This is a genomic window from Saccharopolyspora endophytica (assembly GCF_018070075.1).
GTDB lineage: Bacteria > Actinomycetota > Actinomycetes > Mycobacteriales > Pseudonocardiaceae > Saccharopolyspora > Saccharopolyspora endophytica.
In genome coordinates this window covers 1-114,080 of the sequence record NZ_JAGPXE010000013.1, presented here as the reverse complement: position 1 = coordinate 114,080, position 114,080 = coordinate 1, and the positions used below count along the sequence as shown (strand labels likewise).

Annotated in this window: 113 protein-coding genes (1 of these 113 running past the window's edge); 41 read left to right on the top strand and 72 right to left on the bottom strand. The window is 70.4% G+C overall.

What is annotated here, in order from left to right:
- On the bottom strand, positions 1–358 hold the 5' portion of the coding sequence (locus KBO27_RS26345; RefSeq protein WP_307870627.1) for a YlbL family protein. 677 nt of this gene lie to the left of the window's left edge; the window shows 358 of its 1,035 coding nt (coding positions 1–358); it begins with the start codon at positions 356–358; its stop codon lies beyond the left edge, outside the window.
- 106 nt (positions 359–464) lie between these two features.
- Here KBO27_RS26345 and KBO27_RS26340 point away from each other — a divergent pair, with 106 nt between their 5' ends.
- Positions 465–1,886, top strand: coding sequence for a zinc-dependent metalloprotease (locus tag KBO27_RS26340; protein ID WP_210972544.1), 1,422 nt, complete (start codon positions 465–467; stop codon positions 1,884–1,886).
- Between the two features lie 58 nt (positions 1,887–1,944).
- On the opposite strand, the gene KBO27_RS26335 is transcribed toward KBO27_RS26340, so the two are convergent.
- Positions 1,945–2,502 carry a M48 family metallopeptidase gene (locus KBO27_RS26335; protein WP_210972543.1) on the bottom strand — a complete coding sequence of 186 codons (558 nt, stop codon included), beginning with the start codon at positions 2,500–2,502 and terminating at the stop codon, positions 1,945–1,947.
- Positions 2,503–2,728: 226 nt separating this feature from the next.
- Between KBO27_RS26335 and KBO27_RS26330 the strand changes: the two genes are divergently transcribed.
- On the top strand, positions 2,729–2,878 hold the full coding sequence (locus tag KBO27_RS26330; protein ID WP_010693945.1) for a DUF5679 domain-containing protein: 150 nt from the start codon (positions 2,729–2,731) through the stop codon (positions 2,876–2,878).
- Between the two features lie 267 nt (positions 2,879–3,145).
- Complete coding sequence (locus KBO27_RS26325) at positions 3,146–4,465, top strand: ABC1 kinase family protein (RefSeq protein ID WP_307870626.1); 1,320 nt, start codon at positions 3,146–3,148, stop codon at positions 4,463–4,465.
- A 107-nt stretch (positions 4,466–4,572) separates the two neighbouring features.
- Here the strand turns inward: KBO27_RS26325 and KBO27_RS26320 are convergent, their stop codons facing one another.
- The 14 genes from KBO27_RS26320 to KBO27_RS26255 form a co-directional block, all read right to left on the bottom strand.
- Complete coding sequence (locus tag KBO27_RS26320; protein ID WP_210972541.1) at positions 4,573–5,472, bottom strand: class I SAM-dependent methyltransferase; 900 nt, start codon at positions 5,470–5,472, stop codon at positions 4,573–4,575.
- A gap of 124 nt (positions 5,473–5,596) precedes the next feature.
- Positions 5,597–5,800 carry a hypothetical protein gene (locus KBO27_RS26315; RefSeq protein WP_210972540.1) on the bottom strand — a complete coding sequence of 68 codons (204 nt, stop codon included), beginning with the start codon at positions 5,798–5,800 and terminating at the stop codon, positions 5,597–5,599.
- Positions 5,797–6,147: a WhiB family transcriptional regulator gene (locus KBO27_RS26310; protein WP_210972539.1), complete on the bottom strand. Its 351-nt coding sequence runs from the start codon at positions 6,145–6,147 to the stop codon at positions 5,797–5,799. Before KBO27_RS26310 ends, KBO27_RS26315 begins: the two co-directional genes overlap by 4 nt.
- A 140-nt stretch (positions 6,148–6,287) precedes the next feature.
- Positions 6,288–6,488, bottom strand: a complete 201-nt coding sequence (locus tag KBO27_RS26305; protein ID WP_210972538.1) for a hypothetical protein — start codon at positions 6,486–6,488, stop codon at positions 6,288–6,290.
- A 118-nt stretch (positions 6,489–6,606) separates the two neighbouring features.
- A complete protein-coding gene (locus KBO27_RS26300; protein ID WP_210972537.1) occupies positions 6,607–8,682 on the bottom strand; it encodes an ATP-dependent DNA helicase UvrD2 in 2,076 nt (691 codons plus the stop codon).
- Positions 8,683–8,882: 200 nt separating this feature from the next.
- Positions 8,883–9,809: an NAD(+) diphosphatase gene (nudC, locus tag KBO27_RS26295; protein WP_210972536.1), complete on the bottom strand. Its 927-nt coding sequence runs from the start codon at positions 9,807–9,809 to the stop codon at positions 8,883–8,885.
- 25 nt (positions 9,810–9,834) lie between these two features.
- Positions 9,835–11,202: a M16 family metallopeptidase gene (locus KBO27_RS26290; RefSeq protein WP_210972535.1), complete on the bottom strand. Its 1,368-nt coding sequence runs from the start codon at positions 11,200–11,202 to the stop codon at positions 9,835–9,837.
- A complete protein-coding gene (locus KBO27_RS26285) occupies positions 11,199–12,518 on the bottom strand; it encodes a M16 family metallopeptidase (protein WP_210972534.1) in 1,320 nt (439 codons plus the stop codon). Before KBO27_RS26285 ends, KBO27_RS26290 begins: the two co-directional genes overlap by 4 nt.
- A gap of 160 nt (positions 12,519–12,678) precedes the next feature.
- The gene (locus KBO27_RS26280) at positions 12,679–13,503 is read right to left on the bottom strand and encodes an ESX secretion-associated protein EspG (RefSeq protein WP_210972533.1); all 825 of its coding nucleotides are present in this window, start codon (positions 13,501–13,503) and stop codon (positions 12,679–12,681) included.
- Between the two features lie 103 nt (positions 13,504–13,606).
- The gene (locus tag KBO27_RS26275; protein ID WP_307870625.1) at positions 13,607–14,740 is read right to left on the bottom strand and encodes a PPE domain-containing protein; all 1,134 of its coding nucleotides are present in this window, start codon (positions 14,738–14,740) and stop codon (positions 13,607–13,609) included.
- A gap of 270 nt (positions 14,741–15,010) precedes the next feature.
- Entirely contained in the window at positions 15,011–15,538 is a 528-nt protein-coding gene (locus KBO27_RS26270; RefSeq protein WP_210972531.1) for a DUF3558 family protein, read from the bottom strand.
- Positions 15,535–15,945: a hypothetical protein gene (locus KBO27_RS26265; protein ID WP_210972530.1), complete on the bottom strand. Its 411-nt coding sequence runs from the start codon at positions 15,943–15,945 to the stop codon at positions 15,535–15,537. The genes KBO27_RS26270 and KBO27_RS26265 overlap by 4 nt, the downstream gene beginning before the upstream one ends.
- A 140-nt stretch (positions 15,946–16,085) precedes the next feature.
- Positions 16,086–16,280, bottom strand: coding sequence for a DUF397 domain-containing protein (locus KBO27_RS26260; RefSeq protein ID WP_210972529.1), 195 nt, complete (start codon positions 16,278–16,280; stop codon positions 16,086–16,088).
- The gene (locus tag KBO27_RS26255) at positions 16,273–17,241 is read right to left on the bottom strand and encodes a helix-turn-helix domain-containing protein (protein WP_210972528.1); all 969 of its coding nucleotides are present in this window, start codon (positions 17,239–17,241) and stop codon (positions 16,273–16,275) included. Before KBO27_RS26255 ends, KBO27_RS26260 begins: the two co-directional genes overlap by 8 nt.
- Positions 17,242–17,279: 38 nt before the next feature.
- Between KBO27_RS26255 and KBO27_RS26250 the strand changes: the two genes are divergently transcribed.
- The 3 genes from KBO27_RS26250 (at position 17,280) to KBO27_RS26240 (ending at position 19,547) form a co-directional block, all read left to right on the top strand.
- Positions 17,280–17,546: a hypothetical protein gene (locus KBO27_RS26250; protein WP_246538061.1), complete on the top strand. Its 267-nt coding sequence runs from the start codon at positions 17,280–17,282 to the stop codon at positions 17,544–17,546.
- 14 nt (positions 17,547–17,560) lie between these two features.
- Positions 17,561–18,157 carry a hypothetical protein gene (locus KBO27_RS26245; protein ID WP_210972527.1) on the top strand — a complete coding sequence of 199 codons (597 nt, stop codon included), beginning with the start codon at positions 17,561–17,563 and terminating at the stop codon, positions 18,155–18,157.
- 394 nt (positions 18,158–18,551) lie between these two features.
- The gene (locus KBO27_RS26240; protein WP_307870624.1) at positions 18,552–19,547 is read left to right on the top strand and encodes a neutral zinc metallopeptidase; all 996 of its coding nucleotides are present in this window, start codon (positions 18,552–18,554) and stop codon (positions 19,545–19,547) included.
- On the opposite strand, the gene KBO27_RS26235 is transcribed toward KBO27_RS26240, so the two are convergent.
- Together KBO27_RS26235 and KBO27_RS26230 are read right to left on the bottom strand one after the other, a co-directional pair.
- Positions 19,544–19,972: a hypothetical protein gene (locus KBO27_RS26235; RefSeq protein WP_210972525.1), complete on the bottom strand. Its 429-nt coding sequence runs from the start codon at positions 19,970–19,972 to the stop codon at positions 19,544–19,546. The genes KBO27_RS26240 and KBO27_RS26235 overlap by 4 nt on opposite strands.
- Before the next feature lie 58 nt (positions 19,973–20,030).
- Entirely contained in the window at positions 20,031–21,116 is a 1,086-nt protein-coding gene (locus KBO27_RS26230; RefSeq protein ID WP_132672928.1) for a potassium channel family protein, read from the bottom strand.
- Between the two features lie 144 nt (positions 21,117–21,260).
- On the opposite strand from KBO27_RS26230, the gene KBO27_RS26225 reads away from it, so the two are divergent.
- Complete coding sequence (locus KBO27_RS26225; RefSeq protein WP_210972524.1) at positions 21,261–21,788, top strand: hypothetical protein; 528 nt, start codon at positions 21,261–21,263, stop codon at positions 21,786–21,788.
- A 193-nt stretch (positions 21,789–21,981) separates the two neighbouring features.
- Here KBO27_RS26225 and KBO27_RS26220 read toward each other — a convergent pair whose 3' ends face one another.
- The 3 genes from KBO27_RS26220 to KBO27_RS26210 are packed head-to-tail and all read right to left on the bottom strand — an operon-like array spanning position 21,982 to position 29,084.
- Positions 21,982–22,590, bottom strand: a complete 609-nt coding sequence (locus KBO27_RS26220) for a hypothetical protein (RefSeq protein WP_246538060.1) — start codon at positions 22,588–22,590, stop codon at positions 21,982–21,984.
- Positions 22,591–22,623: 33 nt separating this feature from the next.
- Positions 22,624–25,899 (bottom strand): ATP-dependent helicase, encoded by a 3,276-nt coding sequence (locus tag KBO27_RS26215; protein ID WP_210972522.1) that lies wholly within the window; start codon positions 25,897–25,899, stop codon positions 22,624–22,626.
- Positions 25,896–29,084, bottom strand: coding sequence for an ATP-dependent helicase (locus tag KBO27_RS26210; protein WP_307870623.1), 3,189 nt, complete (start codon positions 29,082–29,084; stop codon positions 25,896–25,898). Before KBO27_RS26210 ends, KBO27_RS26215 begins: the two co-directional genes overlap by 4 nt.
- 231 nt (positions 29,085–29,315) lie before the next feature.
- Here KBO27_RS26210 and KBO27_RS26205 point away from each other — a divergent pair, with 231 nt between their 5' ends.
- Together KBO27_RS26205 and KBO27_RS26200 are read left to right on the top strand one after the other, a co-directional pair.
- The gene (locus KBO27_RS26205) at positions 29,316–30,293 is read left to right on the top strand and encodes a chitinase (protein ID WP_210972521.1); all 978 of its coding nucleotides are present in this window, start codon (positions 29,316–29,318) and stop codon (positions 30,291–30,293) included.
- Between the two features lie 166 nt (positions 30,294–30,459).
- Positions 30,460–30,747, top strand: a complete 288-nt coding sequence (locus KBO27_RS26200) for an MGMT family protein (protein WP_210972520.1) — start codon at positions 30,460–30,462, stop codon at positions 30,745–30,747.
- A 131-nt stretch (positions 30,748–30,878) separates the two neighbouring features.
- On the opposite strand, the gene KBO27_RS26195 is transcribed toward KBO27_RS26200, so the two are convergent.
- The 5 genes from KBO27_RS26195 to KBO27_RS26175 all read right to left on the bottom strand — a co-directional run bounded on the left by KBO27_RS26195 (position 30,879) and on the right by KBO27_RS26175 (position 36,161).
- Positions 30,879–31,682: a uroporphyrinogen-III synthase gene (locus KBO27_RS26195; protein ID WP_210972519.1), complete on the bottom strand. Its 804-nt coding sequence runs from the start codon at positions 31,680–31,682 to the stop codon at positions 30,879–30,881.
- Between the two features lie 46 nt (positions 31,683–31,728).
- Positions 31,729–32,526 carry a TIGR02569 family protein gene (locus tag KBO27_RS26190; RefSeq protein ID WP_132672921.1) on the bottom strand — a complete coding sequence of 266 codons (798 nt, stop codon included), beginning with the start codon at positions 32,524–32,526 and terminating at the stop codon, positions 31,729–31,731.
- Between the two features lie 111 nt (positions 32,527–32,637).
- Complete coding sequence (gene moeZ / locus KBO27_RS26185; protein WP_210972518.1) at positions 32,638–33,810, bottom strand: adenylyltransferase/sulfurtransferase MoeZ; 1,173 nt, start codon at positions 33,808–33,810, stop codon at positions 32,638–32,640.
- A gap of 179 nt (positions 33,811–33,989) precedes the next feature.
- Positions 33,990–35,033: a DUF3152 domain-containing protein gene (locus tag KBO27_RS26180; protein ID WP_307870622.1), complete on the bottom strand. Its 1,044-nt coding sequence runs from the start codon at positions 35,031–35,033 to the stop codon at positions 33,990–33,992.
- Positions 35,034–35,132: 99 nt separating this feature from the next.
- Positions 35,133–36,161: an alpha/beta fold hydrolase gene (locus tag KBO27_RS26175; RefSeq protein ID WP_210972517.1), complete on the bottom strand. Its 1,029-nt coding sequence runs from the start codon at positions 36,159–36,161 to the stop codon at positions 35,133–35,135.
- A 117-nt stretch (positions 36,162–36,278) separates the two neighbouring features.
- Between KBO27_RS26175 and KBO27_RS26170 the strand changes: the two genes are divergently transcribed.
- Positions 36,279–36,899, top strand: a complete 621-nt coding sequence (locus KBO27_RS26170; RefSeq protein WP_132685617.1) for a TetR/AcrR family transcriptional regulator — start codon at positions 36,279–36,281, stop codon at positions 36,897–36,899.
- A 153-nt stretch (positions 36,900–37,052) separates the two neighbouring features.
- On the opposite strand, the gene KBO27_RS26165 is transcribed toward KBO27_RS26170, so the two are convergent.
- Entirely contained in the window at positions 37,053–37,934 is an 882-nt protein-coding gene (locus KBO27_RS26165; RefSeq protein ID WP_210972516.1) for an alpha/beta fold hydrolase, read from the bottom strand.
- A gap of 53 nt (positions 37,935–37,987) precedes the next feature.
- On the opposite strand from KBO27_RS26165, the gene KBO27_RS26160 reads away from it, so the two are divergent.
- Positions 37,988–38,731, top strand: coding sequence for a TetR/AcrR family transcriptional regulator (locus KBO27_RS26160; RefSeq protein ID WP_210972515.1), 744 nt, complete (start codon positions 37,988–37,990; stop codon positions 38,729–38,731).
- Between the two features lie 59 nt (positions 38,732–38,790).
- On the opposite strand, the gene KBO27_RS26155 is transcribed toward KBO27_RS26160, so the two are convergent.
- Both KBO27_RS26155 and KBO27_RS26150 read right to left on the bottom strand, forming a co-directional pair.
- Positions 38,791–39,018: a DUF3107 domain-containing protein gene (locus KBO27_RS26155; RefSeq protein ID WP_132672916.1), complete on the bottom strand. Its 228-nt coding sequence runs from the start codon at positions 39,016–39,018 to the stop codon at positions 38,791–38,793.
- A gap of 96 nt (positions 39,019–39,114) precedes the next feature.
- Positions 39,115–39,801, bottom strand: coding sequence for a ferritin-like fold-containing protein (locus tag KBO27_RS26150; protein WP_210972514.1), 687 nt, complete (start codon positions 39,799–39,801; stop codon positions 39,115–39,117).
- 494 nt (positions 39,802–40,295) lie between these two features.
- Between KBO27_RS26150 and KBO27_RS26145 the strand changes: the two genes are divergently transcribed.
- Positions 40,296–41,867: a DEAD/DEAH box helicase gene (locus KBO27_RS26145; protein WP_210972619.1), complete on the top strand. Its 1,572-nt coding sequence runs from the start codon at positions 40,296–40,298 to the stop codon at positions 41,865–41,867.
- 122 nt (positions 41,868–41,989) lie between these two features.
- Entirely contained in the window at positions 41,990–43,192 is a 1,203-nt protein-coding gene (locus KBO27_RS26140) for an Rv3212 family protein (RefSeq protein WP_210972513.1), read from the top strand.
- Between the two features lie 59 nt (positions 43,193–43,251).
- Here the strand turns inward: KBO27_RS26140 and KBO27_RS26135 are convergent, their stop codons facing one another.
- The 5 genes from KBO27_RS26135 to KBO27_RS26115 all read right to left on the bottom strand — a co-directional run bounded on the left by KBO27_RS26135 (position 43,252) and on the right by KBO27_RS26115 (position 46,316).
- Complete coding sequence (locus tag KBO27_RS26135) at positions 43,252–43,686, bottom strand: hypothetical protein (RefSeq protein WP_246538058.1); 435 nt, start codon at positions 43,684–43,686, stop codon at positions 43,252–43,254.
- Between the two features lie 23 nt (positions 43,687–43,709).
- Positions 43,710–44,561, bottom strand: a complete 852-nt coding sequence (locus KBO27_RS26130) for a RecB family exonuclease (protein ID WP_210972512.1) — start codon at positions 44,559–44,561, stop codon at positions 43,710–43,712.
- Between the two features lie 35 nt (positions 44,562–44,596).
- Positions 44,597–45,469 carry a PHP domain-containing protein gene (locus KBO27_RS26125; protein ID WP_210972511.1) on the bottom strand — a complete coding sequence of 291 codons (873 nt, stop codon included), beginning with the start codon at positions 45,467–45,469 and terminating at the stop codon, positions 44,597–44,599.
- Between the two features lie 82 nt (positions 45,470–45,551).
- A complete protein-coding gene (locus KBO27_RS26120; protein ID WP_132685609.1) occupies positions 45,552–46,124 on the bottom strand; it encodes a PH domain-containing protein in 573 nt (190 codons plus the stop codon).
- Positions 46,125–46,151: 27 nt separating this feature from the next.
- A complete protein-coding gene (locus tag KBO27_RS26115) occupies positions 46,152–46,316 on the bottom strand; it encodes a cytochrome c family protein (protein ID WP_165939939.1) in 165 nt (54 codons plus the stop codon).
- Positions 46,317–46,462: 146 nt separating this feature from the next.
- On the opposite strand from KBO27_RS26115, the gene KBO27_RS26110 reads away from it, so the two are divergent.
- From KBO27_RS26110 to KBO27_RS26100, 3 genes are all read left to right on the top strand, one after another.
- Positions 46,463–46,891: an NUDIX domain-containing protein gene (locus tag KBO27_RS26110; RefSeq protein WP_210972510.1), complete on the top strand. Its 429-nt coding sequence runs from the start codon at positions 46,463–46,465 to the stop codon at positions 46,889–46,891.
- Positions 46,892–47,402: 511 nt separating this feature from the next.
- On the top strand, positions 47,403–48,482 hold the full coding sequence (gene corA, locus KBO27_RS26105; RefSeq protein WP_210972509.1) for a magnesium/cobalt transporter CorA: 1,080 nt from the start codon (positions 47,403–47,405) through the stop codon (positions 48,480–48,482).
- A 50-nt stretch (positions 48,483–48,532) separates the two neighbouring features.
- Complete coding sequence (locus KBO27_RS26100; RefSeq protein WP_165943976.1) at positions 48,533–48,703, top strand: hypothetical protein; 171 nt, start codon at positions 48,533–48,535, stop codon at positions 48,701–48,703.
- A gap of 248 nt (positions 48,704–48,951) precedes the next feature.
- Here KBO27_RS26100 and KBO27_RS26095 read toward each other — a convergent pair whose 3' ends face one another.
- The 7 genes from KBO27_RS26095 to KBO27_RS26065 form a co-directional block, all read right to left on the bottom strand.
- A complete protein-coding gene (locus KBO27_RS26095) occupies positions 48,952–50,124 on the bottom strand; it encodes an ABC transporter ATP-binding protein (protein ID WP_210972508.1) in 1,173 nt (390 codons plus the stop codon).
- Between the two features lie 4 nt (positions 50,125–50,128).
- Entirely contained in the window at positions 50,129–50,974 is an 846-nt protein-coding gene (locus KBO27_RS26090; RefSeq protein WP_132627329.1) for a carbohydrate ABC transporter permease, read from the bottom strand.
- Positions 50,974–51,876 (bottom strand): carbohydrate ABC transporter permease, encoded by a 903-nt coding sequence (locus KBO27_RS26085; RefSeq protein WP_210972507.1) that lies wholly within the window; start codon positions 51,874–51,876, stop codon positions 50,974–50,976. The genes KBO27_RS26090 and KBO27_RS26085 overlap by 1 nt, the downstream gene beginning before the upstream one ends.
- Positions 51,876–53,135 (bottom strand): ABC transporter substrate-binding protein, encoded by a 1,260-nt coding sequence (locus KBO27_RS26080; RefSeq protein WP_210972506.1) that lies wholly within the window; start codon positions 53,133–53,135, stop codon positions 51,876–51,878. Before KBO27_RS26080 ends, KBO27_RS26085 begins: the two co-directional genes overlap by 1 nt.
- Positions 53,136–53,727: 592 nt before the next feature.
- Positions 53,728–54,246, bottom strand: a complete 519-nt coding sequence (locus tag KBO27_RS26075; RefSeq protein ID WP_132685604.1) for a YflT domain-containing protein — start codon at positions 54,244–54,246, stop codon at positions 53,728–53,730.
- Between the two features lie 186 nt (positions 54,247–54,432).
- Positions 54,433–57,762, bottom strand: coding sequence for a patatin-like protein (locus tag KBO27_RS26070; protein WP_307870621.1), 3,330 nt, complete (start codon positions 57,760–57,762; stop codon positions 54,433–54,435).
- A gap of 130 nt (positions 57,763–57,892) precedes the next feature.
- Positions 57,893–58,852 carry an HpcH/HpaI aldolase/citrate lyase family protein gene (locus KBO27_RS26065; protein ID WP_210972505.1) on the bottom strand — a complete coding sequence of 320 codons (960 nt, stop codon included), beginning with the start codon at positions 58,850–58,852 and terminating at the stop codon, positions 57,893–57,895.
- Between the two features lie 58 nt (positions 58,853–58,910).
- On the opposite strand from KBO27_RS26065, the gene KBO27_RS26060 reads away from it, so the two are divergent.
- Positions 58,911–60,194 carry a magnesium transporter MgtE N-terminal domain-containing protein gene (locus KBO27_RS26060; protein WP_210972504.1) on the top strand — a complete coding sequence of 428 codons (1,284 nt, stop codon included), beginning with the start codon at positions 58,911–58,913 and terminating at the stop codon, positions 60,192–60,194.
- Positions 60,194–60,715 (top strand): DUF1003 domain-containing protein, encoded by a 522-nt coding sequence (locus KBO27_RS26055; RefSeq protein ID WP_210972503.1) that lies wholly within the window; start codon positions 60,194–60,196, stop codon positions 60,713–60,715. Before KBO27_RS26060 ends, KBO27_RS26055 begins: the two co-directional genes overlap by 1 nt.
- Here the strand turns inward: KBO27_RS26055 and KBO27_RS26050 are convergent.
- Entirely contained in the window at positions 60,710–61,105 is a 396-nt protein-coding gene (locus tag KBO27_RS26050; RefSeq protein WP_307870620.1) for an NUDIX hydrolase, read from the bottom strand. The two genes, KBO27_RS26055 and KBO27_RS26050, sit on opposite strands and share 6 nt — an antisense overlap.
- A gap of 4 nt (positions 61,106–61,109) precedes the next feature.
- Positions 61,110–61,598, bottom strand: coding sequence for a MarR family winged helix-turn-helix transcriptional regulator (locus KBO27_RS26045; RefSeq protein ID WP_165943974.1), 489 nt, complete (start codon positions 61,596–61,598; stop codon positions 61,110–61,112).
- Positions 61,599–61,810: 212 nt separating this feature from the next.
- On the opposite strand from KBO27_RS26045, the gene KBO27_RS26040 reads away from it, so the two are divergent.
- Positions 61,811–62,950, top strand: a complete 1,140-nt coding sequence (locus KBO27_RS26040) for an Mrp/NBP35 family ATP-binding protein (RefSeq protein WP_210972501.1) — start codon at positions 61,811–61,813, stop codon at positions 62,948–62,950.
- A gap of 163 nt (positions 62,951–63,113) precedes the next feature.
- Here the strand turns inward: KBO27_RS26040 and KBO27_RS26035 are convergent, their stop codons facing one another.
- Positions 63,114–63,728, bottom strand: a complete 615-nt coding sequence (locus KBO27_RS26035) for an O-methyltransferase (protein WP_307870619.1) — start codon at positions 63,726–63,728, stop codon at positions 63,114–63,116.
- A gap of 312 nt (positions 63,729–64,040) precedes the next feature.
- On the opposite strand from KBO27_RS26035, the gene sigE reads away from it, so the two are divergent.
- From sigE to tatB, 4 genes are all read left to right on the top strand, one after another.
- The gene (sigE, locus tag KBO27_RS26030) at positions 64,041–64,664 is read left to right on the top strand and encodes an RNA polymerase sigma factor SigE (RefSeq protein ID WP_246538057.1); all 624 of its coding nucleotides are present in this window, start codon (positions 64,041–64,043) and stop codon (positions 64,662–64,664) included.
- Complete coding sequence (locus KBO27_RS26025) at positions 64,661–65,407, top strand: zf-HC2 domain-containing protein (RefSeq protein WP_210972500.1); 747 nt, start codon at positions 64,661–64,663, stop codon at positions 65,405–65,407. Before sigE ends, KBO27_RS26025 begins: the two co-directional genes overlap by 4 nt.
- 145 nt (positions 65,408–65,552) lie before the next feature.
- Positions 65,553–67,208, top strand: a complete 1,656-nt coding sequence (locus tag KBO27_RS26020) for a trypsin-like peptidase domain-containing protein (RefSeq protein WP_246538056.1) — start codon at positions 65,553–65,555, stop codon at positions 67,206–67,208.
- A 156-nt stretch (positions 67,209–67,364) separates the two neighbouring features.
- Positions 67,365–67,784: a Sec-independent protein translocase protein TatB gene (gene tatB, locus KBO27_RS26015; protein ID WP_210972499.1), complete on the top strand. Its 420-nt coding sequence runs from the start codon at positions 67,365–67,367 to the stop codon at positions 67,782–67,784.
- Between the two features lie 187 nt (positions 67,785–67,971).
- Here tatB and KBO27_RS26010 read toward each other — a convergent pair whose 3' ends face one another.
- The 3 genes from KBO27_RS26010 to KBO27_RS26000 form a co-directional block, all read right to left on the bottom strand.
- Positions 67,972–69,153 (bottom strand): MFS transporter, encoded by a 1,182-nt coding sequence (locus KBO27_RS26010; RefSeq protein WP_246538055.1) that lies wholly within the window; start codon positions 69,151–69,153, stop codon positions 67,972–67,974.
- 71 nt (positions 69,154–69,224) lie between these two features.
- Positions 69,225–70,757, bottom strand: a complete 1,533-nt coding sequence (locus tag KBO27_RS26005; protein WP_372448883.1) for a leucyl aminopeptidase family protein — start codon at positions 70,755–70,757, stop codon at positions 69,225–69,227.
- Between the two features lie 244 nt (positions 70,758–71,001).
- The gene (locus KBO27_RS26000; protein WP_009949794.1) at positions 71,002–71,169 is read right to left on the bottom strand and encodes a DUF3117 domain-containing protein; all 168 of its coding nucleotides are present in this window, start codon (positions 71,167–71,169) and stop codon (positions 71,002–71,004) included.
- 375 nt (positions 71,170–71,544) lie between these two features.
- On the opposite strand from KBO27_RS26000, the gene KBO27_RS25995 reads away from it, so the two are divergent.
- Positions 71,545–72,327, top strand: coding sequence for an enoyl-CoA hydratase-related protein (locus tag KBO27_RS25995; RefSeq protein WP_210972498.1), 783 nt, complete (start codon positions 71,545–71,547; stop codon positions 72,325–72,327).
- A gap of 80 nt (positions 72,328–72,407) precedes the next feature.
- Here the strand turns inward: KBO27_RS25995 and KBO27_RS25990 are convergent, their stop codons facing one another.
- The 3 genes from KBO27_RS25990 to KBO27_RS25980 all read right to left on the bottom strand — a co-directional run bounded on the left by KBO27_RS25990 (position 72,408) and on the right by KBO27_RS25980 (position 73,742).
- The gene (locus KBO27_RS25990; protein ID WP_210972497.1) at positions 72,408–72,986 is read right to left on the bottom strand and encodes a DNA-3-methyladenine glycosylase I; all 579 of its coding nucleotides are present in this window, start codon (positions 72,984–72,986) and stop codon (positions 72,408–72,410) included.
- Complete coding sequence (locus KBO27_RS25985) at positions 72,979–73,335, bottom strand: DivIVA domain-containing protein (protein WP_210972496.1); 357 nt, start codon at positions 73,333–73,335, stop codon at positions 72,979–72,981. Before KBO27_RS25985 ends, KBO27_RS25990 begins: the two co-directional genes overlap by 8 nt.
- Positions 73,336–73,412: 77 nt before the next feature.
- Positions 73,413–73,742 carry a PadR family transcriptional regulator gene (locus KBO27_RS25980; RefSeq protein ID WP_132619663.1) on the bottom strand — a complete coding sequence of 110 codons (330 nt, stop codon included), beginning with the start codon at positions 73,740–73,742 and terminating at the stop codon, positions 73,413–73,415.
- A gap of 227 nt (positions 73,743–73,969) precedes the next feature.
- Here KBO27_RS25980 and KBO27_RS25975 point away from each other — a divergent pair, with 227 nt between their 5' ends.
- A complete protein-coding gene (locus KBO27_RS25975) occupies positions 73,970–74,323 on the top strand; it encodes a hypothetical protein (RefSeq protein ID WP_210972495.1) in 354 nt (117 codons plus the stop codon).
- Between the two features lie 6 nt (positions 74,324–74,329).
- On the opposite strand, the gene KBO27_RS25970 is transcribed toward KBO27_RS25975, so the two are convergent.
- Positions 74,330–74,872: an LOG family protein gene (locus KBO27_RS25970; RefSeq protein WP_246538054.1), complete on the bottom strand. Its 543-nt coding sequence runs from the start codon at positions 74,870–74,872 to the stop codon at positions 74,330–74,332.
- Positions 74,869–75,654: an LOG family protein gene (locus tag KBO27_RS25965; RefSeq protein WP_210972493.1), complete on the bottom strand. Its 786-nt coding sequence runs from the start codon at positions 75,652–75,654 to the stop codon at positions 74,869–74,871. The genes KBO27_RS25970 and KBO27_RS25965 overlap by 4 nt, the downstream gene beginning before the upstream one ends.
- A 233-nt stretch (positions 75,655–75,887) precedes the next feature.
- Here KBO27_RS25965 and KBO27_RS25960 point away from each other — a divergent pair, with 233 nt between their 5' ends.
- Complete coding sequence (locus KBO27_RS25960) at positions 75,888–76,835, top strand: slipin family protein (protein WP_210972492.1); 948 nt, start codon at positions 75,888–75,890, stop codon at positions 76,833–76,835.
- A gap of 222 nt (positions 76,836–77,057) precedes the next feature.
- Here KBO27_RS25960 and dapE read toward each other — a convergent pair whose 3' ends face one another.
- Complete coding sequence (gene dapE, locus KBO27_RS25955) at positions 77,058–78,134, bottom strand: succinyl-diaminopimelate desuccinylase (protein WP_210972491.1); 1,077 nt, start codon at positions 78,132–78,134, stop codon at positions 77,058–77,060.
- A 128-nt stretch (positions 78,135–78,262) separates the two neighbouring features.
- On the opposite strand from dapE, the gene KBO27_RS25950 reads away from it, so the two are divergent.
- The 7 genes from KBO27_RS25950 to KBO27_RS25920 all read left to right on the top strand — a co-directional run bounded on the left by KBO27_RS25950 (position 78,263) and on the right by KBO27_RS25920 (position 83,802).
- Complete coding sequence (locus KBO27_RS25950) at positions 78,263–78,556, top strand: hypothetical protein (RefSeq protein ID WP_210972490.1); 294 nt, start codon at positions 78,263–78,265, stop codon at positions 78,554–78,556.
- Complete coding sequence (locus KBO27_RS25945) at positions 78,553–80,298, top strand: alpha/beta hydrolase (RefSeq protein ID WP_307870617.1); 1,746 nt, start codon at positions 78,553–78,555, stop codon at positions 80,296–80,298. Before KBO27_RS25950 ends, KBO27_RS25945 begins: the two co-directional genes overlap by 4 nt.
- A 74-nt stretch (positions 80,299–80,372) precedes the next feature.
- Positions 80,373–80,810 carry an LppA family lipoprotein gene (locus KBO27_RS25940; RefSeq protein WP_210972489.1) on the top strand — a complete coding sequence of 146 codons (438 nt, stop codon included), beginning with the start codon at positions 80,373–80,375 and terminating at the stop codon, positions 80,808–80,810.
- A 4-nt stretch (positions 80,811–80,814) separates the two neighbouring features.
- Positions 80,815–81,150, top strand: coding sequence for a hypothetical protein (locus KBO27_RS25935; RefSeq protein ID WP_210972488.1), 336 nt, complete (start codon positions 80,815–80,817; stop codon positions 81,148–81,150).
- A 110-nt stretch (positions 81,151–81,260) separates the two neighbouring features.
- Entirely contained in the window at positions 81,261–81,695 is a 435-nt protein-coding gene (locus KBO27_RS25930; protein ID WP_210972487.1) for an LppA family lipoprotein, read from the top strand.
- 53 nt (positions 81,696–81,748) lie between these two features.
- Entirely contained in the window at positions 81,749–82,735 is a 987-nt protein-coding gene (gene dapD, locus KBO27_RS25925) for a 2,3,4,5-tetrahydropyridine-2,6-dicarboxylate N-succinyltransferase (RefSeq protein WP_210972486.1), read from the top strand.
- 152 nt (positions 82,736–82,887) lie between these two features.
- Entirely contained in the window at positions 82,888–83,802 is a 915-nt protein-coding gene (locus KBO27_RS25920) for a CHAD domain-containing protein (RefSeq protein ID WP_210972485.1), read from the top strand.
- A 70-nt stretch (positions 83,803–83,872) separates the two neighbouring features.
- Here KBO27_RS25920 and dapC read toward each other — a convergent pair whose 3' ends face one another.
- The 7 genes from dapC to typA all read right to left on the bottom strand — a co-directional run bounded on the left by dapC (position 83,873) and on the right by typA (position 91,863).
- Complete coding sequence (gene dapC, locus KBO27_RS25915; protein WP_210972484.1) at positions 83,873–84,988, bottom strand: succinyldiaminopimelate transaminase; 1,116 nt, start codon at positions 84,986–84,988, stop codon at positions 83,873–83,875.
- Positions 84,985–85,305: a ferredoxin gene (fdxA, locus tag KBO27_RS25910; RefSeq protein WP_132619637.1), complete on the bottom strand. Its 321-nt coding sequence runs from the start codon at positions 85,303–85,305 to the stop codon at positions 84,985–84,987. The genes dapC and fdxA overlap by 4 nt, the downstream gene beginning before the upstream one ends.
- 140 nt (positions 85,306–85,445) lie before the next feature.
- Positions 85,446–86,204: a hypothetical protein gene (locus tag KBO27_RS25905; protein WP_210972483.1), complete on the bottom strand. Its 759-nt coding sequence runs from the start codon at positions 86,202–86,204 to the stop codon at positions 85,446–85,448.
- Between the two features lie 98 nt (positions 86,205–86,302).
- A complete protein-coding gene (locus tag KBO27_RS25900) occupies positions 86,303–86,665 on the bottom strand; it encodes a hypothetical protein (RefSeq protein ID WP_210972482.1) in 363 nt (120 codons plus the stop codon).
- A complete protein-coding gene (gene mshB / locus KBO27_RS25895) occupies positions 86,662–87,573 on the bottom strand; it encodes an N-acetyl-1-D-myo-inositol-2-amino-2-deoxy-alpha-D-glucopyranoside deacetylase (protein WP_210972481.1) in 912 nt (303 codons plus the stop codon). Before mshB ends, KBO27_RS25900 begins: the two co-directional genes overlap by 4 nt.
- 244 nt (positions 87,574–87,817) lie before the next feature.
- On the bottom strand, positions 87,818–89,569 hold the full coding sequence (locus KBO27_RS25890; RefSeq protein ID WP_210972480.1) for an ABC transporter family substrate-binding protein: 1,752 nt from the start codon (positions 89,567–89,569) through the stop codon (positions 87,818–87,820).
- 380 nt (positions 89,570–89,949) lie between these two features.
- On the bottom strand, positions 89,950–91,863 hold the full coding sequence (gene typA, locus KBO27_RS25885; RefSeq protein WP_210972479.1) for a translational GTPase TypA: 1,914 nt from the start codon (positions 91,861–91,863) through the stop codon (positions 89,950–89,952).
- A 352-nt stretch (positions 91,864–92,215) separates the two neighbouring features.
- Here typA and KBO27_RS25880 point away from each other — a divergent pair, with 352 nt between their 5' ends.
- Positions 92,216–92,374: a hypothetical protein gene (locus tag KBO27_RS25880; protein WP_210972478.1), complete on the top strand. Its 159-nt coding sequence runs from the start codon at positions 92,216–92,218 to the stop codon at positions 92,372–92,374.
- 43 nt (positions 92,375–92,417) lie between these two features.
- Here KBO27_RS25880 and KBO27_RS25875 read toward each other — a convergent pair whose 3' ends face one another.
- Positions 92,418–92,729, bottom strand: coding sequence for a YciI family protein (locus KBO27_RS25875; RefSeq protein ID WP_132678267.1), 312 nt, complete (start codon positions 92,727–92,729; stop codon positions 92,418–92,420).
- A gap of 269 nt (positions 92,730–92,998) precedes the next feature.
- Between KBO27_RS25875 and KBO27_RS25870 the strand changes: the two genes are divergently transcribed.
- Positions 92,999–93,604, top strand: coding sequence for a Uma2 family endonuclease (locus KBO27_RS25870; RefSeq protein ID WP_210972477.1), 606 nt, complete (start codon positions 92,999–93,001; stop codon positions 93,602–93,604).
- Here the strand turns inward: KBO27_RS25870 and KBO27_RS25865 are convergent.
- From KBO27_RS25865 to KBO27_RS25855, 3 genes are read right to left on the bottom strand one after another with little or no spacing between them, the layout of a single operon-like run.
- A complete protein-coding gene (locus KBO27_RS25865; protein WP_307870616.1) occupies positions 93,601–94,434 on the bottom strand; it encodes an NUDIX domain-containing protein in 834 nt (277 codons plus the stop codon). The genes KBO27_RS25870 and KBO27_RS25865 overlap by 4 nt on opposite strands.
- Before the next feature lie 21 nt (positions 94,435–94,455).
- Positions 94,456–95,775 carry a sensor histidine kinase gene (locus KBO27_RS25860; protein WP_210972476.1) on the bottom strand — a complete coding sequence of 440 codons (1,320 nt, stop codon included), beginning with the start codon at positions 95,773–95,775 and terminating at the stop codon, positions 94,456–94,458.
- Positions 95,772–96,455 carry a response regulator transcription factor gene (locus tag KBO27_RS25855; RefSeq protein ID WP_132678263.1) on the bottom strand — a complete coding sequence of 228 codons (684 nt, stop codon included), beginning with the start codon at positions 96,453–96,455 and terminating at the stop codon, positions 95,772–95,774. The genes KBO27_RS25860 and KBO27_RS25855 overlap by 4 nt, the downstream gene beginning before the upstream one ends.
- A gap of 142 nt (positions 96,456–96,597) precedes the next feature.
- Here KBO27_RS25855 and KBO27_RS25850 point away from each other — a divergent pair, with 142 nt between their 5' ends.
- Positions 96,598–96,891, top strand: a complete 294-nt coding sequence (locus KBO27_RS25850) for a 4a-hydroxytetrahydrobiopterin dehydratase (protein WP_132684525.1) — start codon at positions 96,598–96,600, stop codon at positions 96,889–96,891.
- 85 nt (positions 96,892–96,976) lie between these two features.
- On the opposite strand, the gene KBO27_RS33960 is transcribed toward KBO27_RS25850, so the two are convergent.
- The 3 genes from KBO27_RS33960 to KBO27_RS25840 all read right to left on the bottom strand — a co-directional run bounded on the left by KBO27_RS33960 (position 96,977) and on the right by KBO27_RS25840 (position 99,821).
- Positions 96,977–97,924, bottom strand: coding sequence for an FAD-dependent oxidoreductase (locus KBO27_RS33960; RefSeq protein ID WP_307870614.1), 948 nt, complete (start codon positions 97,922–97,924; stop codon positions 96,977–96,979).
- Between the two features lie 68 nt (positions 97,925–97,992).
- Positions 97,993–98,190 carry a hypothetical protein gene (locus tag KBO27_RS33955; protein WP_246538052.1) on the bottom strand — a complete coding sequence of 66 codons (198 nt, stop codon included), beginning with the start codon at positions 98,188–98,190 and terminating at the stop codon, positions 97,993–97,995.
- A 155-nt stretch (positions 98,191–98,345) separates the two neighbouring features.
- Complete coding sequence (locus KBO27_RS25840; protein ID WP_246538051.1) at positions 98,346–99,821, bottom strand: ATP-binding protein; 1,476 nt, start codon at positions 99,819–99,821, stop codon at positions 98,346–98,348.
- Positions 99,822–99,992: 171 nt separating this feature from the next.
- Between KBO27_RS25840 and KBO27_RS25835 the strand changes: the two genes are divergently transcribed.
- The gene (locus KBO27_RS25835) at positions 99,993–102,497 is read left to right on the top strand and encodes an EAL domain-containing protein (protein ID WP_210972475.1); all 2,505 of its coding nucleotides are present in this window, start codon (positions 99,993–99,995) and stop codon (positions 102,495–102,497) included.
- 280 nt (positions 102,498–102,777) lie between these two features.
- Positions 102,778–103,038: a GntR family transcriptional regulator gene (locus KBO27_RS25830; protein ID WP_210972474.1), complete on the top strand. Its 261-nt coding sequence runs from the start codon at positions 102,778–102,780 to the stop codon at positions 103,036–103,038.
- 14 nt (positions 103,039–103,052) lie between these two features.
- Here the strand turns inward: KBO27_RS25830 and KBO27_RS25825 are convergent, their stop codons facing one another.
- Both KBO27_RS25825 and ychF read right to left on the bottom strand, forming a co-directional pair.
- A complete protein-coding gene (locus tag KBO27_RS25825; protein ID WP_210972473.1) occupies positions 103,053–103,877 on the bottom strand; it encodes a hypothetical protein in 825 nt (274 codons plus the stop codon).
- A 175-nt stretch (positions 103,878–104,052) separates the two neighbouring features.
- Positions 104,053–105,132, bottom strand: a complete 1,080-nt coding sequence (gene ychF, locus KBO27_RS25820) for a redox-regulated ATPase YchF (protein WP_210972472.1) — start codon at positions 105,130–105,132, stop codon at positions 104,053–104,055.
- A gap of 106 nt (positions 105,133–105,238) precedes the next feature.
- Between ychF and KBO27_RS25815 the strand changes: the two genes are divergently transcribed.
- Both KBO27_RS25815 and KBO27_RS25810 read left to right on the top strand, forming a co-directional pair.
- A complete protein-coding gene (locus tag KBO27_RS25815; RefSeq protein ID WP_210972471.1) occupies positions 105,239–106,720 on the top strand; it encodes a DNA-3-methyladenine glycosylase 2 in 1,482 nt (493 codons plus the stop codon).
- Positions 106,714–107,217: a methylated-DNA--[protein]-cysteine S-methyltransferase gene (locus KBO27_RS25810; protein ID WP_210972607.1), complete on the top strand. Its 504-nt coding sequence runs from the start codon at positions 106,714–106,716 to the stop codon at positions 107,215–107,217. Before KBO27_RS25815 ends, KBO27_RS25810 begins: the two co-directional genes overlap by 7 nt.
- Before the next feature lie 203 nt (positions 107,218–107,420).
- On the opposite strand, the gene KBO27_RS25805 is transcribed toward KBO27_RS25810, so the two are convergent.
- Both KBO27_RS25805 and KBO27_RS25800 read right to left on the bottom strand, forming a co-directional pair.
- Positions 107,421–110,375, bottom strand: coding sequence for an AAA family ATPase (locus KBO27_RS25805; protein ID WP_210972470.1), 2,955 nt, complete (start codon positions 110,373–110,375; stop codon positions 107,421–107,423).
- Positions 110,372–111,556, bottom strand: coding sequence for an exonuclease SbcCD subunit D (locus KBO27_RS25800; RefSeq protein ID WP_210972469.1), 1,185 nt, complete (start codon positions 111,554–111,556; stop codon positions 110,372–110,374). Before KBO27_RS25800 ends, KBO27_RS25805 begins: the two co-directional genes overlap by 4 nt.
- 263 nt (positions 111,557–111,819) lie before the next feature.
- On the opposite strand from KBO27_RS25800, the gene KBO27_RS25795 reads away from it, so the two are divergent.
- A complete protein-coding gene (locus tag KBO27_RS25795) occupies positions 111,820–112,755 on the top strand; it encodes a DNA recombination protein RmuC (protein WP_210972468.1) in 936 nt (311 codons plus the stop codon).
- 7 nt (positions 112,756–112,762) lie between these two features.
- Here KBO27_RS25795 and KBO27_RS25790 read toward each other — a convergent pair whose 3' ends face one another.
- The gene (locus tag KBO27_RS25790) at positions 112,763–113,686 is read right to left on the bottom strand and encodes an alpha/beta hydrolase (RefSeq protein ID WP_210972467.1); all 924 of its coding nucleotides are present in this window, start codon (positions 113,684–113,686) and stop codon (positions 112,763–112,765) included.
- Positions 113,687–114,080 lie beyond the last annotated feature (394 nt).

Sequence of the window (114,080 nt, the reverse complement as noted above, 5' to 3'; positions counted from 1 at the left end):
TCTGCGAGTCGTTGAACGCCTCGGTGTTCTCCTGCTCGATCTGCTGCTCGCTCTTGTTCGGCGGGAAGTAGACGTCGCGCGGAGCCAGCGCGTAGCGACCGGAGACCCACAGGCCCAGCGCACCGAACAGCGACAACTGGTCGGTGACCGATACGGTGGTCATGTTCAAGTGACCGGCGGTCGGGTAGGTTTCGTGCCCCTCGACGCCGATCACCGGGTGGTCGCCATCCAGGCCGAGCGTGTCGTACGTCGGCCCGGGGCCCAGCGCCACGAACGGCACCCGCGCGAACGCGCCGAGGAGACCGAAGGCGACAACCAGCACGACACTCGTCAGCAGCGTCCAGGTACGGCGGTTCACGAGGCGACAGCGTACGTGTTCGCTCTTGGCGATGTGCCCGGGTGTTCGCACAGACCAGAGCCACGACATCTTCTTAGGGGCGGCTGAGGCCGCGTACGGTGGAACTATGACCAATATGCCGTTCGGGTTCAGTTCGCAGGACCCCGACGACCCCGACAAGGGCGACTCGTCGCAAGGCCGCTCTGAGGGTGGAGCCGGCAACAACCCGGGGGACAACCCCTTCGGTTTCGTCGGCATGCCCGGACCGGGCGGCAACTTCGACATCGGGCAGCTCGGCCAGATGCTGACCCAGCTCGGCCAGGCGCTGAGCCACTCCGGTGGCGGTAGCGGCCAGTCCGGGCCGGTCAACTACGACCTCGCCAAGCAGCTCGCGGTGCAGCAGCTGCACAACAACCAGCGGACCGAACGACCCAGCCAGGAGCAGGTCAAGGCGATCGAGGACGCGGTCCGCCTCGCCGAGCTGTGGCTCGACGCCAGCACCTCGCTGCCCGCGGGGGTCCGCGCGGTGCAGACATGGTCCTCCGTGGACTGGGTCGAGAAGACCCTGCCGGTGTGGCAGCGGCTGTGCGACCCGATCGCGCAGCGCATGTCCTCGGCCTGGCTGGAGGCGCTGCCGGAGGAGGCCAAGCAGGCCGCCGGCCCGCTGCTGAACATGCTCGGCCAGATGGGCGGGATGACCTTCGGATCGCAGCTGGGCAGCGGACTCGCCCAGCTCGGCGGCGAAGTGCTGACCTCCACCGAGGTCGGGCTGCCGCTGGGACCGTCCGGGACCGCGGCGCTGCTTCCGGCCAACATCGAGAAGTTCGTCGAGGGGCTGGACCGGCCGATCAGCGAGGCCACCTTGTTCCTGGCCGCCCGCGAGGCGGCGCACCAGCGGCTGTTCGGGCACGTCCCGTGGTTGGCTCAGCGCTTGCTGGCCACCGTCGAGGAGTACGCGCGCGGCATCCACATCGACACCTCGGCGCTGGAGGACCTGGCGGGCAAGATCGACCCGTCCAACCCCGCGTCGATGCAGGAGATGATGGGTTCGGGAATGCTCGAACCGAAGACCACTCCGGAGCAGCAGGCCGCGCTGACCAGGCTCGAAACGCTGCTGGCCCTCGTCGAGGGCTGGGTGGACGTGGTCGTGGCCGACGCTCTGGGCGAGCGGCTGCCGGGCGCCGAGGCGCTGGGCGAGCTGGTCCGCAGGCGTCGCGCCAGCGGCGGTCCGGCCGAGCAGACCTTCGCGACGCTGATCGGGCTGGAGCTGCGCCCGCGCCGGATGCGCGACGCGGCGAACCTCTGGCGGCTGATGGCCGAGCGCCACGGCACCGAGGCCCGCGACCAGGTCTGGGACCACCCGGACCTGCTGCCCGACAGCTCCGACCTGGACGAGCCGCTGGACTTCGCCGACCGCTGGGGTTCGAACTCCGACCTCGACGACCCGATCGCGGCCATCCGCCGCGCCGAGGAAGCCGAGAAGTCCGAGGGCGACTCCTCCGACGACGACTCGGACTCCAACGGCTCCAACGGCGACGCCAAGTCCTGATCCACGCCCACCACCCGTCCACCGCACCTCGCGGTGGACGGGTGGTGTTGCGTCCGGGTCAGGAGGCTTCGGGGTCCTCGGTCTCGTCGTCGGTGAGGCCGACCTGGAGCTGGGACGCCGCGACCACGCCTTCGAGGTAGCCGATAGCGCGTTCGCTCTTCGGGTAGCGCTCGACCCACTTCCAGAAGTCGGCGCCGTGGCCGGGCACGAGCAGGTGCGCCAGCTCGTGGACGAGCACGTAATCGAGCACCCATCCGGGTACATCTCGCAGCCGCTCGCTCACTCGAATGGTGCCCTCGCTGGGCGTGCACGAGGCCCAGCGGGTGCGCATCGGCGGGACCCATCGAACGCTGCTCGGATCGGTCCTGCCGTCCAGGTACTTCACGGACAGCTCACGGCAGCGCTGCACCAGCGCCTCGTCCGAGTTGCGCGCGGGGGATCGGCGTCGCGTCTCACTGCGCTGCAGACGGCTCAGCATGTCCGCCACCCAGCGTTTTTCCTCCGCACGGCTCATCCGAGCCGGGAGCAGCACCACGATCTTGTCACCGTCGCGATAGGCGCTCACCGTCTGGCGGCGGCGCTTGCTGCGGCGGACCTCGACCTGCGGTTCAGCCACGAAGGTGGACCCTAGCGACTGGCTCCGACAAACGGTTCCCCCTGTGAGCTGCACCTCAAGGTCAAGTTCCCATCAATGGACGAATGATTACTCCATCGAGTCGAACATGCCATGCTCTCAATGCATGCATCTCAATTACTCCGCCTGTACGGTTCCCCCAGCCGCCCGCAGGGGGCGCCGGCGATCCAGCTGTGGCGCTGGGTCAATTACCAGAAGGAGGGGAGCCGTGGCCGAGACGTACAACGGCTACTGCGTGAAGTGCCGGGAGAAGCGCGACTTTTCCGGTGAGGTCTCGGAGACCAACGGACGCCGGATGGCCAAGGGCACGTGCCCCGTGTGCGGGACCAAGATGACCCGCATCCTCGGCAAGGCGTGACAGGCACGGGTGGGCCGCCAGCGGCCCACCCCGCCCCGGTTTCCTGGGGGTTCCCGAAGCGGTAAATCCGTTTTGAGTCGCTTAACCGTTCCCGTCGGCCCAACCCATTCGGCCGCGGGAACGAACCCCGCTCAACCAGAATGCCGATCACAACCCACGACGCGCTCTTGAACGACTAGCATGTTGATGGGTTTCTCGTTTTCCGAATGGCGACCGCATGGCTTTCGGTCTTCGAGAGGGTTTTCCTGCGCGCACCTAGGAGAATTCGTGGCCGACATTCCCCGCCAAGCTGCACACCGCACCGCCAAGCTCGCCAGCCTGCCACTGGGCGTCGCCGGACGGGTCGCTGCAGGCTGGGGACGCCGTCTGACCGGCCAGAACGCCGCCGAGATCAACGCTGACGTGGCCGCCAAGACCGCTGAGCAGCTGTTCGCGGTGCTGGGGCAGCTCAAGGGCGGGGCGATGAAGTTCGGTCAGGCGCTGAGCGTGTTCGAGGCCGCCGTGCCCGACGCGATGGCCGGCCCCTACCGCGAGGCGCTGACCAAGTTGCAGTCGGCGGCGCCGCCCATGCCGATCTCCAGCGTGCACCGGGTGCTGACCGAGCAGCTGGGCGCCTCGTGGCGCACGCGCTTCGCGTCCTTCGACGACGAGCCCGCGGCCTCGGCCAGCATCGGCCAGGTGCACCGCGCGGTGTGGCACGACGGCCGCGAGGTGGCGGTCAAGGTCCAGTACCCGGGCGCCGACGAGGCGTTGCGCTCCGACCTGCGGCAGCTGATGCGGTTCTCCCGCCTGTTCCAGTCGCTGGCACCGGGCGCCGAGGTCAAGCCGCTGCTGGAGGAGCTGCAGGAGCGGATGGTCGAGGAGCTCGACTACCGCATCGAGGCCGACAACCAGCGCACCTTCGCGAAGGTCTTCTCCGGTGACGAGCGGGTCGTGGTACCCGCGGTGATCGCGAGCGCGCCGAAGGTCGTGGTCACGGAGTGGGTGACCGGCACGCCGTTCTCGAAGATCATCGCCGAGGGCTCGCAGGCCGAGCGGAACCTGGCGGGCCGGCTGCTGGCCGAGTTCCACTTCTCCACCCCGGCGAAGGTCGGCCTGCTGCACGCCGATCCGCACCCGGGCAACTTCATGCTGATGCCGGACGAGCGGCTGTGCGTGATCGACTTCGGCGCGGTCTCGCGGCTTCCCGGCGGCCTGCCGCCGACGTTCGGCAAGATGATCAGGCTCGCTCTGCACGACCAGTCGATCGAGCTGCTGGAGCTGCTGCGCGAGGAGCGGTTCGTGCAGCCGGACCAGGAGCTGCGGGCCGAGGACGTGCTCGCCTACCTGGCGCCGTTCGTGGACCCGGCGCGCACCGAGAGCTTCCACTTCACCCGCCGCTGGCTGCAGCGGCAGGCCGAACGCGTCTCCGATCTGAGCAGCCCCGATTTCCGCACCGGGAGGCTGCTGAACCTGCCGCCGGACTACCTGCTGATCCACCGGGTCACGCTGGGCGCGACGGGCATCCTGTGCCAGCTCGACGCCGAGGTCGCCACCCGCGACATCATCGCCGAGTGGCAACCCGGCTTCGCCGAAGCCGAGGCCTGACCAACCCCACCACCCGCAGCCACCACCCCACCGAGTGCGATTCGAATTTCGCGCGAAATTCGAATGGAGGCATCTCCCGCCCTGCATCTGCGCAGGTCAGGAGAGCGTCAGGCGGGCTTGGTGCCGACGTGGACGGTGTTGGCGCTGAGGTAGTAGAGGTCGTCCCGGTTGCCCGCGTAGTGCTCGCCCTCGGGGTCCAGCAGCTGGTTCAGCGCTTCGACGTCCTCGGCCGCGAGGCGTTCGTCGGCGTCGCGGCGGAGCATCGACAGCTGGCGCAGCGCCGCGACCCGGCCGGATTCGTCCAACGGCGCGGGCCGGTCGATGAGGTAGCTGAACGAGGTGGCGTCCGCGAGCCCGGCCTCGGTCATGGCCTTCGGCCAGCCGATCGGCAGCCGGACCGAGCCGTCCATCTCGGTCCGCATCTGCTGGAACCACTGCTCGCTCGCGCTGACCAGCCTGGCTTCCAGGCCGGGTCCGCCGATCCCGATGTCGGCGGGCAGCACCCTGGTCTGCAGGCCGAATTCGACGACCGCCAGCCGCCCGCCGGGCTTCACGAGCCCCGCCAACCTGCGCAGACCGGCGAGCTGGTCGGGCAGGTGGTGCACGACGAACGCCGCGTAGACCAGGTCGGCCTGCGGCGGGGCACCGGCCCCGGTGATCTCGTCGGCCAGCGCGTCGGCAGCGGCATCGGCCCGCACGGTGCGCACGGTGACGCCCTCCGCGGCCTCCGACGCCCGCTCCCCCGCCGCGGTCAGCAGCTGTTCAGCGGTGTCGACGATGGTCAGCTGCGACTCGCCACCGTTGCGCGCCAGGCCCTTCGCGAGGATCGCCGCCGTGCCGCCGGCACCGGCTCCGATCTCGATCGCCGAGTGGTCCCCGGGCCGCAACAGCTTGGCGACCACCTCGGTGATGTCCGGTGCGATGAAGTCGTCGGCCGCGCGCAGGCGCTCCAGGTGCGCGTCCCAGTCGATGTTGTCATGCGAATGCGAATGCGAATGTGCTCCCACAAGCCGGAACACTAGACCTGGCACCGCGAAACACGCACGTCGGTTTGCCGGTTCGGCAAGAATGCGTCGGCCGCCGCGGAATGCGACGGCCGACGCGGCACCCGCGAGCGCGCGATCACGGAGTTCAGCGCTGCTCAGCGGATTCGGCTCTTCTCGCCGCGTAGCGGGCGATCGCCCGCCATCTGCGACCGGCCGCCATCGAGCGAACTTCGCGTTGTCGCTCAGCTTCGGCCATCATCTCCTTCCTATGTATCCGGATCAGCTCCTCGGTCGGGTACATGCGCATCTCCGCGTTGTTCGGGTGGATCAGTCCAGTGGTGTTGGTCATGCTGCTCGCTCCTGCTTGCGGGGTTCGACTTCTTCCGGACGTGGGTGCTTGCGCGGACGACCGCGCCTGCGCTTGCGCGCGACGACCTCGCCGCGTTCGAAGATCTCGCCGCCCCAGACCCCCCAGGGTTCGCAGCGATCCAGCGCGCCGGCCAGGCACTCGGTCTTGATCGGGCAGTCGCTGCACAGGACCTTGGCCTGCTCCAGGTCGGACGGGCTCTCGGCGAACCACAGGTCCGGGTCCCGGCGGCAGGGCAAGCGGCGTTGCAGCGATGAGCCCGGGGGTTGCTCGGGCTCGAACTGCGAGTCCACGGCCGACTCGGGTATCGGCACACTCGCGGTGAACATACGACTTCCTCCAGTAGTCGATGGCAGGCGACTTGTGGTTGTGGATGGATGTGGTTGCGGTTGTGGATCAACCAGGAACACAAAAAGGCCGCGGACCCGTTGTGCAGGTCCGCGGCCTTCTGAGAAGCCTGGGGGCTCTCCTAGATCAGCGGATCCAGGAAAGACCAACGGACCGACCTGCGCGGGTGCTGCAGGGTCGCCGGGACAAAGCCGTAGCCACGCGGCTTTTCGACGCGCAGATCATTGGCAATGGCGGCGGCGGGCACAAAGGTGCCCGTGAGCAGCGAAACGACCCCGGCCATGAAGGAGTGCGGGGCGTGCGTGGTCTCGAAGATCTTCACTGTCCCCACCTCCTTCTCGGTCTCCGTCGGCGAATGCGGACCAACTCGGCCCGCGCGTGTCTACGAGGTTATGTGCCGCGAGGTACAACCCGCAACATATTTTTGACCTGCGGTTTTGCTAGTTCACCCGATTGATCAAGGCGAGAACGTCGCCGCCGAATTTCTGGATCTTGGTCGCACCGATCCCGGAGATCCCCACCAACGCGGACTCATCGGCGGGCCGCTGCTCGGCGATCGCGGTCAGGGTCGCGTCGGTGAACACCACGTAGGCGGGCACCTTGAGCTGCCGCGCGCGCTCGCTGCGCCACGCCTTGAGCTGCTCGAGCAGGTTCTCGTCGACGTCGGACGGGCAGTCCGAGCAGCGCCCCAGCTTGATGTCCATGGTGCTGACCAGCGTCGACGAGCACACCCGGCACTGCGGTTTGATCGTCGCGGCCTGCCGGGCGGGCGGCTGCGGCTGCTTGGCCTTGCTCGGCAGCGCGGCCGGGTGGCCGTCGGGCACCAGGTTGTAGACGAACCGGCTGCGGCGCCGGAACCTGCGTCCCCCGGCGCGGGCCAGCGCCCAGGACAGGTGCAGGTGCTCGCGGGCGCGGGTGACGCCGACGTAGAGCAGCCGCCGCTCCTCCTCCACCGCCGCATCGGTGTCGGCGTGCTGGATCGGCAAGGTTCCCTCGACCAGACCCGCGAGGAACACCGCGTCCCACTCCAGTCCCTTGGCCGCGTGCAGCGAGGCGAGCGTGACGCCCTCGACGGTCGGCGGGTGCTGCGCCTCGGCGCGGGCGTCGAGCTCGGCGACGTAGCGACGCAGATCGGCGTCGGGAACCGTGGCGACGAGCCCTTCGGCGAGCTCGACCAGGGCGATCAGCGACTCCCACCGCTCGCGGGCGGACCCGCCGGCCGGTGGTTCGTCGGTCAGGCCCACCTCGACGAGCAGTTCGCGCACGGTCCCGGGCAGGTCCTCGGCGGCGGTGTCGCGGGCGATCGCGGTGCGCAGGGTGGCCATGGCCTGGCGGATCTCGGCGCGCGCGAAGAACCGCTCGCCGCCGCGCACCTGGTACGGGATCTCGGCGTCGGACAGCGCTTTCTCGTAGACCTCGGACTGGGCGTTGACGCGGAACAGGATCGCGATCTCCGACAGCGGCACGCCGCGCTTGGCCAGCTGGGCGATCTTGCGCGCGATGGCGTCGGCCTCGTCGGTCTCGTCGTCGTACTCGGCGAAGTCCGGGCGCGGACCGTCCGGGCGCTGGCCGACCAGCTTCAGCCGGGTCCCGGCCGGGCGTTCCCGCGCGGCGCCGATGACCTGGTTGGCCAGGCCCACGACCTGCGGGGTCGACCGGTAGTCGCGTTCGAGGCGCACCACGGTCGCCTCGGGGTACTTGCGCGGGAAGTTGACCAGCCACTTCGGGGAGGCGCCCGCGAAGGAGTAGATGGTCTGGTTGGCGTCGCCGACCACGGTCAGGTCGTCGCGGTTTCCGACCCAGGCGTCGAGGACGCGCGCCTGCAGCGGGTTGACGTCCTGGTACTCGTCGACGACGAAGGACCGGTACTGGCTGCGGAACTCCTCGGCGATGTCCTCGCGGTCCTCCAGGATCGCGGCGATGTGCAGCAGCAGGTCGTCGAAGTCGAGCAGCTGCGCGCCGCTCTTGAGCTTCTCGTACCCCGCGAACGCCTTGGCGATCAGCTCGGGCAGGATCGGCGTCTCGCGACCGGCCTGCTGCGCGGCCGCCGGGTACTGCTCGGGGCTGATCAGCGAGGACTTCGACCACTCGATCTCGCTGGCGAGGTCGCGCACGTCCTCCCGCTCGGTGGACAGCCCCAGCCGGTTCGCGGCCTGCATGACCAGGCGGAACTTGTTGTCGGTGAGCTGCCACATCTGGGCGTCGTGGACGCGCGGCCAGAAGTAGCGGAGCTGTCGGAAGGCCGCCGCGTGGAAGGTCTGGGCCTGCACCCCCGCGGCTCCGAGCTCCCGCAACCTGGTGCGCATCTCGCCCGCGGCGCGCGCTGTGAAGGTCACGGCCAGGATCTGCCGGGGCGTCACCAGCCCGCGCTGGACGAGGTAGGCGATGCGGTGGGTGATGGTCCGGGTCTTCCCCGTTCCCGCACCGGCCAGGACGCACACGGGTCCGCGCGGTGCGATGACGGCCTGCCGCTGCTCCGGGTCCAAACCTTCCAGGAGACGCGGTTGATCGGCCATGCAGGCATCCTCGCAGACCCCTCACGCCGCTCAGGCGATACCCACCACCGTGTGTCGCCCAGATCGCGTCCCCACGACCTTGACCAGCGCGGACACGCCCGACCCCGGGGGGCGGATTCGAATTTCGCGCGAAATTCGAGCCGGAAAGTTCGGACTCAAATTTCGCGCGAAATTCGAATTGCCCTGGGTGTGGCGAGGTGTCAGGGCTTGGAGGTGGCCCAGCCCTTGATCATTCGGTACGCGATGGAGACGCCCGGTGGCAGGCGGAGGCCGTCCACCGGGTCGCCTTCGGCGTCCAGCGCCGCGAGGATCGTGTCCCGGTGGACCCAGCGCGCTTCCTCGATCTCGCCGTCGGCGGGCACCAGCGGCGCGTTGCGGTCGGCGACGGCGGCGAAGCCCAGCATCAGCGAACGCGGGAACGGCCACGGCTGGCTGCCGAGGTACCGGATGCCGGAGACCTCGACGCCGACCTCCTCCTGGATCTCGCGCGCGACGCAGGCCTCCAGGGACTCGCCGACCTCGACGAACCCGGCGAGCACCGAGAAGCGGTACTGCGGCCAGATCGGCTGGCGGGCCAGCAGCACGTGGTCCTCGCCGTCGCTGACCAGGCAGATCACCGCCGGATCGGTGCGCGGGTACTCCTCGCGATCGCAGCCGGAGCAGCGCCGCGCCCAGCCGACGCGGACGCGGGTGGTCGCCGCGCCGCAGACCGCGCAGTAGCGGGCGTTGTCGTGCCAGCCGAGGAGGCCGACGGCCGTGGTGAGCAGTCCGGCATCGGTGTCGTTGAGCAGCGCGCCGCCGGAACGCAGGTCCCGCCAGCCCTCCTGCGCACCGTCGTGGTCGGTGCGCAGCGCCCAGTAGCTGACGTCGTCCTCGACGCCGAGCAGCACCGCGTTCGGCGACGGGCGGTCACCGAAGTCGACGGCGGGTTGCACGATCAGCCGGGAGTCCTCGCCGATCTGGGTGCGCCCCTTGGCGTCGACGAGCACGACCTTGCCCGTGTGCCACAACTTCGCGCCGCCGTCGAGGGATTCCCGCAGCTCCTCCCTTCGGTCCACAGTGGACCGCGAGAGGAGCGGCGGGGAGTCGAGCTGGAAGCCCGCACCGGCGAACACTTCGCAGGTCATTCTTGCGCTCCATCCGGTAACCGGGTCATGGCAGCTCCACGCCGCCCAGCAGCCGCAGCTCGTCCGCCAGCTTGTCGGCGTCGCCGACGACGATGCCGGTGAACTCCGACGGCGCGAACAGCTTCGCGGCCTCGGCGACCTGCTCGACGGTGACGTCGCGCAGCCGCTCGGCGTGCGCGGTCAGCCAGTTCTGGTCCAGGCCCGCCGCGGCCAGCGCGGACAGCGTCGAGGCCAGGCCGGACTGCGAGGCGGTCGAGGTCAGCAGCCCGCCGATCGCGTACTGCCGCGCGGACTCGACCTCGGACTCCGACGGCGGCACCAGCGCCATCCGGGCCAGCTCGTAGCGGGTCTCCAGCAGCGCGGCAGCGGTGACCTCGCTGGCGGTGTCGGCGTCGACGAGCAGCGTGCCGTTGCCCTTGGTGAACTCGAAGGACGAGTGCGCGCCGTAGGTGTAGCCCTTGTCCTCGCGGATGTTCTCCACCAGTCGCGAGGAGAAGTAGCCGCCGAAGACCAGGTTCGCGATCTGCAGCGCCGGGTAGCGCTCGTCGGTGCGGGCCAGCGCCTGCGCGGAGAACCGCAGCTGCGACTGGACGGCGCCCGGCCGGTGCACCAGCCGCACGTCGCCGCCGGTGACCAGCGGCAGGGCCGGCATCTCGCGGGCGGAGTCCTCGGACTTCCAGCCGGCCAGGGCGCGCTCGACCTCGCCGATCACGGCGTCGGGGTCGATGTCGCCGACCAGCACCAGCACCGATCCGCGCGGCAGCACGGCGGCGCTGTGCAGCGCGCGGACCTGCTCAGGGGTCACCTCGGCGACGTCCTCGGCCTGCGGGACCTCGCGGACGTAGGGGTGGTCGCCGTAGCGGTGGCGCTGGAGCTCTTCGCGGGCGATCACCCGCGGCTGCGAGCGGGCCACGCCGATCCGCTCGACCAGCCGCGCGCGTTCGGCGTTGACCTCGTCGTCGGCGTAGGTGGCGCCGGTCAGCGCGTCGGCGAGCACGTCGAGCAGCGCGTCCAGGCCGCTGGCCAGCGCGTCCCCGGCGATGCTCAGCCGCTCGGGGTCGACGACCGCGTGCAGGTCACCGCCGACGGCCGCCAGGTCGGTGTCCATCTTGACGCGGTCGCGGCGCGCGGTGCCGGTCAGCAGGGTTTCGGCCAGCACCTCGGCCTGAGCCGGGTGCTCCTTGGCCTCGCCGGCGAACGGGATGCGCAGGCGCATCTCCACCATCGGCACCTGGCCGTGGCGGACTGCGATGACGCGGAGCCCGTTGGGCAGCACGGTGTCGACACCGGCCGGCGGGGCGCCGACGCGGGGCTCACCCAGCGGCGGCAGCGGGCGCGGGCCCGCCTCGGTGCGGCCGATCTCCTCGGCGCTGCGGTGCGTTGCGCGGGTCATGCCGCACCTCCGTTCTCGTCACCAGCGGGTTCGATCTCCAGCACGGCGCGCGCGTCGGAGCGCAGCGCCTTGGCGGCCGCCGCGACGTCCTGCGCGCGAACCTGGCCGATCTTGTCGGGCAGTTCCGAGATCAGTTCGGCGCGGCCGTGCAGCAGCTCGGTGCTGCCGAGGTCGAGCGTCCGCGAGATGACCCGGTCGTGCTCCCGGTAGAGGCTGGCCGCCCAGCGGGCCGTGACGCGGTGCAGTTCCTCTTCGGTGGGACCGTCGGAGGCGATCTTGTCGAGCTCCTCGTCGATCGCCCCGATCACGCGCTCCACCCCGACGTCGGGGGTGTGGATGGCGGTGAAGGTGAAGGTGTCCGGATCGCGCGCGTCCAGCGGGGCGCCCATCAGGCCGGTGCCGGCACTGACGTCGACGACGAGCGCTTCGGAGTGCACCAGGCGCTGCTGGAGCCGGGAGGCGTCGCCGTCGGACAGGATCGCCGAGAGCACGACGTTGGCCAGGTAGGCGTCGAGCTCGCCGACCGGGTCGGGCAGCCGGTAGCCGAGCGCGACGGCGGGCAGCGGCGCGTGCGGGTCGGTGTGCTTGCCGCGGACCTCGCTGGTCGGGAACGGCTCGCCGAACGAGGGCCGCTGCGGGACCGGGCGGGCGGGAACGTCGCCGAAGTGCTTCTCGATCAGCTTGATCGTCCGGTCGACGTCGAGGTCACCGGCGACGGTGAGCACGGCGTTGCCGGGCGAGTAGAAGGTGTCGAAGAAGGCCGCGCAGTCCTCGACGGTGGCCCGTTCGAGGTCGGTGAAGTCACCGTAGCCGTTGTGCGCGTTGGCGAAGGTCGAGTAGAGCACCGGCGGCAGCAGGATCCAGGGGAAACCGCCGTAGGGGCGGTTGAGGACGTTGAGCCGGATCTCCTCCTTGACCACGTCCACCTGGTTGGCCAGGTTCTCCTCGGTGATCTTCGGGGCGCGCATCCGGTCGGCTTCCAGGAACAGCGCGCGCTCCAGGGCCGCCGAGGGCAGCACCTGGTAGTAGTCGGTGTAGTCCTGGTGCGTCGAACCGTTAAACGTGCCGCCGGAGCCCTGCACGTGGCGGAAGTGGGCGAGTTTCTCGAGGCTCTCACTGCCCTGGAACATCAGGTGCTCGAACAGGTGGGCGAAACCGGTGCGCCCTTCCGGTTCGGAGCGAAAGCCCACGTCGTAGTGCACGCTGACACCGACCACAGGGGCCTGACCTGATGCTTGGCCCGCCGCCGAGTCCGGTGCCAACACCACGCGCAGCCCGTTGGGCAAGGTGACGCGATGCAGCTGGGGTTCGACCATGCCATGCAGCCTACGTGCGGGCTGTCAACCTGTGTGTGCCCCCTTCGACAACTTTCGGCGTGTCGCAACACTCCGGCCACCCCGCGAGACGACAACCGGAGCAACCCCGAATAGGCCGTTGACCTGCTTCGATGCGACATACCGACCAGCCGGAACGGACTCAGCCCTGGCGGACCTGGTTGATCAACGAGTTGATCTCGTTCCCGATCAGACCGGCGTCCGCGGGCAGCAGCGCGTAGAGCGGTTCGCCGGTGCTCGCGCGTTCCACCCGGTTGAGGTATCGGCCGTCCGGTTCGGCGTTGTCGAACCACGACACCACCGGGGTCCGGCGGCGCCGACCGTGCTGGTCGCGCATGTTGGCGGCGATCTGACCGATGCGCACGTGCTGCGCCTTGCCGATCTTCTCGTAGAGCTCGACCTGCTGGTCACCGCTGCTGCCGCGCTTGCGGGTGGCGGTCTCCATCATGCTCGACGGGTCGTAGTCCTCGACCTGATCGCCCTGCATGGAGCTGTGCGGGACGCGGATCGGGCCGTAGCTGCCGGGCTTGGCGGGCGGCAGGGTGCCGAGCACGACTCCGGGAAGCGGCGCGTTCTGGTGCACCTCGACGGTCAGCAGTCCGCCGCGCTGGGGATCTTCGCTGGGCGCCTGGACGCCGAGCACGATCCGGTTGCCCTCGGTGAACACCGCGACCGTGCGCCAGCAGTGGTCGCTCCCCGGCTCGGGGAACCACATCGAATCGACCCAGAGGTAGGGCGTGGCGAGGGTTTTCAGCGCGTCGACCAGCGGCGGCACGACCTCGTCGTCAGCGACGACGCCGTTGGCCTCCATGATCGGCAGTTCCGCTTTTCCGATGACCGAGAACTGATCGGCGGTGCGGCCGAAGGACCGGGTGCTGATCGGCAGCGTGAGACCGTCGATCCGCAGGTATTTGAGCACGATGTCCAGGTGCACCGGCGGCAACTGCCACCGACCCAACACACTCACTTGAGCTTTCTCCCACTCGTGGAAGCAAAAAAGGAAGGCTCGAAGTGGTGACGCGATTTCGACGGAAATCGCGTCACCAACTCCGATCAGGTGAAAAGCCCGCTCACTCGCCGAGAACCGGCGGTGCCGTCTTGGGCATGTCGTTCATCCACACGTCGTCCTGCTCCTCGAGCCAGGAAGGACGCTCGTGCTCGTCGTCCTCGGAACCCTCACCGCGCCGCCCGGCACCGGCGCCCATGCCGCCCATGCCACCGCGACCGGCGGCACCACGACCACCGGCACCCGCGGCTCCAGCGCCCGCACCAGCACCGGCACCCGCACCGAGACCACCGGCCCCGGCCCGGCCACCCGCACCCATGCCGGCTCCGGCACCACGAGCCCCAGCACCCGCACCACCGACGCCACCGGCGCGACCGCCCGCACCCGCGCCTGCTCCGGCACCAGCACCGAGACCGGCCGCGAGCCCGAGACCTGCTCCGCCGCCGGGAGTTCCGCCACCAGGCGTGCCACCACCCGGCAGACCTCCGCCGGGGAGGCCGCCACCCGGCGGATTCGCCCAGGCAGCACCGGTTCCGGCAGGACTGCTCCCACCCGGGTAAGCACCGCCGGAGTAGCCGCCACCGGGGATCCCGCTGCCGGAACCACCGGGCAGACCGCTACCGGAGTAGCCACCACCCGAGCCGGAGCCGGAGCCGGAGCCGGAGCCACCGGGAACGTTGCTCCCGCTGCCCATGCCGCCGCCCCAGTCGGTGCCGCCACCAGGCGGAACCGGCGGAGGATTCGTGGTCGACCCGTCAGGCGCGGTGTACTGCGGCATCTTCGCGTCCACCTGCGTCAGCGTCGGGCTGTACACCCGCCCCATCGTTTCTTGAGCAGCCTTCTCGGCCTGCTCCTGCTCCTCCATCTGGGAGAGCGCGTTGATGCCACCACCTGCGACTCCGAAGGGGATAGAGGAAGCGGCAGCCTCTCCCCAGCTGAATCCCTCGGGCTCGGGCACCATCTTCTTCGAATGACCAGCAGCGTCTCCAGCGGCCTGGAGGTTGTTGCCGGTCATCTCGAAAGCGTCGGCGCTGGCCTTCATCCAGTCCGATGCGGGCTTCCCGACCTGCGACGCAGCGTCCGCAGCCTCACCTTGCCAACCGCCTTGGACGATGTTGGCCAGGTCCGTGTGGTAGCTCTCGCCACGCTCGCGGAGAGCCTTCGCGAGCTTGATCCACGCGTCCGCCGTCTCGCCCACGCTGGCAGGTTGAATCGATTCTTGATTCGTCTTGAAGATGTCTGCGTGGCTGTAGCCACCCCAGTTGATGCACTGGGTGATGGCAGGTGAGTCGTAAGAGTTGACATTCAGACCCGAGTTCCCACGCGCGAGCTCCGACTGCTGTTGCTGAGCGATCCGCTCAGCCTCGGCTGTGTGCGCCTTGCGGTCTTCCTCCGCTTGGCTCTCCCAACCGAAAGCAGGAGATACAGCGTTTTCAATCGTGTCGAAAATCCCCATGTCTCCCCCAGGTCATTCCGGAAGTCTCGACGCCGTCTGGTTGGCGACCTTCTCGGTCTCACCACACGCATCGACCGAATCCCGCATAGCGCCATCGATGCCGTAAACCGCGACACCGCCGCCAGCATCTACAAGAACCGTGCAACCACCTTGGCCAGTCGCGCCCGACTCGACGGCGACGGCACCACTACGTCCACCGATACTCTTCTTCGAGTAGCTGTCCCAGTTGCCGTTCTTCTCATAGGACTCGACGGTCTGGTCGGCGTTCTTCAGAAGCGTGAGGGTCATCTTCTCGCCCTCCCACTCGCAGCCGGGCTCGAACGAGACCACACCGCCGTCCTGAGACTGCGTGGAAACCCCAAGTGAAGTCAGTTCCTCAGGGGTGAAGAAGGTGCAGGGGTCGAAGCTGGCGATGGGCTTCCCCTGCGGCGCTGGGGCGGGTTCGGGAGCCCCACCGGAGCTGTTGCCCGAACACGCAGACAAACCGAGCAGCGCCACACCGGCGGCCCCTGCGATCAGCGTCCGAGAAACCTTCTTCACTGCATACCTCGCCTAAGATCGTCTGCGTTCTGCTCGTCGGTGGTGCGGTAGTCCTTGGCAGCCTCGCGGAACGCGTCCGCCTGCTTCTGCAGCTCGTCCTGAAGGTCACGGATCAGTTTGAGGGCACCGGCCTGCGAATCGGCGGCCTTGTCCTGGAACCGCTTCGCGAGCTGCTGCCCATCCGGATAGTCACCGAGCCCCTCAACGCGGCCGAGGCGTCGTGCATCGCGGAATGCGCTGGCAAGTTCGCGAATCTCTTCTTCGACGCGTTTCGCCGCCTGCTCAGCGACTTCGGGGTTCAGTGCGAGCTTGCCCGCACCGACCTGCGAGTTGATCCACTGCGTTTGGCCGCTGACGGCCTTCAGGCCCTCTTTGGCGGCGGCGAACCCACCCTCTGCGCTAGTCATCCCAGATCCTCCGGACCCTGTGATCCCCCATGAACCGTGGTTACTTTAGCTTGACGCGCCCGCGCGCGTGACGGTTCCGAAGAATCTGGACAAACTTGGCCGGGCACGAGCTCCGCACCAGGTCACAGCGCCAAGATCATCTACTGAACCGAGCGAAAACGGCCGCCCTTGAGGCCACCAAGGAAGCTCCCCCACTGGCCTGTGGCGATGAGCAGATGACCACCGTCCGGGTTCTTGGAGTCACGGACCGCAACCTCGTCAGCGGCTTGCGCAACCTCGACGCAGTTCGTCGAGGTGCCGCTCCTACTGCTCTTCCGCCAGACCAGATCAGCCACCGGTAAGCCCCTCTGCCAACGTGTCGATCAGCGCGACCGACTCTTCCTCATGCAACGCCTCGTCCCAAAGCGCATCTCTGGTGTCAAGATACTGTTGGGTCACCTCGGCGTCATTAATGAAAGTTCCGCCCTTCCTGCTCTCCAGGTAGACGTAGGTCTCCAACGCCGCGAACTCGTAGATGGCGAACGTCCCGTCAAGGCCCTGGTGCGCACCAATCGAAGCCGGCAAGACGCGTACATGAACATTGGGCCAAGCAGCTTCCGCGACGATCTTCCGAAGCTGCCTGCTCATCACCGCTGATCCCCCGATCAACCTGCGAAGCACGAACTCATCGAGCAAGAACCTCAGCTCTGGGCCGTTCGGACGTGAAAGGACGGCCTGACGGCCGATACGAGTTGCCACCCGACGCTCGATCTCACTTTGCGGCCGGTCGAGTGCGGAGATCATCTCCCGGGCGTACTCAGGAGTCTGCAGAAGCCCTGGGACGAGAGCTATCTCGTAGCCAGTCACCCTCCGCGCCTCGGTCTCCAGCAGCATGATGTTCGCGAGCTGGTCGGTGTACTTGTCGCCCGACGGCAGGTTGATCGTCGTGCCGTCGTTGGACTCGGCCTTGGCGACCAGCAGGCCGCGCATCTCCCCCGTCGCTCCGTAGAGCTCGCACAGCGCGCCCACCTCGTCCGGTGTCGGGAAGCGGGCGCCGGTTTCGGTTCTGCTCACCCATGCCGGGCTGGTGCCCAATCGCGTGGCCACCGTTCGGGTGGACATCTTCGTGCGCTCGCGAAGGGTTCGAAGCTCCGCGCCCAGGTTGACGCGAAACAGGCGGGATCTCGCCGACACCCTGACCTCCGGGTACTTCGTGACCGGCTCCCCTGTTTCGAATTCCGTTTCACTGCTTCGGTTCTCGGGGAAACGTTTCACGGGTGGATGAACTGCCGAAACGAACTTAACTTCCCATCCCATTCCGGTTCCACGGCTTGGGAAGCAAAGGACTCAAAGGGATGGTTTTCGACGTGTTCCGCCGTGAGCGCGCAGATGTGTTCTGGATCGTCGGCTCAGGTTTCAAGATTCGTCATGCGATGACGACACTTCCCGGTTCGGTATATACCGGCGCTTGGGTTCCCGCACTCTGCGAAACGTGGATCCTCATTCCGACAGCCGCCCCGTGGCCCCGAGAACCCCAGAGCAAAACAATCACCGAACGCTGCCCCGAATGCACCACCATCGCCAACCGCCAAGACCACCACGAACACACCTGGGACTACTGAAAGGGACTCCGAAGGTGCAGGACCGCAGCTACATTGCCGGCGTGAACCCATCTGGTCCGCCGAACTCGCAGCAACCCTGGCAGCAAGGCCCCGAACCGGGGCGGTCGCCGGGAATGGGGCCGCCAGCAGGCGGTTTCCCGCAACCGGGGCAGCCCTACCCATCTCAGCCCTACCCCTACGCAGGCCAGCCGCCCGGCTACGCCGTGCAGGGTTCTCCGCCGTCCGCAACGCTGATCGTGTCCGCGATCGTGACATCGCTGATCTCCATGGGCGGTGCTCTTCTCCAGACCGTCATGAGCGTGAAGAGCGGTTTCGGCGAGGGAGACTTCCTCTTCGGCTCCTTGGTCCTCGCAGCAGCCGTGCTGACCCTGCTCTTCGGAATCGGCGGCAGCATGCTAGCCATGCTCAGGGGAAGCCAGATCGGCCGCGTGCTCGTCACGATCTGCTGCCTGTTCTACCTGGTCAACGGAACGGTCACACTCAGCCAAGGAAACACGGGCAGCATCATCCAACTCATCATCGCCATCCCGCTCGGCATCCTGTGGTGGCTCCCGCCCACGTCGAAGGGCATGCGCTCCAAGCAGGTCCGGCCCGGAAGCGGCCGCGGATGAACTCGGGCAGTTCTGGTGTGAATTGACCGGGGCGAAACGACCTTGATCACGGACGGTTCGGGCCAGAACTGCCGCTCGGGTGACCGTTGACGGTGCCGTGGTGCGGTCTCGGCGTTGGTTCGGGCGTTCCTGGTTCGGTGGGGTGTTCGTGGGGTTAGGGTTTGAGGCCGTTGTGGGTCTGGGTGGAAGTCGGTGGGATGAAGGCTTTGTGGTCGGGCGGGGTGGCTGAGGGCGCTCGGCGGTGGTCGATGGGGTTCCGGGCATGACGCCTCCCGTGCCTCCGCAGTGGCAGCCCCCTCAGTGGCAGCAGCCTTCCCGGCCTGGGCAGGGTCCGGGTCCTGGGCAGGGCCCGCCTGGGCAAGTTCCGCCGCCCGGCTACGGGCACGCCCCGTGGGTGCCGTTCGAGGAGCGCCCGACCGGGCCGATTCCTCAAGTTCCTCAGTTCGCGCAGCAGGCGCCGCAGCGGAACAACACCGGGCTCGTCGTCGGGCTCGTGCTGGCGGCTGTGGCGTTGTTCGGGATCGGGACCGTGGGGGCCGTGGCCGCTTCCGTGTCCGCCAACAGAGCCGACGAACCGGTGGACCCGCCCATCGCGGCGACCACGACGACGACCACCAGCGACACCACCGCGGAGACGAGCACTTCCGAGGAGACCTCTACCTCCGAGGACCTCGGGACCGAGCAGCCCGTGCCGAAGCTCGGGGACAACCCGATCAACATCGACGGGAACGGAGCGGTCACCACGCCGTGCCCGCTGCCGGATTTCTCCACCGACGTGGCCTCGCAGGACGCCTTCTACCAGGCTGCGCTGCCCTGCCTGATGCAGGCGTGGGAACCGGCCCTGCAAGAGGCGAACCTGCCCACCGACACACCGAGGGTCGTCACCACCGGGGACGACGTCGACACGCCGTGCGGGTTGCGGACCTGGGACCAGACGGCGCTGTACTGCCCGCAGGACAACACCATCTACATGACCGCGCGCTACTACTCCGAGATCGAGGGCAGGAGCGAGGCCGGGGTGTTCCTCGGGCAGTTCGCGCACGAGTTCGGCCATGCGCTGCAACGGCTTTCCGGCATCAACGCCGCCTACGGCAGCGCGTCGGCCAACGCCGGAGCCGAGACCGAGGCCGGTCTCGAACTCACCCGGCGCTCCGAGTTGCAAGCCACCTGCTTCGAGGGGATGACCCTCGCCGCGCTGCAGAACGGCGGCGTGAGCAACGACCTCATCTTCCCCGCGCTGCGCGACTCCGCCGCGCGCGGCGACGAGAACAGCGACGTCGACGACCACGGCAGCATCCAGACCAACTCCACCTGGGTCGATCAGGGGTTCAGCAAGAACGAGATCACCCAGTGCAACACGTGGCTCTCACCGCCGAGCGACGTGGATTAGCGGCGGCCCAGGAGGATTCCGTAGCCTCCGCCCGCGACGGCGGCCAGGGTGATCAGCACGATGTGGGTGCGCCAGGCGAGCGCCTCCAGTTCGGTCTGCTGGGTTTTCACCGGCGTGACCCTCAGGTCCCCCGATGCGCGGGCGGGGACCATCACGTCCAGGCGCTGACCGCGGGTGTGCCCGCAGCCGTCGAAGGTGGCGCGGCGGGTCTGGCCGTCGATCTGCACCTCGACCACGTCACCGGCCGCCCGCGCCCCGCACGGGCGCGGCTCGACGACGACCGCCTGCGCCCGGCGTTCGGCGACCTGCGTCTGCCCGGATGCCGCGACCAGCGGCCAGACCGTCACACCGGCCACCACAACGCCGAGAACGCCCAGGACGAGCAGGATCGACGCCACCGAGGCCGAACCTCGCGTGCTTCCCACGACACCGATAGTCCCAGAAACCCGGAACCGGAAGTGCCCGAGACCCGTTGTGAGAAGGTCACGTTTGCGGCGGCGTCACTTTTCGCACGTAGAGCAGCCGGTCGCCGGCCTCGATCGCGTCCGCTTCCGGGGCGTCCACCCGGTAGAGCTCGCCGTCGCGGACCACGCCCAGCACTATGTCGGTCAGGTGCCGCGGCGAACCGCCGACCTCCTGGCGCTCCACCTCGCGCTCGGCGATCGCCAGACCCACCTCGGGGCTGAGCAGGTCCTCGAACATCTCCACCACCGACGGCGTCGACGTCGCCATGCCCAGCAGGCGGCCCGCCGTCTCGCTGGAGACCACCACCGAATCCGCGCCCGACTGGCGCAGCAGGTGCACGTTCTCCGCTTCCCGGACCGCCGCGACGATCTGCGCCTTCGGGGCCAGCTCGCGGGCGGTCAGGGTCACCAGCACCGCCGTGTCGTCCCGGGCGGGGGCGATCACGATCGCGCGGGCGCGCGGCAGGCCCGCCACGCGCAGCACGTCCGAGCGGGTACCGGAACCGTTGACCGTCACCAGGCCCTGCGCGGACGCCGACTCCAGCGACGCGCGGTCGGTGTCGACCACCACGATGCGGCCCGGGTCGGCACCCTCGCCGAGCAGTGCGGTGACCGCGGAACGGCCCTTGGTTCCGTAACCGATGACGACCACGTGGTCGCGCACCTTGGACCTCCAGCGTTGGATCTTGAAAGCTTGCCGCGAGCGCTCGGTGAGCACTTCCAGTGTCGTGCCGACCAGGACGATCAGGAACAGCACGCGCAGCGGAGTGATGACGAGCACGTTCACCAGCCGCGCCCGGTCGCTGACCGGGGTGATGTCGCCGTAACCGGTCGTCGACAGCGACACCGTGGCGTAGTAGACGACGTCGAGCACGCTGAGCTCGCCGCCCGCCGAATCCCGGTAGCCGTCCCGGCCGATGTAGACGATGGCGACCGTGGCGGCCAGCGCCACCATGGCGCCCAGGATGCGGCGGATGATGGAGCGCACCGGACTCGTCACCGTGCCCGGCATGCGGATGACGCCCACGAGCGCGTGATCGGGCCTGGTGCTCAGCTCTTCCTCGGCGTTGTGCCTGCCGAACAGCTGGCTGGGACCTCGATTCATGAGTCGTGCTCCCCGACGTTGTGACCACTCACGGCGTTGAACAGTAACCTCTCCGCACATCCGGAAGAGGACCGCCCGGAATTGTGTCGAACCATTGGGGAAACACCATCCCGAAATCGGGGTCCGGGCGTTTACCATGCGACCGTGCAGCAGCTTCAGCACGCGGCCCGCGCTCTCGGTTGGGACGGGAGATTAGTACCGGATGTGGATGTTCTCGACACCCGGTTCACCGCGGTCGCCCGCATCCGGCCGGACGTCCACGAATGGCGCCTGAACAACGGCTGGGAGCCCGAGCTCAACCCGGCGTGGTTCAAGGCGTGGTCGGAACCCGAGCACCACGACCAGCTGCCGGTGGCCGCCGTCGACCTGATCGGAATTCTCGTTCCGGTGTCCAAGCCGTCCCGCGCGCTGCGCGCCTGCGGGATGCTGCTGTCCCTCGCGCCGTGCGCGGTGGTCCTGCCCGGTCAGCAGCGGTACGACGCGCTGTCCATGCTGGAGCTGGACTACTACGGCGCCGGCGTCGTCACGACCGGGCCCGACGATTCCGGCGAGCTCGTCATCCCGCCGGAGAACCGCGCCGCGGAATTCGGCTCGTCGATGTTCGGGCGCTGGCTGCTGGAAGTCCTCTACTCGCGACTCCTCGAACACCCGCAACTCACCGAGAACGCCTGAAACGAGTGAAATTCACTCGGCTTGCTTGGCGGTGCGGGTAGCGGAACCTCAACGGCCCTCCGGGTCCGGGCGCCACTCCTGATGTGTGCCGATACACGGCGTCGCGGCGTCCTCCCGGGAGAACCGCTGAGAACCCGCGACGGTGCGGGCTGAGTCCCACACCTGAAACAGCGCGGGCGCGGCCTGAAAAGGGTCAGGCGACGGCGTATTCGTGCCAGTTGAGGCCGTCGGGGTTCCAGCGCATTCCGCGGTTCTCCTGGAGAACGCGCATCGCCTGGACCGTGTGCGGCCAGCGGCGGATGACGTTGGCCAGCGCCACCGGGGTCATCAGGTCGACCGTGCGGCGGTGATCGCCGGGGCCGAGCATCGCGATGCCGCCCGGGGTGCTGATGATGTCGGTGAGCGGACGCTGGCCTGACAGCGCGACCTGCTCGACGCTGATGATCGTGTGCGGCTGGAGTTCCGATGGCCAGTTCTGGCGATCGATGTCGCCTGCCACCGGCTGCTCGCAGGTGCCGCATTCGCACTCGAACTCCACGGCCCAGCCGTGCTGCCGCCAGGACCAGACGACGGCCGTCCCGGCGTCGAGCTCGGACAGCGCCGCCACGTGCGGCCAGGCGCCGACGACGGCCTGCAGCTTGGTCTGCTTGGACTCCCGACCCGTGGCACTCGGGCCCTCGAAGGACCAGGTGCCCTCATCGTCGCGGTGGACCCGCACCAGAGGGGCGCGCATGGCGAGAACTTCGGCGTCCACGCGCACTGCGGATTCAGGCGGAGTGGTGAGCTTCCAGTCGGTGTTCATCGCGGGCATAGTCGACCGCCGCGCACTCCGAACTCAAGCTCCACCACCCGAACGTGTACTCATTTCCGGATTCTTCGGAACCGCGGTGATGAGCTCGCGAAGACCTTCGGCGTCCCGGAGATCCGCAGGTCGCAGCGTGTAGTCGTGGCGGACGTAGTGGAAGGCGGCCCGGACCTTCTCCAGCGGGGTCTTCGACAGCTCCGCCCACGCCAACCGGTACGCGGCCAGCTGCACCGACAGCGACGGGATCTGGTCGCCGTTGGGGACTCCGCCGGTCTTCCAGTCCACGACCGTCCAGCCGCCGTCGGGGTCGGCGAAGACCGCGTCCATCCGGCCGCGCAGGACGATGCCCTCCACCTGGGTCTCGAACGGCACCTCGACGCGGTGCGGGGTCCTGTCGGCCCAGGAGCCTTCGAGGAACGCCTTCTGCAGCTCGGCGAGGTCCTCGTGCATCGGAGCGGAATCGTCGGCGGCACCGGGCAGTTCGTCGACGTCCAGCAGCGCCGAGGAGGTGAACCGGTGCTCCAGCCAGGCGTGGAACGCGGTTCCGCGGCGGGTCATCGGGTTCGGCGGGTACGGCAGCGGCCGCCGCAGCCTGCGGGCCAGCGCGTCGGTGTCACCGGCGAGCTCGACGAGCTGGCTGACCGACAGGTGGTCGGGCAGCCGGACCTCCTCGCGGCGCTGGGCGGCGGCGGCGCGCTCCGCCAGCAGGACGTCGACGTCGCGCGCCCAGCCGTCGGGGTCCTCGTCCACCTCGATCGAATCCACGGCGGACAGAGCCGTGCGGACCAGCTCCGCGCCTTCGGAAACGGCTTCGCGACGCGGTCCCAGCGGATCCACCGGCCACTCGGCGGAGCGGACCTCGTCGGCCAGCGGGTTCTCGGCGTCCTCGTCCGGCGTCGGGCACCACTCGTCGATGACGCCGACGCGGTCGCCGTGCACGACCTCCGCGGTCTCGGTGAGGAAGTCCGACGGGCCCTTGGGCCGGTCGCCGTTCTCGCCCCACCAGTGCCCGGACAGCAGCAGCGTGCGCTCCGAGCGGGTCACCGCGACGTAGAACAGGCGGCGCTCCTCGGCGAGCCGACGGGCTTCGAACTCCTCGTCGTGGATGCCCAGCGCCTCGCTGAGCTCCTTGCGGTCCAGGCCGTTGAGCCGGTCCACGTCGAGCTTGGGCAGGTCGGGGGCGTCGCCGCGCAGCTCGGCGGGCAGCGAGGTCACCGACCGCAGCCAGGACGAGGACTTGCGCTTGCCGGGGAAGACGTCGTTGACCAGGTGCGGAACGGCCACGACCTGCCACTCCAGGCCCTTGGCGGCGTGCACGGTGAGGATCTGCACGCGGTCGTCGGCGACCTCGACCTCACCGGGTTCCAGGCCGTCCTCGGCGCGCTCGGCGGCGGCGAAGTAGTCCAGCAGCGACGGCAGCGTCGCCGACGGGCTGGCCGTGGCGAACGAGGTGACCACGTCGGCGAAGGCGTCGAGGTGGATGCGACCCACACCGCCCGGCCGGGCCAGGCTCTCGATGTCCAGCAGCAGCGTGCGCTCGGCGTCGGCGACGAGCTCCGGCAGTGGCTGGTCCAGGCGGCGTCGCAGGGCGGCGAGCTCGCCGCCGAGCCTGCGGATGCGGTCGTAGCCCTGCTCGGAGTAGCGCTCGGGCCGGCCGGGATCGTCGAGGGCGTCGGCCAGGCCCGCCTGCTCGGCGTTCTCGCCCGGCAGCGCGGCGTGGACGACGGCCGTGGCGTCGTCGGACTCGGGTTCGCCGAAGAACTGCGTGCCGAGCTCGCGCGCCCGCTCCCACAGCGCCGCCAGGTCGGCGGCTCCGATCCGCCAGCGCGAACCGGTCAGCAGCCGGGCGGCGGCCGTGCCCGCGAGCGGGTCGACGAGCAGCCGGAGCGCGCTGACCAGGTCGCGCACCTCCGGCTCGTCCAGCAGCCCGCCGAGGCCGACGACCTCCACCGGAAGTCCGCGTTCCCGCAGCGCGACCGCGATGTCGGCCATGTCGGCGCGGCGGCGCACCAGCACGGCGGCGGTCGGCGGTCGGCCGGTCTCGTCGATCGAGGACTGCCACTGGGCGTGGATCCGGTCGGCCACCCACTCGCGCTCGGCGCGGACGTGCTCGGCCAGCAGCACCCGGATGTCGCCGTCGTCGGCGCCTTCGCGAGCGCGGAGCTCGTCGACCTCCAGGCCGATCCTGCGCAGCGGTTCGGACACCGCGTTGGCGATCCGCAGCACCTCTTCGGGGTTGCGGAAGCTGGTCAGCAGCCCGTAGCGGTGCGCGGGAGCCAGGTGGTCGGCCTCGGTGCGCGGGAAGTCGGTGGTGAACCGGGGCAGGTTCGCCGCGCTCGCGCCGCGCCAGCCGTAGATCGCCTGCGCCGGGTCGCCCACCGACGTCACCGGCAGGGACGCGGAATCGCCGCCGAACAGCGAGCGCAGCAGGACGCGCTGGGCGTGTCCGGTGTCCTGGTACTCGTCGAGCAGCACCGCGCCGTAGCGGGCGCGTTCGCCCTCGACGACCTCCGGGTGCCCGGCGGCGAGGTTGGCCGCCAGCGACATCTGGTCGGCGAAGTCCATCGCGCCTTCGCGGCGCTTGCGCTGCGCGTACTCCTCGACCAGCGGCAGCATCGCGGTCCGGAGCCGTTGCGCGGCGACGACTTTCACCAGGTCCTGCGGCAGGTTGGCGCGCTGGCCCTTGGCGCGCGGGGCGTTCTCCACCGCCTCGCAGAGCTTCTCGGCGTGCACCCGCAGCTCGTCCGGGCTCACGAGGTGCTCGGCGAGCTCACCGGCCAGCGCCAGCAGGTAGCTGGTGACCGTGGTGGGCACCTTGTCGGTGTCGAGGTCTTCGGTCCAGCTCGCCACCACGCGGTGCGCGAGCTGCCACGAGGCTGTCGCGGTGAGCAGCCGCGCGCCCGGCTCCACCGGCACGCGCAGCCCGTGCTCGCCGACGATGCGCCCGGCGTAGGCGTGGTAGGTCAGCACGGTCGGTTCTTCGGTGAGCACCGCCGATCGCAGCTGCCCGCTCGGATCGACCTCGTCGAGCAGGCCGGACCCGGCGAGCCTGCGCAGCCGGGCGCGGACCCGGTCGGCGAGCTGGCGGGCGGCCTTGCGGGTGAACGTCAGGCCCAGCACGCGCTCGGGCGTGACCAGCTGGTTGGCGACCAGCCACACGACGCGCGCGGCCATCGTCTCGGTCTTGCCCGCCCCGGCACCGGCCACCACCAGCGCCGGTTCGGGTGGTGCGGCGATGACCTCGGCCTGCTCCGGCGTGGGCTGGTGCAGGCCCAGGGCCTGGGCGATCCGCTGTGGACTGATCACTGCGAAACCTGCCTACCTGCGGGGTGAACCGGGCAGCTGGTGCGCGCCGGGCAGCGCGGGCAGTCGGTGTTCTCGCTGGCCACGTAGGCCGGTCCGAGGCTGGACTCGGCGGCGCTGTGCACGACGTCGAGCCACACCTTGATCTTCTCCTGGTCGAGCGGTTCCTGCGCGCGTTCGGTCGCCGAGCCCTTGCGGTCGGACTTGGCGACGTAGAGCAGCCGGGCTCCCCCGGGCTCCTGCTCGTCGCCGAAGGCACCGAGCGCGGCGGCCAGCTGGTAGACCGCCAGCTGCGGGTGCTCCTCGGCATCACCCTTGCTGACCGGCGCTTTCGCCGTCTTGACGTCGACGACGACCGGTCGTCCCGAGGAGTCGGATTCGAGCCGGTCGACCCGGCCGCGCAGCCGCAGCCAGGGGCCGCCCTCGCGGCCCTGCACGGTGACGTCGAGGTCGCGCTCCACGCCGATCTGGGTGAGCTCGGCGCGGGACTGCACCAGCCAGACGACGAAGGCGTTGAGCATCCCCTCGACGCGCTTGCGCTCCTTGCGGGAGAACCACGGCGCCCCGGCGTCGATGGTCTGCCAGGCCTCGTCGAGCGCCTGGTGCAGCTGGTCGGTGTCGGCGCCGTCGGCGGCGGCCTGCACCAGCGCGTGCACGAGCGTTCCTGTGACGGCGGCGAGTTCGGCCGTGTCCTGGCCGCCGTTGCGCTCGACCAGCCAGCGCAGCGGGCACTTCGCGAGGATGTCCACAGTGGAGGGCGAGACCTTGACCGGGTCGTCCCCGGTGACCAGCGGCGCGTCGGTGGACGGCGCGGGCAGGCCGTACCAGGAGTCGGGGTCCGCGCCGGGCACGCCGTCGGCGGCGAGCCGGGCCAGCTGCCCGGCCGCGCGGCGCCTGCGCTCCTCGGGCTCCTCGGAGTCGCAGACCACCCGGCGCAGCTCGCCGACGAGGTCGGCCAGCGTGAGACCGCGCTCCGGGCGGGCGATCGGGCGTTCCGCGGAATCCGGGTCGCTCTCCACGCCGTCGAGCTCGTCGAGGAACCGGGAAGGCTGCTCGTCCTCGCCGCGCACCGCGCTGACCAGCAGGCTGCGCCGGGCGCGGCTGGCGGCGACCAGCAGCAACCGGCGCTCCTCGGCCAGCAGCGGCGCCGTCGCCGACACCCGTTCCGCCGTCATCCCCGACAGCACGTCGACCAGGTGCTCCACGCCCAGCAGCGATCCGCGGAGCCGCAGGTCGGGCCAGCTGCCCTCCTGAACACCGGGAACCGCCACCACGTCCCACTCCTGGCCGGTCGCGGCGTGGGCGGTGAGGATCTGGACCGCGTTGTCGCGCGGCGCGGTCGGCGCCAGCGAGGACCCGGCGATCTGCTGGTCGGTGAGGTAGTCGGCGAACCCGGCCGCGTCGTTGCCCGGTGACCGGTCGACGAACTGGGCCGCGGCGTCGAACAGCGCCACGATCGCGTCCAGGTCGCGGTCGGCCTGCGCGCCGGTGACGCCGTGGCGCTCGGACTGGGCGACCCAGCGCTTCTCCAGCCCGCAGGCCTTCCACACCCGCCACAGGGTTTCCTCGACGCTCTGGCCGTTGTCCGCCGACTCCTGCGCGGTGCGCAGCAGGGCCGCGACGCGGCGGGCGGGTTCGGCGGCCGAGTCCTCCAGCGCGGCCAGCCGATCGCCGTCGCGCAGCACCTCGACCAGCAGCTCGCCGCTGGGACGGCTGCCGCCCGACGCCGACTCCAGGCGCAGCAGGCCGCGCCGCAACCGGCGCAGCGCCAGCGGGTCGGCGCCGCCGAGCTGCGAGGACAGCAGCACCGCCGCCGCGTCGGCGTCGAGCTCGTGCGGGCGGATCGCGCACCGCAGCAGCGTCAGCAGCGGGCGGACGGCGGCGCGCTGCGGCAGCGGCACGTCGTCCACCGGCAGCGCGATCGGCACCCCGGCGGCCAGCAGCGCGCGCCGCAGCACCGGCAGCGACCGGCCCGTCGAGCGCACCACCACACCCATCCGCGACCAGGGGATCTCGTCGAGCAGGTGGGCGCGGCGGAGCTGGTCGGCGACCCACGCCGCCTCCTGCGCCTCGGTCGCCAGCAACCGCACCTGCACCGCGCCGCTCGCGGTCTCGTCCTGCTCGGACTCCGGCTCGGGTTCGACCAGGCGGCGCTGCGGCCCGTGGCCGGGCAGCCGGGAGGCCAAGCGCTGCACCGCTTCTCGCACCGACTTGGACATGCGGTGATCGACCGTGAGCACGGTGGTGTCGGTGCCGCCGGGATCGGCGTCGAGCAGGCAGCGCGGGTCGGCGCCGCGGAAGGTGTAGACGGACTGATCCGGGTCACCGGCGAGGATGAACTCGGTGGCGGTGTCGCCGAGCGTGCGGATCAGCCGGTACTGCTGCGGGTCCAGGTGCTGCGCGTCGTCGACCAGCACGTACCGGACCCGGTCCTGCTCGGCCATGAGCAGCCCGGAGTCGGTGGCGAAGGCCAGGCGCGCGGACCCGACGAGCTCCGCGGCGTCCAGGGCCGGGGCCTGCGAGCCTCCGGCACCGCGCAGCAGCGTGACCTGCTCGTACTGGCGGCCGAACCGTCCCGCCGCGACCCATTCCGGGCGTCCGTGCTCGCGCCCGAGAGCGATCAGCCGATCCGGGTCGACGCCGCGTTCGGCCGCGCGCAGCAGCAGGTCCCGCAGCTCCTCGGCGAAGCCCGGGACGGTCAAGGCGGGTTGCAGCGGCTCCGGCCAGTCGGGGGCGCCCTGCTCGACGTCGCCTTCCAGCAGTTCGCGGACCAGGGCGTCCTGGTCGGGGCCGTTGAGCAGCTGCGGCGGCGGGAGCTCGTCGCGCACCGCCTGCAGCCGGAGGACGGCGAAGGCGTAGGAGTGCACGGTGCGCACCAGCGGCTCCGGGGCGGTGCGCACGTCCTCGCCGGATCCGGTGAGCAACCGGGTGATCTCGGTGCGCATCCACGACGCCGCGCGGCGGCTGGAGGTGAGCACGAGGACGTTCTCCGGTGACACGCCCCGGTTTCGGATCCGGTCGGCCGCGATCTCGGCGATCAGCGTCGACTTCCCCGTTCCCGGACCGCCCAGCACGCGGAGGAATCCGAAGGAGTGCTCCAGCGCGCGCCGGCCCGCTTCGTCCCAGGTCGTGGCGCGGCGCGCGGTCTCGGCGCGGCGCACGAGCACGGGCGAATTCGCGGGAGGCACGCACCGAATGGAACCACGCCGAGGGGACAAGATCGGTTCCGGGCACGCCGGAATGTGCCCGAGTTCTCCGGGATTTCCAACTGTGAATGCTGGGATCGCGCTCCGACGTTTGGTGGTACAAACCAATTTTGCGGTCTGGCAGATTTCCTCCCATCGCGGGCCTCCCCCGCCCGTGACCTGCGAATTCGCGCAGCCCCGATCGCGCGACGCAACCCCGAAGAAGGAGGAAGCGTGAGCAAGATCCGCACGAGCCTGCTCGCCGGCGCCGCCGTTCTCGGCACGTTGGCCATCGGCGCGGCCCCGGCCCTCAGCGCCGAAGAGCCCAGCGCCGCCACGAGCCCGGTCGCCGCCTCGCCGTACCTGTACAACGGCTGGGGCAGCCCGCCCGCGCCCGCCGACGTCATGAACGCGACCGGCATCAAGGACTTCACCCTCGCCTTCATCAATTCGGACGGCGGCTGCAACCCCGCTTGGGACGGTCAGCGCCCGCTCGACGGCCAGGACAAGGCCACCATCGACGCGATCCGCGGCGCCGGCGGCGACGTGATCCCGTCCATCGGCGGCTACTCCGGCACCAAGCTCAGCGAGGTGTGCGGCGACGCCCAGCAGCTGGCCGGCGCCTACCAGAAGGTGATCGACGCCTACGGGCTCAAGGCCATCGACATCGACATCGAGGCCACCGAGTTCGAGAACCAGGCCTCCCGCGACGAGGTCGTCGAGGCGCTGAAGATCGTCAAGGAGGCCAACCCCGGCCTGCTGACCGTGGTCACCTTCCCGACCACCACCACCGGCCCGAACGACAACGGCAAGGCGATGTTCGCCAAGGCCGCCGAGGTCGGCGCGAACATCGACGTGTGGACGCAGATGCCGTTCGACTTCAACGGCTCCGACATGGCCGCGGACACCATCTCGGCGACCGAGGGCCTCAAGGAGGCGCTGAAGGCCAGCTTCGGCTACGCCGACGCCGACGCCTACGCGCACTCCGGCATCTCGTCGATGAACGGCAAGACCGACGTCGAGGGCGAGCTCGTCGACCAGGCCGCGTTCCAGAAGATGGCCGACTACGCCAAGGAGAAGGGCCTCGGCCGCTTCACCTTCTGGTCGGTCAACCGCGACCGCCCGTGCAGCGGCGGTGCCGTGGACTCCTGCAGCGGCATCGACCAGCAGGACTGGGACTTCTCCAAGATCGTCGCCGGCTTCCAGGGCTGACGCTCGGTCCCCGCAGGCGACGGCCCGCCCCTTCCACCCGGGGGCGGGCCGTTTCCGGTTCTGGCCCGAATCGACCCGGCACGAGCGACATCGATCGTGGGCGGTTCGGACCGGAACCGTCCGCGAGGCGATCGGGAGCGTTCAGCCGTGCGGTAGCTTTCGGTGCGTGGATGAGGAGACGTTCGAGCGGGTCCGGGCCGTGGTCGCGTCGATCCCCCCTGGCCGGGTGCTCTCCTACGGCGACGTCGCCGAGCTCGCCGGACTCCGGTCAGCGCGGCTCGTCGGGCGGATCATGTCCGAGGACACCGCCGACCTGCCCTGGCACCGCGTGCTGCGCTCCAACGGCACCGTCGCCGACCACATCCGCCACCGCCAGCTCGAACTCCTCCGCGCCGAAGGCGTCCTGGCCCAGGACGGCAGGGTCAACATGCGCCAACACCGCTGGAGCGGCTGACCTCACCCGAAGGGCGACCCCCTCGCGTGTCCGCCGAGGTCAGGGCCGCTTCGCGGGGCGAGCATTCGAATTTCGCGCGAAATTGGAGTGCGAAAGTCCCGCCTCGAAATTCGCGCGAAATTCGAACGGGATCAGGCGTCCCGGTTGGGCAGCTCCTCGGTGACGAGGCGGACCAGGGCCGCGGTGCGCGCCCGGTCCGGGATCGCGTGGGGCAGACCGGCTTTGGCGATGGGCGCTGCGGTGACCGGGCCGACGCAGGCGATGAGGACGTCGTCGCGCAGCGCCTTCCGGAGCGCCTCGCCCCGGTCGGTGCGGTCGGCGCGGGCCAGGAAGTTGGTCGCGGCGGGAGCGCTGGTGAACGGCAGGGCGTCCACCTCGCCCGCGATGACCGCGTCGATGAGGCGATCCAGCGGCTCCAGGTCGACCGGGTCCGTCCAGCGGTAGACCGTGACCGGGACGACCTCGGCCCCGGCTTCGGTGAGCGCGCGGCGGAATTCGAGCATCGGGTCGCCGTGGACCTGCAGCACGACCCGCTTGCCCGCCACGCCCTGCTCCAGCAGGTAGTCGAGGATCTCGGCGGATTCCTCGCTCGGCGAGGTCCACTCCTCGCGCAGTCCGGCCCCGCGCACCGCGCCCTTGGCCTTCGCGCCCCGCGCCACCACCCGGGCATCGCCGAGGTGCGCCGGCAGCGCCTCGCCCGAGGCCTCGAACCAGCCCCGGAAACCCATGCCGGTGATCGCCACGACGAAGTCCACCGGGGCCGAGAGGACCCGCTCGGTGGCGTCGGCGAGCTCACCGTCCTCCGGCAGCGGAACCGTGTGCATCGCGGCGCCGAACAGCACGCGAGCACCTCGGCGGGCCAGCAAGTTGCCGATCTCCTCGGCCTTGCGCTCCGCCGTGATCCCGACCGTGAAACCGCTCAGAACGTCCTGCACGCGCCCATCGTCACACAACCACCCGCGCGCACCGAGGCGAAGCCCGTCACAGGACTTCGAGCACGACCTTCGACGCGCGCTCCAAGCCCGTCAGCGTCTTCGCCGACGAGCGCGGGTGCAGCGCGTGCACCGCGAGCCGGAACAGCAAGGCGCGCAGCAACGCCTGCGGCCAGTCGGTCAGGTGCGACCAGCGCTCCACGATCGCCGGATCGGCTCCGCCCCAGGCCAGCGAGTCCACGACCACCACGGCCGCGGCCCACTCGGCGGGCCGCCAGTACGCGTTGAAGTCGATCACCCCGGGCGAGGCGTCGCCGGCGAAGAGCACGTTGCCGAACAGGTCGCCGTGCACGACCTGCGCCTGCAGCTGCACCGGGCGCCGCGAACCGGCCAGCACGTCGTAGAGCCTGCCGCCCTTCTCCTGCGGCAGCGCGTAGTCCTCTTCCCCCCACGCCATCCGGTCGGACAGGGCGTAGATGTCCTGGCGCAGCTGCAGGAACCGCGGCCGGGACAGGAACCTGCTGGCCGCGTGCAGACGCAGCGACATGGCCACGACCTCGTCGTGCCGGGGCTCGGGACGGCCCATGACGTCGCGGCTGGCGGACCAGCCCGACACCACCCAGCGGCCGTCGGTCGAGCGGACCGGGCGCGAGATCCGGACGTCGTCGGGTTCCAGCACGTCGAGGGTCTGCGCGACCCACGCGGCTTCGGCGGTGTTGGCGGCCGGCTTGAGCACGATCTCGCCGCAACGCCACGCGACCGCGCCCTCCAGCGCCTCGGGCTCTTCGACACGCGCGCCGAACGCCGCGCACACGTGCGGCGGTGGCGGCTCCGGCGTAGCACTCACGCGCCAGACGCTACCTCGAAGATCGGGGAATGGGCAGCAGGCGCTCCGGAAAACGCAAGAGCGGTGCACCGGTTCTCCAGGAACCGGCGCACCGCTCTGGCGCGACTTCGATCAGTAGGTCGGCAGGCTCTTGTCGACCTGGTTGGCCCAGCCCAGGACACCGCCGCCGACGTGCACGGCGTCGGCGAAGCCGGCCTTGTGCAGCGCCGCCAGCGCCTCCGCGGAACGGCCACCGGACTTGCAGTGCAGGACGATCTTGCGGTCCTGCGGCAGCTCGGACAGCGCCTCACCGGAGAGGATGCGGTCCTTGGGGATCAGCTTCGAGCCGTCGATCTTGACGATCTCGTACTCGTGCGGCTCCCGGACGTCGATCAGCTCGAACTTCTCGCCCCGATCGAACATGTCCTTGAGCTCCTGCGGCGTGATGGTGCTGTTCGACGCGGCCTGCTGCGCGTCGTCGGAGACCACCCCGCAGAACGCCTCGTAGTCGATCAGCTCGTTGATCGGGTCGGCGTTCGGGTCCTTGCGGATCTTGACGGTGCGGTAGCTCATCTCCAGCGCGTCGTAGATCATCAGCCGGCCCAGCAGCGTCTCACCGATGCCGGTGATCAGCTTGATGGCCTCGTTGACCATGATCGAACCGATGGAGGCGCACAGCACGCCCAGCACGCCGCCCTCGGCGCACGACGGCACCATGCCGGGCGGCGGCGGCTCGGGGTAGAGGTCGCGGTACTGCGGCCCGTGCTCGGCCCAGAACACGCTGGCCTGACCCTCGAAGCGGAAGATCGAACCCCACACGTACGGCTTGCCCAGCAGCACGGCGGCGTCGTTGACCAGGTACCGGGTGGCGAAGTTGTCCGTGCCGTCCAGGATCAGGTCGTAGTCGCGGAAGATGTCGAGGGCGTTGTCCGAGGTCAGGTGCGTCTGGTGCAGGTTGACCTGGACGTAGGGGTTGACCTCGGCGATGGAGTCCTTCGCCGACTCGGCCTTCGGGCGGCCCAGGTCGGACTGCCCGTGGATGACCTGGCGGTGCAGGTTCGACTCGTCGACCTCGTCGAACTCGACGATGCCGAGCGTGCCGACCCCGGCCGCGGCCAGGTACAGAAGCGCCGGGCTACCGAGCCCGCCGGCGCCGACCACCAGGACCTTGGCGTTCTTCAGCCGCTTCTGCCCGTCCATCCCGACGTCCGGGATGATCAGGTGGCGGCTGTAGCGCGCGACCTCTTCCTTGGTCAGCTCCGACGCCGGCTCGACCAGCGGCGGTAGCGACGTTGCGCCGGACATTCCCAGCTCCTCCTCTGGTGGCGGCACCGCTCGCTGCGAGAGCGGCCGGTGCCTCAAAAGCGTCCACGTGTCGCCCAACGGGTAACACGGAATCTGCAACGCAAGCCTGAACGATCCGATTCCCCAACCCAAACTACTCCCAACATTCGGGACGGCGAGGGGCTCGCGGGAAGCCTGGTCTAGAAGCCGGGCGCGACCGGGAACGGCCAGGCGTTCGGGCGGCAGACGAAACCGTTCGCATCGATCTTCGTGCCCTGGTCGGCGACCTTGTTGAGGTCGTGCAGCTCGTTGTTGGCGACGCTGAACGTCTGCTGCATCATCACCGGGGCCAGCGCTCCCTGACCGGGGCAGCCGACGTGCTTGTTGGCGAAGACGTGGCCGACCTCATGGTTGATCGCGTAGCGGCGGTAGTTGCCGATGTCACCTTCGAACGACACCGCACCGCGCACCCAGCGGGCCGCGTTGAGGTAGACCATGTCGCCCTTGCGGCACGAGCTGTCGTAGGGCACCCCGGCGGTGTAGTCGCAGGCCTCGCGGGCCGTCTGCTGGCTGACCAGGATCACCCGGAAGTCCGGGCGCGGACCGCTGGAGTCGACCCGTTGCAGCGAGATGCCTCCCGCCTGCGGGTTCGTCCAGCTGCGCGGGTCCGACAGGGTCGTCTGCACCAGGTTGCCGAACTCGGCGTTGGGGTCGGGCAGCTGCACGCCGACCTCCAGCTCCACGCTGTAGCGGTAGAGCTGCCCGGAGCCGACGACCGGCGACGTGCCGGGCAGCACCTGGAAGGTGCGGGCCCCGGTCTCCGGGATCGGGCCGCCGGGAGGCAGGTCGGCGGAGAACATGTTGACCGGGAAGGTCTGGCTCGGCGGCGCCTCGCGGACGATCGGCTCGCCCGGCCCCTGCTCGGCGATCGGCGGCGGCCCGGTCAGCGCGGCGTCGACGTCGCCCGGGCGCGCGGTCTGCAGCACCGCCAGCGCGGTGATGACCACGAGCAGCGGCAGCGCGTAGACCCGCCAGCCGTAGCGGCCCAGGACGCTCTTGCGGTGCCTCGCCCGGTAGTGGCCCTCCGACGGCTCAGGCGTCCAGGACGCGGCCAGCGGCTCGCCCCTGGGGGCTTCGCCCCGCCGCCGCGTGCGGTCCGCCAGACCACGCGACTCACGCGCGGAACGGTCCGCCGGATGGCGGTCTTCCACGGAGTCGCTGGAGGGCTGCGGCGGGCGATTCACCCCACTAGCGTGCCACAGCCCGACCAGCCAACTCCGTCACACCGACCACTGGGGGTGAGCACCGCCGAAAAGATCACCCTTGTTGCGTAGGAGCGCGTTTCACCAGGTGTCGGACAGCGCGAGCCCCAGGACCGCGCGCGCCACCATCGCAGGGCGCTCCAACTGGGCGACGTGGCCGGTGCGCGGCAGCACGAGCAGCCGTCCACGCGGGAGCAGCGTCGCCGTGCGTGGTGCCTTGCGGACTGAAACCACCCGATCGTTGTCACCCCAAATCACCAGGGCGGGCGCGTCGACACGGGGCAGCAACCGCCACAGCGAGCGCGCCGGCGGCGACACCCAGGAGCGCATCAGCTCCACGGTCGTGCGAGCCAGCGCGGCGGTGGCCCAGGGCAGGCTCGCGCGCTCGGCGAACTCCTCCGCCGCCTCGTCCAGGCGGTGCGGCGGGATGCGGTCCGGCTCGGCGAAGCACACCCGGACCAGCTGCTCGGCGCGCTCTCGCGGGGTGACCTCCGCGAGCCTGCGGCGAGTGGGCGGGCCGACGACCGGCAGCAGCGCCAGGGCCAGCCGCGGATCGGAGATCCGGCTCGGGCTCGGGCGCAGGTCCGGCATCGCCGGGGAGATCACCGTCAGCGTGCTGACCAGGTCCGGGCGGCGCACGGCGACCTCGATGGCCACGGCCGCGCCGAAGGAGTTGCCGGTCAGGTGCACCGCTCCGGCGCCCAGCTCGGTCAGCAGCCGGATGATCAGGTCGGCGTTCTCCTGCCGCGTGTACCCGAAGCCCGCCGGGGGCTGCGAGCGGCCGAATCCGGGCAGGTCCACCGCGACGCTGCGCAGGTGTCCGGACATCTGGGCGGCCAGGTCGGTCCAGTTCGTCGACGACCCGGCGAGCCCGTGCAGGTGAACGGCGGCCTCCGCGCCGGGCGGCCCCTCCGTCTCGCGGACGTGCAACCAGGCCGGGCCGGAGTCCTCGGCCGCGGGCAGGTCGATCCTGCGGCCCTCGGGCGGACGCAGGTGGGGATCCAGCGCGGGGAGGCCGTCGACCAGCGGCACCCGCGTCAGGGCGTCGCGATCCAGCCGGTTCCGCCTCGCAGGCCGGTGCAGGTTCACGTCGGTCGCACGCGTCGTCATCGGTACAGGATGCAGTCCGAACCGGACGGATTGCGGTAAGCGGCTTTACTGGCGAGTAGAGTCGGGGAAGTTTGGGGGCTGCATGGCCACCGATCGCGGCGGAAGGAAGAGGCGAGGATGACCGGGACCGCGCAGCCGAACAAGGGAATCCGGTTGCCGCGCGACGCGCGCCGGGCGCAGCTGCTCGAAGCTGCGCAGTACGTGTTCGTGCACAACGGTTACCACGCTGCGGCGATGGACGACATCGCCGAGCGCGCGGGAGTCAGCAAACCGGTCCTCTACCAGCACTTCCCCGGCAAGCTGGAGCTGTACCTGGCGCTGCTGGAGACCCACGGCAACGAGCTCGTCCGCCGGGTCCGCACGGCGATAGAATCGACCGCCGACAACAAGCTGCGCGTGCGCGCGGCCATCGGCGCGTTCTACGAGTTCGTCGCCAGCGAGGACCAGGCGTTCCGGCTCGTGTTCGAGTCCGACCTGCGCGGTGAGCCCGCCGTGGAGAAGGCCGTCGAGAACTCCCTCTCCGGCTGCATCGACGCGATCACCGAGGCCGTCACCGCCGACGCCGGGCTGGACGCCGCCCGGGCCCGCCTCCTGGCGGTGGGACTCGTGGGCCTCGCCCAGGTCACCGCCCGGGACTGGCTCGACGAGCAGCAGAAGATCCCCCGCGACGAGGCCGTCAACCTGATGTCGACCCTCGCCTGGAAGGGCCTGGCGGGCTTCCCCCTCCAGACGCCCTGACCCGACGAGTCCCCGCACCTCACGCGACACCGCGTCCCCGCAGGTCAGCGCCGTTCCCGACGTGGGGGATTCGAATTTCGCGCGAAATTCGAGTCCGAGGTTTCCCGCTCGAATTTCGCGCGAAATTCGAATCCTTCGCCTGGTCGGGTGACGTCAGAGGAGCGTGGCCAGGCGGGCGGTGAGTTCTTCCGCGCGCTCCAGCGGGAGCATGTGGCCCGCTCCCGGGTAGAGGTAGAACTCGGCGCCCGGCAGCTTCGCGGCGATCTTCTCCGCGTGGTCGGGCGGGGTGAGGCGGTCCGAGCCGCCCGCGAAGATCAGGGTCGGGATGCCGTCGAACCTCGACAGGGCCTCGGCGCGCTCGTGGGCGGCCAGCGACTCGCGATAGCCGGCCATGTTCACCGGGTGGCACCCGGCCAGCCAGGACGCCGTGGCCGCCACGTCGTCGGACTGCGGACGCTTGCCGAACAGCAGCCACCGGACACCCGGTCGCAACCAGCCCGAGGCGCCGCTGACCCGCTGCCCCTTGGCGCCCGCCAGGTAGCGGCGCAGCGCCCGCTCACCGGCGTTGAAGACGTCCGCACCGGGCTTGGGCAGGCCGAAGCTGGGCTCGGCGAGGTTGCCCGAGGAGGTCGCCACGAGCGCGAGCCCGCGCACGCGGTCGAACAGCTGCGGGTGCTGCTCGGCGAGCGCCATGATCGTCATTCCGCCCATCGAGTGCCCGGCCAGCACGAGCTCGCCCTCGGGCACGCGGTCGGCGATGAGCTCGGCGAGGTCGTCCGCGCAGCGGCGGATGGTGGCGTCACCGGGTTCGGCCGGGCGGCTGCCGCCGTGGCCGCGCAGGTCGTAGCGCAGCGTGCGCACGTTGCGCCCGGCCGCAGCCGGCAGTCCGGCGGCGACGCGGTCCCAGGTGTGCTTGCTCAGCGTCCAGCCGTGCACGAACACCGCGGTGATCGGGGCGTCCGCAGGACCCTCGTCGATCAGCCGCAGCCGGGCGCCGTCGCTGGTGGTGAGCTCGGCGGGAGTAACCGTCTGCAATTCCGCTCCATCAAGATTGCGTGTTACCGGTGGTAACAGTAACCTCAGGTAGCGTGAGTCACAGTGCCCGGCATGTCAAGGCTGTCCGAAACGAGGAGCACAAGGGCGACGCCCGCAAGGAGCGGTGGCGCGAGCACCGGCTGGCCCGGCGCGCCGAACTCGTCCAAGCGGCCGTTCGCGCGATCGGCGAGCACGGCGCGGAAGTCGGCATGGACGACATCGCCGCCGAGGCCGGCGTCAGCAAACCCGTGCTCTACCGGCACTTCAGCGACAAGAGCGACCTCTACGTCGCCGTCGGCGAGTGGGGCACCGACCTGCTGATGCAGCGGCTCCGGCCGCTGTTCAAGATCAACGGCTCCGCCAACGAGCTGATCCGGCGGCTGCTCGACGCCTACCTGGGCCTCATCGAGGAGTACCCGGACCTCTACCGGTTCGTCGTGCAACGCAACTTCACCGACCGGCCCGTCGCCAGCGACCCGGTGTCCAACGAGAAGACCGTCATCGCCAACTCGCTGGCCAGGCTGCTCGGCCGCTACATGCGCGCGCTGGGCCTGGACTCCGGCGGCGTCGAGGTGTGGAGCCACGGCCTGGTCGGACTCGTGCAGGCCAGCGGCGACTGGTGGCTGGACCGGCAGACGATGAGCCGCGAAGACCTCACCACCTACCTGGCGCAGGTCATCTGGTCCGGCATCGACGGCGTGCTGCGCTCGGCCGGGCTGGTCCTCGACCCGGACGAGAACCTCGACCTGCTCGACGAGACCTACCTGGAGGTCGTCCCCGACGAAGAGCTGGACTGAAACGCGACGAGGGGCGCCCCGGAAACCCGGGATGCCCCTCGACCAGCTCGAATCGGGTGTCAGCCGACCCCGAAGCCCACGCGCGGCACGTCTGCCGGTCCGATCTCGATGTAGGCGATCTTGGTCGACGGGATGATGATGCGCCGCCCCTTGCTGTCGTCCAGCGCCAGCACGCTCGCCTCGTTCTTCAGCGCGTCGGAGACCAGCGATTCGATCTCCTGCGGGGACTGCCCGCTGTCGACCGTCAGCTCGCGCGGACTGTCCACGACGCCGATCTTGACCTCCACGCCGAACCTCCGTAGGGCACTAGAAACGATGTGACCGGCCAAGGCTATCCCAGCCACCCCGCCAGGCACCGGATCTGGCCATTCGCTAAGAGCGAATCAGCCCAGGCCGAGCTGGCCCATTCGCTTGGTGTGGTTGCTCTGCAGGCGTCGGAACATCGCGCCGATGCCCGTGAGGTCCCCCGAGCCCTTGATGATCAGCTCGGCCAGCGCGTCGCGCTCGGCGACCACGAACTGGGCCTGGGTGATCGCCTCGCCCAGCAGGCGGCGCCCCCACAGCGTCAGCTTGTCGCGCAGCGAGCGGTCGTCGGCGCAGGCCGCCTGGACCTCGCGCTCGGCGAACGCGGAGTGGCCGGTGTCGGCCAGCACCGTCAGCACCAGCTCGCGCGTGTCGGCCTCCAGCCACTCGGCGACCTCGCGGTAGAAGTCCGCGGCCAGCCCGTCGCCGACGTAGGCCTTGACCAGCGACTCCAGCCACGAGTGCGGTGCCGTGGAGGAGTTGAACGCCTCGAAGGGCTGGGCGAAGGGCTGCATGGCCTCGTCGACCGCGACCCCGCGGGCGGCCAGCGCCTGCTCCAGCATCCGGTAGTGGCCGATCTCGGCCGCCGCCATGCTCGACAGCGCCGCTCGGCCGGTCAGCGTCGGCGCGGTGCGCGCGTCCTCGGCGAGGCGGTCGAACGCCGAGAGCTCACCGTAGGCCAGCGCCGCGAGCAGGTCCACGACGCCTTCCTGGTAACGTTCGTCACTTTCACCCGGCATGGTGGCCCGCTGGTCAGCCTCGTTCATGGCTGCGAGCGTAACCGTCGGCACGCCCGAGTTATACGCGCCACGTCAGTTTTGGCTGAAGAACAGGTATCCTGGAACTCGGAGGAGCAATCGGCGTCCAGACGACGCGGTCGAACACCGTGGGGTCGGCTCCCCGAAACGTCACCGGGCGACGGGCGCCCGAGCGAGACGGCCCCGGACATGTCGGCGCGACGCGGCTCGAGCGAACGGCTCGACGGCCTTGGCGCGCATGCGATGCCGATGAGACAACGAACCAGCCAGCGGGGTATTCGCCGCTGTAGCGAAACGAAGGCGCGCACCATTACGTCGGTGACCACGAGCACTCCGAGCAGCCGCGAAACGGCGGCCGCCGTGTGCCGGGAGGACGTCGCCACGGGATCGGCCCGAATCGGGAGGAACGCGCGCAGGTACCGAGAGAGGCGATCATTCTGACGTTCACGAACACCCAGGCCCCTGGTGGCCTCGAAGATCAGACCGGGGGCGGCGCCCCCGACATCTCCAGCAGTCCCGCGGACGAGGTCACCGAAGAGCACCTCCCGCCGACGTTCGCCGAGCTCGACGTCCACCCGGACATCGTCAAGGCGCTCAACGACGGCGGCATCGAGCGGACCTTCGCGATCCAGGAGCTGACGCTCCCGCTGGCGATGCGCGGCGAGGACCTCATCGGTCAGGCCCGCACCGGAACCGGCAAGACCCTGGGCTTCGGCGTCCCGCTGCTGCACCGCGTGGGCGGTGCCGGTGACGGCACCCCGCAGGCCCTGATCGTGGTCCCGACCCGCGAGCTGTGCCTGCAGGTCACCCGCGACCTCACCGACGCGAGCAAGCACCTGGGCGTGCGGACCCTCGCCGTCTACGGCGGCCGCCCGTACGAGGAGCAGATCTCCGCGCTGCGCAACGGCGTCGACGTGGTCATCGGCACCCCGGGCCGCCTGCTGGACCTGGCCGAGCAGCGCCACCTGGTGCTGGGCAAGGTCTCCACGCTCGTGCTCGACGAGGCCGACGAGATGCTCGACCTGGGCTTCCTGCCCGACATCGAGCGGATCCTGCGGATGGTTCCCGAGCAGCGGCAGACCATGCTGTTCTCGGCGACCATGCCCGGACCGATCCTGACCCTGGCCCGCACCTTCATGACCCGCCCGACGCACATCCGCGCCGAGCAGGCCGACGAGGGCGCGGTGCACGAGCGCACCCGGCAGTTCATCTACCGCGCGCACTCGATGGACAAGTCCGAGCTGATCGCCAAGGCCCTGCAGGCCGAGGACCGCGGTCTCGCGATGGTCTTCAGCCGCACCAAGCGGCAGGCCCAGAAGCTGGCCGACGAGCTCACCGAGCGCGGCTTCGCCGCCGGTGCCGTGCACGGCGACCTGGGCCAGGGAGCCCGGGAGAAGGCGCTGCGCGCGTTCCGCTCCGGCAAGGTCGACATCCTCGTCGCCACCGACGTCGCGGCTCGCGGCATCGACGTGGCCGGCGTGACGCACGTGATCAACCTGCAGTGCCCGGACGACGAGAAGACCTACGTGCACCGCATCGGCCGCACCGGCCGCGCGGGTCGCGAGGGCGTGGCGATCACGCTGGTCGACTGGGACGAGGAACCGCGCTGGAAGATGATCAGCGACACCCTCGGTCTGGGCAAGCCGGAGCCGGTGGAGACCTACTCCACCTCGGCGCACCTGTTCACCGACCTGAGCATCCCGACCGACGTCACCGGGCGGCTGCCGCTGGCCAAGCGCACGCGCGCCGGGCTGGACGCCGAGCCGGAGGGCGAGTCGGGCGAGGCCAAGCGGCCGCGCCGCAACCGGCGCCGCACCCGCGGCGGCAAGTCCGAGGGCGGTGCCGAGCCGACCAGCGGTGCCCGGCAGGACTCCGACGCCGAGACCCGCCCGACCCGGCGCCGCAACCGCCGTCGCACCCGCAGCGGTGACGACGTCAACGCCGAGGTCGGCGCGCAGCAGTCGGAGGCCCCGGCCGCCGCCGAGTCCGGTTCGGCCGACGCGGGCGACCGTCCGCGCCGCCGTCGTCGCCGTCGTGGCGGCGAGGGCTCCACGGAGTCCACCGACAACGCCTGACCTGCGAACACCCGGAAATCTCGACCTCCTCAGGGGGTCGAGATTTCTTCGTGTCAGGGCCCTTTCCCGCGCGCGGGTAAGCTCCGGGCCGGGAGCCCGTCGAAGACTTTGGGGGAGTTGGTTTGGTCCGGCCGGAGCGGCGCACTCGGGGTGACCTGGTCGCGGTCGCGGTGATCGTGGTGGCCGCGCTCATCGGCTCGGGAGTGCTGTGGTTCAACAGCGACGCCCGGGCGACGATCTCGGAGACCGCGGCCGAACCCCTGCCGAAACCACCCGTGCCGACGTCGGTTCCGGGCGCCCTGCACGAGATCTGGCGGGCGCCGAGCGCGGCGACCCCGGTGCCGGTGATCGCATCGCCGGCCGTGGTCACCGGCAACGGCAACGAGGTCCTCGGCCACGACCCGCTGACCGGCCGGGTCGCCTGGCGCTACGCGCGCGACATCCCGCTGTGCACGATCGGCACCGAGTGGGACCGGGCCGTCGCCGTCTTCGCCAAGTCGCGGAACTGCAGCGAGGTGACCTCGCTGCGGGGACCGACCGGTGAGCGCGGCCCGCAGCGCAACACCGACGCCGAGTTCGGCACCCGGCTGCTCGGCGACGGCACCTACCTGACCGCGACCGGCCGCCGCTCCTTCGAGAGCTGGCGCTCCGACCTGGTGCGCACCCAGCAGTTCGGCATCCCGCCGCAGCTGAAGAACCCGGACAACAACATCGAACGCCCGGACTGCACCTACTCCTCGATCGCGGTCGGGCACGAGCGCGCGGCCGCCATCGAGAACTGCCCCGGAGAGACGGGCCGGGTCACGACGATCAAGACGCACCCCGAGGACGACGAGAAGCCCGAGGAGGTCTTCAGCGTCTCCCTCGGCAGCCGGGACGCCTCGGTGGTGGCGGTGACCGACGAGCGGGTCGCCGTGGTCATGCGCGACGACCCGCAGCTGGTGCTGTTCGACAACACCGGCCGCGTGGTCGCCACCCACCCGGTCCGCACCGGCCCTCTCGCGAGCGACGACAACGTGCGGGTGGAGAGCACCGCCATCGGCCGCCGCATCTACTGGCACACCGGGGCGGACACGATCGCGTTGGACCCGAAGACCCTCGACCCGCTGTGGACCGTCCCGGACACCCTGGGAGCGGGGACCTCGCTGGCGAACCGGCTGGTGATGCCGGTGCAGGGCGGCATGGCCGTCCTCGACCCGGTGACCGGTGTCCGCGAGCGCGTCATCCCCGTCGACCGCGGCGACCACACCGGCCCGGTCCGGCTCAACTCGGTCGGGCCGGTCGTGCTGGAACAGCGCGGCGACACCCTGGTCGCGCTGCGCTGACCGCGAAAAAGGGCCTCCCGCGCGGGAGGCCCTTCGGAGCGGGTGGCGGTCCTAGACCGTCACCACCACCAGAACCAGAGCGATCCCAGCACCACGACCAGCACCCCGACCACGGCCAGACCGCCGTTGCGATCGCGGTTGCGGTCGGCGTAGGTCTGCAGCGCGACGGCGATGAGACCCGCGACGACCTGCGAGATCACCGAGGCGACACCCGGCCCCTGCTGCCCGTGCGAGGTGGCCCAGAACTGGACGCCGATCAGGACCAGCGCCAGCACCAGGGATCCCATCGCCAGCGCACCGGTGAAGCTGCGCAGGGTGGTTCCCGCGGTGCTCACCTGGCGGGACCGGGCGAGTTCGTGGCGGTGCGGGCGGGTGCGCCGGGCCTCGGGGGCCGCGCGGCGCGGATGGGGCGGCGGCATCCGGCGCGCACCGTCGCCCGGCGGCATGTGCCGCGTGCGGGGCGGTGTTCGGCGTTGCGGGGCTGGTGCGTGCATCGGCCCGTCCTCCGGTCGAAAGCTCATCCGTCCCCCAGCAGCGACCAGGGTCGCAGATCCGGTGCGGCCTGCTGTCCCTCGGTGCAGTGTGCCCGGAAATCGCACCAGGAGCAGTGCGGTCCGGTCCTGACCGGAAACGCCGTCTCCGCAACGGTGCTGGAGCCCGGGGACGCGGATTCCAGTGCGTCGGTTGCCTCCTGGAGCTCACCCGCCAGCCTTTCGGCGCGTTCCCGGAGTCCGTCGAGGGACTCGGCGGTGTGATCCCAGGCCGCGACCGTACCCGTCGGCAGGTGGTGCAGCTCAACCCGGTTGCACGGTCGGCGCAGCGTTTTGCGCACCGCGAGCGCGTACAGACCCAGTGCCAGCGAGTTCTTCGCGTCGTCGACCCGCAGCCCGTGCCTGCCGGTCTTGTAGTCGACGACGACGAGCTCGCCGTCCCGCTCGTCGACGCGGTCCACCCGGCCCTCGGCGATGATCTCGCCGACCGGCGCCGACACCCAGCGCTCGATGGCCACCGGGGTGAAGTCGGCGGGCAGCTCCGCCACGTAGTCGTGGACCCAGCGCTGCGCGCGTCGCCGGTGCTCAGCGGCCTGGTCGGCGTCGGCGAACCCGTCGGACTTCCAGTGCCGGTGCACCAGCACCTCCGCGCGTTGCGGGGTGCGCTTCTCCGGGCGCAGCTCGAAGTACGCCTTCAGCGCGTTGTGCACGACCGCGCCGAGCGTGGCGTTGGCCCACGGCCCTCCGCGCTTCGGAGCGGGTCTGTCGAGGTAGGTCATGCGGTACCGGCGTGGGCATCCCGCCCACGTCGACAGGCGGGCGGGGGTGACCCGCACGAGTTTCCCGGGAATGCCTTCCAGGCCGAGCTGCTGCTGCACGCCGACAACACTACGCAGAACGGCCGACCGGCAGATCAGCTGATGACCTTGCTCCCGGTGCAGCGGGCGATGATTCGCTCCAACGAGTCGGGGGCCGTGGTCTCCTGGCCGATCCGGATCGTCTTGTTGGTGCCGTGGTAGTCGCTGCTGCCGGTGGGGATCAGGTCCAGCTCGGCGGACAGCTCGCGCAGCTTCGCCCGGGTGGGCTCGTCGTGATCGGGGTGGTCGATCTCGACCCCGGCGAGCCCGTGATCGGCCAGTTCGGCGACGACCTCGGCGTTGACCACCGGCCCCCGCTTGTGGGCGAACGGGTGCGCCAGCACGGTCGCGCCGCCCGCCTCGGCGATCATGTCGATGGCCCGGTGCACGGGTGTGTCGGTGCGCGGCAGGTAGTAGCTGCCGCTGCTGCTGAGGTACTTCGCGAAGGCTTCGTCGACGCTGGCGACCGTTCCGGCCGCGACCAGCGCGCGCGCCAGGTGCGGGCGTCCGCCCGGCGAGTCCGGCGGCAGCCCGGCCATGATCGCCTCGGGGTCGATCGGGAAGCCGTCGGAGGCCATCTGGTGGGCCATCTGGTGCAGCCGCTCGCGGCGCTCGGCGCGCAGCCGCGACTGCTCGCGCACCAGCGCGGGGGACGAGGGGTTGAACAGGTAGGCCAGCAGGTGGACCGTGACCCTGCCACCACGACCGTCGGGGCTGGAGCAGGACAGCTCCGCTCCCGGGACCAACCGGAACGTTCCGGGACGACCGAGTTCGCGCACGGCGCGTTCGGCTTCCGCCCAACCGGCGGTGGTGTCGTGGTCGGTGATCGCGACCGCGTCCAACCCGGCAGCGACCGCGGTCGCCACCAGCTCGGCCGGCGTGTCGGTCCCGTCTGACTCGGTGGAATGCGCGTGCAGGTCGATGAGCACACCTCAGTGTGACCCATGACCGGCCGCGAGGATGCCTCGCGGCGGTGATCCCGGCCACGCCGGGATCACCGGACCACGAGAACTACAGCTTGGCCGCTTTCCGCTTGCCCACCGCTGCGCGGCGGGCTTTGAGCATGGAGAAGCGGTCCTGCTGCTGGCCCTTCTTGTCACCGAACACCAAGCCCGAGATCGCGTCCTCGACCTCGGTCGGGTTGGGGACGTACTCGATCCGGTTGAGCGCCTGGATCTGGCCCGCTGACTCGACGATCAGCGTGCCGTACCCGAACATCCGGCCCATCAGCGAGCGGTGGAAGGTCAGGTCGGTGACCTTGGTGACCGGCATCATCGCCACGTTGGTGGTGAAGATCCCCTTCGTCATCAAGAATCTCTTGTCGGTCACCACGATGCGCTCCACGTACCAGTCGAGAACCTGGTAGGCGAAGCGGATCAGCACGACAAGACCGGCGTACCAGAGGATGTTCTGGAACAGCCAGGAGCTGCCGGCGGGCAGCAGGTACGACACCAGCACGAGTCCGACGAGCAACCCCGCCGCCTCGAACAGGTCCCACACCAAGCTGGCCCAGTGACGCCGAACCCGGATCACCCGGCGTTCGGAGTCCAGCAGGTACTCGTCGGGATCCCTAGGAGCGAACAACGCACCCGCCTCCCCGCGATTCTCGCCTTATCCCTGGAAGAGGTTCTGCATGAAGGTGATGACAGCTTCTGCAGCCCCACGAAGACTGGCCAGGATGCCGTTCACGACATTGCTGGCTTGGTCCGGCGCGGAAAACAAGAAGAACAGGAGGAAAGCAACCACTGCCCAGGTGAGGATTTTCTTCATGTTCACTGTGACGCACCCCGTCCGAAAAAGCCCTTGAGTAGCACAGGCGCCTGCTGATCCGTTGTACCGCACTCCGCCCCATTACGGCAGCTTTGTACCGCACTTGGGTCAGTCGTTTCCGGGCAGGCCCGGACCAACTACCCTCCGTGTTGATGATCGTATCTGAGAATCCCGTGATCCGCTGCGTCGGAGCTCTCATTTTTGACCCCCGAGGCAGGTTGTGCCTGGTCAAACGGGCCAATGATCCTGGCAGGGGCAAGTGGTCGATACCCGGGGGCCGGGTGGAGCACGGAGAATCCGATCATTCGGCGGTACGGCGCGAGGTTTTCGAGGAAACCGGACTCGTCGTCACGGTCGGTGATCTCATCGGCCGGGTCGAGCGACCCGCTCCGCGCGGAACCTTCGAGATCCTCGACTACTCCTGCCGGACCAATGAATGGGTTCTTTCCGCTGGTGACGACGCCGCGGACGCAATCTGGGCGGACGGTGCGACTTTCGCCACACTCGATCGAAATGGAGCGCTCACGGCCGGTTTGGCCGAGGCGCTGCGGTCCTGGGGTTGTTTACCCCGCAACGAGTGAGCGGGAATGCCGCCGGGTTACGCGCCTCCGACGGAGTGCGTGACGATCGGTGGATCGACCCCCGAGTGGAGCCCTTTCCGAGTGCCCGAATTAGTCGACTGGTCCGCTTTCGCGTTCGTACCACCGCTGCGACCTGTGACGTGAGTTCGACGCAGTTGTCAGCAGCCCACCCGGACGGAGTATGGTTCCCGGTTGGCTGATGCAGTGCCCACCCCTTGTGGTGGATGACCTTCGGGAGGTGAGGGATCGTGAGCAGTAGTACCGACAGCGCGCTTCCGTGCAGTACCAACCGCATCCCCGCCGAGAAGGCCCGTCGCTGATCTGAGCGAGTTGGTTCTCCGGCCCGTCAGGGGCCCGGCCGGGATGCGAGACCCCGCAAGCGAGAGTGATCTCCGCCCGAGGGAACACCGCCGCGGTGCAGCGTCCGGACGATCGTCCGGATGACCGCTGACCGGAACACCGGTCTCGCGCCACGCACGTTCCTGGGCCCCGGAACCCCCTGGAGGCCGTCGTGCCGAACCTGCCTTCGCTCGGCCTGCGCAACCGCAACGGTCGCGCGGCCCAGCCCCTCGCGCGCAAGCCCGCGCCGATGTCCGCCTACGTGGTGGACTGCGCCGTCTACGTCGACGGCCACCGGCTGGACGGGACCTGGAACCACGCCGACGCCATCGAAGAGGTCCGCCGGCGCGGCACCGGGTTCGTCTGGATCGGGCTGCACGAGCCGACCGAGGAGCAGATCAACGGCATCGCCGAGACCTTCGGGCTGCACGAGCTCGCGGTCGAGGACGCGGTGCACGCGCACCAGCGGCCCAAGCTGGAGCGCTACGACAACACGCTGTTCATGGTGCTCAAGACGGTCCGCTACGCCGACACCGCGCACCGCACCGCGACCAGCGAGATCGTCGACACCGGTGAGCTGATGGTCTTCCTCGGCCGGGACTTCGTGATCACCGTCCGGCACGGCAAGCACGCCGAGCTGAGCGACCTCCGCTGCCGGTTGGAGGACGACCCCGAGCAGCTGGCGCTGGGCCCGTCTGCGGTGCTGCACGGGGTGGCCGACACGGTGGTGGACAACTACCTGGACGTCACCGAGGCGATCCAGGACGACATCGACGAGATCGAGGCCGAGGTCTTCGAGCCGCGCACCAAGATCGACGCCGAGCAGATCTACCTGATGAAGCGCGAGGTCATGGAGCTGCGGCGGGCGGTGCAGCCGTTGTCGAAGCCGATGCAGCGGCTGGCCGAGGGCTACACGCCGATGATCGCCGAGGACGTGCGCTCCTACTTCCGCAACGTCGAGGACCACCTGGCGCGCGTGTCGGAGATGGTCGGCGCCTTCGACGAGTTGCTGACCACGCTGGTGGACGCCACGCTCGCCAAGATCACGCTCCAGCAGAACACCGACATGCGCAAGATCTCGGCCTGGGTCGCGATCATCTCCACACCGACGATGATCGCCGGGATCTACGGCATGAACTTCGACTTCATGCCCGAAACCACCTGGAAGTTCGGCTATCCGATGGTGATGGTCGTGATGCTCATCGCCTGCATGGTCTTGTTCAAGATCTTCCGGAAGAACAAGTGGCTGTAACGATTCCGGCGCTCGAACCGATGTCGTACGTGGAAGTGAGGAGGTCCGACATGCAAGCGCACACCACCGCGCCCACCCAGCTGCGACTCCTCACCGCGAGACGAAGTCCCGTGTCTCGCCGGGAGATCGCCGAGAAGTTGTTCCGGCACTCCGCTTGGGTGCAGCGAAAACCCGGCGCGATGTGGGACGTGGTCCCCGCGCCGAGCGCCTGCGCGCGCTGACGGCCCCCGCCCGGGTAGACCGCGGGCCACATCGTGAAAACGGATCTGCAGCAACCAGAATCTCGTTCTCACGTAGGGAGGCACCGCTATGACTCGCCTGCTCTCCAGCAAGCTCACCTTTCTCGTCGCGCTGATCGCGGGCTGGATCGCCATGGAGTTCGTGCTCATCGCGAACCAGCTCTGATCACCGCGCGGAGGGGACGGTTGCTCCAGGCCCGGCGGCCGGAGAACCGTCCCCCGCTCATGCGCTACCTGATCGTCTCGCCCGTCTTCGGGTTGAACAGGTGGATCTTGTCGGTGTCGAACCAGACCGAGAGCTGCTCGTTCTCCCGGGCCCGCGACTCCACCGACAGGCGGGTGACGACCTGGCCGTCGTCGGTGGGCACCTCGGAGCTGCCGCTGTCGGCGGCGAGCTCGTCGAGCTCCGCGCTGCTGGCCTTGGCGCCCTGCAGCGTGAAGTAGACGTACTTGTCCGAGCCCATCTCCTCGACCACGTCCACCTCACCGGTGAACGTCGCTCCCCTGGTCTTGACCGCGTCGTCGACCAGCGCGGCGTCCTCGAAGTGCTCCGGGCGGATGCCCAGCACCAGGTCCCGAGGCGCGTCGGCGGCCTCCGCGGCCTTGCGCAGCCGCTCCGGCAGCGGCACGTCGCCGAGGGCGCTGCGCAGCGCGCCGTCCGCGAGCTCCACCGGCACGAAGTTCATGGCCGGTGAGCCGATGAAGCCGGCCACGAACAGGTTCGCCGGGTTCTCGTAGAGGTGCTGCGGCGGCCCCACCTGCTGCACCACGCCGCCGCGCAGCACCACGACCCGGTCGCCGAGGGTCATCGCCTCGGTCTGGTCGTGGGTGACGTAGACGGTGGTGGTGCCCAGCTGCTTCTGCAGCTTCGACACCGAGGTGCGCATCTGCACCCGCAGCTTGGCGTCCAAGTTGGACAGAGGCTCGTCCATCAGGAACGCCTTGGGGCTGCGCACGATCGCCCGACCCATCGCGACCCGCTGCCGCTGACCGCCGGAGAGGTTCGCCGGCCTGCGGTCCAGGTGGTTGCTCAGGTCGAGGATCTTCGCGGCCTCGGTGACCTTGTCCTTCACGGTCGCGTTGTCCACTTTGGCCAGTCGCAGCGGGAAGGCCATGTTCTCGAACACGGTCATGTGCGGGTAGAGCGCGTAGGACTGGAACACCATCGCGATGTCGCGGTCCTTGGGCGCGCGCTCGTTCATCCGCTGCCCGCCGATGCGCAGCTCGCCGCCGCTGATGTCCTCCAGCCCGGCGATCATGTTGAGCGTGGTGGACTTCCCGCAGCCCGACGGACCGACCAGGATCACGAACTCGCCGTCGGCGATCTCCAGGTTGACCTCGTTGACCGCCAGCGCCCCGTCCGGGTAGCGCTTGGTCACCTTGTCCAGCACGATGTCGGCCACTTGCTTACCCCTTCACTGCGCCGGAGGTCAGTCCGGACACGATGCGTCGCTGGAAGAACAGCACGAACAGGATGATCGGAATGGTGATCACCACGGCGGCGGCGGAGATCGTCCCGGTCGGGTCCTCGAACTGCGAGTCGCCGGTGAAGAACTGCAGCGCCACCGGAACCGTCCGCGAGTTCGCCGTCGACGTCAGCGAGATGGCGAACAGGAAGTCGTTCCAGCAGAAGATGAACACCAGGATCGCGGTGGTGAACACGCCCGGTGCGGCCAGCGGTGCGATCACCCGGCGGAACGCCTGCGCGGGTGTGGCGCCGTCCATCTTGGCCGCCTTCTCCAGCTCCCACGGGATCTCCCGGAAGAACGCCGACAGCGTGTAGATCGCCAGCGGCAGCGAGAAGGTGATGTAGGGCAGGATCAGTCCCGGCCAGGTGTCGAACAGGCCCACCGTCCGCTCGATGTCGAACAGCGGCGAGACCAGCGAGACCTGCGGGAACATCGCGATCAGCAGGGACGCCCCGACCAGCGCTCGCTTGCCGGGGAAGTCGAGCCGGGCGATGGCGTAGGCGGCCATGGTGCCCAGCACGACGGCGATCGCCGTGGCGATCAGCGCGATGCCGATGGAGTTCAGCAGCGCGCGGGTGAACTCGGTGGTGGAGAAGATCGCCGCGTAGTTCTCCAGCGTCCACTCGCGCGGGATCAGGTTCCCGTCGGAGAGGGTGTCGGAGGTCTTGAACGACAGCGACAGGATCCACAGCACCGGCAGCAGCGCGTAGGCCACCACGATGACGTTGAGCGCGGCCCACTTGGCTTTGCGCGCAGGCGTCGGTGTCCCGCCGAGGCCGGCCATCAGCCCCTCCCCTTCTCTTCGCTGCCCGGGGCCGCGGTGCCGAAGAGCTTCACGAAGATCCACGCGATGAGCGCGACCGCGATGAAGATCAGCACCGACATCGTCGATCCGATGCCCAGGTTGAGTCCCTTGATGAGGTTGTTGTAGGCGAGCACCGATACCGACGAGGTGTCCTGCGCTCCCCCGGTGAGCACCACGATGTGGTCGAAGACGCGGAAGGCGTCGAGGGTCCGGAACAGCAGCGCGACGAGGATCGCCGGCTTCATCACCGGCAGCATGACCTTGACGAACCGCTGCCAGGCGCCCGCTCCGTCCATCGCCGCGGCCTTGAGCAGGTCGTCGGGCACCAGCGCGAGCCCGGACATCAGCAGCAGCGCCATGAACGGGGTGGTCTTCCAGATCTCGGCGACGATGACGATCGCCAGCGCGCTGCCGTACTCGGTCAGCGGGGCCCCGCTGGGGGCGATGGCGTTGGCCAGGTAGCCGGTGTCCGGAGTCCAGGCGTAGCGCCAGCTGAACGCGGCGACGACCGTGACGATGCCGTACGGGATGAGGCTGACCGTGCGCACCAGTCCCCTGCCGACCAGCGCCCGGTGCATGATCAGCGCCAGCGACATGCCCAGCACGAACTCGACCAGCACCGACACGGCGGTGACGAGGATGGTCACCCAGAACGCGCTCCACCAGTAGGTGTTGGTGAGCACGGTGATGTAGTTGTCGAACCAGATGAACTCGCGCTGGTCCGGGTACTTCAGGTCGAAGCGCTGGAAGGACAGCCAGAACGCGTAGAGGATCGGCCATCCGGTGACGGCGATCATCACCAGCGCGGCCGGGGCCGCCAGCAGCATCCCCAGCCGGCGTTCGGCCCGCTTGCCGTCGCTGAGCGCGTCTGCGGTCGCCATCAGGGCATCACTCCCTTGGACTCCAGGGCGTTCTGCACCTCGCGGCGCATCCGCTCGGCGGTGGCCTGCGGATCGATCTCGGCGATCGGGCTGAGCATGTTGGACAGCACCGTCGAGACGTTCTGCGCGGCCGGGGTCACCGGTCGCATCCCCGGGTCCTTGAGGGCGTGCAGGATCGTCTCGTGCATCGGGTACTCGGCCTGCAGCTCAGGGTCGCTGTAGAGCGATTCGATGGTGGGCGGCACGCCGTCGTTGATGGCGGAGAACTTCTGGCTCTCCTTGTCGCGCAGGCACTTCGCGGCCTCGAAGGACAGCTCCGGCTTGGTGGAGTAGCTGCTGACCGCGTAGTTGGCGCCGCCGATGGTGGACTTGCTGGGCACGTTCGGGTCGAGGCCGGGCAGGCGCGCCCAGCCGACCTTCGCGGCCAGCTCGGGCTTCTCCTCCTGCATCGAGGCGTGGACGAACGGCCAGTTGAGCTCGAAGGCCGATTGGCCGGTCTCGAACTCCTGCCGCGCGTCGTCCTCCTCGGCGTTGTTCATGCCGGGGCTGGTGACGCCCGCGTTGCCGAGGTCGCGCAGGGCTTCCAGCCCGCGCACCGCGCCCTGGTCGACGACGGCGGTCTTGCCGTCCTCGCCGATCACGTGCCCGCCCGCCGACTCCAGCAGCGTGTTGTAGTGCACGTACAGGCCCTCGAACTGCGCACCGGTCAGGGTGATCCAGTGCGGTTTGCCCTCCTGCTTGAGGCGCTGGGCGGTCGAGATCATCTCGCCCCAGCTCTTCGGCGGCTCGGGCACGAGGTCCTTGCGGTACCAGAGCAGCTGCACGTTGGTGTTCTTCGGCGCGGCGTAGAGCTTGCCCTGCCAGGTCGCGGTCTCCAGCGGGCCGGGCAGCGTGTCCCGCTCGACCTCGGCCTTGTCGGCACCGGTCCACTCGCGGACCCAGTTGGCCTCGGCGAACTCGCCGGTCCAGGTGACGTCGAGGTAGAGCAGGTCCATGCCGGTGTCCCCGGCGGCGAGGCGGCGCACCATCTGCTCGCGCTGGCCGTCGGCGTCTCGGGGGAGCTTGTGGTAGACGATGTCGTACTTGCCCGCGGCTGCGGCGTTGCAGCGGTCGACGTTGTGCTGCAGGTTCTCCTCGGGTGCGCTGTAGAGGTTGATCGTGTTGGCACTTGCGGCTTGGCCGCATGCGGTCAACGCCGACGCGCCCACCAGGGACGCGCCCAGCAATGCCGCCGTACGAGTGCGGCGAACTTTCACCATCAGTCCTTCCGGTGCCCTGGTCGCGTGTGCGACCGAGCTCCCGGGATTCGCCAACGCTCCGTCGCACCACGACCACCGGCGGTCAGCCGGTGGCTGGAAAGCTAAGGCCCGATGATCACGGAGGGCAAGCACTCCCGCGCCTTGTTGCCAACCCGTGAAGAACCGGTGAACGACCGATGCAACCGCTCCCCCATTAGCCCCGGATCACTTAGCCGTTTCGGCGGCCGGAGCAGGGGTTTCGTTGAAACCAAGACGATCCCGACAACCCGAGAACAGGGGCCGGAAGGGGTTCCCGATTCGGTGCAAGCGGCGAAGCCGCAGATGCTTCTGAACCCCGTCAGGCAACCGGCGAAGCCGGTTTCTCACTACCCCGAGCAAGCAACCGGCACCGCCGCGGGTTCTGAGCGGCTCTCTGGGGAGGACAGCCGTAGCGCCGTGTATTGGACATACACAAGTCTCGGATCCCGGAGCCAGAGAGCCGCTCAGGTTCCGCTTCTGGCACCGCAAAGCAACAAGACCACTGAGTAGTGGCAGTGAACCCGAGCCGCCAAGCAACGAGACCACTGAGCAGTTGTCAGTGAACAGGAACGACCTACGAAGCCGGAGGGCGCATGGCGAGCTTGGCGAGCAGATCACGCCCCTGCTCGGCGTGCTTCGGCTGGGCGAGCACGTCGTAACGCCCCGCGACCAGCTGGCTGGCCGAGGAGAAGTCCCGACGGCCGCGCGTGGAGGCGTAGCCGACGGCGGCGAAGACCAGGCCGAACACGATGCCCGCGCCGAGACCGGCCAGCACCGGGGCGATCCAGCTGCCCTGCGGGGTGAACATGCCCATGATCAGGCCGACGAACAGGCCGAACCAGGCGCCCGAGGCGGCCCCACCGCCGAGCACGCGTCCCCACGTCAGCCTGCCGGTCACGCGCTCGACCAGCATCAGGTCGACGCCGACGATGGTGACCTCCTGGACGGGGAAGTCGCTGTCGGCCAGGTGGTCGACGGCCCGCTGCGCTTCTTCGTACTTGCCGTAAGAACCGATCGGCCAGCCGGTGGGTGGCGTGGGCAGGTTGGGTGTGCCCGGCGCCGGCCGGCTCGCGCCGGTAAAGGGGTTGGACACCGCTGACACCTCCGTTGAACTGCAAATCCCGGGACGAACCGCCCCTACGACCAGGCTACCTCGCAGTATCCCCCCGAGATCATGAACGTCCCCGCACTGATGCGCACCCGATACCCACCCCGCTCGAGTGAGGGTTTGAGCGGGGTGGTCAGCCCCGCCGGGTCGGGAGCGGGGCGCTGACCTGCGTCAAGCGCGCGGCACGAGGTCGGCGCTGGGCTCTCGGCGAGAACCCGCGGGCGTGGCCGGGCCTGCGGAGGCCGGTCTCGGACGCGGGTTGAGGACGTCGACGGTGCTCGCGTGGAGGACGTGGACGTAGGCCAGGGCCAACGCGGTGAGGATGAGCCAGGTGCCGACGTCCGCCCGGTCCTCGGCGACGAGCCAGAGCAGGCCCAGCGAGATCAGCGGGGTCAGGAACGTCGCGCCGATCCTGGCGGGCACGCGGTAGGCCACCGCGGCGAACCAGGTCAGGGCGGTCGCGGCCAGCACGACCCCGAGCGGGCCGAGGCGCAGGCCGGTGCTGTGCACGCCGAGCGCCGCGGCGAGCAGGAGAGCGCAGACCGCGAGCGCCGGTGCCCAGCGCGCGAGTCCGCTGCCGAAGGGTCTGGTGAAGCAGCGGCCGGCCCAGATCGCGCACACCAGCACCGACAGCGCGGCGAGCGGAGCCCAGTCGCCGACGTCGGCACCGGAGAAGTCGATCAACGCCGATCCGCTGGTCGACGACTGCACCGCGCACATCGCCCTCGGCGGGCAGTCACCCGGGAGGAGCGTTACGGGGCCGAACATCGGGCCATCCGCGGTGATCGTCAGGGCGAAGGACGTGAGGAACCCGAGCAGCGCGGCCCGCCTCGGCGCGGCGACCGCGAACGCGGCGAGCATCAGCAGCGGCTTGACCAGCGCCATCGCCGCACGCCCCAGGAACCGCAGGGCACCGCCCCCGGACGGTTGCGCCGCGCGGTGGCCGAGCAGGCCGAAGCGGGTGGCCAGCGACAGCAGGCGCGTTTCGCCCAGGTCGCGGACCCGCTGGCGGCCGACGTCGAAGCTCTCCACCGAGCGGGACAGCTCGTCCGGTTGCGGCACCGGCGGTTCGGCACCGCCGTCCGGGGCCGCACCCGTCGGCACGGACTCGACGTGCGGGACCTCCACCGCCGCGATAGTCCACTGCAGACGCTCGGTGAGCAGCCTGCGGGTCTCGGTCAGCGGGTGCTGGTCGTCGGGCGCGGCGAACATCGCGTCGAGCTCGGCGCGGACCTCGGCCGCGTGGCGCGACCACACCTCCGCGAGGAACCCGCGCCACCGCTCGGCCCGGGATTCGTCGAGCGCACCGAGTTCGGCCTCGGTCGGACTGCTGACGACGGCGCGCAGCGACTCGCTCAGCCGCTCGGGATCGCCGTGCCGCACCAGGCGCTGCGGGTCGGCGAGCATGCCGACGAGCGTGGCGGCGGCGTCCATCCGGCCCCACATCCAGTCGTTGGCGCGCCACTTCGCCGACAGGAACGCGCCGAAGCTGCCGAGGTCGAGGCCGCGGATCTTGTCCTCGATGCGCAGTGCGCCGTCGCGGCGCAGCGCCGTGAACGGCAGCGGGGTGTGCTCGTCGCTGACCACGCGGAGCAGGTCGATGCGCGTGGTCGGAGCGCGGCCGACGTCCAGCGGCGCGGTCAGCACGACGAGCTGCCGCAGCACCTCGGGACGGCGTGCGGTGGTCTCCAGCAGCGCGTAGCCGACCTGTTCGGCCGCCACGGGTCCCGGCCTGGCCGGGGCCGCTTCGGCCAGGCGGTCGGCGATGTCGTGCAGCACCTCCCGGGCTCTCGCCACCGCGTCCACCCCGTCGGCGTCCGGGGCCGCGTCCGCTCCCGAGGACTCGACCATGGACTGGAGCTCGGCGGCGAACTCGGCCAGCGCCTGCTGGAACCCGTCGCCGTCGGAAACCGCGCGCAGCACCGCTCCCAGCAGCGGCTCGATCGGCGAGGGCAGCCGGTGCTGCAGCCGTTCGCGGCGGCGCTGGACCCTGCGGATCCAGTCGTCGAGCTCGGTGGTCTCCACGATCGGTTCCAGCCGCGCGCCGTTGATCCAGTAGCGGTCGGCGTGACCGGCCAGGACCCCGGCGAAGGCCCGCAGCCGGTACAGCTGCGCCTTGCACGCACCGACCTGCGCGGAGCGTTCGACGTCCCAGGCCCAGCCCAGGCACTCCTGCGCGGCGGTGCGCAGCCCGTGCGCGTCGTCGAAGATCTCGGGACCGGTCTGGCGGGCGAGTGCCGCGAGCCGGTCGGGAAGCAGGTCGCGGGCGCGCACCGACCACTCCGCGAGCGGCTCACCGATCACCGGTGGCAGCAGCGTCCCGTCCTCCGAACCCGAGGGGTCGGTCAGCAGCGCGTGCACCGCCTGCGCGTCGAGTTCCGCCCGCACCACCGCGTGATCGGCCGCCACGAACGCGACGTGCTCGGCCAACCGCTCGGGACGTTCGCGCACCGGGGCGAACAAGGCCTTGCGGCGCAACGCGTTCCCGTCCACCGCCCGGTTGTGCTCGGCGAGCTCGTCGAGGTCCGACAGCAGGGATTCCTGGGTGAACCGGCCGCGCAGCGCCGCCACCGTCACCGGCACCGCACGTCCCGAACCGCGCCGCTGGCCGTGCGAGACGACCGGATCGGGGTTGAGGTAGAGCAGGAAGCGCCGGGTGGGCCGGTCGGCCGGGGCCGCCGCGATGGCCTCGATCGCGGCGGTGACCGGGATGTTGTCCAGCACCCCGCCGTCGATCACCCGGAACGGCGTTGTGCCCGTGCTGGTTTCGGAGAACAGGCCCAGCATGTTCGGTTCGCCGGCCGGTGGTTCGCCAGGCCCGGAGCGCACCTTCGCGGGTTCGAAGGCGAACGGGAACGACGAGGTGGCGCGCGCGGCGTGCGCGAGGCGCAGCGCGGTGTCGTCGAGATCGCCGAAGTCCGAGAGCGGGTCCCCCGCACGGCCTTCGTGGTGGAAGGTCAGCCGCGCGGCCCGCCGCTCCAGCGGCATCGGCCCGACGCGGGCGTCGTAGTGCGGCTCCACCAGCGGATCCAGCAGGGTCGCGGTGAGCAGCATGTCGGCGCGGCGGCCCGGCTGCTGCTCGGCGGGCGGGGCGTTGTCGCGGATGACGCGGGCGAGCTCGGCGCGGAAGTAGTCGTCGCCTTCCAGCAGCGAAGCGGGGCCGCCCTGCCAGAACTTCGGCACCGGGCGGGCCATCGCCTCCAGGTCGGCCAGCTGGATCCACGTCCGCCGCATCCGCTCGAACGGCATCCCGTAGACCAGCGTCGCCGACATCAGCGCGGCGTTGAGGCCACCGGCCGAGGCGCCCGCGAGCACGTCGACGCTCACCGACCGGTACCCGGCCAGCCGCGCGAGCGCGGCCCACGGGTGCTCGGATTCCCCGGTGCCGTCCAACGATTCGCGCAGCGCGTTGATCTCGGCGACGGCTCCGCCGATCCACACCGCCATGCTCGCACCGCCGCGCATGGCGAGCGCCAAGCGCAGCTCGTCCCCAGAATCCACGATCCCGAACGTACCGCGATCGGGCCGGGGATTCGGCCGCTATTCAGGGCGAGACCCCGATCTCAGCGGAGACCAGGGCACCGATTTCCACTGAAATCGGGGCACCGCGGGTGGAATCGAGACGACCGAGTCACTCCTCCGGCGGAGTCCAGCGGTCGGTGCGCGACATTCCGGCGGCGCGGCCCTTGCCCGAGATGACCAGCGCCATCTTGCGGGAGGCCTCGTCGATCATCTCGTCGCCGAGCATCGCCGCACCGCGCTTGCCGCCCGCGGCGGAGGTGTGCCACTCGTAGGCGTCGAGGATGTTCTCGGCGTGGTCGTAGTCCTCCTGGCGCGGCGAGAAGAGCTCGTTGACCGCGTCGACCTGGGCCGGGTGCAGCACCCACTTGCCGTCGAAGCCGAGCGCGGCGGACCGACCGCCGACCGCGCGCAACCCGTCGACGTCCTTGATCTGCAGGTACGGCCCGTCGATGGCCTGCACGTCGGCCGCGCGCGCCGCGGTGAGGATGCGGAACAGCGCGTAGTGGTAGGCATCGCCGACGTCGTACCCGGGCGGCTGGTGCCCGACGACCAGCGAGCGCATGTTGATCGAGGCCATGAAGTCGGCGGGCCCGTAGATCAGCGCGGCCACCCGGGGAGATGCGGTGGCGATGGCGTCGATCTCGACCAGCCCGCGCGCGTCCTCGATCTGCGGCTCGATGCCGATGCGCCCGGGTTCCAGGCCCAGGGCGCGCTCGATCTGCGACAGCGTCAGGTCCAGCCAGCGCACGTGATCGGGTGCGGAGACCTTCGGAAGGATGATCGAGTCCAGCTCGGCACCGGCGCCTTCGACGACGGTGACCACGTCGCGGTACGTCCACTCGGTGTCCAGCGCGTTGACCCGCACCGACCGGATCTTGCCGTCCCAGCCGCCCTCGTTGAGCGCGCCGACGATCCGGTCCCGCGCCTCGGCCTTGGCCAGCGGGGCGACCGCGTCCTCCAGGTCGAGGAAGAACTGGTCGACCGCCAGCCCGCGAGCCTTGTCGATCATCTTCGCGCTCGACCCCGGCACCGCCAGGCAGCTGCGCCGCGCACCTTCCACCATGCTCATGCCAGGTGTCTATCACGCCGTCCGGCGAGGTGGGCGCGTTGTCCCTAGCCTGATCGACATGGTGGCCGTTACCAGGGTCTTCGCCGCCCGGATGGCAGGACTGTCCGTGTTCGGTCCGGACGGCGAACCCATCGGGCGGGTCCGCGACGTGGTCGCCGCGCTCAGCGTCCGGCGGCAACCGCCGCGCGTCCTCGGCCTGGTCGTGGAACTGCCCACCCGGCGGCGGATCTTCGTGCCGATGCTGCGGGTCACCCGCATCGAGGCCGCCGCGGTCACCCTCACCACCGGCTCGGTGAACCTGCGGGCCTTCACCAAGCGCCCCAACGAGATGCTGGTGCTCGGCGAGCTGCTCGACGCCCAGGTGCGCATCGAGTCGGCCTCGGCGGTGCTGGTCGACTCCGCGCTGGAGCAGACCCGCACCCGCGACTGGCAGCTGACCAAGCTCGCGGTCCGCGAGCGCACCGGCAGGCTGGGCCGGCGCGGACCGACGAAGGTGCTGGACTGGGACCAGGTGGAGGGCCTGGAGTTCGCCGAGGTCACCGGCAGCCCGCAGGGCGTGCAGCAGCTGCTGTCGATGTTCGACACGATGCGCGCGGTCGACGTCGCGAGCACCCTGCACGAGCTGCCGACCAAGCGTCGCTACGAGGTCGCCGAAGCGCTCGACGACGAGCGGCTGGCCGACATCGTCGAAGAGCTCCCCGAGGAGGACCAGAAGGACCTGCTCGCCTACCTCGACGACGAGCGCGCCGCCGACGTCCTCGAAGCGATGAACCCCGACGACGCCGCCGACCTGCTCGCCGAACTGCCCGAGATCGACAAGGTCCGGCTGCTGGAGATGATGGCCCCGGAGGAGTCCGAGCCTGTCAAGCGCCTGCTGAAGTTCTCCGCCGACACGGCGGGCGGGCTGATGACGCCGGAACCGCTCGTGGTCACCCCGGACGCCACGATCGCCGAGGCCCTGGCGATGGCCCGCAACCCGGAACTGCCGATCGCGGTGGCCAGCATGGTCTTCGTCTGCCGCGCGCCCAGCGCCACCCCGACCGGCCGCTACCTGGGGTGCGTGCACCTGCAGCGGTTGCTGCGCGAACCGCCGTCCACGCTGGTCGCCGGCGCGCTGGACACCGACCTCGCGAGCCTGCCGCCGCTGGCGTCGCTGTCGGAGCTCACCCGCTACTTCGCCGCCTACAACCTCGTGTGCGGGCCGGTGCTCGACGACGAGGAGCACCTCATCGGGGCGGTCACCGTCGACGACCTGCTCGACCACCTGCTCCCCGGAGGATGGCGGCACAGCGGCCTGCCCGACCGGGAACCGGAGGAGCCGACGTCCCAGGAGGCCCGCTGATGCCCGAGCTGCTCACCCACCGCCGGCTGGACCAGCCCCGCGCCGAGCGCCGGCTGAACGTCTCGTTCGACCCGGAGATGTTCGGGCGGGTCTCCGAGCGCATCGCCCGGTTCCTGGGGACCGGCAAGTTCCTGTTCTGGATGACGGTGCTGGTGATCAGCTGGATCGCGGTGAACCTGCTCGCGGTCGGATTCGCCTGGGATCCCTACCCGTTCATCCTGCTGAACCTGTGCTTCTCCACGCAGGCGTCGTACGCGGCGCCGCTGATCCTGCTCGCCCAGAACCGGCAGGACGACCGCGACCGGGTCTCGCTGGAGGAGGACCGGGCGCGGGCGGCGCAGACCAAGGCCGACACCGACTACCTCGCGCGCGAACTCGCGGCGCTGCGGCTGGCCATCGGAGAGGTCGCCACCCGCGACTACATCCGCGGCGAGCTCGACCGCCTCCGCGAGGAGATCCCCGGACTGGAGAGCCCGCAGGAGAAGCGCAGGGCCCGCACCGGCCGGGGGCACACGTCATAGCCCGGGGTCGAGGTCGGCGAAGAGCTCGACGATCGCCGGAGCCGTGACGCGGTGCACGGCGTACTCGGCGCGGGTGAACCAGCCGAGCTCGGCGATCTCCGCCGAGGCGACCGGTTCGCCGTCGACAGCGCCCGTGTAGCAGGCGAGATCGACCTGGACGCCGTCGCCGCGCCCGACCGCGTCGGTGCGGTAGCGGGCGAGGAACTCGGGTTCGCGCAGGACGACCCCGAGCTCCTCGGCGACCTCGCGGTGCAGCGCGTGCTGCTCGGTCTCGCCCGGTTCGATCGTGCCGCCGGGCAGGTAGAAGGCCTCCTGGTCCTGGGAGCGCACCAGCAACAACCGCTGGTCCACGTACCGCACCAGGCCGACCGCCTTGATCGGGGAGTTCACCCGCTCATGCTTGCGCACGCTGCCCGGGGGGCGAGGGCACACCCCCGTCCGCCAGCCGTTCGCAGGCGCGCACCAGGGTCTCCAGCTCGCCGTCGGCGGCGTTGAGGAAGTAGCGCGCGACACCGTGGCGGTGGGTCGACGCGGCCATCCGCAGCCGTCCCTCACCTCGTTCGGTGATCACCGCCTGCACGCCGCGCCCGTCGGAGTCGACCCGCACGCGGCGCACCAGTCCGAGCTTCTCGAGCCGGTCCACCAGTCGGGTCACCCCCGAGCGGGAGAGCAGCACGACATCGGCGAGTTCGGTCATCCGGAGTCGTTGCTCCGGCGCTTCGGTCAGCGCTTCCAGCACGTCGTAAGCGGCCAGTGTCAGCCTTTGCTCGGCGATCAGATCGCCTTCCAGGCAGCGCGTGACCCGGGCGTGTGCGCGCAGAAAACTGCGGTACGCCAACAATTCGTTTCGAGTCGGTAATCGGTCCAGAGCCGTCTCGGCCACGTGACGGATATTACTGTCCGCATCCCCTTGACTCCTCAGCGCCCCCGGCTAAGCACACCGGGTCACGGCCCCACCGGCGGCGATGACGTTTCCCCTCGTGGGCTACTCGTCCGTAACATGGGAACTGCCGAATAGGGGTGTGAGACCCTTTTCTGGTTCGGCGGGATTCGTTCCCGTCCCCACCACGTTCACCAACGCTTGTCGAGGTAACCGTGACCAGTACGCAGTCCGCACCGACCGAGGAAGCCATCCGCCAGGCCCTCACGAAGGTCGAGGACCCGGAGATCCGCAAGCCGATCACCGACCTGGGCATGGTCAAGGGCGTGTCCATCGGCGACGGCGGCGCGGTGGAGGTCGGGGTCTACCTGACGGTTCAGGGCTGCCCGATGCGCGAGACGATCACGCAGCGGGTCACCGACGCCGTCTCCGCCGTCGACGGCGTGTCCTCGGTGCAGGTCGAGCTCGACGTGATGAGCGACGAGCAGCGCACCGAGCTGCGCCGCAGCCTGCGCGGCGACGCCGAGGAGCCGCGCATCCCCTTCGCCGAGCCGGGCTCGATGACCCGCGTGTACTGCGTGGCCTCCGGCAAGGGCGGCGTCGGCAAGTCCAGCGTCACGGTCAACCTGGCCGCCTCGATGGCCGCCCGCGGCCTGTCCGTCGGCGTCGTCGACGCCGACATCTACGGCCACTCGGTGCCGCGCATGCTGGGAGCCGGCGGCAAGCCCACCCAGGTCGAGAAGATGATCATGCCGCCGCAGTCGCACGGCGTGAAGGTCATCTCGATCGGCATGTTCACCCCGGGCAACACCCCGGTGGTCTGGCGCGGACCGATGCTGCACCGCGCGCTGCAGCAGTTCCTCTCCGACGTCTTCTGGGGCGACCTGGACGTGCTGCTGCTCGACCTGCCGCCGGGCACCGGCGACGTCGCGCTGTCCACCGCCCAGCTGATCCCCAACGCCGAGATCCTGGTGGTCACCACCCCGCAGCAGGCGGCCGCCGAGGTCGCCGAGCGCGCCGGCGCGATCGCCATGCAGACCCGCCAGCGGCTGGCGGGCGTCGTGGAGAACATGTCCTGGATGGAGATGCCCGACGGCCAGCGCATGGAGGTCTTCGGCTCCGGCGGCGGCCAGATCGTGGCCGACTCGCTGAGCCGCGCCCTGGGCACCGAGGTGCCGCTGCTGGGTCAGATCCCGCTGGACCCGAGGCTGCGCGAGTGCGGCGACGCGGGCGAACCGCTGGTGCTGCAGGAGCCGGACTCCCCGGCGGGCGCGGCCCTCAGCGACATCGCCAAGCGCCTCGGCACCCGCGCCCGAGGCCTGGCGGGCAAGCTCCTGTCGGTGTCCCCGGCCTGAGGGCACGATGCGGGGTTGCGGCGGCAGCCGCTGCTTCATGTGTGGGACTCAGCCCGCACCGCCGCGGGTTCTCACACGTCGTCTGGCGAGTACGCCGCGACGCCGTGTATTGGCACACCAAAGGAGTGGCGCACGGAGTCCAGGCGGCGTGTGACTACTAAAGTCAGCGCTTCGCGACGGCGAGGAGGCCTGGGCCGGTCGGCAACGTCACCGGGACCAGGTCCTCGTCGTCCTGCACTGCTTTGACCAGCGCGCGGATGGCCGCGGCCAGCGCGCTGCGGTGGTCGTGCTCGCCGAGTTGGACCCCGGCGAACACGATGACCCCGCCGGGCCGCAGCAGCCGCGCGCCCAGCTCCAGGTAGTCGGGGTAGTCGGTGCTGGCGACGCCGACCGACACCAGGTCGTAGCCGCCTTCGGTGAAGCGCGGCAGCATCTCCACCGCGCGCCCGTTGATCAACCGCGTGCGCGCGGGCGCGATGCCCTCCTCGCGCAGCGCCGCCCGGGCCGTGCGGTGGTTGGCCGGGTCGGCGTCGATCGAGGTCAGCACGCCGTCCGGCACCATCCCGCGGAGCAGCCAGCGGGCGCTCTCACCGGATCCCGTGCCGATCTCGACGACGGCCTTGGCCCGCAGCGCGGCAGCGAGGAACTGAAGCACGTGCAGCGACGACGCACCGACCGGCTGGCCCTGCGGACCATCACCGATCGGGCGGGCACGTGCCTGCTCGCCCACCTCATAGCCGCTCATCGAGTAGCGGGCCACCGACCTCTCGGGTATCACAACGCGAAAGGTTATCGGCGTTCCGCCCGCAAATGATGTTTCCGGACGACATCGTTAGACGGCCGTTTCCATGCGCGACATTCCGTCACGCTGAGTGATCAACGGTGCAGGGCCGAGTGGGTGAGAGCAGCCTCACCCAGACTCTCAGGCCCTTCTCAGGCCGCTTTCATGCCGGTTTCACCAGGGAGGACGACAGTAGCCGTCATACACCGACACCCATCGGCGTCTCACCGGTGAACGGGGCGCGGGAACAACGCTCCCGCCCCGATCGTTCTGGTAGATGCAAGCCCACAGGAGGTGGCTTTTCGCCCGATGGCAACACAGCCGATGAGCGTGGCCCCCGGCACCGACCGGTCCCACGAGAAGAGCGTTACGCCGAGCACCGTCTCGCCCGGCGCGGAGGAAGCCGCCTGGACCCCGCCCAGCTGGGACGAAGTGGTTCGGCAGCACGCGGACCGGGTCTACCGGCTCGCCTACCGCCTGTCCGGAAACCAGCACGACGCCGAGGACCTCACCCAGGAGACCTTCATCCGGGTGTTCCGCTCCCTGGCGTCCTACAAACCGGGCACGTTCGAGGGCTGGCTGCACCGGATCACGACCAACCTGTTCCTGGACATGGCCCGCCGCAGGTCCCGCCTGCGCATGGAGGGCCTGCCCGAGGACACCGACCGGTTGCCCGGTGGCGGTCCGACGCCGGAGCAGGTCTTCCACGACACCCACCTCGATCCCGACCTGCAGGCGGCGCTGGACAAGCTGCCGCCGGAGTTCCGCGCGGCCATCGTGCTCTGCGACGTCGAAGGCCTCTCCTACGAGGAGATCGGTACCACCCTGGGCGTGAAGCTGGGTACCGTGCGCAGCAGGATCCACCGCGGGCGCCAGATGCTGAAGTCCACGCTCGAAGCGCGTCGCGAACAAGCCGGGAGGATTGACGGATGACGGTTCTGCGGGGGTGGGGGCTGCCCGAGCAGCACCTCGCGCTGGACGCTCTCGTCGCTTTCGTCGACGGTGAGCTCAGCCCGAGCGCCCACGACCGCGCGGTGGCCCACCTGGCCGGATGCCCCGCGTGCACGGCGGACGCCGCCGCTCAGCGGCAGGCCCGCGCGGCGGTCCGCGCGGCCGACACCCCGTCGGTCTCGCCGGAGCTCCTGCAGGCGCTGCAGGCCATCCCCTCCAGCGCCGAACTCCCCGCACAGCCCGAGAACCTCGCTCTGACCGAGGACGGCCAGCTCGTCACCGTGTCCCGCCCGGAACGCCTGAAGCGCTTCGGCAGCGGACCGGTGCTGGGGTCGTCCACGCCGCTCGGCGGCTCGCAGCAGCCGCTGGGCACGAGCGTCACCTCCTACGACGACCCGCCGGAGGACTCCGCCGACCGGCGGGCCTCGCGGCGCACCAAGCAGGGCGCCGGCGTCGTGTTCTCCGGGCTGGTGCTCGGTGCTCTGGCGTTCATGAACCTGCCCATCACCGACGAGGACGGGCATCCGCTGCCGGGTGCTCCCGTACCGCTTCCCGGTGGGGCCTTCACCAACGCCGTCATCCCGGCCGGGGGCAGCACCGCGCTGCCGTCCGAAAGCGCTCCGGCGAGCTCCGCCGCGCCGAAACCGCAGGTCGCATCCGTTTCACCCGCGCCATCCGCGCCGGCCCCGCCGGCTACCGCCTCCACCGCGCCGCCCGCCAAGTAGCGGGCTGGCGATTTCGCGCCCACTCCACGCGGACTTCACCGAGCTGCGGGCAAAATGGGGTCGTCGGCACCATGCCGGTGAGGCGGGCCGCGCGCCCGTGTGATCCACTCGAAGCGACGAGCCCGATCGGACAGCCCGGGGAGCGATGAGCGACCAGCCAGGAACGCCCGCGCAGGGTCCCGGCGCGCGCCGGGACGACCCTGCACGAGGTCAGCAGGGGGCAGAGCCGGTGCACCCGTGGCAGGGCGGCGCCATGACGGGCCGCGGCGTGCCCGCGGACCGATTCGCTCCCGCTCCCGCCCGGTCCCACGACAGCAACGGGCACACGCCCGATCGGCTCCAGCCGCGCCCCCTGGACCGGCCCGAGGTCGACCCGTCGCAGCGCAACGCCTTCGCCCGCCCCCAGGGCGTGTCGGGCAGCTTCGATCCCGACGAGCACGGCCTGGCCGCGCGCGGGATCGAACAGGCCCCTCCCCCGCCGGACGCGCTGGTGCAGGCGTTCGGCCGCCCGCCGCAGAGCAGCGACCCGCTGCAACGCGCGCCGGGCGAGAATCCCATGACCCCGGAGACCGAACCCGACCCGGCGCTGTGGAACTCCGGCGACCGGGACCCGTGGCGGGACCCGGCGGCCGGCGCGATCCTCGGCCCACCCGCGGTGTCCGAGGAGCAGCTCGACGACGACGGCGAACGCGAACGGGGACCGCTGCTCAGCGCCCGGGAAGTGCTCTTCGGCCACCGCGTGCACCCGCGCGCGCTGGCGATCCTCGGCGTGGTCGCGCTGCTCGTCGGCCTCGTGGGCGGTTTCCTCGGCCGGATCACCGCCGAGGAGGGGAACCCGCTGGTCAACCCGGACGTCACGCTCGCCGAGGTCGATCAGGGCTCGGGCGACCGGCCGCGCGGCGCGGTGTCCCAGGTGGCGCAGCGCGTGGTTCCCGCAGTGGTCTCCATCGAGGTCCGCATCGGCGGGCAGGGCGGTTCCGGTTCGGGCGTGGTCATCGACGGCAACGGCTACGTGGTCACCAACAACCACGTCGTCTCGATGGCCGCCGACACCCCGAACGCGCAGGTCTCGACGGTCTTCCACGACGGCACCCGGGCCCCGGCCCGGGTCGTGGGCCGCGACGTCAAGACCGACCTCGCGGTGCTCAAGGTCGAGGTCTCCAACCCGACCGTCGCCCAGCTCGGCGACTCGGACGAGCTGCGGGTCGGCGACGACGTCATCGCCATCGGCTCGCCGCTGGGCCTGGCGGGCACCGTGACCACCGGCATCGTCAGCTCGGTGCACCGGCCGGTCCGGCTGGCCGGCGAGGGCACCGACACCAACGCGGTCATCGACGCCATCCAGACCGACGCGGCCATCAACCCGGGCAACTCGGGTGGCGCGCTGGTCGACGGTTCGGGCGCGGTGGTCGGCATCAACAGCGCGATCCGCACGCTCGGTTCGGGCGGCGAGGGCGGCTCGATCGGACTCGGGTTCGCGATCCCGATCGACGACGTCCGGCGCATCGCGCAGGAGCTCATCCGCACCGGCACCGTCCGGCACGCCGACCTCGGCGTCAACGTGAAGTCCGTCAGCGACGGGCTGGCCGACGGCGCTCAGGTGCAGAACGTGCAGGACGGCAGTTCCGCCGCAGGTGGCGGGATGGCCGAAGGCGACGTGATCATCAAGGTCGGCGACCGCAAGGTCGGGAGCGCCGACGAACTCATCGTGGCGGTGGACCGGCACCAGGTCGGCGAACGCGTCCCCGTGACCGTGGTCCGGCAGGGCCGCGAGCTGGTGCTCGACGTGACGCTGAAATGACCGATCACAAGGGCATGAACAGCGGGCCACCGGGAGGACACGGCGCGAAGTTGCGCCAGTTCCCCCCTTCGACCGGCGTCACCCGGTCGGTACGCTGGCGATGTCGGCAGCTCGGCGTCGGTTCGCGAGCCACGAGGATCCCAGAGGAGTCGAGAGGTGTTCGATAGCGTCGGCTGGCCCGAGATCCTGATCCTCGCGCTGGTCGGGTTGTTCGTGCTCGGCCCGGAGCGGCTGCCCGAGGGTGCGGCGTGGCTGGGCAAGGCGGTCCGCCAGATCAAGGAGTACGCGACCGGTGCCCGCGAGCAGATCCGTTCGGAGATCGGCCCGGAGTTCGACGAGCTGAAGAAGCCGCTCGACGAGCTCCGCAGCGTCCGGAACTTCAACCCGCGCACGGCCGTGACCAAGCACCTCCTGGACGGCGAGAACCCGTTCGAGGAGTTCAAGAAGAACTCCTCCCCGCTCAACGGCTCCGCCCCCACCAGCACCAACGGCCAATCCCCGGCCGCCACCCCCAAACCGGCCGAACGCCCCCTCTCCCCGGGCGAGCGCCCCCCGTACGACACAGACGCCACCTGACCAGGCGTTCCCCTCCTTCCACCCCTTCCCCAGAGGGCACACCCGTCCCACTCCACCCGATTTCAGTGGAAATCCTGACCCCGATTTCAGTGGAAATCGGGGTCCTGGGTCGGGGTGCGGGATTTCAGTGGAAGTCCCGGTACGGATTTCAGTGGAAATCGGGGGACTGATCTCCACTGAAATCGGGTCAACCGCTTGGGACTGGGCTGGGGCGGGAGAACAGGACTGCGGCGGCGGCCAGGGCTAGCCAGGCCGTGAGCAGGAGGGTCATGCCGGACCAGCCCCAGGCGCCGTAGGCGATGCCGCCGAGGACTCCGCCGATGCTGCTGCCGCCGTAGTAGGCGAGCTGGTAGAGGGCGGACGCCTGGCCTCGGGCCTGCTTGGATGCCCTGGTCCCGACCCAGCCGTTCGCGACCGAGTGCGCGCCGAAGAAGCCTCCGGTGAAGATCACGAGTCCGACCAGGATCACCGGCACCGAGTCCGGCAGCATCAGCAGGAGCCCGGCGACGGTGACCGCGAGACTGCTCAGCAGCACCCGCACGCGCCCCCAGCGGTCGGCCGCGCGCCCGGCCAGCGCCGAGGTGACGGTGCCCGCCGCGTAGGCGAGGAACGCCAGCGCGGCCAGCGCCGGGGGCAGCAGCAGCGGCGGTGCCGTGATGCGGAAGCCGAGCACGTTGTAGACCGTCACGAAGCTGCCCATGCCCAGCGCCGCGACCAGGTACGGCGGGTGGAGCCCCGGATCGCGCAGCGCCGCGCTCAGGCCGCCGAGCAGCGGTTTCCACCGCAGCGGTTGCCGCTGGTGGTGCCGTTCGGTCGGCAGCAGGACGACGAACGCGACGGTGCACGCGGCGGCGAGCAGGGCGACCGCCAGCACGCCGCCGGACCAGCCCCAGAAGTCGCCGACGATGCCGCCGAGCAGCCGGCCGGTCATGCCGCCGATGGTGGTCCCGGCGACGTAGAGGCCGACGGTGGTGCCGAGCCGCACGCCACCGGTCTCGTCCGCCAGGTAGGCGGTCGCGACGGCGGCGAGCCCGGCGATGGCCGCGCCCTGCACCAGCCGGAGCCCGACCATCAGCGGGAACGAGTGCACCCACGGCAGCACGAGCCCGAGGGCTTCGGCGATGACCAACGTCGTGATCATGGTGCGGCGACGGCCGATCGCCTCCGACAGCGTGCCCAGCGGGATCGCCGAGACCGCCAGCCCGAGCGTCGCGGCCGACACCAGCAGCGCGGCGGCGCCCGGGCTCAGGCCGTACTCGTCCGCCAGCTGCGGCAGCACCGGCTGCGGCGCGTAGAGCAGGGCGAACAGGGCCAGCGCGCCGAGCAGCAGCGCGAACCGGATCCTGCGCAAACGTCCAGCCGACACCATGGTTTAGACGTTAAACACCGACCGATCACCGACGCCCGCGAGCGTGCCGGTCATCACGGGTGGCGAGCGACTCAGGCCAGCGAAGCGGCCAGCTCGGCGAGGGTGCGGGCGGCGAAGCCCGTACCTCCGACGGTCACCTCGGAGTAGTCCTTGTCGGCCCGCGCGGGACCCGCGATGTCCAGGTGCGCCCAGCGGGCACCGCTGGTGAACTCGCGCAGGAACAGCGCGGCGGTGATGCCACCGGGACCGGCCGGGGTCTGCTTGACGTCGGAGAGCGAGCCCTCGACGGCGTCGGCGTGGTCCTCCAGCAGCGGCATCCGCCACCAGGTCTCGCCGACCCGGGCGCCGGCCTCGGTGATCCGCTCGGCCAGCTCGTCGTCGGTGGCCAGCAGGCCGCCGGTGCGCAGCCCGAGCGCGACCTTCATCGCCCCGGTCAGCGTCGCGACGTCCACCAGCAGGTCGGGCTGGAGCTTGTCGACCGCGTAGGCCATGGCATCGGCCAGCACCATCCGCCCCTCGGCGTCGGTGTTGCCGACCTCGGTGGTCTTGCCGCCGTAGTGCCGCACGACGTCGCCGGGCCGGTACGCGGTTCCGGAGACGTGGTTCTCGGCGGAGGGCACCAGGCCGGTCACCTTCACCGGCAGACCGAGCCGGGCGATCGCCAGCAGCGCACCGATGACCGCCGCGCCACCCGACATGTCGGTGCGCATCAGGTGCATGCCGTCGGCGGGCTTGAGCGAGATGCCGCCGGTGTCGAAGGTGATGCCCTTGCCGACCAGCACCAGGTGCGGTCCGGTCGCGTCCTGCGGCCGGTAGTCGAGCTGGAGCAGTCGCGGCGGGCGCGACGAACCGCCGCCGACCGCGAGGATGCCGCCGAAACCGTTGTCGGTCAGCCACTTCTCGTCCCGCACGGTCGCGGTCAGGTTCGGGACCGGACCCGCGAGCTCAGCGGCCAGCCCGGTGAACCAGGCGGGGTCCTTGACGTTGGAAGGGGCGTTGGCCAGGTCGCGGGCCAGCGCGGTGGCCGCCGCCAGTTCGCGCGAGCGGCGCACCGCCTCGCGCAGCGCGGCGACGTCGGCGCCCTCCGGCGCGACCAGCAGGACCTTGCGCAGGCGCGGCGGCGCGGCATCAGCGGTGACCTTGAACCGGTAACCGCCCAGCGCCAGGCCGAGGGTCAGTTCGCCGACCAGCTCGTCACCGGCGTCGTCGGGCAGCTGGACCTGCAGGTAGTCGGCGTCGGACGCGTCGCCGAGGTCACCGGGCTCGGACTCGGCGTCGACGGCGTTGGAGAGGCGGTCGCGCACCGAGCGGGCCAGCGCCGCACCAGCGGTGCGCCACTTCGCCGGCTCGCCGGAACCCACGCCGACGACCCAGCCGGTGCCGCCGGAGCGCAGCGGGAACGCCTTCGCGTCACCGGCCGACGCCGACGCGCCGATCGCGGTGAGGACATCGGCGTCCACAAAGAACGGTTCGGCCGCAGCGGCCAGGTCCGGGCCGGCCTCGCCGTCGAAGACCGCCGTCGCGCCTGGAACTCCGTCCCGCCACCGCTGCACCACGTCCACTTCGACCAGAGCGGTCGGGATCACGGGCAGCTCGGGCTCCACCCCGCGGGCGGGCTGGGCGGAACGGAACACGGAGGAACCGGGCACGAGAAGACCTTCCTGCACGGGCCGGGCCGTGCGAACTCGAACTGGTGCCGACGAGAGCCCCGGCGCCGCCTTCGGCACCGGGGCCCGACAGCGGCGAAGCGTTCTCGCCACTCGTCGACGTGATCATGAGTTGTCGCCTCGGCCGGGAGGCGCCGTGACCGGATCCGGCCGGCAGCGCGTCCCAGGCCGCCTGGCGGCCTCAGCCGGTAGCCGACTCCAGGGCGTCGCCCAGGTTCTTGGCCTCCTCGACCGACATCTCGACGACGAGCCGCCCACCACCCTCAAGCGGAACGCGCATCACAATGCCGCGTCCCTCCTTAGTCACCTCGAGGGGACCGTCACCGGTCCGGGGCTTCATGGCCGCCATAGCGTGCTCCCTCCGTGAAATCTTCCCCCGCTGGTCGCCACAACCAGTTCGGGTCCACGCCCATTCTCCCCTATCCCGAGGCATGGACGAAACCGAACCGATCAACTCGTGTCGCCCGTGCGCTGGTCGAATATCGCCGACGGCTGGCAGACTCACCGTTCGTGTGGGGTGTTTCGACGCCGTTCGGCACATCGCGGGAGGCTTCCGCGATCACCGTGAGGAGTCGTTTCGCTCCGGCGTGTCACCGATCTCGCGGCGGCCATCCCGTCGACCAGCGGGGACACCGTCCACCCGGGACGGCGCGCCGGCCGCGCGGTCCACAGTGGAAGTGCTCGCGCGACCCGCCACAACGGACGTCAAGGCAAGGAGCTTGGAGTGACCGACGTACTGCTGACCGAGGACACCGCGGGTGTGCGGCTGCTCACGTTGAACCGCCCTGAGTCGTTCAACTCGCTCAACATCGAGCTCAAGCAGGCGCTGCTGACGGCCCTGCGCGAGGCCGCGGCGGACGACTCGGTCCGAGCCCTGGTGATCACCGGCTCGGGCAAGGCGTTCTGCGCGGGCCAGGACCTCAAGGAGCACATCGAGCTCCTGTCCACCGGCGACCCGAGCCCGCTGAAGACCGTCGAGGAGCACTACAACCCGATCACCAAGGCGCTGGCGACCATGCCCAAGCCCGTGATCGCCGCCGTGAACGGCACCGCCGCGGGCGCGGGCGCGTCGCTGGCCTACGCCAGCGACCTGCGGATCGCCGCGACCGGATCGAAGTTCCTGATGGCCTTCGCCAACGTCGGCCTGTCGACCGACTCCGGCGCGTCCTGGACGCTTCCGCGGCTGATCGGCTACGGCCGGGCGATGGAGATGCTGCTGCTGGCGCAGCCGGTGCCCGCCGACGAGGCGCTGCGCATCGGCATGGTCAACCAGGTCGTCGATGACGCGCTGTCCGTCGCGATGGAGCTGGCGACCCGGATGGCGGCGGGCCCGACCTTCGCCTACGCGCGCATCAAGGAGGCCGTCCAGGCCGCCTCCGCCGAGGCCCTCGACGAGGCGCTGGCCGTCGAGGCGGGCGCCCAGAACGAAGCCGGCCTCACCGCCGACCACAAGGAAGCGGTCGCCGCCTTCGTCGAGAAGCGGACCCCGAACTTCACCGGTCGCTGACCCGCCGACCCACCGGTGGTGACCCGATTTCCACTGAAGTCCGGTTCCTGACTTCCGCTGAAATCGGGTCACCGCCGGGGTCAGACTCGCCAGCAGTCCTTGAGGTGGTCGTCGACCATGCCGGTGGCCTGCATGAGGGCGTAGCAGGTGGTGGGGCCGACGAAGACGAAGCCGCGGCGCTTGAGCTCCTTGGCCATCGCCTTGGACTCGTCGGTGATGGCGGGGACGTCGCCGAGCTTGACCGGACGTTCGGAGTCCGGGCGCGGCGGCGGGGCGAACGACCACAGGAGGTCGTCCAGCGGCTGGTCGAGCTCCAGGACGGCGCGGGCGTTGGTGATGGCGGCGTCGATCTTGGCCCGGTTCCGGACGATGGAGGCGTCGCCGAGCAGCCGCTGCCGGTCGTCCTCGCCGAACCGGGCGACGGCGGCCGGGTCGAAGCCCGCGAACGCCTCCCGGAACGCGGGCCGCTTGCGCAGGATCGTCAGCCAGGACAGGCCGGACTGGAACGACTCCAGTGTGATCCGCTCGTAGAGCTCCGGTTCACCGCGCAGCGGGAAGCCCCACTCCTGGTCGTGGTAGGCGATGTAGTCCGGCTGCCCGGCGCCCCACGGGCACCGCGCGCGACCGTCCTCGCCGATGACCGCCGCGCTCTCACTCATCCTCGGCACCGCCTTCGGACACCGCGCTGCGGGCCTTGTCCAGCTCCTGCCCGGCGACGTCGAGCTGGCGCTCCAGGACCGCGATCCGGCCGTGCAGCTCGTCGAGCTCGCCGGCCAGCCGGTCCAGGACCCAGTCGACCTCGGTGACCTTGTAGCCCCGCAGGACCTGCTGGAACCGGACCGCGCGCACGTCGGAGCCCTCGACGTCGGCGGAGGGCAGCCGGGTGGGCGTGGAGCCGGGCGGCAACGGCGCCAGCTGCTCGCCGCGTCCGAAGACCAGCGAAGCCAGCAGGTACACCACGGCCGCGACCGCCAGCACCACGAACAGGTAAATGAGCGCACTAGCCACGAACCAATCGTGGCACGGCCCACCGACCGTCCGTCAGACAGCCGGAGACCGGAACGGATCCACCGTCGAGGCGGCCGTCAGGTCTTGGCCGGGGCGGTCAGGACGCCTTCGATGGCGTGGGTGAACTCCCGCCAGGCGCGGCGTTCGGCCTGGAGGGTCTGGGATCCCGCTTGGGTGAGCCGGTACGTGCGCCGCTGGCGTCCGCCGACGGTGCTCCAGGAGCTCTGCACGAATCCGGCTCGCTCGAGTCTGCGCAGCGCCGGGTAGACCGTGCCGGTGGGCAGGTCGAGGGCGCCACCACTGCGATCCTGCAAAGCCTCGATGATCGCGTAACCGTGCAACGCCTTGCCGTCGAGGGTGGCCAGGAGCAGGGCGTCCAAGTGGCCGCGGAGCGCATCAGCCTTCACAGGTAGTGACTCTACGGATATTTCCCTGCACTGTCACCGGCTCCGCACAAGAGGACCAAGGTCCTTTCGCGATCAGGACCCGCATGATGTGAATCACAACAACGTGAGTCGGCCGTTCGGGTGGCATGAACCCGAACGGAGGCTCCCGATCGGCTGAACCGAGCACACTCGGAGATCGAGAAACGGAGACCTGCTCTCCCCGGCCGATCCGATCAGGAGCCGATACCGTGGCCGACCGCGAAGCCGACACGACCAACGGCGCCGGCCTGCTCGCCCGGAGCGCCCCGAACCGCCGGGACGACTCCGAGCACGCGGCCCAGCTGTCCGCCCTGGACCAGATCCGGGTCTACCTGAACTCGCTCGTCGAGGTCCTGGACCAGCACCCCGAGCCGGGCCTGGACCTCGACGAGGCGAAGTGGCGGCTCGCCGAGCTCGTCGACGAGCTGGCCACCGAGCGGCCCAGCGCTCCCCGCGTCCAGTCGTTCTGGATCCGGCTCGCGCCGGTGCTCGGCGAAGTCCGCCCGGACATCCCGCTGCCGGCGCTCACCCACCTGATCCGCACGGCGGTCGGCGCGTCCTGATCCGGCTCAGGCGACCAGTGCGTCCAGCGCCTCGTCGACGTCGGCGGTCACGGTCAGCACGTCCAACGAGCTCTGCGAGGCGAAACCGGTGCTCACCATGCTGCGGAGCCAGTCCAGCAGGCCCTGGAAGTGCCCGTCGGGGTCCAGCAGCACCACCGGCTTGCTGTGCATGCCCAGGTAGCGCGCGGTCCAGATCTCGAACAGCTCCTCGCAGGTCCCGATGCCGCCGGGCAGCGTCAGGAACGCGTTCGCGTGGGCGTCCATCAGGCCCTTGCGCTCGCGCATGGTGTCCACGACCAGCAGCTCGTCGGAGTCGGTGTCGCCGACCTCGCGGTCGACCAGCGCGCGCGGGATGACGCCGATGGTGCGACCGCCGTCGGCGCGGACGGCGCGGGCGATCTCACCCATCATCGAGACCTTGCCGCCACCGGAGACCAAGGTCCAGCCGCGCTTGGCGATCTTCCGGCCCACCTCGGCGGCCAGGTCCAGGTAGTGCTGCGGCACCGGCCCGGACGCGCAGTAGACGCAGACCGAAACATCGTTGCTCAATGCGCCGCCTCCCACGCCCCGTACGCCTCCTGCACGATCGACACCGCGTCCTCGATGTCGTCGGTGACGTGCAGCAACGACATGTCCTTCTCGCCGATCTTGCCGCCCTCGAGCATCCGGTCCCGGATCCAGTCGTACAGGCCCTGCCAGTAGTCGCTGCCGAACAGCACCACCGGGAACTTGGTGACCTTCTTGGTCTGCACCAGGGTCAGCGCCTCGAACAGCTCGTCCATGGTGCCGAAACCGCCTGGCAGGCAGATGAACGCCTGCGCGTACTTCATGAACATCGTCTTGCGGACGAAGAAGTACCGGAAGTTGACGCCCAGGTCGACCCACGGGTTCAGGCCCTGCTCGAAGGGCAGCTCGATGCCCAGCCCGATCGACAGGCCACCGGCCTCCGAGGCGCCGCGGTTGACGGCCTCCATCGTGCCGGGACCGCCGCCGGTGATGGCCGCGCAGCCGATGCCCGCGAGCGCCCGGCCCAGCTCCACGCCGGCGGCGTACTCGGGGTGCTCCCGCGGGGTGCGGGCGGAACCGAAGACGGTGACCGCGCGCGGCACCTCGGCCAGCGCGCCGAAGCCCTCGACGAACTCGGCCTGGATGCGCAGCACCCGCCACGGGTCGGTGTGCACCCAGTCGGAGGGGCCTCTGGAGTCCAGCAGGCGCTGGTCGGTGGTCGTCGGCTCGCTCAGCCGCGAGCGGCGCAGCACCACGGGGCCGCGTTGCTTCTCGTGCGGACGTTCCGCACCGTTGGGTTCACCCCACTGGCCATCGACTGTCATGCGTCGAGCCTACGCACGCGCCGATCGTTCTCGGAACCGCCCCGCCGCTGCACAGCCAGGGTGAAATGCCTGTTCACGGGGGATTCACAGGGCGGTCTCGCGGCGTACGATCGAAAGAAAAGATCTAGCGGCGCCGGCGACGCGAGCCGGGCGCGACACGCAGATCTGCTCCGCGATCTACGCAGGCGTTCGGGCGCCGTCGGGCCGTTCCTCCGCGAGCCCGGGAGCCGGTCATGCTCATCGAACTGCTCATCGCAATCCTCGTGGTCGGTGTCGTCTGCGTCGCCGCGAGCGCCAAGGTCGTCAAGCAGTACGAGCGGGGCGTGGTGTTCCGCTTCGGTCGGCTGCAGGAGCGCACCCGCGGCCCTGGAATCACCCTGATCATCCCCGCGGTGGACCGGCTGCAGAAGGTCAACCTGCAGATCGTCACGATGCCCGTGCCCGCGCAGGAGGGCATCACGCGCGACAACGTCACGGTCCGGGTGGACGCGGTGGTCTACTTCCGGGTCGAGGACGCCGCGCGCGCCGTGGTCAACGTCGAGGACTACCTGTTCGCGGTCGGCCAGGTCGCGCAGACCTCGCTGCGGTCGATCATCGGCAAGAGCGACCTCGACGACCTGCTGTCCAACCGCGAGCGGCTCAACCAGGGCCTGGAGCTGATGATCGACAGCCCGGCGCTGGGCTGGGGCGTGCACATCGACCGGGTGGAGATCAAGGACGTCTCGCTGCCGGAGTCGATGAAGCGCTCCATCGCCCGCCAGGCCGAAGCCGAGCGCGAGCGCCGCTCGCGGGTGATCTCCGCGGACGGCGAGTACCAGGCCTCCCGCAAGCTCTCCGACGCCGCGCACGTCATGGCCGACACCCCGGCCGCGCTGCAGCTGCGGCTCCTGGAGACGGTCGTCGAGGTCGCGGCGGAGAAGAACTCGACCCTGGTCCTGCCGTTCCCGGTGGAACTCCTGCAGTTCGTCGACCGCATCCACCAGCCGGCCGCCGAAAAATCCCGAACCCCCGCGGAAGAACCAGAAGAACCCGCGACCTCGGACCTCGCCGAAGCCCCAGAACTCACCGAAGCCGAACGCCAAGCGGCCGAACTCCCGGAGGAACCCACCCCCGCACCGGCCCTCCCCAAGCAACGCGCCACAGAAGAACCCACCGAAACCGAGGTCCTGGGCACGGCCTGACCCCTCCACCCCGCCGGGGGTGACCCGAATACGCCGGTAATCAGGTCCACGATTACGGCGGTTTTCCGGGACCAACCCGGATTACCGCCGTAACCGGAGACCTGAATACGGCCGTAATCCGGCACCGACCGGACCACCACCGTGTCCGGGGAACGGAATACCGCCGTAATCGGGGACCTGAATACGGCCGTAATCCGGTTGTGCTCGGGTGAGGGTCGGGGGTTAGGAGAGGAAGCGGTGGAGGGTGTTGGCGCAGTGGCGGATCTCGGCTGTGCGGACGTGTTCCTGCTGGGTGTGGGCGAGGGTGGGGTTTCCCGGGCCGAAGTTGACCGCGGGGAGGCCTCGGGCGGCGAAGCGGGCGACGTCGGTCCAGCCGAGCTTGGCGACCGGCTCGGACTTCGACGCCTCGACCAGCTGCGCGGCGGCCGGCGACGTGAGACCCGGGAGGGCGCCCGCTGACAGATCGGTGACCACGACCTCGTAGCCGGAGAACAGCTCCCGCAGCTCGGCCTCGGCCTGCTCGACGGACTTGTCGGGGGCGAAGCGGTGGTTGACGGTGACCACGCAGGAGTCCGGGACGACGTTGCCCGCGATCCCGCCGGTGATCTTCACGGCCTGCAACCCCTCGCGGTACTGGAGCCCGTCGATCACCGGGTTGCGCGGCTCGTGGTCCACCAGCTTCTGCAGGATCGGCTGCGCCGCGTGGATCGCGTTCTCCCCCATCCAGGCGCGGGCGGTGTGCGCGCGGGTGCCGGTGGTGCGGACCTCGACGCGGATGGTGCCCTGGCAGCCCGCCTCGATCGCCGCGTTGGACGGCTCGCACACCACCGCCAGATCACCGTCGAGCCATTCCGGCAGCTCGCGCTCGATGCGGCCGAGACCGTTGCGCTCGGCCTCGATCTCCTCGCAGTCGTAGAACACGAAGGTCAGGTCGTGACGCGGTTCGGTGAGCGTGGCCGCCAGGTGCAGCATCACGGCGTCGCCGCTCTTCATGTCGGTGGTGCCGCACCCGTGCAGCAGCTCGTCGTCACCGGATCCGGTGCGCCGGGAAGGCAGGTTGTCGTTGATCGGCACGGTGTCGAGGTGCCCGGCCAGCACGACGCGGGTGTCGCGCCCGAGGTGGGTGCGCGCCAGCACGGCTTCGCCGTTGCGGACCACCTCCAGGTGCGGGGCCTGCGCGCGCAGCGCCTCCTCCACCGCGTCCGCGATGTTCTTCTCCGACCCGGACACGCTGGGGATGTCCACCAGCGCGGCGGTCAGCTCGACGGGGTCCGACGTGAGGTCCAACGAAGCGGTCACGACCGGCAGGCTACCCCGCTGACCTGCGCGGGCCGCATCGGCGGGAACCGGATCGGCGGAACCCCCATCGAACCGATGATCAGCGGGCTAGGCTCCCGCATCGAACTGGTGGGCTCGCGGAGGCTGACATGGGGTTGAGGGCGGAACCGGAAGCGCTGCACCAGGCGGGGCGCAGTGCGGACCACGCCGGTGAGCAGGCGGCGCGGATCAAGCTCGGCGAACCGGCGGCCGACATCGCCGACGCCCTTCCCGGCGGGAAGAGCGAGGGCGCGGCCACCCGGGTCGCCCAGAGCTGGCAGCGCGCGCTCACGACGTGGAGCGACCGGGCGACGGCGCACGGCGAATCGCTGGCGGCGGCCGCCAAGACCTACGAGCGCAGCGATTCCGACAACGCCCGCGCCATCGACGCGGCCGGGCGGTGAGCGGGGTGGTCAACTACGCCGACGTGCGGCACTGGAACGCCGACCGCCTCGACGCGGTGCACAGCGACCTCGGCAAGCGCCGGGACGACCTGATCAACCTCCAGGACGAGCTCGACGGTGCCCGCAACCCCGACGGCTGGACCGGCGAGGCCGCCCAGCGCTCCGCCGAGCAGCACCGGCGGTTGCTGGAGGACATGCGCTCGCTGGTCGCCGAGGTCGCCACGGTCCGGGCGGCGGTCGCCACCGCCGCCGACGACGTCACCGCGCTCAAGCACCGCGTCGACACCACCGACCACGAGGCCCAGGCCCACGGCTTCCAGATCACCGAGGACGGCGGCGTCCGCGACGTCGCCCCGCCCGAGAACGTTCCGGGCGACCAGCTGGAGCAGGTCAAGGCCGAACGCACCCGCGTCCGCGACGACCTGGTCACCGAGATCGAGAAGATCCTCGACCAGGCCGAAGCCATCGACGCCGAACTCGCCAAGGCACTCACCGCGGCGGACAAGGACCAGATCAAACCCGGCAAGGGCACATCACTGGCAGACGCAGCCGAGACCGACGAGCTGAAGGCTCTCGCCGCCTCGGCCGGAAAGCCGCCGCACAACACCGCTCAGGCCAACGCCGAGTGGTGGAAGTCGCTGTCCGACGAGCAGCGCTCGGCGCTGCGGGAGAACCCGCCCGCGTGGCTGGGCAACCGCGACGGCATCCCGGCGGTCGTGCGCGACGCGTCCAACCGCGCCAACCTCGACGACACCCGGGCGCGGCTGCGCAACGAGCGGAACCGCTTGGCGCAGGGCGGGATCAGCGAGGACGAGCAGGAGAAGGCCGACCAGATCGACGCGAAGCTCAAGGGCCTGGACGCCGTCGAGGACACCATCGCCCGCGACAACCGGCAGCTGCTGGTCCTCGACGCCGGAGGCGAGCGGCTGAAGACCGCCGTGGCCGTGGGCGACGTGGACACCGCCGACCACGTCTCGGTGTTCACCCCCGGGTACACCACCACCGTCGAGGGCAGCTTGAAGGGCGCCGACGCCGAAACCCAGGAGCTGGTCGCCGAATCCCGGCGGGAGATGATGCGGTCCGGCAAGGAGGGCGAGGTCGCCGGTGTGTTCTGGCTCGGCTACGAGGCCCCGCAGGAGTCCGAGAACACCGATCTGCTGGGCGATTCCGTCGCCAGCTCGAAGTCGGCCGAGGAGGGCGGGGCGAAGCTCAACGAGTTCTACAAGGGCATCAACAGCTCTCGTGAGACCGATCCGCACCTGACCGCGATCGGCCACTCCTACGGCTCCTCCACCACCGGCTACGCGCTGCAGGGCGGCGGGCACGGCGTGGACGACGCGATCATCTACGGCTCCCCCGGCGTCGGCACCAACGACATCGAGGACCTGAACGTCCCGGAGGGCCACACCTACCGGCTGGAGGCCAAGGACGACCCGGTGGCCGACTTCGCCCGATTCGGCGGGGATCCGTCGCACATGGACGGGTTCACCGATCTGTCGACCGAGAAGTCCGACGAGGGCGGGCAGGTCACCGGGCACAGCGACTACCTCGACCCGGACACCACCAGCCAGCACAACATCGCCTCGGTCGTCGGCGGCGTGCCGGAGAACGCGGTGGAGGGCAAGACCAACGGGGTGGGCGACGGGCTGTCGTACGTCCCGCACCAGGTCCAGGAAGGCGCTTCGGCGGTCCAGGACTGGGGCGGCGACCGGGTTTCGGACATCAAGGACCTGTTCTCATGAGGCGATTCGCCACACTGATCCTCAGCGCCGCGCTCCTCTCCGGGTGCGCAGCCGGCGGAGGAGATGGGGAAAGCATGGAAGACCAGCTCAACGCACTGCGGCAGCGCCCCAGCATGGAAGAGGTCGCGGCCGACTACGACCGGATGCAGCAGGAGCTGCGGGAACGGCTGGTCGCCGAGATCGGGCTACCGGCGTTCACCGACGAGGGCAACACCGGTGAGTCGGCGTGCCCGGACTTCGCCGACGTGCGAGGTGCCGAGCAGCGCACCCTGGCCACGTGGATGCAGAAGGGCGGCATCCCGGACGAGCAGTGGCCGCGTGCTCTGCAGATCGCCACCGAGGTGGGTGCGTCGCGCGGGTTCACCGAGCTGCACGTGGTCACCGACCGGCCGGGCGACCACAAGATCGAGCTGCACAACCCCTACGGCGCCCGGTTGCAGCTCGGCGCGGCCGCCAACACCGTCCTGAGCGTGCGGACCGGGTGTCATCTGCTGCAGTCGGCGAAGGGGTGAGGTCGTGAGCGCACCCGACACCAGCGGCCGCACGGCGGCGGTGGTCTTCGCCGTGCTGGCCACGCTCGCGGCGCTGCCGATCGCGGCCTTCACCGCGTTCATCGGCATCTGGAGCGCGGCCGTGCCCTGCCACCCGGGCGGGCACGGCGGCTGCACGCCCGCCGGGGCCGCCACGGCGGTGTCCGTGCTCGTGCTGCTGGCCGGGCCGGCGTTCCTGTGGTTCCGGGTCCGGCGGCCGGGCTCGACGGGCACTGCGGTGGTCGTCGGGCTGGTGGGGCTCGTGGCCGGACCGCTGGTCGCGCTGGTGCTGATGGGCGTCGTGCTGAACCTGTTCGGTTGAGTGTCGAGGCTCACAGGGAACTCAGAGGGGGTGCCGGGTCCGGTCAAGATCGGCTATCCGGCATCATTTCTCTACGTCCGGATCTACGTCCGACCGTGACGGGGGTACCCGTGTTGGACCCGCGAAGTGCGCTTCAGCAGCGTCCGAGCATCGAGCAGATCAGCGCGCAGTACGAGCAGATGCAGCAGCGCCTGAGAGACCTGCTCGATCGCCTGGTCGGGCCGCTGCGCTGGACGGTGTCCGCTCCCGAGACCAAGGTGGACTGCTCGGAGTTCTCCGGCGCCGACGCCGAGAGCCGGGTGCTGCAGTCCTGGCGGGCCGCGCAGCCGGTCGCCGACGTGGACTGGCCGAGCGCGGTGTCCATCGTCCGGTCGATCACCGCGGAGTACGGGTTCGGCGAACCGGAGATCATCGTCAACCGCACGGGCGACCACGAGATCACCGGCAACGACTCCTACGGCGCGGTCTACACCTTCGGCACCTCGCGCGGCACGATACTGACGGTCACCACCGGATGTCACCTCCCGGGTGCGCTGAAGAACTAGAACGCCCCACCCCGTGCAGGCCGAGCGCCGCGTTGCCGATTACCGTTTTGGGTATGAGCGCGAACATCCCCGACCCGCAGACCACGGGTGCCCACGGCGTGGGCCTGGCGACCGTGACCGATGACGGCACGGTTCTCGACACCTGGTTCCCCACCGTCAAGCTGAGCGAGCCGGGCCAGTCCGGCACGACCAAGCTGACCGCGGAGCAGGCCGCCGAGTCCCTCGGCGAGGCCGGTGTCGCCCTGCTCGGGCGGGATGACGCCCGCGGCGTCGAGGTCATCGCGGTCCGCGTCGACATCGCTGAGCTGGCCGATGCCCCGGCCGACGCGCACGACGTCTACCTGCGCCTCCACCTGCTGTCGCACCGCCTGGTGCGCCCGCACGGGGTGAGCCTCGACGGTCAGTTCGGCCTGCTGGCCAACGTCGTGTGGACCAACCACGGACCGTGCCCGGTGGAGGGCTTCGAGGCGACCCGGCTGCGGCTGCGGGCGCGCGGTCCGGTGACCGTCTACAGCATCGACAAGTTCCCGCGCATGGTCGACTACGTGGTGCCCTCCGGCGTGCGCATCGGCGACGCGGACCGGGTCCGGCTGGGTGCGCACCTGGCCAGCGGCACGACCGTGATGCACGAGGGCTTCGTGAACTTCAACGCCGGGACGCTGGGCGCGTCCATGGTGGAGGGCCGCATCTCGGCCGGTGTCGTGGTCGGCGACGGCTCGGACGTCGGCGGCGGCGCGTCGATCATGGGCACGCTGTCCGGCGGCGGCAAGGAGGTCATCTCCATCGGTGAGCGCTGCCTGATCGGCGCCAACGGCGGCATCGGCATCTCGCTGGGCGACGACTGCGTCGTCGAGGCGGGCCTGTACGTCACGGCCGGCACCAAGATCACGCTGCCGGACGGCACGCTCACCAAGGCCTCCGAGGTCTCCGGCAACGACGGCCTGCTGTTCCGCCGCAACTCCACCACCGGCGCCGTCGAGGTCACCACCCGCTCCGGCGGCAAGGTCGAGCTCAACGCAGCGCTGCACGCCAACGACTGATCAGAAGCTCCTCGCGACTCCGCCGCGTGCGCGAGATCTCGGAGCTCGACCTGAGAAGGGCCCCTTCCGCCGCAGGTGGGAGGGGCCCTTTCCGCTGAGTTTGGTCCGTTCGGAGCAGGCTGTCGGGTGAGTTGTCCGTTTTAGCATGGGGGATGGCTGTTTCCCGGCTTCTGGAGGACGTGCTCTCCGCCGAGCCCGCGGAGGTGGGGCGCGAGGCGTCGATCGCGGCTCACGTCCGCGCCGGGCTGGACGCGCGGTTGCGAGCGCACGAGGCCGGGACGCGCGTCGGCGAGGATCCCGAGGAGCTGCACCAGATGCGGGTGTCGGTGCGGCGGATGCGCGCGATGCTGCGCTCGGCGCGCCCGTTCCTGGATCGCGAGGAGTCCGAGCCGCTGCGCGCCGAGCTGGGCTGGCTGGGCAGGGCTCTCGGACCGGTCCGGGACCTGGACGTGCTGCTGGAACGGCTCCGCTCGGAGTTCGCCGACCTCCCCGAGACCGAGCGCGCTGCCGCCGAACAGCTGGTCTCCGGCCTCGACACCGAGTACCTGAGGGCCAGGGACGACATGCTGGCCGCGCTGGACAGCGATCGCTACCAGGACCTGCTGGAACTGCTGGCCCGCGCCACCCGGGAACTCCCCGGCCGGGGCTCCGATGTGGACGCCGCGTCGCAGCTCCGGCGGCTGGTGCGGCGGCAGTGCGGCAAGCTCCGCAAGGCCGTCGAACGGCTTCCGGCCGAGCCCGCCGACGCCGAGCTGCACGCGCTGCGCATCGACGGCAAGAAGGTCCGCTACACCGCCGAGCTCGCCGAACCGCTGCTCGGCGCTCCGGTGAAGCGGCTGATCAAGACCACGAAGGGCTTCCAGGACGTCCTCGGCGAGCACCAGGACGCCTGCGTCGCGGAGGAGCGGATCCGGGCGCTGCTGGACGGCTTCGGGCCGCGCCCGGATGCCGGAATCGCCTTCGCCGCAGGACGTCTCGTGGAACGCGAGGAGGTCCGCAAAGCAGACCGACGCGCTCGGTGGCCGGAGTCCTGGAGCGCCCTCAGCGGAGCCGCGGCCGAGGTGTGAGACCGGCCTGCGGTCGTGGTCCGAACCGACCGGGCACGAGCGCACGGGTCGGTTCGGACCAACCGTCCGATCAGGAGCCCAAGCGCTTCGCCGCGGTGGCGATCCGCTCGTCGGTGGCCGTCATCGCGATGCGGACGTGGCGGGCGCCGTCGGGCCCGTAGAACGTGCCCGGCGCGGCGAGGATTCCCCGCTGCGCGAGCCATTCCACGGTCGCCCAGGCGTCCTCGCCCCGGGTCGACCACAGGTACAGCCCGGCCTGCGAGTGCTCGATGGTGAACCCGGCCGATTCCAGCGCGGGACGCAGCACCGCGCGGCGGGCGGCGTAGAGCTCGCGCTGGGCGGCGACGTGCTCGTCATCGCGCAGCGCGGCGGTGACCGCCTCCTGGACGGGCCGCGGAACGATCATCCCGGCGTGCTTGCGCAGCTCCAGAAGCCGCGCGACCAGCGCCGGATCACCGGTGACGAACCCGGCCCGGTAACCGGCCAGGTTCGACGACTTCGACAGCGAGTGCACGGCCAGCAGGCCGTCGCGCGCGGCGCCGACCGAGGGGTGCAGCACCGAGACCGGCTCGGCGTCCCAGCCCAGCGCCAGGTAGCACTCGTCGGAGGCCACCGCGGCGCCCATGTCCTGGGCGGCGCGCACCATCCGGCCGAGCTCGTCGGCGGTGAGCACGCGTCCGGTCGGGTTGGACGGCGAGTTCAGCCACAGCAGCCTGGTCCCGGCGGGCGGCAGCTCACCGGGGGCGAGCCGGACGACCTCGGCGCCGGCGATCTTCGCGCCGACCTCGTAGGTCGGGTAGGCCAGGTCCGGGATGGCGACGACGTCGCCGGGCCGCACGCCCAGCAGCGTCGGCAGCCAGGCGACCAGTTCCTTGGAACCGATGGTCGGCAGCACCGCGTCCGGTTCCAGACCGGTGATGCCGTAGCGCCTGCGCAGCGACTCCACGGCCGCTTCGCGCAGGGCCGGAGTGCCGTGCGTGGCCGGGTAGCCCGGCACCTCCGCCACGGCCGAGAGAGCCTCCTGGAGCTTCGCCGGAACCGGGTCGACCGGGGTGCCCACGGACAGATCGACGATGCCGTCCGGGTGGGCGTTGGCGGTCGCCTTGTGCGGCGCCAGCGAGTCCCAGGGGAAGTCAGGAAGCCGTGGCCCGGACGCTGCTGCGCCCGGGCCGGTCGCGGAACTCATTCGCCCTGAGGCGGCAGGCTCGTGACGGGCTCGACGTCCTTGTTGACCTTGCCCACCTTCGCAGCGCCACCCGGCGAGCCGAGCTCGTCGAAGAAGTCCACGTTCGCCTTCGTGTAGGCGGCCCACTCGTCCGGCACGTCGTCTTCGTAGTAGATGGCCTCGACCGGGCAGACCGGCTCGCAGGCACCGCAGTCGACGCACTCATCGGGGTGGATGTAGAGCATCCGCCCGCCCTCGTAGATGCAGTCGACAGGGCACTCTTCGATGCATGCCTTGTCGAGCACGTCCACGCAGGGCTCGGCGATCACGTAGGTCACGGTTGCACTCCTGCTCGAAGCGTTGTCCAACGCACGCTCAGGAATCTCCTGGCGCGACTGCTGACAGTATCTCTCGGACCCCCCTGAGCGCGTAACTGGTCCCACAGCTCGGGAGTCCCGACGACTCTACGCCGGGGGCGTTAACGGCGTAAACCGTTCTGGTGCAACCACTCCGCACCCTTCCGGCCGATCCGCTTGAGGGCCGAACGTTCTCCCAGGTAACCACCGACAACACCGACCACGGGAAGGTTCCCCAGGAGCTGGTGGTGCAGCCGTCCCTGGGGTCTCTTGTCGAGTTCGGAATCGAACTCCCACACCGCACGTGCCATCCGCCACACCGTGCGCACGACGGCCTTCACGGTCGCTTTACCGTGCTTGCGCTTCGAGGCGTCGAGGTCCTCGGTGAGCTCCTGCGTGCGCGCGTCGTCCTCGGCGGACCCGGCGGCCAGCTCGCGGCTGATCTTCCGCCCCAGCAGCACCTCGGCGATCAGCTGGACCTTGACGGCGGAATCGGTCACCCCGTGCTCGCCGGCGATCGCGCACAGCACCAGGCTCTGCCCGGTGATGCCCAGGGCGTTGCGCATCGGGAGCCGGGACGTGATCACCCCGCCGAACCGCGGCAGCCCCGCCGCCAGCGCCAGGAACCGGCCGACGCGCAGCGTCCACCAGTCGCAGCGCTCGTCGACGCTCATCGCGTCCCACGTGGAGCTGCCGGGCAGCTGCATCGAGTCGAGCTGCCGCAGCAGCTTGTGGATCGCCCCGTCGCCCAGGGCGTCGATCTCCCGCCCGCGCAGCCGAACGGGGTCGGCTTCGCGCAGCGCGGCGAGCACGGGCGTCGCGGCCCGCACGAACGGCCGCAGCACGGCTGCGACGCGTTCATCGGTCAACACTTCGGCCATCGGTCCTCCCGGGACCCATTCTGCCGAACCGGGGCCGACGACCGGGCGCGAGAACGCGGTGTTCGCCCACACGACACTCCGCGGTGCTCCCCGGGAGGTCAGCGCGCGGGCTTGGCGAGGACGATGCCGAGCATCATGGCGCTGGGCAGGGCGCCTCCGGCGATGAGCAGGAGGGTGCGCCAGTCGCTGCCGAGCAGCACCACGTCACCGCCGGGCCCGAACACGCCGAACACCAGCACCACCGCGAACCACAGGACCAGCGGTGCGCCCGCGACGCGGCGGCTCCGGGAGATCCGGCCGGCCTCGGCGACCAGCAGCGGAGTCGTCACGGCCGCCACGGCCGCGGTGATCGGGAACTGCACCGAGCCGATGTAGAGCGGCAGGTACATGAGCTCCAGGATCGCCAGCAGGACCGCGTCGAGCAGCAGGAAGCCGAACAGGGTCCTCTCCGGACGCGTCACCGGTCCCCCACCGGTTCGGTGCCGCTCACCCCGAGCCCGCCGAACAGGTCCGTCTCGCAGCCCTCGGACGGGCCGGTGGCCAGGACGTAGTGCTCGGCGGTCACCACCGGGTGCGCCACGCCGTTGGACAGCGCGTAGGAGGCGACGCCGTCGCCGTTGCGCCACTGCTCGACCCAGACCTTGACCTGGGTGCCGTGCGCCCGCAGCGCGCTGATCTTGGCGGGCAGGTGCTCGGCGATGTCGATGACGGTGGTGATCGTCTCGTCGGCGACGCTGGCCAGCTCGTGCGGTTCGGGCAGGTCGAAGGGCAGGTCGTCGGAACGCGCGAGGTCGGCCAGACCGGCGGCCAGCGCATCGCGCGAGGGCACCGCGTAGAACAGCCGGTCCACGTCCGGGACGCGCTCGACCGCCGCGCGCGTGATCTCGTGGGCGCGGATGTGGTCGGGGTGCCCGTAGCCGCCGTCCTCCGCGTAGGTCACGACGACCTGCGGCTTGACCTCGTCGAGGATGTCGGCCAGCGCGGCGACCTGCGGTTCGCGGTCGCCGATGGCGAAGGCGCGCGGATGGGCGTCGGGGCGGGCGGTCGCCTGGCCGGGTTGCTCCCAGAGCATCCCGGAGTCGCGCCACCGGCCGACACCACCCAGGAACCGCTGGTCGGCGACCCGCAGCGCGGCGCAGGCCGAGCGGAGCTCACCGACCCGGTAGCCACCGAGCTGGTCGGCTTGATCCGACACCAGCCCCTGCAGGCTCTCCGGGATGACCTCGCCTTCCTCGCCGAGGGTGCAGGTCACCACGTAGACCTGCACGCCGCGAGCGGCGTAGCGGGCGATCGTCCCGCCGGTCCACAGGGTCTCGTCGTCTGGATGCGCGTGTACCAGCAGCAACCGCGGTGGGGCCGTCAGCGTCACCGGTCCAGCCTAATCGCCCCAGAAGAACAACAACGAAGCCCCCAACGCCAGGCAAGCACCGAAGGTGCTTTCTCACTACCCCACCAGAGCAACCGGCACCGCCGCGGGTTCGCCAGCGGCTCTCTGGGGAGGACAGCCGCAGCGCCGCGTATAGAAATACTCAAGTCGCGGATCCCGGAGCCAGAAGGCGTGTCAGGTTCCGCCACCCGCACCACGCACAACGACCACGGCTGATCTCAAAGCATTAATAGCCGTCGTTTTCTGCTGGTGTTCCCAGCCATTGGGCTGCCGTGGAGAACGGCCCGGCGAACCCGTTGCCCGCTTGGACGCCGGTGGCCTCGTTGCTCAGCGCCAGGACCTGCGCCTGCTGGTAGAGCGGGAGGGCGATCGCGTCCCGCCACAGCACGGATTCGACGTTCGCCGACGCCTGCTGGAACGACATCCGTCCGGACAGGGCCGCGTCGATGGTGGGTTGCAGGAGCTCGTCGCAGAATCCGGCCGCGTTGTAGGGCAGCGGCTGCTCGCTGTCGGGGTCCACACCCGGGCAGCCGTAGGACGAGGCCATGGTGGCGGCCGGGTCGCCGCCGGCCGGGCGCGGCGCGACTGCCATGTCGACGGTGCCCGAGGTGCCCGCCTCGGCGGAGTGCGGATCGGTGGCGAGCATGTCCCCGAAGAGCTGGTCCCCGGTCGGCGTCACCACGGTGGCCTGGATGCCCTGCGCGCGGAGCTGCTGGGCGGCGGCTTCGGCGATGCTGATGTAGCCCTCGTGCTCGAAGGGCGCGGCGATCACCAGGTTCAGCGGACGTCCGTCGCGGATCCACGAACCGCCCGTGCGCTGGTACCCGGCCTCGGTGAGCAGCCGCTCGACCTGCGCCGGATCGGGACGCTTCGGCAAGGCACCGGCGGGTTCGGTGGGCGTGTAGCCGTGCTCCGACGGCGCGAGGACCTGCGCGTGGGCCTGCAACTGCTCACCGGGACCGCCGCCGGTTCCGGCCTCGATCAACGCGGGGCGGTCGAGCGCGGCCAGCACGGCCTGCCGGACCTTGACGTCGGCGAGCGCGCGGCTGTCCTGCCGCAGCAGCATCTCCATGGTCGCCGGGCGAGGAACGGTCATCATCTGCACCTGGTCGCCCAGGTCGCGCAGCGACCGCACGGTCCCGGCGTCGGCGCTGAACAGCGCCATGTGGCTGTCCCCGCTGCGCAGCGCCTCGACCTGGCGGGCCTTGTCGACGGCGCGCAGCACGATCCGGTCGGACTGCGCGGGCGGGCCCCAGTAGCGGTCGTTGCGCTCCAGGATGATCTCGCCGCGGTCCAGGTCGATCTGCCGGATCGCGAACGGGCCGCCCGAAGCCGGGTAGCCGTCGTCGAGGACGGTTCCCCAGCCGCGCGGCGCGGCGCGCAGCAGGTGCGCGGGCAGCAGGTTGTTGAACAGCGTCTGCCATCCCGCGAAGGGCTTGCTGAAGGTGACGTCGACGGTCTTGCCGCCCTGCCGGGAGGCGACGTCGTCGATCAGCCGGTAGCCGGACGGGTCCGCCACTCCGGGCTGGGAGCGGAGCTGTTCCCACAGGTAGACGAAGTCCTCGGCGGCGATCGGGGCGCCGTCGGACCAGCTGGCCTGCCGCTTGATCCGGTACCGGACGGTGAACTTCTCCGCGTCCGGGACGATCTCGGCGGACTCCATCAGGTTGGTGTCCAGCTGCAGCCCGCCGTCCGGGCCGGGCCGGAACACCGAGGGCAGCATCAGCCCGGCGAGCGCGGAGCTCGTCGGCGACAGGTCGGCGAGGGTGTGCGGGTTGAACCCGCCTTCGAGCTCGTCGACGCCGACGACGACCTCGATCGGCATCGGCTGCGCGGGAGTGCTCGTGCTGGGTGCGCTGGTCGTCGGACCCGGCTCCACCAACTGCGGTGGTGGAGCGTCCGTGCAGCCCGCGACCAGGCTGACGACGGTCACCAGCAGGGGAACCGCGCCCAGTGCGCGGCGTCGACCCTGGGTCACGCCGAACCTCCCCTCACATCGGCCGCCGGAGGATCACCCCGGGCCACGCGCCCCGCAGGTCCGGACGACATCATCCGAACGCAGGACGCGCGAGAGCCCCCCATGGTTCCGCAACCGATCCGATGATCGTCCCCGGGGTCCCGCCAACGCCAGCGGCCACCACCATCAGGCAAGCGCCGAACCGTCAGGCAAGCGCCGAAGGCGCTTTCTCCTTACCCCACCTGAGCAACTCGCACCGCCGGGGGTTCTCCAGCGGTGCTGTGGCGAGCACGCCTCGACGCCGTGTATTGGACATACATAAGTCGAGGCGCGCGGAGTCCACAGCGCCGCTCAGGTTCCCCTGCTCGCACCGCCAAGCAGAACGACCACGATCAACGAGATCAAGAGTTGTCGCGGGCCTTCTGGCGGGAGCGCTCGCGACCGCGGGTGGTGCTGTCCAGGGTGATCTTCCGGACGCGGATCGCTTCCGGACCGACCTCGACGCACTCGTCGCCGGAGCAGAACTCCAGGGCCTCCTCCAGCGAGAGGGTGCGCGGCTTGGCCAGCTTCTCCAGCTCATCGGCGGTCGAGGACCGCATGTTGGTGAGCTTCTTCTCCTTGGTGATGTTCACGTCGAGGTCCTCGGCGCGCGGGTTCTCGCCCACGACCATGCCCTCGTAGACCTCGCTGGTGGGCTGCACGAAGAACGAGCCGCGGTCGGCCAGCTGCAGCAGCGCGTAGTTGGTGGCCGGGCCGGAGCGGTCGGCGACCAACGAGCCGCTGTGGCGGGTGCGCAGTTCGCCCACCCACGGGAAGTAGCCCTCGAAGACGTGGTTGGCGATACCGGTGCCGCGCGTCTCGGTGAGGAACTCGGTGCGGAACCCGATCAGGCCGCGCGAGGGGATCACGTAGATCAGCTTGATGCGGCCGGTGCCGTGCCCGTCCATGGTCTCCATGCGGCCCTTGCGGCCGGCCAGCAGCTGGGTGACGGCGCCGAGGTGCTCCTCGGGGGCGTCGATGGTCAGCCGCTCGAACGGCTCGCACAGCTTGCCGTCGATGGTCTTGGTGACCACCTGCGGCTTGCCGACGGTCAGCTCGAAGCCCTCGCGGCGCATGTTCTCGACCAGGATGGCCAGCGCCAGCTCACCGCGGCCCTGGACCTCCCAGGCGTCGGGCTTCTCGGTCGGCAGCACCTTCATGCTGACGTTGCCGATCAGCTCGGAGTCCAGGCGGGCCTTGACCTGCCGGGCGGTGATCTTGGTGCCGCCGTTGCGGCCGGTCAGCGGCGAGGTGTTGACGCCGATGGTCATCGAGATGGCCGGGTCGTCGACGGTGATCCGCGGCAGCGGCTTCGGGTTGTCCGGGTCGGTGAGGGTGTCACCGATGGTGATGTCCGGGACGCCGGCGATGGCCACCAGGTCGCCCGCGGAGGCTTCCTCGGCGGGCACGCGGGTGAGGTTCTCGGTGATCAGCAGCTCGGTCAGGCGGACCTTCTCGACGCTGCCGTCCTCGCGGCACCAGCCGACGGTCTGGCCCTTGCGCATGGTGCCGGAGTGGATCCGGCACAGGCCGATGCGGCCCAGGAAGGACGAGGCGTCGAGGTTGGTGACCAGCGCGCTCAGCGGCGAGTCGAAGTCGGCGATGGGCGCGGGCACGTGGTCGAGCAGGACCTTGAACAGCGCGTCCAGGTTCTCCTCGTCGGGCAGCTCGCCGTCGACGGGCTGCTCCATCGAGGCGCGGCCGGCGCGGGCGGAGGCGTAGACGACCGGCAGGTCGAGGATGGCCTCCATGTCCAGGTCGACCTCGCCGTCGAGCTCGCTCGCGAGCTCCAGCAGCAGGTCGTGGGCCTCTTCGACGACCTCGGCGCAGCGCGCGTCGGGGCGGTCGACCTTGTTGACGACCAGGATGACCGGCAGCTTCGCCGCCAGCGCCTTGCGCAGCACGAAGCGGGTCTGCGGCAGCGGGCCCTCACTGGCGTCGACCAGCAGGGTCACGCCGTCGACCATCGACAGCGCGCGCTCCACCTCGCCGCCGAAGTCGGCGTGGCCGGGGGTGTCGACGACGTTGATGGTGACCGGGCCGTCTTCGGTCTCGCGACGGATCGCGGTGTTCTTGGCCAGGATCGTGATGCCCTTCTCACGTTCCAGGTCGTTGGAGTCCATGACGCGGTCGACGAGCTCGGCGCGTTCGGAGAAGGCACCGGACTGGCGCAGCATCGCGTCGACCAGGGTGGTCTTGCCGTGGTCGACGTGCGCGACGATGGCTACGTTGCGCAGATCACTGCGCGTGGGGGCGGCGACGCTGGTGGCGGACACGCGGGTACTCCATGGCTCGGCGCGGAAAGGTCGCGGCGGTTCGTCGATGTGATGCACCGCTGGGCGATGGCACCGGATGCGGATCTCCCCGCATGGCGCCTGCTGACTTCCAGGCACCGGCCGCGGCTCCACTGCGCCGCTGCTGCGGAGCTCATTTCGGGCGGCACCCCGCGGGTTGCGGGGGCGCTACGTCGACACGCGGCCCCCTCCAGCGTAGTGCAAGCACATCCCGGACCGACGCGCACGTGCGCAGCGCAACAGCGAACAGCCGGCGAACATCAAGTTCGCCAGGTCGGGTTAGGTTCACCTACGCTCGGCCGCAACCCCGTCCCCAGCGCCGGAAAGAAGCACCGTGGGCAAAGGCACCATCAAGGTCAAGAAAAAATGTTGCCATTCGCAACCACCGTGCAAGAGCTGCCCCATCGTGGCTCTGCGCACACTGCTCAAGGATCAGAAAGCGGCCGAGGTCAAAAAGGCGCAGAAGAAGGCCAAGAAAAAGGACGCGAAGTGACCTGGCCGCGGCGCCGGCACCGCAGCCCGGGGCAGGTCGGCGGCTAGCGCTGCGCGACCGTGGTCAGCGGGTCCGCGTAGGCGGCCAGCTCCGGGATCGTGCGCAAGGCCTGGAACTCGACGACCTCGTAGCGGACCAGCTTGTGCAGGGCGAACGGGTCGGTCGCCAGGATGGCGTCCAGCCTGCCGCGGGACATCGCACGAGCGATGATCACCGCCCCGTTGCGCGGGTGCCGGTGACCTGCGGCGATGAAGTCGCCTGCGTCGTAATGCTGGGTGACCCATTCGTAGTGATCTACCAGTTGGGCATCGATATCCGATTCTGGCGCGGTGTATTGCAGCAGCACTACAAACATTCTTTCAATGTAACTCCCCCACCTGGCATTTGCCGATCAAATTCGCCCGTTGAATCCAACGAGAACAAGATCGAAAAACCGGAAATCGGACTCCCCGCCGCACACCCCGCGAAACCCCTCACTCACTCAGAGCAACCACTTTCACGGAGGTTGGACCCGGAACCGGGTGGATCCCCTGGCGCCCGCTGATCACCACCGTGCAACTTGGCCGCATGGGTACTGTTGTGATGCACAGCGACATCGAGCCCCGGGTCGAGAGGAGTGCCGCCGTGGCAGCACCGGCATTCGACCCGGAAGGTCCGTTCGACCCGCTCGTCGACCTCGACGGGCTGTGGACGCCTGAGCTCGCCGACAGGTACCTGCCGATCCCGGGGATGCCCCCGGCCAAGTACGAGTGCCTGGACGGAAAGCTGATCACGAGCCCGCGCGAGGGTACGGCCAACATGTTCGCCGTGTGGCAGCTCGGCAAGCGGTTGGAAACCGCCGCCGAGCAGGAGGGACACCACTTCTACCTGACGGTCAACGTGTTGCTCGACGTCCAGAAGTGGATCGAGCCCGATTTCGTGGCGCTCAGGCAGCCCGGGCACGGACGCACCTGGATCCCGCCGGACGAGGTGCTGCTCGCTGGAGAGTGCGTGTCGCCATCGAGCAAGAGCAACGACCGCGTCGACAAGCCCGAGAAGTGCGCCGAGGCAGGCATCCCCTACTTCATGCGCGTTGCAGTCAACTACCAGCTCCGCCGCGTCGAGATCGAACTGCTCCGCCTCGAAGACGGCAAGTACCGCACCCACGCGAGCTCCGCGCAGGCGGAGCCCTTCGAGACCGATCTGCCGTTCCCGCTGTCGTTCGACCCCGCTGAGCTGCTCGAACGCTAGGCGCTGAGCAGCTCGCGCAAGGTGTGCAGGAGGACTCGGTCGGTGTCGAGCCAGTCGAGGGCGGGCAGGTCCGCTGCGCTCACCCAGCGGACCTCGCGGTGCTCGACCGCTGCGGGCTGCTGGGCGGGGTCGGTGAGCTCCGCGGTGTGGATGCGCAGCAGCATGCCGTTGTCCAGCGGGACGTCGGTGCCGAGGCGGCCTGTGGGGCGGACCGCGACGTCGAGCTCTTCGCGGCACTCGCGGACCACGGCCTCGGACTCGTCCTCGCCGGGTTCGACGCGGCCGCCCGGCAGCTCCCACTGGCCGGCGTGCGAGGCCGGGTAGCTGCGCTGCTGAGCGAGCAGCCGTCCCTCGTGCACGATCGCGGTGCCCACGACGATCTTCCGCGCCGCCCAGGACTCGGCGAGCTCGCGGACGGCGCGGATGCGGGCGGCCAGCACGTCGAGCACCAACCGGCGGCCCACGGCGACGTCGCCGAGCCTGCCCAGCGGGCCGAGCGGGCTCGTCCACCGCACCGAGTCGGTGAGCAGCGTGCGCGGGCCGACCTGCGCCAGGACCGTCTCGTGCCGCAGCTGCGCGAGCGGCCCGGCGACCAGCACCGAGCTCAGCCCGTCGGCGTCGGCCCGCACGATGCGCGTGGTCAAGGTGAACGCGGAGAGCCGGAACGCGAGTTCATCACCGGGCACCAGCAGCGAATCGGGGCTGGTCAGCGACCGGCCGCGAATGCCGAGGGAGGCCAACCCGGTCTCGGCCGTCGGGGTGTGCCGCAGCGCGGCCCCCACGGTGGCCAGTGGTGCCTCGATCAGACCGGTACTCCGCAGAACCGCCACGTTCACGAATCTTGCCCGACGTCAGCGCGCGGCCGGCCAGCGGACCTCGATGCGCGCACCGCCCGAGGGCGCCTCGCCGGCGCGCACCGACCCGCCGCGCCTGTTCACGGCCTCGGCCGCCAGCGCCAGCCCGAGCCCGGCGCCGCCGGTGCTGCGGGCCCGGTCGGGTTCGACCCGGTAGAACCGGTCGAACACGCGCGGCCGGTGCTCGGCCGGGATGCCGGGGCCGTCGTCGTCGACCAGCAGCCGCACGCCCATCCCCGGCTCGGCCTGCACCGACACCCGCACCAGCGTCCGGCTGTAGCGCCGGGCGTTGCCGATGATGTTCTCCAGCACCGTCGAGACCTCGGCGGGCGCGGCCAGCACGAGCACCGGGTCCTCGGGCACGTCCAGTTCGACGTCACCGCCGAGCCGTTCGGCGGCCGCGCGCACGGCCGCCGCCAGGTCCACCGGCCGGGTCGGTTCGACCTCGCGCTCCGCGCGGGCGAGCGCGAGCAGGCTCTCCACCAGGGTGGACAGCCGCTGCGCTTCGAGAGCGATGTCCTGCAGCGTCTCGTGGGCGATCTCCGGGTCGGGGTGCATGACCGCGACCTCGGCCTGGGCGCGGATGGAGGCGACGGGGTTGCGCAGCTCGTGGGCCGCGTCGCCGGTGAACCGGCGCAGCCGTTCGGTGTCGGCGTCGCGGCGGGCGAGCATCGCGTTGAGCTCCTCGGCCAGTGCCCGGATCTCGTCGGCGGCCTCGGGCACCGGCAGCCGCTCGCCCTCGGGCAGTCCGGCGGCGGCGCTGCGGATGCGGTCGACCGGCCGCAGCGACCGGTGCACGACCAGCCAGGTCGCGAAGCCGACCAGGGCCGCTGCCAGCACCGATCCGAAGCTGAGCAGCTTCCCGGTGCGTCCGGCGGTGTCGGCGAAGCCGACCAGGCGGGCTTCGGCGGCCACCAGCAGGTGCCGGCCGCCGGGGTCGGTGACCGGGACGCCTCGCCAGCGGTGCAGCTCGGCGGGCGCCTCGAAGTCGAGCACGCCGCTGCCCGCGCTCAGCTCGGCGATCTGCCACTCGCTCAGGTTCGCGCTGGGCAGGCCGTCGACCGGCTCCCCGTTCTCGCCGAGCACGCGCACGTCGGGTCGGCCGACGACGGGCGAGCCCGCGGCGACGTGGCTCGCGGTGCCGCCCGCAATGCGCTTGAGGTCGGCGTCGACGGAGTCGATCAGCAGCCAGCTGACGATCCCGGTCCCGGCGTGCGCGACCACTCCGAGACCGATCAACGCGACGGCGGTGGCCACGACGCTGGTGCGGAACTGGATGGTGCGGCGCTGCCACCAGCCGCGCAGTCTCCTGATCATGCTTGCGCGCACACGCGGTAGCCCTGCCCGCGCACGGTCTGCACCAGCTCCCCGGCCCCCACGGCGGTGAGCTTGCGGCGCAGGTAGCCGACGTAGACCTCGACGACGTTGCGGGTGACGAACTGCTCCTCGCCCCACACCATGCGCAGCAGGTCGTCCTTGGGCACCACCGACTCGGGGTGGCTGGCAAGCGCGACGAGCAGCCCGAACTCGCGCGGCGAGAGCGTGACGGGCTGGCCGTCCCAGTGCACCTCGCGGTTGCTGCGGTCGATCTCCAGCGCCCCGACCCGCAGGCACGCCTGCTGGCCGGCGTTGTCGCGCCGCCGCAGCAGCGCCCGCACCTGAGCCACGAGCACCAGGAAGGAGAAGGGCTTGACCAGGTAGCCGTCGGCTCCGAGGTCGAGCCCGTCGGCCTGGTCGACCTCGCCGCTCTTGGCCGAGATCAGCAGCACCGGCGTGGTCACGTCCTGCTCGCGCATCCGCTCCAGCACCCGGTAACCGGACATGCCGGGCAGCATGACGTCGAGCAGCACGACGTCGAAGGCGCCGGTCATGGCCAGGCGCAGCGCTTCGGGGCCGTCGGCGGCGACGCTGACCTCCATGCCTTCAGCGGACAGCCCGCGGCGCAGCGCGGTCCGCACTCCCGGCTCGTCGTCGACCACCAGAACCCGAGGCAACATGGTCACCAGCATGCCGACCGCGACCCGCCGGGAGCATCCGGTCTCAGGGCCTTCTCACAGTGATCGACCGGATTCTCAGCTCGATCTCAGACTGGGCACGTCGCAGGCGGTCGATTCGCTCTCACTCGGGCACCATGAGGGCATGACCGAACTCCTCACCGACGCGCAGATCGCCGAGGCCCTGGAACACCTGCCGGAGTGGCACCGGGATGGCGACAACATCGTCCGCGTGGTCGAATTTCCCGGGTTTCCGCAGGGCATCCAGGCCGTCATGCGCATCGCCGAGATCGCCGAGAACGAGAACCACCACCCCGACATCGACATCCGCTTCAACAAGGTGACGTTCTCCCTGTCGACGCACTTCAAGGGCGGCATCACCAGCAACGACACGTCCCTGGCGCAGGAGATCGACAGCGTCGTGGAGCAGTTCGGCTAGCGGTGTGAAGATGCGGCGGAGCCGCGTTCTCTTTTCACGACCTACCCGGTCGGCACCGCCGAGCAAGGCAACCGCGAAACAGCTCCTAGCCCTCGACGAGGTCGGCTACTTCGAAGGCGCATCCCCAGGACAGCCCGACGCCGCAGCCGGCGTGGCCGTAGTCGTGGATGATGCGGGCGCCTTCGAAGTGCTCGACGTCGACCCGCACCGAGTCGCGGCCCGGCCGCAGCCCGACGGTCTCCTCCAGGACCTCGGCGTCGGCGAGTCGCGGTTCGAGCTGGGCGACGCGGCGACGGATCCGCGCGCTGATCTCGGCTCGCGGTGTCCGCCGCCAGTCGTGGTCGACGGAGACGCCGCCGAGCACCACGCGATCGCCGTGCGGCATCCAGGACGTGAACTCGCCGCCTTCGCTGAGCTCGATGAAGTACTCGTCGATGCCGGGGTTGCGCACCACGACGTGCTGGCCGAGCACCGGGTGCACGCCGGGGTCGCCGACGAGTTCGTGCGCCCCGACGCCGGTGCAGTTGACGACGGTGTCCGATTCGGCGACGGCGTCGGCCAGCGACGACACGGACGCCAGCAGGATCTCGCCACCGGCCGCCTGGAACCGGGCCAGGAGGTAGTCGAGGTAGCGGGGCATGTCGATCAGCGGGACGGTTCCCCGGTATCCCCAGACGAAGCCCTCGGGCAGCTCCTGCTCACCGCATCGGTGCAGGTCGGGGATCAGCTTGGTCTCGGGCGGGACGACGTCGCCGAGGTCGATGCGCGCCGCCATGCGGCCGGCGGCCAGGTGCACGCCGGAGTCCTCGTCGCGCGCCAGCGCGGTGAACTCGGCGTGCGAGAGGGTGGCCCAGTACAGGACTCGTTCCGGTGGTTTGAGCCGCGCTGGGCCCCACATCGCCCCGGCGACCGCCGAGGTCGTCTCGCGGGGCCGCTCAGCGGTGCGGATCCGCACGTGCCGACCCGCTTCGGCCAGCACGACCCCGCAGGTCAGGCCGTGCACGCCCGCGCCGATCACGAGTACCGGACTCACCCGTCCGACGCTAGCAGTCCCGTGGTCGGACGGAACCCCGAAAGGTCCCGGGTTCACCCGGCCGCCGGTCAGCCCTCGTAGTCGCGGAGGTGGTCGGCCAGTTCGGTCAGCACGTCGGCCAACTTGTGTCGTTCGCTCCGGGAGACCTCGCCCCTGGGCAGCCGGAAGGCCACCTGGTCGAGCTCCCACTGGGCAACCCTGAGCACCACGGCGAAGTTCGCCGAACGGCACATGGGCCTGCCGATCCTCCGGTTCTCCTCGATCATCACCGCTCCCCGGCCCGACTGTCGTTCGCACCACGATGGTGCAGGTCAGCAGGGGTGTTTCGGCAGCGTTGAAGAACGTCTCCGAGCTGAGTAGATGTACGCCGAGCCCTCCCCCAATTCCGCCCAACCCACACGGAGCAGAGCGGACAGAGCACCTACAGCGGCCAGGCGTTGAGCAGATCGGCCGGCCCGTAAACGGCATCAACACCTGAGCAGTCCGCCCCGCTGCGCGTGACGGCCACGACGGGAACAGGTTCGTCGGTGAGCGCTGCGCGGTGGCGGTGGAGGGCGACCAGGTCGTGCTGGTCGAAGGGGGACTGCTCCAGCCACTTGATGGAACCGACGAAGCGCAGCTCCTTGGCGATGGGAGCTCGGTCCGCCCCGACGATGTCGATCTCGACGTTGTTGCTGCGGGTCCAGTACCCGCCCACGGCAGGCGCTTCCGGCAGCTTGTCGTCGGGCAGCGTCCGAGCGAGCGCCTCGCGGATGACGGGCTCGATCGCCCGTCCACGCCAACTGGTCCAGTTCTCCCGGATCCGGGCCAGGGTCAGATCGCCCCGCCCCCGCTCGATCTCTTCGATGAACGGGCCGACGAGGTGCAGCCAGAACCGCAGGTAGGAGTCCGTCACCCGGTACCGCCGCTCCTTCGACGGACGCGTCGACAGGGGCAGTTCGGCCGCGACCGCCCGCTTTTCGAGGAGCGTTTCCAGGGATCGCTGCAGCGACGTCCCTCCGATCCCTCCGGCCGCTCGTGCGATGTTGGTGAAGGTCCGCTCCCCGCTGCCGATCGCCGACAGGACGCTGCGCGGCTGCGCGTTCGGCGGGAATTCCGCAGCCAGCGACCGTTCCGCCGACACCAGCAGCGGCGATACGGGGTCGTTCAGCGCCTCGTCGAGGAAGTCCCACAGGCCTGCGCCGCGCGGCCAGTCAGCGCAGATCAGCGGGAGTCCTCCGGTGACCAGCGCGGCGTCGAACGCTTCCGCCGACTCCAGGTCCAGCATGCGGCCGACTTCTGCGGGGTTCAGCGGACCCAGCACCATCTCCCGTCCGCGCTGGTGGAAGGGACGGCCGTAGCTGTTCAGCGCCTCCATCATCGACAGGTCGGAGCCGATGAGGATCAGCAGCACGGGTTTGGCCTCCAAGGCTCGGTCCCAGGCCCGCTGCAGCATCCCTTCGAAAGCTCCATCGGCGTCCATGAGGTACGGCACCTCGTCGATGACCACGACGCTCGGCTGGTCCGAGGGCAGCGCGGCCGCGAGCACGTCGAAGGCGGCGTCCCAGTTGCGAGGCTGCGCGGCCGACATCAGGTGCGCCAGCGGGAGGTTCGACGCCTGAGCATCCCGGGCGAGCCGGATCAGATCGGCCTCGGGAGACGCGCCGGTTGCCGCGTAGAACAGGAACGGCACCCCGGAACGCTCCGCGAAGCGCTCGACCAGGCGCGATTTGCCCACGCGGCGCCGCCCGCGCAACATCACGCACCTGCCTGGCCGCTCCCCACCGACCCCTGAAGCGATCTTCTGAAGCTCGCACTCCAACGTCGCCAGCTCGTCCCGCCGACCGACGAAGTCCACCATGCGCGCCGCCTCCAGGATTACTACCACCAAACTTACTACCGTCAATGATAGTAACATCAGCGGTAGTATCACCTCCGGCTCCGCGCTCGGCCGGGTCGGGCGGGGACCGAGTGCCTGGCCGGGTGTTCGACAGGTCTTCCGGCGCCTCGCCGCCACCATCCCCACGACGGCGTGACCTGGGGGTTCGCCTGGGCAGTGCGGTGCGCGCCGGTCTCGCATACTCGTGGGATGGCTCCAGGACGGCGAGGACGGTTTTCCCTGCTGGGACGCCTCTACGCGCTCGTCGGGGCCTTGCTGGTGGTGACCGTGGTGATCACCGGCGGCATGTTCGCCCTGCGGCAGCGGGTCGAGGACTCGACGGAGAAGCTGATCACCAATGTCGTGCCCGCGCAGAACGGCACCGCCAACCTGGTCACGACCTACGCCCAGCAGGAGAATCGCCTGCAGGCGTTCCTGCTGACCGACGACCCCGCCTACCTCCAGGCCTACGCGGCCGACCAGGCCAACGCCGCCCAGTTCCACCGGACCGTGGGGCGTCGACTCGCCGACGACCCCGAGGTGCAGGACCTGCTGAACCAGATCAACGTCGCCGCGCAGGAGTGGCGGCAGGACTCCGTCGAGCCGCTGATCGCGCGCAGCCGCAGTCCGGGCCCGCTGAACCTCTCGCCATCCGAGAAGCAGTCCGAACAGCAGCACGTGGCAGCGTTGCGCGGCAAGCTGAGGGAGCTGCGCGCCCGGGTCGACTCGCTCGAAGCGGCGGAAGAGGCCCGGGCCGCCGCGGCGCGCACGGCCGCGAACTGGCTCACGCTGGCGCTCGCCCTGGTCGGCCTCATCTCCTGGGCAACGGCGATCCTGCTGCTCCGCAACTCCCTCACCCGCCCGCTGCGCACACTCGTGTCGCAGGTCAACCAGGTGTCGGAGGGCGACCTCGACCGCCCCGTCCACGAGTCCGGGCCGCCCGAGTTGGCCGCGGTCGCGCGTGCGGTGGAGGCGATGCGGGCGCGCATCGTGAGCGAAACCCGCCACATCGCGCGGATGCAGCAGGAGCTGACTCGCCACGAGAAGGCCGAGCGGCACCGGGCGGAGCAGGACTTCGCGACGGTGGTCGACACGCTCGACGAAGGCGTCGTCGTGCTCGGCTCCGCAGGCAGCATCGAGTCGGCCAACCCGGCTGCTCAACGCATTCTCGGCGCGCGCGAATCCGAGATCGTCGGTTCCGCGCCGGCCTCCTGGGACCTGTTCGACGAATCCGGGGAAGCGCTGCGACTGGAGGACCGCGCACCCCTGTTGAACTCCCAGGTGATCCGCCTCGAACGAACGGACGGGCGCACCGTCTGGCTGGCGGTCACCTCTCGCCTGTTGAACACCGCGACGGGAACGCCGTCCAAGGTCGTCATGTCGTTCACCGACATCACCGAGAGGCGCGCGGCCCAGAACCGCTTGGAGCACGAGGCCACGCACGACCCGCTGACCGGCCTGGCCAACCGCACGCTGGTGCTCCGGCACCTGGAGCAGTCGCTCCACGAGGAGCAGCCGATGGCCGTGCTATTCCTCGACCTCGACAACTTCAAGCTCATCAACGATTCCCTCGGGCACGGCGTCGGTGACGCCGTCCTGAGCCACGCCGGGCGGCGGCTGGTGCGCGCGGCACCTTCGAACGGCCTGGTCGGCCGGCTGGGCGGGGACGAGTTCGTGGTCCTCGTCAACGGCGAGAGCGATCACCACGCACTCACCGAGCGCTGCACGCGCCTGCTCGACGCCCTGACCGAGCCGATCCGCATGGAGGGCAGGGAGCTCCACATCAACGGCAGCATCGGGGTGGTCATGGTGCGGCCCGGTGACGACCGGTCCGGGCAGGACCTCCTGCGCGATGCCGATGTGGCGATGTACCGGGCCAAGACGCGCGGCGGAGGGTGCCACGCGTTCTTCGACGTGGAGCTCCGCAAGCGCGTGCAGCGGCACATGGATCTGGAGCAGGACCTCCGCCACGCCGTGGGACGGGACCAGCTCTGGGTGGCCTACCAGCCCGTCGCCGACCTGCGCACCGATCGCACGGTGGCCGTGGAGGGATTGCTGCGGTGGCGCCACCCGGACCACGGACCGATCTCGCCCGCCGAGTTCATCCCGGTGGCCGAGGAGACCAACCTGATCAACTCCATCGGCGCGCACATGCTGCGCTCGGCGACCCACCAACTCGCCGTCGAGCGGGAGCGGCATCACCTCGACCTGACGCTCAACGCGAACCTCTCGCCGCGCCAGCTCGACGATCCCGGCCTGCCCGGTCTCGTGGAGAGCGCCCTCGCGGATTCGGGCCTGCCCGCCCGCGCCCTGTGCCTGGAGATCACCGAGGAAGCGATCATGCAGGACCCGGCTGCGGCAGCGCGCGTGCTGGAGACCTTGCGGGAGCTGGGCGTGTCACTGGCGATCGACGACTTCGGCACCGGCTACTCGTCCCTGGCCCAGATCCGACGGCTCCCGCTGGACAGCCTCAAGATCGACCGCTCGTTCATCACCGACCTGAGCGAATCGGATGAGCTCCGGGTCATCGTCACCAGCATCGTCACCATGGCCCACGCGATCGGACTCGACGTCGTGGCCGAAGGCGTCGAAACGGCCCACCAGCTCGACCTCCTCCGCACCATCGGCTGCGACCACGTCCAGGGCTACTACCTGAGCAGGCCCGTCCCCCTCGACGAACTGCTGACCTCCCCGCTCCGACTTCCCACGGGTTGACGCCGACTCCACCAAGCCGCGAGGACGTGCGGGTGAGCGATCTCGACGTGGCAGGTCATGGCGTCGAGCCCCATCGTGTCGAGGTCGACGAGAACACGTCCGCACCGCAGGCCACCGACCGGGCACGTCCACCACTCGCGGTCGTCGAGAACCGTGAGCTCCAGGTCGATCATGAACCCGCCCACCGCGATAGCTGCCATCACCGAATACTAGATAGCAGTAGATAGCTACGGCTAGTATCGGCGCGGCCTAGTTAGCTCTATAGGATTAACGTCGCGGTATGAGTTGGGAGAGCCGCGCTGATCGTGTCGACCACGAGTCGCCCGAGTACGTCTGGCAGCAGATCGCCGACGACCTCCGCGCCGACATCGAGTCCGGTGAGCTGTCGGCCGGGTCCAGGCTCCCCAGCGGCCCAGAACTCGGCGAGATCTACGGCGTCGCCCGCCTGACCGCGATCAAAGCCGTGAACGCGCTCCGGGACGAAGGGCTGCTCAAGGTCCTCTCCGGGAAAGGAACGTTCGTCGCCCCGAAAAAGTCGTAGGCGATGAACTCGGCTCAGTCGCCGGTGTAGTTCTCCGGGCCGATCTCGGTGACGGCCGCATCGGCCGCCGCATCGGTGGCGGTCTCCGCGCTGGGAGACGAGCTCAGGTTCACGTACAGCGCGACCGCGTGGACCACGTACCGGTGGTCGTAGCTGACGTAGCTCTCGGTCCGCGCCCGCTCGTAGCCGTCGCAGGCGTCGCTCCCGCGCCCCTCGTTCGGGCACCAGATGCCGAAGTCCCACGAGCCACCGGCGACGATCCGCTCCTTGGCCGCCTTCGCCGTCGAGGTGTCGTCGAAGCGGATGACCTGGACCGACACGAGCACGTCGGCGTCCTCCGAGACGTCGCCGGACTTCAGGTAGTTCCCGGTGACGGTCAGGTCGCAGTCGTAGCCGCTCAGCACTCGCCGGACGTTGTCGGACATGTGGGAGGCGTCGGTGCAGCCGTGCACCCCCGACGCGACGCGGGCGTAACCGACACCGCGATCGTCCTCGAAGTCGTCGGGCAGCAGCGCAGCGGTCGTGAACGGGGTTTCGTCGGTGGACTCGTCGTCCGGCGATGCGGTCTTCGTCGGCTCGGCCGTGTAGGTGCGCGTCGGCCTGTAGGTGCTGCTCGGCTCGTCGTCCTCGCTGGTCACCGAGGCTCTCGACGGCTCAGCGGATGAGGAGGCGCTACCGCCCAGAGCGTTGTCGAGCGCGTTGCCCAGCTGCCCGATGTTGGAGAACCCCAGGAAGCCGAGGAGGGCCACCACCGAACCGACGGCACCGATGATCGCGACCCATCTGGGCGTGTCCGACCCTGTCGACCTCGACCGCTCGCCGTCATCGCCCTCCGGCAACGCCCCGCACCCCCGCCCAGCCAAAACCGATGGCACACCGCCGTTCTCGGCAGGAGGCTAGAGCAACTCACGGACAAAAACAGGCGTTTCCCCCAAGATCAGCCACTCGGACGCCCAAACACCGCAGGCCCGGACCGATCTGAGCCGGTCCGGGCCTGCGGTGGAGTGCGTCTGATCAGACGTTGAAGCGGAACTCGACGACGTCTCCGTCGACCATGGTGTAGTCCTTGCCCTCCATGCGGACCTTGCCCGCGGACTTGGCGTCGGCCATGGAGCCCGCGGCGATGAGGTCGTCGTAGGAGACGACCTCGGCCTTGATGAAGCCGCGCTCGAAGTCGGTGTGGATGACGCCTGCGGCCTGCGGGGCGGTCGCGCCCTGCGGGATCGTCCAGGCGCGGGCCTCCTTGGGGCCTGCCGTGAGGTAGGTCTGCAGGCCGAGCGTGTGGAAGCCGGCGCGGGCCAGGGCGTTGAGGCCCGGCTCGTCCTGGCCGATGGACTCCAGCAGCTCCCGCTGCGACTCCTCGTCGAGCTCCATGAGCTCGGCCTCGACCTTGGCGTCCAGGAACACCGCGTCGGCCGGGGCGACCAGCTCGCGCAGCTCCTTCTGCTTGGCCTCGTCGGCCAGCACGCCCTCGTCCGCGTTGAACACGTACAGGAACGGCTTGGTGGTCAGCAGGTTGAGTTCCCCCAGGTCGGGGTCGTCCTTGCCGATGCCCGCGGCGAACAGCGTCTTGCCGTCCTCCAGGATCGTCTGCGCCTTCTTGACGGCCTCCAGCGCGGGACGCTTGTCCTTGTTCGTCCGCGCTTCCTTCTCCATCCGCGGCAGCGCCTTCTCCAGCGTCTGCATGTCGGCGATGATCAGCTCGGTGTTGATCGTCTCGATGTCGCTGGACGGGTCGACGCGGCCGTCTACGTGGACCACATCGGGGTCGTCGAAGACGCGGATGACCTGGCAGATCGCGTCGGCCTCGCGGATGTTGGCGAGGAACTTGTTGCCCAGTCCCTGCCCCTCCGAGGCGCCCTTGACCAGGCCCGCGATGTCGACGAACGACACGGTGGCGGGCACCGTCTTGGCGGAGCCGAACACCTCGGCCAGCTTGTCCAGCCGGGCGTCCGGCAACGGCACCACGCCGACGTTGGGCTCGATGGTGGCGAACGGGTAGTTCGCCGCGAGCGCGTCGTTGCTGGTCAGCGCGTTGAACATGGTGGACTTGCCGACGTTGGGCAGACCGACGATTCCGAGGGTGAGACTCACGCCTTGGGAGTTTAGGCGTTCCGCTCCCGGACCATCGGGCCCGGTCGTCCCCGTCGTGTCCGATTCCCGCTAGTAACCGCTCCCCCGCGCTGGGAACATCGAGGTCGTGCTGGTGGGAACAGAGGATGCGTTCAGGGCCGTGGCCGCGCGTGACGCGCGGTTCGACGGCAGCTTCATCCACGCCGTGCGGTCGACCGGGATCTACTGCCGACCGTCCTGCCCGGCTCGCACGCCCAAGCGCAGCAACAGCGAGTTCTACCCGACCGCTGCCGCCGCGCAGGCCGCCGGGTACCGGGCGTGCCGCCGCTGCCTGCCCGACGCGGTCCCCGGATCCCCCGAGTGGGATCTGCGGGCCGACCTCGCCGGGCGCGCGATGCGGCTGATCAGCGACGGAGTCGTCGACCGCTGCGGGGTGCAGGGGTTGGCCGACAAGCTCGGCTACTCCGAGCGGCACCTGACCAGGGTGCTCACCTCGGAGCTCGGCGCGGGCCCGCTGGGGCTGGCGCGGGCGAACCGGGCGCACTCGGCGCGGGTGCTGATCGAGACGACCGACATCTCCTTCAGCGACGTCGCGTTCGCGGCCGGCTTCGCGAGCCTGCGGCAGTTCAACGACACGATGCGCGAGATCTTCGGCCGGACGCCCACCGAACTGCGCGGGCAGAAGCGCGGCGCGCCCAGCGGGGCTGGGACCGTGCAGCTGCGGCTGCCGTTCCGCACGCCGTGCGACATCGCCGGTGTGCTGCGGTTCCTGGCCCGCCGGGCGCTGAGCGGGATGGAGGAGTCCGGGGACGGCTGCTACGCGCGGTCCCTGCGACTCCCCCACGGCACCGGCATCGCGAAGCTGCGCGCCGCAGACAAGCACGTCGCCTGCGCGCTGCGGCTGTCCGACCTGCGGGACCTGGGCAGCGCGGTGGCCAGGCTGCGCCGGCTGCTGGACCTCGACGCCGATCCCGTCGCGATCGGCGAGGTGCTCGGCTCCGACCCGCTGCTGCGGGACTCCGTCGAGCGCTCCCCCGGGGTCCGCGTGCCCGGGGCGGTGGACGGGCTGGAGATCGTGGTGCGGGCGGTGATCGGCCAGCAGATCTCGGTCGCCGCCGCGCGCTCGACCACCGAGCGGCTCGTCACCGAGCTCGGCGACGAGCTGCCGCACCCCGAAGGCGGGGTGACCAGGCTGTTCCCCACCGCCGAGGTGCTCGCCGAGCACGCGGCCGCAGCACTGCCGGGGCCCCGGCGACGTGCGGAAACCGTGCGGGACGTGGCGGCCGCCGTCGCCGAGGGGCGGCTCGCGCTGCACCCCGGGCGCGACGAGGCGGAGCTGCGCGAGGACCTGGAGCGCATCCGGGGCGTGGGCCCGTGGACGTCGAGCTACGTGGTGATGCGGGTGCTCGGGGCCCCCGATGTGCTTCTTTCCGGTGATCTCGCGTTGAGGCGGGGCGCGGGGCTGCTAGGAATCCCCGGAGAACCCGCCGAACTGTCCGCGCACGCCAGGCGTTGGAGCCCGTGGCGCTCCTACGCCGGTGTGCTGCTGTGGGAGGCGGCGATCCCCGCACCACAGCAGGAACCCTTCGAACTCTGGGAGAAATCGTGATCAAGTGGTCCACTGTGGAAACTCCGGCGGGACCGTTCTGCGCGGTGGTCGACACCGACGGCGTCGTGCTCGCCTCCGGCTGGACGGCCTGGACCGATGACCTGCTGCCGCAGGTCGCGCCGTCGCTGATGTTCGAGGAGCTGGTGCAGGTCGACGACCTCGGCCCCGTGACCAAGGCGATCACCGCCTACCACGAGGGTGATCTGGAGGCCATCGACGACATCCCGGTCAGCCAGCACTCCGGGCCCTACCTGCAGCACGCGTGGAAGGTGCTGCGCACCGTCACCCCCGGAAAGCTGTTCAGCTACTCCGAATTCGCCGGTCTCACCGGGAAACCCCGCGCGGTCCGGGCCGCGGCGACGGCCTGCTCGCGCAACGCCGCGGCGCTGTTCGTGCCCTGCCACCGCATCGTCCGCAGCGACGGATCGGTGGGCGAGTTCCGCTGGGGCTCCGACCGCAAGAAGTGGCTCCTCGAACACGAGCGCCGCAACGCCTAGGAGTTGTCCTCCTCATCGGGTCATCCTGCTCAGCGGTGCGGGTGGGGGAACCCGAGCGGCTCCGTGGACTCCGCGCGCCACTCCTCATGCATGCCACTACACATCGTCGCGGCGTGCTCGCCACGAAGCCGCTGGAGAACCCCCGGCGGTGCGAGCTGCTCAGATGGTGAAAGAGAAAGTGGCTCCGCCACTTCGACGCAGACCTAGGACGTCGACAGCTCCAGGCTTGAGCCTTGGCGGGACTTGCGGACCCTGAGGCGGACGGCGATGCGCTGGCGCATCTCCTCGACGTGGGAGACCAGGCCGACGACCCGGCCGCCTGCGCGGAGTTCGTCGAGGGTGTCCATGACCAGGTCCAACGTGTCCGCGTCGAGCGTGCCGAAACCCTCGTCGATGAACAGCGTGTCCAGCAGCGCGCCACCGGTCTCGGCGGCGACGACGTCGGCCAGGCCGAGCGCCAGCGACAGCGACGCCAGGAACGACTCACCGCCGGAGAGGGTCTTGGCCGGGCGGACCTTGCCCGAGTAGTCGTCGAGGACGTCCAGGCCGAGGCCGCCGCGCGTGCCGCGAGCACCGGCCGCGTCGGAGTGCACGAACGAGTAGCGGCCGTCGCTCATCCGCTGCAGGCGGCGGGTCGCGGCGACCGCGACCTCCTCCAGCCGGGCCGCCAGGACGTAGGCGCGCAGCGACATCTTGCGCGCGTTCTGGCCGCGCCCGTTGACCACGTCGGCCAGGGCTTCCAGCTCGGCGTGCTCGGCCATCGCCGGACCCAGCTGCGCCCACGCCGAGCGGAGCCGTCCGCCGAGGTCGACGAGCTCGGCGTGCCGCTGCTCGGAGCGGTGGGCCAGCGCCGCCGCGCGCTCGGCGGCCTCGCGGGCCACCGTCGCCGCCTCCGACGCCCGCTCCAGGCCGACCTCGGTGTCCGGGTCCACGCCGAACAGCTCGGCGCTGGCCAGCGCGTCCCGCGCGCCCGCGGCGCGGCGGTCGACCTCGGCCAGCGACTCGTCCAGCTCGGCGAGGCGCTGGTCGTCCCGCTCGGCGGCCAGGGCTTCGTCGACGTTCGCGAAATCCGCTGCGGTGGCGGCTTCGGCGAGCGCGGTGCGCGCTTCGGCGAGCCGCTGCTCGGCGTCGTCGCGGGCCGCGCGGGCGGCGATCAGCTTCTCCAGCCTGTCGGCGATTTCGAGCAGGTGCGTGCGGCGGTCGGCGATGCTGTCGAAATCGCCTCGCCCGTCCCGCAACCGGGCCTCGCGCTCCTCGATCGCCTTGGTGAGCGTGGTGTTCTCGCTGCGCGAGGCGGCAATCCTGGTGCGCAGCGCGGAGATCTGCTCGCCGAGCTCGTCGGTGGCCGATTCCAGCTTGGCCAGTTCGGTCTCGCGCCGGGCGAGGTCTGCGGCGGTCTCGCTCAGCTCCTTCTGCTCGGCGCGCAGCTGCTCCAGCTCGTCGGCCAGCTCGGGCTCGGTGTGCTCACCGAGGCGTTCGCGCAGGTGGGCGACCTGCTGTTCGGCCTGCTGGGCGGCGGTCGTGGCGCGCTCGCGCTCGGTCTGGGCTCGCTGCTCGGCGACCTGGGCTGCCTCTTCGTCCTCGGCGCGCACCTGGTCGTCGACCGGGAGCTTCGGATCGGGGTGCTCGGCCGAGCCGCAGACCGGGCACGGTTCGCCGTCGGCGAGCCGGGTGGCGAGTTCGGCGGCCATGCCCGCCAGGCGACGGGAACGCAGGTCCTGCAACCGGTCGCGGGCCAGCTGGTGGGCGTCGACGGCCTGCTGCGCGCGGGTCTTCGCCGATTCCAGTTCCCGCTGGGCGGCGGGGATCTCGCGCGCGGTGGTCAGCAGGGCGGCGACCTCGGTGCCCCGGGTGCGCACGGTTTCCAGGCGCACTTCGGCGTGCTTGGCCTCGTCGACGCGCGTGCGGGCCTCGGTGATGCGGTCCGGCAAGCCGTCGCGCTGGGCGACGAGCTCGGACTCGCGCTTCTCGTCCGCCGCGATCGCGGTGGCCAGGTCTGCGAGCTTGCGCTGGTCGGATTCCTGTTGCTGCGCTTCGGGAATCAGCTGCGCCAGGGCACCGGCCCGCTCGCGCTCGGCGCCCGCGCGGCTGCGCAGCTCGTCGAGCGGCGTCGCGGCGTCGACCTCGCAGCGGGCGGCCCAGGTGGTGACCTCGGCGTGCGCGCGGTCGCGCTCCTGCTCGGCGCGGTCGGCGGCACGGCGCGCGGAGATCACCGGGACGGCGCGGCCGGCGGCGGCGCGCTCGGTCCGCCAGGCGTCGTGCTCGGCCTGCTTGGCGTCGATCTCGGCGAGCGTGGCGTTGGCCTGGCGGACGCGGCGGACCTTCTCCGCGAGCTCGCGGCGCTCGGTCAGCGCCGCTTCGGCCTGGTCGCGCTCGCGGCGCAGCCGGGTGTGCTCGGCGCCGGTGCTCTCCAGGTCGCGCAGGGCCTGCTTCTCGATGTCCTCCAGCCAGTTCTCGTCGCCCACCTCGGAGGTCTGCGGAGCCCCGGAGACCTGGGAGATGCGGGCGTTGAGCTCGCGGACCTGCTGCGACTGCGCTTCGACCTCGCGGCGGCGCTCGCGGCGGCGGTCGATGAACCAGTTCTCGACCTGGCCGAACCGCTCGGTGCCGAACAGCCGCTCCAGCAGCTTCTCGCGCTCACCGGTGTCGGCGCGCAGGAACTTCGCGAACTCGCCCTGCGGCAGCATCACGACCTGGAAGAACTGCTCGACGCTCATGCCCAGCAGCCGCTGCACCGTGCGGCCGACCTCGTCGATGCGGGTCAGGCCCTCCGGAGGCTGCGCGTCCGGCGTCCCGCCGATCCAGATCAGGGACGCCTTCGCCTGCTGGGTGGTGTAGCCCTCGCCTCGCTTCTTCGGGCGCTGGTACTCCGGGCTGCGTTCCAGCCGCAAGCGTTGGCCCTGGATCGTCAGCTCCAGCACGACGCTGGTGTTGACCTCGTCGTCGGCGGTGTCGCAGCGCAGCCGCTTGGCGTCGTTGCGCGCGCCCGGAACGGCGCCGTAGAGGGCGAAGGCGATGGCGTCGAGCAGCGTGGTCTTGCCCGCGCCGGTGTCGCCGTGCAGCAGGAACAACCCGTCGGCGCCGAGCTGGTCGAAGTCCACGACCTGGTGATCGCGGTACGGGCCGAAGGCGGTGACTTCCAGGCTGTGCAGCCTCATTCGGCCCCCTCGGCGGTGGTGACCGCGTGCAGCGCCTGGTCGAGCAGCGCGCGCTCGGAATCGTTGGGTTCGGCTCCCCGGCAGTCCTCGACGAACCGGGCGGCCAGCGAGTTGTCGTCGCGGCCCCGGACGATCTCGGCGTAGCGCAGCGGCGCGGTGGCCTTGCCGGCCGCCGGTCGCCATTCCAGGTGCACCGCGTGCGGGAAGCGTTCCTGCAGGCGGCGCATGGCCTCCAGCGGGCGGACCTCGTCGGTCAGCGTCGCCGAGACGTAGCAGTCCTCGACCTCGGCGTGCTCGGGATCGGCCAGCAGGTCGTCGAGCTCGCCCTCGACGGTGGCCAACCGGCGCGGGACCGGCAGCTCGCGGCGGCGCACCTCGGTGAGCCCGTCGGCGCCGAGGTCGACCAGCCACACCGACTTGTGGTGCCTGGCCTCGGAGAACGAGTAGGCCAGCGGGCTGCCTGAGTAGCGCACGTGCTCGTCGAGGGTCTGCGGACCGTGCAGGTGGCCGAGCGCGACGTAGTCGACGCCGTCGAACACCGAGCCCGGCACCTGCTCGACACCGCCGACGGCGATGGTGCGCTCGGACTCGCTGCCCTCGCCACCGGTGACGAAGGCGTGCGCCAGCACCACCGACCGAGTCCCTTGTGGACGGTCAGCGAGGTCGGCGCGGATGCGGTTCATCGCCTCGGTGAGAACCGCGGTGTGGCCGCGGCTTTCGATCGCGTCGCTCGCTCCCGGCGCGTCGGCGCTGGCCTTGAGCGCGTGCTTGGCGGGGTCGGGTTCGAGGTACGGGATGCCGTAGAAGGCGACCGGGCCGTGCTCGTCGTCGATCAGCACCGGCTCGTGCAGCCGGTCGATGCGGGTGCGCAGGTGCAGGCCGCCCGCGGCGGCGAACTCGGCGAAAGCGCCCACCCGGGGCGCGGAGTCGTGGTTGCCGGAGGTGATCACCAGCTGCGCGCCGGTCTCACGGAGGCGCGAGAGCACGCGCACGCAGGTCTGCACGGCCTCGCCGGAGGGCACCGCGCGGTCGTAGAGATCACCGGCGACCACCACGACGTCGACCTGCTCCTCGGTCACCAGCTCGGCCAGTCCGCCGAGCACGGCTTCTTGATCTCCGAGCAGGTCACGGCCGTGGAACGTCCGGCCCACGTGCCAGTCCGAGGTGTGCAGTACCCGCATGGCACCCAAGCTAGCGGCGCCCCGATCAACGCCGCTCGACCCCCCAGGCCACGTCGGCGTGTCGCACCGCAGCGTGATCCGATGTTCACCAGACGCGATCAAATCCCACCCGCCAGGATGGCCAAATTCGAATTTCGCGCGAAATTCGAGCCCGAACTGTGGCACTCGAATTTCGCGCGAAATTCGAACGGCCTGCGCGCCTCGGGTGATCTTGTCGGAGGCGTCTTGGATGATGCGGGGTACATCTCGCGGATGGAGGTCGTGTGGGGACTGGGGTTCTGGTCGGGTTCGTCGTCGTGCTGATCCTGCTGGTCGCGGCGGCGTTGTTGCTGATCTGGCGGCTCTACAGCGACAGCGCGCGCCGCGCCGACGAGGCGATGCGGATGGTCGAGGCCGAGCGGGCCCGCAGCACCGCGCAGCAGGCGGCGCTGCGCCGCTACGAGGTCGCGTTCGCCTCCATCACGGGACGCGGTGAGCTGGGCGAGCAGGTGCTGGTGGAGACCGCGCGGTCGCTGGGGCTGCGGGAGGGCATCCACTTCACGCTGCAGACCGACCTGGCGGGCGGCGGCGCGGCACGCCCGGACATGGTGCTCGAAGTCGGCGGCGGCCGGCAGGTGCCGGTGGACTCCAAGACCAGCCTCGCGGTGTGGGCCGAGGCGATGGAGACCGACAACGCCGAGGAGCGCGCCGACGCCCTGCGGGTGCACGTGCGCAACATCCGCTCGCGGGCGACCGAGCTGGCGAGCAAGGGCTACCAGCGCTGGGCGGACGCGATCTACGGCTCGATCATGTTCGTGCCCTCCGACGCCGCCGTCGTCGCGGCGCTGGACACCGACCCGCAGCTGCTGTCGTGGCTGCTGGGCAAGCGGGTTTTCCTGTGCGGCCCCACCGGTTTCGCGGTGCTGGCCTCGGCGGCGATGTTCGCCTCGACCGAACGCACCCTCGCCGAGGACATCGAGCAGGTCCGCAGCCAGGCGGTCCGCTCGCAGCGCGCGGCCTCCAACGCGGTGGACGCGGTCAACCTCTCCAGCACCCACCTGCAGCGCTTCGTCTCGGCTCGGAGGCGGGAGCTCGACGCCCTGGAGACGTTCCGCAACTCGGTCCAGCCGCTCGCCGAGACCGCCGGCTCGGGCGACATCGCGGAGATCCGCCGGGAGGACGACGCGTCCCTCAACGGAGCCGACGTCACCCAGAACTGAACAACGGCTACACGTGCGTGCGCACGAACGCGTCGAGTGTGTCGACGATGAGCGTGGTCTGCGGTCCCTTGCCGAAGCCGTGGTCGAGCCCCTGGTAGGGGTGCATCTCGGCGAGGACGCCCCGGCTGCGCAGCGCCGCGGCGAAGTCGAGGCTCTGGTCCAGCGGGACCAGCGAGTCGGCGGTGCCCTGCTGGATCAGGAACGGCGGCTCGTCGCCGGAGATGTTGCGCCCCGGGCTCGCCGCGTCAGCGACGTCGGGGCAGTCGACCGGCATGCAGCCGAGCAACCCGGTGATCGCGCGGCGCGCGTAGTCCTGCAGCTGCGGGTGCTCGTGCTGCGCCTCGGCGCTGAGGTCGCTGGGGCCGAACCAGTCGACGACCGCCCGGATTCCGGTGAGGCCACCGCCCGGCTTGGCCGGGTCCCCGGCGACCGCCCCGAGCTGCGAGACCAGGTGTCCCCCGGCCGAGGCTCCCCACAGGCCGACCCGGTTCCGGTCGAGCCCCCAGCGCGAGGAGTTCTCCTGCAACCAGCGCACCGCATCGGCGACGTCGACGAACTGCGCGGGTGACTGCGCGACCCCGGTCAGCCGGTAGTCCACCGTGGCCACGGCGTAGCCGCGCTCCAGAAGTCGTTGCGCCGCCCGGGATTCCGGAGCGGACGGATCGGCGTCGAGGGTGCGGACGCCCGCGTCCCAACCGCCGCCGTGCACGTAGACGACCAGCGGTGTCGCGACGGCCGCGCGCGGCGGCAGGTACAGGTCCAGGCGCAGCGCCCCGGTGTCGCGCTGGGCGTAGACCTGGTGCCGGAACACCTGGTGCGCACCCAGATCCCGAACCGGCTCGACGGGCGCAACACCGGCCTCGGACCGCGAGCAACCGGCAGTCACCAGCGCGACCAGCGCCAACCCGGCCGCGAGAACACGCCGTGCCACCGCGACCTCCCACGATCTCGCACCTCGTCACCCGGACGAGTGAGCTTAACAAGATCGCAGGCCCCACACCCCCAACCCCGAAAACCACCGCATTCAGACCCCCGATTACGGCCGTATTCGGGAACCTGATTACGGCGGTATTCAGGGCACAACCCGGACTACGGCCGCAATCCGGCACCCGATTACGGCGGTATTCAGGGCACAACCCGGACTACGGCCGCAATCCGGCACCCGATTACGGCAGTAATCCGGGTCCTGATCACTGGGGGGGTCTTTCGCAGGAACGGTGTTTCCAGCGTGTTGATCAGTAGGTTTCGGCGTCCGGCCAGCGGTCACCGAAGGTGATGGCGAAGGCGTCGAGGACTGGCTTCCAACGTATCGTCCATCGGGTGCG

Bases quoted from the DNA above. Each gene is read 5' to 3' on its own strand.
- KBO27_RS26340 (WP_210972544.1), top strand. From the start codon at position 465: ATGACCAATATGCCGTTCGGGTTCAGTTCGCAGGACCCCGACGACCCC.
- KBO27_RS26315 (WP_210972540.1), bottom strand. From the start codon at position 5,800: ATGACCAACACCACTGGACTGATCCACCCGAACAACGCGGAGATGCGC.
- KBO27_RS26310 (WP_210972539.1), bottom strand. From the start codon at position 6,147: ATGTTCACCGCGAGTGTGCCGATACCCGAGTCGGCCGTGGACTCGCAG.
- KBO27_RS26300 (WP_210972537.1), bottom strand. From the start codon at position 8,682: ATGGCCGATCAACCGCGTCTCCTGGAAGGTTTGGACCCGGAGCAGCGG.
- nudC (WP_210972536.1), bottom strand. From the start codon at position 9,809: ATGACCTGCGAAGTGTTCGCCGGTGCGGGCTTCCAGCTCGACTCCCCG.
- KBO27_RS26290 (WP_210972535.1), bottom strand. From the start codon at position 11,202: ATGACCCGCGCAACGCACCGCAGCGCCGAGGAGATCGGCCGCACCGAG.
- KBO27_RS26285 (WP_210972534.1), bottom strand. From the start codon at position 12,518: ATGGTCGAACCCCAGCTGCATCGCGTCACCTTGCCCAACGGGCTGCGC.
- KBO27_RS26265 (WP_210972530.1), bottom strand. From the start codon at position 15,945: ATGACTAGCGCAGAGGGTGGGTTCGCCGCCGCCAAAGAGGGCCTGAAG.
- KBO27_RS26255 (WP_210972528.1), bottom strand. From the start codon at position 17,241: ATGGGATGGGAAGTTAAGTTCGTTTCGGCAGTTCATCCACCCGTGAAA.
- KBO27_RS26250 (WP_246538061.1), top strand. From the start codon at position 17,280: ATGGTTTTCGACGTGTTCCGCCGTGAGCGCGCAGATGTGTTCTGGATC.
- KBO27_RS26230 (WP_132672928.1), bottom strand. From the start codon at position 21,116: ATGAATCGAGGTCCCAGCCAGCTGTTCGGCAGGCACAACGCCGAGGAA.
- KBO27_RS26220 (WP_246538060.1), bottom strand. From the start codon at position 22,590: ATGAACACCGACTGGAAGCTCACCACTCCGCCTGAATCCGCAGTGCGC.
- moeZ (WP_210972518.1), bottom strand. From the start codon at position 33,810: ATGTCCGGCGCAACGTCGCTACCGCCGCTGGTCGAGCCGGCGTCGGAG.
- KBO27_RS26175 (WP_210972517.1), bottom strand. From the start codon at position 36,161: ATGACGACGCGTGCGACCGACGTGAACCTGCACCGGCCTGCGAGGCGG.
- KBO27_RS26170 (WP_132685617.1), top strand. From the start codon at position 36,279: ATGACCGGGACCGCGCAGCCGAACAAGGGAATCCGGTTGCCGCGCGAC.
- KBO27_RS26150 (WP_210972514.1), bottom strand. From the start codon at position 39,801: ATGAACGAGGCTGACCAGCGGGCCACCATGCCGGGTGAAAGTGACGAA.
- KBO27_RS26135 (WP_246538058.1), bottom strand. From the start codon at position 43,686: ATGCACGCACCAGCCCCGCAACGCCGAACACCGCCCCGCACGCGGCAC.
- KBO27_RS26110 (WP_210972510.1), top strand. From the start codon at position 46,463: ATGATCGTATCTGAGAATCCCGTGATCCGCTGCGTCGGAGCTCTCATT.
- KBO27_RS26100 (WP_165943976.1), top strand. From the start codon at position 48,533: ATGCAAGCGCACACCACCGCGCCCACCCAGCTGCGACTCCTCACCGCG.
- KBO27_RS26090 (WP_132627329.1), bottom strand. From the start codon at position 50,974: ATGGCCGGCCTCGGCGGGACACCGACGCCTGCGCGCAAAGCCAAGTGG.
- KBO27_RS26085 (WP_210972507.1), bottom strand. From the start codon at position 51,876: ATGGCGACCGCAGACGCGCTCAGCGACGGCAAGCGGGCCGAACGCCGG.
- KBO27_RS26080 (WP_210972506.1), bottom strand. From the start codon at position 53,135: ATGGTGAAAGTTCGCCGCACTCGTACGGCGGCATTGCTGGGCGCGTCC.
- KBO27_RS26065 (WP_210972505.1), bottom strand. From the start codon at position 58,852: ATGAGCATGGTGGAAGGTGCGCGGCGCAGCTGCCTGGCGGTGCCGGGG.
- KBO27_RS26060 (WP_210972504.1), top strand. From the start codon at position 58,911: ATGGTGGCCGTTACCAGGGTCTTCGCCGCCCGGATGGCAGGACTGTCC.
- KBO27_RS26055 (WP_210972503.1), top strand. From the start codon at position 60,194: ATGCCCGAGCTGCTCACCCACCGCCGGCTGGACCAGCCCCGCGCCGAG.
- sigE (WP_246538057.1), top strand. From the start codon at position 64,041: ATGGCAACACAGCCGATGAGCGTGGCCCCCGGCACCGACCGGTCCCAC.
- KBO27_RS26025 (WP_210972500.1), top strand. From the start codon at position 64,661: ATGACGGTTCTGCGGGGGTGGGGGCTGCCCGAGCAGCACCTCGCGCTG.
- KBO27_RS26020 (WP_246538056.1), top strand. From the start codon at position 65,553: ATGAGCGACCAGCCAGGAACGCCCGCGCAGGGTCCCGGCGCGCGCCGG.
- KBO27_RS26010 (WP_246538055.1), bottom strand. From the start codon at position 69,153: ATGGTGTCGGCTGGACGTTTGCGCAGGATCCGGTTCGCGCTGCTGCTC.
- KBO27_RS26000 (WP_009949794.1), bottom strand. From the start codon at position 71,169: ATGGCGGCCATGAAGCCCCGGACCGGTGACGGTCCCCTCGAGGTGACT.
- KBO27_RS25990 (WP_210972497.1), bottom strand. From the start codon at position 72,986: ATGAGTGAGAGCGCGGCGGTCATCGGCGAGGACGGTCGCGCGCGGTGC.
- KBO27_RS25965 (WP_210972493.1), bottom strand. From the start codon at position 75,654: ATGACAGTCGATGGCCAGTGGGGTGAACCCAACGGTGCGGAACGTCCG.
- KBO27_RS25960 (WP_210972492.1), top strand. From the start codon at position 75,888: ATGCTCATCGAACTGCTCATCGCAATCCTCGTGGTCGGTGTCGTCTGC.
- KBO27_RS25950 (WP_210972490.1), top strand. From the start codon at position 78,263: ATGGGGTTGAGGGCGGAACCGGAAGCGCTGCACCAGGCGGGGCGCAGT.
- KBO27_RS25940 (WP_210972489.1), top strand. From the start codon at position 80,373: ATGGAAGACCAGCTCAACGCACTGCGGCAGCGCCCCAGCATGGAAGAG.
- dapD (WP_210972486.1), top strand. From the start codon at position 81,749: ATGAGCGCGAACATCCCCGACCCGCAGACCACGGGTGCCCACGGCGTG.
- KBO27_RS25920 (WP_210972485.1), top strand. From the start codon at position 82,888: ATGGCTGTTTCCCGGCTTCTGGAGGACGTGCTCTCCGCCGAGCCCGCG.
- dapC (WP_210972484.1), bottom strand. From the start codon at position 84,988: ATGAGTTCCGCGACCGGCCCGGGCGCAGCAGCGTCCGGGCCACGGCTT.
- KBO27_RS25905 (WP_210972483.1), bottom strand. From the start codon at position 86,204: ATGGCCGAAGTGTTGACCGATGAACGCGTCGCAGCCGTGCTGCGGCCG.
- KBO27_RS25875 (WP_132678267.1), bottom strand. From the start codon at position 92,729: ATGTTTGTAGTGCTGCTGCAATACACCGCGCCAGAATCGGATATCGAT.
- KBO27_RS25860 (WP_210972476.1), bottom strand. From the start codon at position 95,775: ATGATCAGGAGACTGCGCGGCTGGTGGCAGCGCCGCACCATCCAGTTC.
- KBO27_RS25855 (WP_132678263.1), bottom strand. From the start codon at position 96,455: ATGTTGCCTCGGGTTCTGGTGGTCGACGACGAGCCGGGAGTGCGGACC.
- KBO27_RS25850 (WP_132684525.1), top strand. From the start codon at position 96,598: ATGACCGAACTCCTCACCGACGCGCAGATCGCCGAGGCCCTGGAACAC.
- KBO27_RS33955 (WP_246538052.1), bottom strand. From the start codon at position 98,190: ATGATCGAGGAGAACCGGAGGATCGGCAGGCCCATGTGCCGTTCGGCG.
- KBO27_RS25840 (WP_246538051.1), bottom strand. From the start codon at position 99,821: ATGTTACTATCATTGACGGTAGTAAGTTTGGTGGTAGTAATCCTGGAG.
- KBO27_RS25835 (WP_210972475.1), top strand. From the start codon at position 99,993: ATGGCTCCAGGACGGCGAGGACGGTTTTCCCTGCTGGGACGCCTCTAC.
- KBO27_RS25830 (WP_210972474.1), top strand. From the start codon at position 102,778: ATGAGTTGGGAGAGCCGCGCTGATCGTGTCGACCACGAGTCGCCCGAG.
- KBO27_RS25805 (WP_210972470.1), bottom strand. From the start codon at position 110,375: ATGAGGCTGCACAGCCTGGAAGTCACCGCCTTCGGCCCGTACCGCGAT.
- KBO27_RS25800 (WP_210972469.1), bottom strand. From the start codon at position 111,556: ATGCGGGTACTGCACACCTCGGACTGGCACGTGGGCCGGACGTTCCAC.